We start from the raw sequence: 115,343 nt of genomic DNA, 5'->3' as shown, positions 1-115,343 counted from the left end.
GCAGCAGTGGTGGAAAGAGCATACACCGCCAATCTTCGGACTGGTGCTCACCGGAGGGCGCAGCCAGCGCATGCAGGCGGATAAAAGCCGCCTGCGCTACCACCAGGAGGAGCAGCGCGCCCACGCTGCCGCCCTGCTGACGCCCTTTTGCGCAGAAGTATTCGTTTCCTGCCGGCCAGATCAGGTAGCGGATATTCCCGCCGGCCTGCAGCCCCTGCCCGACCAGTTTCTGGATCTGGGCCCGCTGAGTGGCATCCTGTCGGCGTTCCGGCTCAACCCCAACGCGGCCTGGCTGGTAGTAGCCTGCGACCTGCCCTTTCTCTCGGAAAATACACTGCGCTACCTGGTGGAAAACCGCCAGGCGGGCCGCATGGCCACGGCCTTCCGGAGCCCGGAAAACGAGTTTCCGGAGCCGCTCATTACCATTTGGGAACCGCAGAGCTACGCGGTGCTGCTTCGGTTTCTGGCCCTGGGCTATTCCTGCCCGCGCAAAGCGCTAATCAACTCCGAGGTTGCTCTGCTGACTCCGCCTGCCGCCGGGGAGCTGCGCAACGTAAATACCCCGCAGGAGCGGGAAGAAGCGGAGCGTGAATTAGGGCAGAAATGCTAACCATTATGGGTGGGCGGCAACCCACACGGTGCCGTCTTCATACTCCTCCTTTTTCCAGATGGGCACTACCTGTTTCAGGGTATCAATGATAAACTGGCAGGCGGCAAAAGACTCGGCGCGGTGGGGGGTAGCTACGGCCACTACTACGGCTATATCGCCAATGGCGAGCGTGCCTTTACGGTGCACCACCGCTACTTTCTGCAGCATGGGCCAGCGTTCCTGGGCCTGCTCGGCTACGAGCCGCAGCTGATGCAGGGCCATGGCATCGTAGGCTTCGTAGTGCAGGCGCACCACCCGGCGGCCGGTGCTCTGGTTGCGCACCGTGCCAATAAACGTATTCACGGCGCCGGCACCATCGGCCTGCACCGCCTGGAGCACGGCGGCTACCTCAATGGGCTGATCGGTAAGTTCAATAAGCATAAGCAGAAAAAGCAGCCCGAGAGCTGGTCGGCAAGAGACGGATACTAGATAGGGCAGGCGGCAGAATCAGCCGCCGCTCACGGGTGGAATCAGGGCAATTTCGTCCCGCTCCTGCAGCAGGTCCTCGTCCTGGGCATACTCATTGTTGCGAGCCACGGCCAGACTGCTGAGCTGACTCAGGCCGGGATATTGCGCCCGCAGCTGGTTAAGCAGCTGCTGCACCGAGGTATTGGGCGGCAGCGTGAGCTGGAGCTGGGATTGGCCTACTATTTCGCGGGCAATACCAAAAAGGGCAATAGTCAGGTTCATGGCTGTAAGTACGGCGGGCCGGGTTTGCCGATCAAATAAATTAAATTGAACAGAAAAGGCGCGGGCGCGTTTTTTGTTCAGAACCTGCCGCGCTTCTTGCGGCGGGTTTCCTTCTGCTTTCCTCCCTATGTCTGCCACCGCTTCCGTTTTATATGATAACCACGGCCGCCCCCTCGAGTACGTGCGGCTGGCCGTTACGGACCGGTGCAACCTGCGCTGCTTCTACTGCATGCCGGAGCAGGGCATCGACTACGTGCCCCGGCAGGCCCTGCTGAGCTACGAGGAGCTGGAGCGTGTAGTCCGGATTCTGGCCCGCCTGGGTGTGCACAAAGTGCGCCTCACGGGCGGGGAGCCCTTCGTGCGCCGGGGCCTGCTGCCGTTCATCGGCCGGCTGCGGCAGATAGAAGGCATTACGGATATTGGGTTGACTACCAACGGGGTGCTGACGGCCCCGCACGTGCCGGAGCTGGTGCGCTTGGGCATCCGAAGCGTGAACCTCAGCCTGGATACGCTGGATCGGGCCCGCTTCCTGCGCATTACCCGCCGCGACGAGCTGCCCCAGGTGCTGGCCACGTTTGATGCCCTGGTAGCGGCTGGTATTCAGGTGAAAATTAATGCGGTGGTGATGGATGGGCAGAACACGGAGGACATTATTCCGCTGGCCGAGCTGACCCGTGACCTGCCCGTGGAAGTACGCTTTATTGAGGAAATGCCTTTCAATGGCGGCAGCCACGCGGCCATGTCCCTGCCCTGGAACCACGTGCGCATCCGGGAGCATCTGGCCGGGCATTTTCCTGATTTAACGCCGGTGCCCACAGCTCCCGGCGCCACGGCCGCCGAGTACACTATACCGGGATATGTAGGCAATGTGGGCATTATTGCGGCCTACTCCCGCACCTTTTGCGGTACCTGCAACCGCATCCGGCTCACGGCCGAAGGTGGCCTGAAAACCTGCCTCTACGACCAGGGCGTACTGGATGTGCGCGCCCTGCTACGCGGCGGCGCCACCGACGAGGAAATCAGCACGGCCCTGACCACAGCCTTCCGCTACCGCGCCGCCAACGGCTTCGAAGCTGAACAGCAGCGCCCCCTGCACCAGCTCAGCTTTGAGTCCATGTCGACAATAGGGGGATAGGCGTTTTTAGAACATGGTGTTGGTGTTGGCGGCCCTGCTTGGGACTACCTGCAACACGTCCCAGTGCTCCACAATCTTGCCGTGCTCATCAAAGCGGAAAATGTCCATGCCGGCGTAGTCATGGTCGCCGGGCCAGTGCTGCAGGCAGTGGAGCACCACGTAGCTATCCTCGGCAATGGCCCGCTTCACGTGCACGCGCTTGCCGGGGTACTCCTGTGCCATCCGCTCGAAATAGGCAATGAAGCCATCCTTGCCATCGGGCACGCCGGGGTTGTGCTGGGTGTATTCGGCTCCCACGTAGCGCGCCACGGCTTCTATGGGCTGGCACGCATTGAACATCAACTCATAAAAGGCTATGGCGTTCTGCTTGTTTTGTTCGGGAGTAGTCATGGCGTGATAGTTAGCAATGATTAGGGCCGTGAAGTAAGCTTACTTTCCCAGACCCACCCAGTTGCGGCGCATGGCGTAGTATACAGCCGTGCCCACTACCAGCCCCACCAGATAGCCATAGGGCAGGCCGCCGCAGAGTAAACCCACCAAAAGCGCCACTACCAAATCGTTGCGGGAAGAAGTAATGTCGCGGAGCAGGGCGGCCAGGGTAAGGGCTTCAAACAGGAGCAAAACGCCCAGCACCGGTAGCGGAAAAATCTGCACCACCTGCGCAAAGCCCTGGCTGAAAAACAAACCCAGAATCAGGAACAGCCCGCCATACAGCAGCACCGAGCCGCCCGTGCGGGCCCCAAAGGCATAGTGGCCAGCCAACCCGCCCGAGCCGTGGCAAACCGGAAATCCACCGAAAAACGGGTTTACCAGGTTCATCAAAGCATAGGTAAAGCTGATTTGCCGCACCGTAATAGGGCGCTCCGGGAAATGGTCGTGCAGTACCTGTTCGGTGGCCAGAATGGAGTTGCCGAGCGACAGTGGAATCTGCGGCAGTGCCAGCAGCACGGCGCCGGTGAGGATATCGGCGGTGGCGGGGATGTGCCAGGAGGGGACGTGGAAACCTGCGGCGCGCTGGGCCGTGGCCAGGTCCAGCTTGAAAACCAAAGCATACCCAATGCCCAGGGCCACCACAAAGAGCGCCGCCGGCCAGCGGCGGTTGCCCAGCAAAACCACCGTAATCAGGAAGGCAGCGGCGGCCAGCGCATAGCCACCCACGCCGTCGGCGGGTACGTACTGTTTCAGGGCCAGGGTGGCCAGCTGTAGGGCCAGCCCAAACTGAATGCCGCGCACCACGGGCTTGGGAATCAGGCGGGCCAGGGCATCAATCAGCCCGGTAAGGGACAACACCAGCATGCCGATGCCAATGGCCAGCCCGCCGCCATAAATAATGCGTCCCGGAATTTTCTGGGCAATAACCAGGGCCGCAAACGCCTTGAGCGGCTGCACCGGCATGGGCAAGCCATACCATAGCCCGGAAAACACCTGCATCAGCCCAAACATGACCAATACACTGGCGCTATCCACGCCGGAGGCGGCAATAATGCCGATAAGCAGGGGCAGGTCGGTGCCCAAATCCCCGAAAGCACCCGCCAGCTCGTTACGGTCGAAGCGAATACGGGGGCGGGAGGGGGGAGAGGCAGTGAGCGGCATCAGGAAGCAGAAATAAAAGCAGGCAGGAAGTAAAGGGTTGGGGGCGAAAAGTAGCCAGGCTTTGCTGGTATCCCGCGCCTGGTTAGTAGGTGGGCATTTGGGTATCTATTTCGGTGGCCCAGGCATGAATGCCGCCGGTGAGGTTGAGCAGATTGCTGAAGCCAAATTGGTCCTGCAGCTGGGCAATGGCCTGGGCACTGCGGGTGCCGTGGTGGCAATATACTACTACGGCATGCTGGCGGGGCAGCTGGTTAGCGCCCTGCGCTACGTGGGCCAACGGCAGTAGCATGGCCCCGCTGAGGTGGCAGATGGTGTGCTCGTCGGGTTCCCGCACATCCAGCAGAAAAGGGGGCGAATCAGACTGGAGCAGCGCCTGCAGCTCCATGGGGGAAACGCTGCGCAAATCAGGGGCGCACCAATCCTGGTAGTCGGAGAGGTTGGCGGTATCCAGGTGCAGCTGGCTGTGCTCCGGGTGGCGCTCAAAGCGTAGCAGTCGGCTCTGGAAGGTTAGGGCATCAAAAATCCAGAGGCGGCCACTTAGTACTTCGCCTAGGCCTAAAATCACCTTCAGCGTTTCGGTGGCCTGCGCAGTGCCTACCAGGCCGGGCAGTACGCCCAGTACGCCGGTAGTGTCGCAGTTGGGGGCCTCCGTGGCACTGGGCGGGGTAGGAAACAGGCACCGGTAGGTAGGCCCGCCCTGGTAGTTGAAGACGGAAACCTGACCTTCAAACTTGTAAATAGCGCCCGATATCAGCGGCTTGCCCATGCTCACACAGGCATCGTTCAGCAGGTAGCGGGTGGGGAAGTTATCGGAGCCATCTACCACTATATCGTAGTTTTCCAGTACCTCCCGCACGTTGGCGCGGTCTACCCGCAGCATGTGCTGGCGGCAGTAGACATCCGGGTTGAGGCGGTGCACCTCCCGGGCGGCCGCGGCGGCTTTTAGCTGGCCGATATCGGCCGGGCCGTAGAGCACCTGCCGCTGCAGGTTGCTGAGCTCCACCCGGTCGGAATCGGCAATGCCCAGGGTGCCTACGCCGGCCGCCGCCAGGTATTGCAGCACCGGGCAGCCCAGCCCGCCGGCGCCCACTACCAGCACCCGCGCCGCGCGCAGCCGCAGCTGGCCGGCCTCGCCAATCTCGGGTAGTTGCAGGTGGCGGCGGTATCTCTGTTTTTCGGTAGCGGTAAGCACGTATATTGAAGGAAATAGATGAACCCCAGCCGGCCGAAAAAGGTAGCCGCCGGTGTGGCTATAAAACTTACGCCGGGCTGATAAAGTTAAACAAATACCGCTGCCCCCATTAGCGCCAGCGCCCGTCCGGGCCTGGGTACTTCTACTGCTTTTACTGTCTGCCGTGTCTACTTCCGTCTTTCTGCCTCCTACCAGCTACGAGTATGTAACGGTGCACACCGTGCGCGGCACCAGCGTAACGGTGGCGCCCGATGTGCTGGCTGCCGAAGAGCCCCTGGAAATACGGATAGGCTATGGCCCCACGGCTAACCGCCAGCACCGCACCGTGGCCGTTACCATGCGCACGCCCGGCCACGATTTTGAGCTGGCCGCCGGCTTTCTACTGACGGAAGGCATTATCCGCGGCCGCGAGGAGCTGTACGGGGTAATTTACTGCCCCGATGTAGCGAAGGAAGAAGAGCGCGAGAATGTAGTGCGGGCCGAACTGGCCCCCGCCGTGGCGGTAGACCTGCCGCGCATGGAGCGACACTTCTATACCAGCAGCAGCTGCGGCGTATGCGGCAAAACCAGTATTGATGCCGTACACGCGGCCTCCTGCCCGGTGTTGCCTACGGATGGTCCCTACGTAGCCGCCGAGGTGCTGCACCAGCTGCCGGAACGCCAGCGCGCCGCCCAGGCGCTGTTTGAGCAAACCGGCGGCCTGCACGCGGCGGCCCTGTTTTCGCCGGAAGGCGAGCTGCTTTTGCTGCGGGAAGATGTGGGCCGCCACAACGCCCTGGATAAAGTAATAGGGGCGGCGCTGCTGCAGGGCTGGCTGCCCCTGCACCGGCACGTGCTGCTGGTGAGTGGGCGCGTCAGCTTTGAGCTGGTGCAGAAGGCCGCCGTGGCCGGCATTGCCGTGCTGGCCGCCGTGGGTGCCCCCAGCTCCCTGGCGGTGCAGGCGGCCCAAAACTTTGGTATGACGGTGTGCGGCTTTCTGCGGCAGGAGCGCTTCAATATTTACTGCGGCGAGTGGCGAATCAGGGTTTAAGCAAGGCCGGCGCACTGCTTTTTCAGCCATCACGCACTTAAATTTCGTTTTAGCTTACCGGGGCCTCTCCCCGCCTTTGTTATGAAGCTTCGTCTCGAAGACAACACCCTCCGCCTGCGCCTCTCCCCGGAGGAAATCAGTGATTTCAGCCGCCTGGGGCGCCTGCAAACCGTAGTGCCGCTGGGCCCCCTGGCCACTGACTGCCTGACTTACACCCTGGAGCGCGACGCGGCCACCCCGGGCAGCACGCCGGGCATCCGCTACGAAGGCGCTACAATCCGGGTATTGCTGCCCGCGGCCCTCTCCGACAGCTGGACAAGCACGGAAGCAGTAAGTCTGGAAGGCCAGGTGGAAGTGCTTGCTAACCAAGTATTACGTATTTTAGTAGAGAAAGACCTGGGCTGCAAGCATTAGCCCACCGCCTGTTGTTCGCTTTTGAAAGTCTCACCCTTAGCTCTTGTCAAGTAATGGAAAAATCACCCGCCGAAGACCCTAGCAAGGCTGGCAAGACCGAACAGCAAACGGCAGAAACCAACGTGCCCCAAAGCGGGGAGCGGCCGGACCAGGGAGCTGCCCCTACCAACGACCACTACCGCCCCGACCCACAAGGAGCCCGGGACGAGAGCAATATTCCCGCCCCCGACGTGGCCAACGCCAAATACCTCCATCCCATTCTGGCGCAGCCCCCGGAGGCCTTAACGGGCCTGAAGCTGGAAGAGCGCGCCACCGTGGCCGCCGGCGTAACGGCTGTTATCAAATCCATGCAGTTTAGTTGGACGGAAGGCGGCCTGAGCCGCGGCACCAAGGGCCTGCTGAACATGAACCAGAAAGATGGTTTCGACTGCTCTTCCTGCGCCTGGCCCGACCCCGACGACCACCGCTCCGTGGCCGAGTTCTGCGAGAACGGCGCCAAAGCCACCGCGTCCGATGCCGACGACAAAGCTGCCGGCCCCGAGTTCTTTGCCCGCCACAGCCTGGCTGAGCTTTCCCGCATGACCGACCGCGACCAGAACAACGCCGGCCGCCTCACGCACCCCATGGTGAAGCGCCCCGGCGACAACCACTACAAGCCCATTGAGTGGCCCGCCGCCTTTCAGCTCATTGCCGACCACCTGAATGCGCTGGACTCGCCCAACGAGGCCCTGTTTTACACCTCCGGTAAAGTACCCAACGAGCCGGCCTTCCTGTTCCAGCTCTTCGTCAAGCAGTTCGGCACCAATAACCTGCCCGACTGCTCCAATATGTGCCACGAGAGCAGCGGCGCGGCGCTCAGTCCCACGCTGGGTTTGGGCAAAGGCTCCGTCACGCTCAATGATATTCATGAGGCCGATGTGATTCTGATAATTGGCCAGAACCCGGGCACCAACCACCCGCGCATGCTCACGGCCCTGCAAAAGGCCAAGCGCAACGGGGCCAAAATCATCAGTGTAAACCCCCTGATTGAAGCCGGCCTCAACCACTTCAAAAACCCCCAGGACTTTATGAACCCGCTGCGCGCCCTGGGTGCGCTGATGGGCGACGGCACCCAGATTACGGACCTGTTTCTGCAGGTGCGTGTAGATGGCGACATGGCCCTGCTGCGCGGCATTATGAAGCACCTGTTTGAGGCCGAGGACCTAAACCCCGGCCAGGTGGTGGACCAAGCGTTTGTAGCCAAGTACACCACCGGGTTTGAGAGCTTTGAGCAGAACATTCGGAACACTTCCTGGGAGGATATTGAGGAGCTGAGCGGCATTTCGCGGGCGCAGCTGCTGGAGGCCGCCAACATACTGGCCACCAAGCAGAAAATTGTTACCTGCTGGGCCATGGGCGTTACGCAGCAGCGCCAGGGCGTGCAGACCATTCAGGAAATCGTGAACCTGCACCTGATGAAGGGCGCCATTGGCATTCCCGGCGCGGGCACCTGCCCGGTGCGTGGCCACTCCAACGTGCAGGGCGACCGGACCATGGGGGTCTGGGAGCAGCCAACTAAAGCGTTTCAGGATGCTCTGGGCAAGGAGTTCAACTTCACGCCGCCTTATGAGCACGGCTACGATACCGTAGAAGGCATTAAAGCCATGTATAAGGGCAAGACCAAGGTGTTCTTTAGCCTGGGCGGCAACCTGCTGGCCGCCGGGCCCGATACCGAGGTCATTGCCGAAGGCATGCGCAAGCAGAAGCTAACCGTGTTTGTGGGCACCAAGCTCAACCGCGGCCACCTGACTACCGGCGAAACCAGCCTGCTGCTGCCCTGCTTCACCCACCTGGATATCGACATGCAGAAAGCGGGGCACCAGATGACCTCCTGCGAGAATTCCATGGGCGTGGTAAGCCAGAATAAAGGTGTGCTGGTGCCGCTGGAAGGCCAGATGATGAGCGAAGTAGCCATTATCAGCGGCATGGCCATTGCCACCCTGGGCAACCGCACCAACATTGCCGACTGGGTAGCCATGACGGAGAATTACGACGTTATCCGGGACCATATTTCCCGCGTGATTCCCGGCTTCGAGAACTTCAATGAGAAGCTGCGCCGCCCCGGCGGATTCTACCTGCCCAACGGCCCCCGGGAGCGGAAGTTCACTACCAAGAACGGCATGGCCAACTTCACCACCACTGAGCTGGAAAAGCACCACCTGGAGCCCGACCAGCTGGTGCTGATGACCGTGCGCAGCCACGACCAGTTTAACACCACCATTTACGAGTACAACGACCGGTACCGGGGCATTCATGGGGAGCGGCGCGTGCTGTTCATGAACGAGCAGGATATGGCCGACCGCAGCATCAAAGCCAAAGACCTCATCGACATTACCAGCCATTTTGAGGGCGAAAAGCGCACAGTAGAGAAGTTTGTGGCCGTGCCCTATGATATTCCGAAAGGCAACGTCTCGGCGTATTTTCCCGAGGCCAACCCCTTGGTGCCCGTAGCCAGCGTGGCTAAAACCAGCAATACACCTACCTCCAAATATGTGGTGGTAACGGTGGTGCCGGCCCACAAAACTGTGGGCGCGCCAGTGGAAGTTCGGATGGCGGCTGAAGCTTCATAACGAAGAAATGATAGGGTAAACGGCGGGCTGCTTTTCGAAGCGGCCCGCCGTTTTTTTGTGGGTAGCCTGTCTGGCAGGGCGGTTCACAGACTATCACATGAAGATGTGATAAGCAAATACGAATTGTTTCGTAGGTTTGTGCCTACTGTTCTGTTCCTCTTCATTTCTACGCTCTGCTATGAAAACGCTCCTTCAAATTTTCGGTTTCCTCACGGCCCTGTTTCCGGGGCTCAACACGTATGCAGCCCCCGCCAAGCCGCGGCCCGATTCCGTAGATGTATTCATGCGCCGCACTATGGCCGCGCAGCATATTCCGGGGGCGGCGGTGGCCGTTATCAAAAATGGCAAGGTGCTCAAGCTGGGCACTTACGGTTTGGCCAGCCTTACCTGGAAACAGCCGGTTACACCCCAAACACCATTTCAAATGGCTTCGGCTACCAAACCCTTAACCGGCACGCTGCTGGCCGTGCTGGTGCAGGAGGGCAAGCTGAAACTGGATGAACGCATCGGTACGTACCTGGATTCTATTCCGGCGGCCTGGCAAAGTATTACGGTGCGGGAGCTGGCGGCCCATCAGTCGGGTATTAAGCTGGTGCCGCTGGCTACCACGCGCAACAACGGCCACGCCCTGCGCACGGCCGCCGCGCTACCCATGGCCTACGAGCCCGGCACCAAAGACTTTTACGTCAGCACCGATTACGCCGTGCTGCAGGCTATTATCAGCCGCGTAACCGGGCTTTCGTTTGAAAAAGCGCTCCGGCAGAAAGTGCTGCTGCCGCTGAAAATGCGCAACACGGCTTTCAACCACAGCCAGGACAATGATGTGATGCGCAGCGCCTCCATTCTTCCGGGCGCGGCGGAGGTCTACTCCTGGTCGAAGCCCGACCAGCGCTACCTCATCAGCGACATGCGCTTCCCGGACTGGTACTACGCCGCCGGCGGGCTTTATTCTTCCATTGAAGACCTGGCCAACTGGACCATAGCGCTCGATAAAAACACCCTGCTGAAACCCGAAAACACTTCCCTGCTCTGGACGGCCAACCGCCTGCGCAACCAAACGCCCACCCACTTCGGGCTGGGTTGGATTACAGAAGAATATCAGGGCCACCACCTGGTGGGGCACAGCGGCGGTCCGGCCCTGGCTGATGTGGTGCGCTTTATGGATAAGGATAAAGAGCCGCTTACCATTATTGTGCTGACCAATACGCGGGGCGGCTTTCCACCCTTTTTGGCCAAAGCCGTAGCCCATTACTTTGTTCCCGGCCTGCCGCAGGATCGGGCCGAGAACTATAAATAGACAAGGCTCCTCCCAGATGTAGAAAGCCCCTCCGGACCTAAGCGGCCGGAGGGGCTTTTTTATGGATACCCGAAGCAGACTACGCGGCCGGCTCCAGTGGGGCCCCCAGCATCAGCTGCCGGAGAATGGCACCGGTGTTGCCGCCGGTTACATCCCGCAGAGAGTAGCCATCCAGCACCGAGAAAAAGGCATCATAAGCCGTATCCAGGGCCGATTTCAGCTGGCAATTGCCAGCCAGCACGCAATGCGCCGCCGTCCGGCAGTTAATTACGCTGGGCGTTTGCTCCAGAAGCCGCACCAACTGCCCCACCCGAACGGTTTCGGGCGGGTGCGCCAGCCGCAGGCCGCCTTTGCGGCCCCGCTGCGCCGCAATTACACCATGCTGAGATAGGAACTGCACCACCTTCACCAAATGGCTGCGCGAAATACCGAACTGCGCCGCCAGCTCCGTAATGGTGGTGCTGGTGCCCTCCGGTTTCTGCGCCATATACATGGAAATACGCAGGCCAAAATCGGTGAACTGGTTGAGTCTCAAGGAGCAATAAAACAACGGCCGGAGCCAGGAAAACAAATCAGAAGCAAAAGGCCCATCTGCCGCCGGCCTTAGTTGAGGCTGAGCGTAGCCGGACCGAACTCCTCGTAGTGAATGGCTGAGAGGGGTACCTGGAGCGCTACCAGGTCCTGCACCTGCTTGCGGATGAACGGCGCCGGACCACAAATGTAGTAGTCGGCATCCTGAAACACGGGCGCATCCTTCAGCTTGCGCAGCTCTACTACGCCCGCATAGGCATTGCCTGTGGCCGCCGCGTCGGCTTCCAGCTGGTCGTAGAAGATGTGCTGGCGCAGGCTGTCGTTATTGGCTGCCAGCTCAGTGAGCGGCTCGCGGAAGGCGTGCACGGCCTGGTTGCGGCAGCCATGCACCCACGTAATTTCCCGGTTACTTTGCGTGGTGGTCAGGAATTCCAGCATGCTCATCAGGGGCGTCTGGCCCACGCCGCCGCTTACAAATACTACCGGCGTCTCTTTTTCCGTATCCAGGGTAAAGTCGCCGGCCGGGGCGGCCACTTCCAGCACGTCGCCTACCTGCACAAACTCGTGCAGGCGGTTGCTGATCAGGCCATCGGGGCGCAGGTCGGCGCCGGCTTCCTTCTTCACCGAAATGCGGTAATACTCCCCGTTTGGCGCACTGGAGAGACTGTACTGGCGGGGCTGAAACAGGTTCAGCTCGGGCAGGAACAGGCGCAGGCTGATGAATTGCCCGGGCAGGAAATCGGCCACGGGGCCGCCATCGGCAGGGTACAGGTAGAAGGAGGTGATTTCCGCTGATTCCTGCACTTTCTCCTTCACCAGGAAAGGGCGCCAGCCCGTCCAGCCGCCTTTCTGGTCCACGGCATCCTGATACAGCTTCTGCTCAATACCGCTCATGAGGGCGGCCAGCTCCTGGTAGGCAGTAGCCCAGGCGTCCAGCAGCTCGGGCGTAGCGGCCTCGCCCAGCACCTCACCAATGGAAGCAATCAGGTGGCGGCCCACAATGGCGTAGTGCTCCGGCCGGATATCGAGGCTCACGTGCTTGTGGCCTATTTTGGTAACGGCCGGGGCCAGCACCATAGGGTTTTCAATGTTTTCGGCGTAGGCCAGCACTGCCAGGGCCAGGGCCGTTTGCTGCTTGCCGTTTTGCTGATTCCCCATGTTGAAGATGTTCTTCAACTCGGGGTTCCGGGTAAACATGCGGTTGTAAAAATGGGTGGTCAAGGCCACACCGTGCTCTTTCAAGGTAGCTACCGTAGCGGTAACCAGTGCCTTCTGTTGGGTGTTCATAAGCGTGTTCTAAAAGTTTCATCAAAATTGAAACTTTAGATTTCCGGCCCCAAAATTTGGCAGATGACTTTTGTCAGGTAGTGCAAAAAGCAGCCCTGCGGCACAGTGTTCTTATATATAATCCGGGTTTAACCTAAAACGGATACCCGATGGCCAGATTGGGCACAAAGGCCCCACCGCCGTTGCCGCCATAGGGTACACGCAGCGGGTAGGCCACGTCCAGCCGGATAACAATAAACTGAATATCCACGCGCAGGCCGGCGCCGGCGCCCACGGCCAGCTCGTTCAGGAAAGAGCTGGGCTTAAACTGGCCACCGGGGCGGGAAGTGTCCTTATTCACCAGCCACACGTTGCCGGCATCCATAAACAGGGCACCCTTCACGTAGGGAAATAAGTCCTGCCGGTACTCCACGTTGGCTTCCAAGCGGATGTCGCCCACCTGGTCATAAAAGCGGGAGGCTACGTCGGTGTTGGTAGGGCGGTAGCTGCCGGGACCAATTTCGCGCGGGGCAAAGGCCCGCACGCTGTTGGGGCCGCCCACGCCGTACTGCTTCAGGTAGGGCATCACCTCAGAGTTGCCGTAGGGCAGGCCCAGGCCTACCAGCAGGCGGGTAGCAATCTTGTTGCCGCTGGTGGGGTTTTGGGTGATGCGGTAGTAGTTGCGAAATTCCAGATCGACCTTGGAATACTGGGAAAATTCCTGCCCCATTACCTCGTAGCGGCCCTTGGCATTGGCCGCCGACCCCGTTAGCTTGCTGACGGCACTGACCAGGTTGCCGGCCAGCTCCAGGCCCCCATTGAAATACACCTGGTTGCGGCGGCGCTCATACACCTGCGTGTTGTAGGTGTAGCGGTAGGAGGAGGCCGGAATAAACTGCTGGCGGAAGGAGTTAGCCAGGAAGGGGCGCTGGGCCAGCAGCTGGTCAAACTCATCGGTGGTTTTGGCCAGCCGGATGTACTGCAGATCCACGGGGCGCAGCTCGTGCTCATTGGTAATCTTGGTTTTCCAGCTGTAGCCGTAGTTCAGATTCATGAAATCTTCCTGGAAAAAATCCCGCCGCTCCACGTACCGGTAGCCCGCGCCAAAGGACGTGCGGGGCTGAAAGTCGGAGTTGGAAAGGCGCACATCCAGGAAAGGCAGCGGCGGCGTGATAAGGCGCGGCACCAGCAGCTGGGAGTTCACGCCCAGCTCGTAGGAAGTGAGGCCCAGCACCGGGCCGGTGGTGCCTTCCACGCCGGTGTTGCTGCGGCCCCCACCCTGGCGGGTTTCAAAAGAGCCCACCAGGTTCAGTAGGAACTGCTCGGCTCCGCGCAGGGCCGAGCGGTTGCGGTACTGGGCCGTGAAGCCCGGCCCCGTAAAGCCGTTGGTTTTGCTGACTAGCTGCACCTCGGCTCGCAACGACTTCTTTTTCAGCTGCGTCATGCGCACAGAGGCATTCAGGAAGCCATAGCCCGCCGAGTCGGGCTTCTGCCGCGCTTCCCTTACCCGAATATCCACGAACTTGAACGTGCCCAGGCTCATCAGGCGGCTCAGCGTCTGGTCCTGGCGGCGGCGGCGGTACAGGCTGTCGGGGTACATAAACACCGCGCCGGTAATAGCTTTGGCCTTAAATATCTTCTCATCGGGCACGTAGCGGTACTTTTTATAGATGATAGGCCGGATAGATTCGGTGGTGTCCGTGAGGCCGTAGCGGGTGTTCAGGGTAATGCGGTTGAACACGTAAGGCTGGGCCGCGCGGGCCGGAATACTGCCCTTCACCCGCAGGTACACGTCTACCTGGTTGTGCTGGGTGCTATCCACCTCATAGAGAATGTAGTCGGGGTTGAAGAAATAGTACCCGTTCTGCTTGAGCTGGTCATCAATGCGGGAGCGTTCCGTGATGAGCGTGTTCAGGTTGTAGGGCTCGCCTACTTTGAGCAGCGTGCGGGCCTGTGTTTTGCGAATGTCATTATCCAGCAGCGTGTCGCGGTCGGGGAAATGAATGGTCTTGATGAGGTAAGGGCGCTGCACCGTAGCGGTATAATCAATGGTGGCCGTGTTGCCCTTCACGTTGGGTTTGGTTTGCACCCGGGGGCTCTCAAAGTAGCCGTTGTTGTAGAGCCGGTTGGTCATCAGCCCCTTCACCTTCTGGGTGTCTACCTGGCTGAGCAGCACCGGAGCCTCGCCGTATTTCTCGGCCAGAAAATGCCCCAGTCCCTTGCTCTTGCCCTCCCCCATGTGCCAGAAATACAGCTTGGGCCGCATACCCAGGATAGAGGCGTTGGGCTTGGGGGTGATGACGGTTTCCAGCTCGGTTTGCAGCTGCGCTTTCTGAGGAATAGAGTAGGGGGAGGTCAGCTTAACCGCGCTGCCGGTATACAGCTTATCATTTTTGGGAATGAACTTAGTACCGCTGCACGCCGCCAGAAACAGCAGGGCCACTACCAGCAGGGCGCGGTAGGCGGTGCCCGGCCAGCGGTGGGTTATGGGGGGCGTCTGGGGCAGCGTTTCGGTCATCAGCCGCATCCCCGTCATCTTGGTTTTCATCACTGACATCGGCGGTCTTAGTTCAGGGCGTTGTTTTTGAGGGTATCCTGCGCGGCGGCTTTCTCGGCGCGGCGGGCCCGGCGGTCGGTACGCACGGCCTGCTTTACTTCCGGCGCAATCTTGGCAAACAGCTCCTGGGCGTTGTTAAAGTCGCGCTGGAAAATCAGGGCCATACCCGTGCGGATAAATTGTCCGTCAATGTCTTCGTAAGCGTTATTGCGGAAGGCACGCAGCCGCAGGCGGCCGTCGCTCAGAATGTTGTATTCAATGCTCACGTCGCCGGCAAACTGGCTGGCCGCGGAAGCCCCGCCCGCCGCCTGATTACCACCGCCGCCCAAGGGCACATCGGTGCCGAGGCGCACGCTCAGCCGGTCGTTGAACAGCTGGCGGCGCACGGCCACGTTCAGGTCCGTCTGGTTGTACTGCTGCCCCGTGCCTGATACGGCCGCGTAGGAATCAACGCCCAGCTCCAGGCCCAGGCCCGCCAGGTATTCACCGGTCAGGCTGTTAAGCTGATCCGTAAGCACCTGGCTGGCCGAGCCACGCAGCTGGTTGCCTACAAGCCCCCCCGGGGCGGCCGTGCTTTTCAGCGGGTTTTCCGGAATAAAGCGGTTGAGAGCCAGCAGGGCAAATACCTGCTTGTTCAGCTCGTTCTGCTCGCTGGGCTGGCGCAGCTGCTCCAGCTTGGCGCGCACCGGCCCCGACACCGGGCCGGTGCTGTTTTCCGGCAGCCGGATATCAAACCCAATAGTAGGCTTCAGCAGCTGGTCCGTCACTTTCAGCAGCACTTCAAAAGGCAGGCGGTTGCGCGCCAGGTTGCTGATTTCGGGCTGGTCGGTATCCAACTGGTTGGAAATAAGGTCGGCGGCCACGGCACGCACTTTGTAAATGGCCGTTACATCCACCTGGGCATTAAATGGGTCGCCGGTCCAGAGGATAAAGGAGCCGGGCGCAATATCGAATTTGCGCTCCGCCAGATCATAGAGAGAAAGCTCGTATTGTCCTTCCGTTACGCCCAGGCGGCCGGTCAGGCTTTGGGCGCCGCGCTCATCCAGCACCGCGTTCAGGGTGCCTTCGCCGCGCACGCGCAGGTTGTCGCCGGCGGCTTCATCAATCACAATGGTAAAGGGCGTGCGGTCGGTTACGGTCACGTTAGCCTGCACATCGTAGCCCGTAGCCACGGCCGCGCTATCCACCTCTACTACCGCCGTCAGGGCCGAGTCGAGCTTGGGGGCGTCTTTATCCACAAACACCACAATGCCTTCGCGCTGTACTTCCACCGGGTCATCGGTGGGTACCACTACGGTCAGGTCCGAGCCATCGGCCACGGTAGCACGGGTGCGCACGGCGGGCCGGTTCAGCACGCCCGTAATCCGTGAGTCAGAATCCACGAACAAGGTGCCGTAGTACAGCGGGTTGTCGCTGCGCTTGCTTTGCACGGCCAGGAAGTTGTTGGTCACGGCCGTCAGATCCAGGCGGTACTGCAACACCTGCGCCAGGTTGCGGGCCGGAATAATGTAGCCGTTGAAGATGGCCTTGCTGCCCAGGGAGTCCAGCACGGCGAAATCATCAAAGCGCAGGCCGCGGTCATCCAGCACCAGCTCCTGCTCCGAAATGCGGTAAGGGGCGCCCAGCTGCGAGAGAGTGAAGCCCGCATCGCGGAAGCGCACGTTGCCGCGCAGCAGCGGTGCGGCCGTAGTGCCCCGAATAGTGAACTGCCCGGTAAGCGCCCCGCTGGTTTCCCGGATCTGCCCGAGCGAGAACGGCTCCACGGTTTTCAGATTCAGCTGCGCGATGTTGGTGGTGAGGTTGATGGCCCCGCTGGTTTCGTAATAGCCCTGCAGACGCACGTCGTTGCCCTCCTGGCTGGTGAGCTGGGCGGTGAGGTCGTAGCGGTCGGCCACGTTGTTCACCGCCTGCGCGCGCACATCGCCCAGAATGTATTTGTTGTAAGCCAGCTGGGTCAGGGTGAGGTCGGCGGTGAAAGCCTGGCCGGCGCGGCCCAGGTTATAGGCCACGGCCTGCCCGTTCAGTGTGCCGCCAATCAGAGAGTCCTGCAGGCCGGCGGCGCGGCCCAGCGCATACAAATCAAAGTTGCCGATCTGCACCTGCAGCGGGTTGCGGGCCCCCGGCAGCGTTTGCAGGGCCAGGAACCGGTCGGCGGCGCCTTCATTGCGGCTCAGGCGCACGTTCTGGGCCACAATGTTGCCCGTGGAAGGGGTGTAGCGGATAAAGTTGTCCGGCCCCACCACCCATTCTTGGCGGTCTACGGAGAGCTGCGGCGCAAAGCTGAACTGGTAGGTTTTGGCCCCGTTGAGGACCTGCAGTACCCCGCCCAGGTTCAGCCGCTCGGCGGAGTCCGACTCGGCAATGCGCAGGCGGGTGCCAATCTGGTTGTTGGCAATGCTGCCCGTGAGGGAGGGGTTGGGCACCCGCAGCGTGGTATCCTGCCGAATCTGGTCGAGGGCCACGGAGTAGTCCAGCTTCTGCGCATCGGAGCCCACGCGCACTTTCAGCGAGTCGAAAGCCGTGCCCAGGTAGCGCATAAAGGCCACATCGGAGCGCACTGTGAGGTTGGCAGCACGGCTGTCATAGCTGCCGCTGGCGGTGAAGGGCGAAATGCGCGTAAGGCCCGTCACGAACTTGGGCAGCAGCCGGGCACCCGACATCGGCACCTGCACCTCAAACGTAAAGTTGCGGGCCACCGAGGAAGCGCGGTACTGCACATCGGGCAAATCAAAATACCGGTCTATGTGGCGCTGCAGCTCCGTGGCCATGTCGCCCAAACGCGTGTTGCCGCGCACCGTAGCGTTCAGAATGCTGGACACAAAATCCAGCTCGGTGCGGCCCGGCACCTGCACCACGCGCATATTCACCGAGTCCAGGGGAATGGGCTGGTTGTTGGACACTACCACAATATTGTTGCCCACGAGCGTGCCGTTCAGCGTGTTCAGATCAGACCCCGTGAGGTTGGCGTTTAAATCACCCTGCACCCGCAAATCACCGCCGGAGTAGAAGCCCAGGGCCGTGAGGTTCAGGCTTTGCAGGTTACCACTGAAGGCATACACCGGCGCATTGGGGTTGCGCAAATCAATGTTGCCCTTAATGGCGAAAGCCGCGTTGGCGTCGCCGGTGCTGCGGGCGTCAATGGCGTACTGCTGCCCCGTAATGCCCACGGTGGCGTCGATGTTGCGGTAGGTGTAGTTGCCGTAGCGGGCGCGGTCCAGCTTGGCTACCAGCTGGCCACGCATGGTAGTGGGCTCAAAGCCCGCGCCGGTATAGGTGCCCCGGCCGGTTACCGCGCCAATATCCGGCTGCTTGAGCAGGCGGCCGAGCTGGAAGTTCTGGAAGGTGAAGCGGGCATCTACCGGCTCGCGGCCGGCGGGTCCGGGGCGCAGATTGGCGGCTATGGTAGCGCCGCCGTAGGAGGTGTTGGCGCGCAGGTTCAGGGCCAGATCATTAGCAGTGGGGCGGCCGCGCACGGTGCCGCTGAGCGTGGCGCGCTCGGGCAGCTCAATCACATCCTGCGGAATCAGGCCGGCCGGCAGCAGGTCGTTGATGTCCCGTTTGGTAGTAGTCAGCTGCCGGATGTTGAGGTCGGTGTACAGACGGCCATCAGTGTTGGGCAGGCCCCGGATGCGGCCATCAACCCGCACAATGGTGTTGCGCAGCCCCACGATTTCCACGTTGTTGAGCGCGAAATTGTCCAGGCGGCCGGTAATGCGCCCGTTCAGCAGCACTGACTGGTTGGGGCCGCTGGTGAAGGGCTTTTCGGTGATGAGGTCGGGGGCCAGGTACAGGATGTCGCGGAAACCCAGGCGCGTGTCGCGCAGGTCGGCTTCCATCCGCATCTTGCCAATCAGCTTAGAATCGGCCAGCATGCCCAGGGAGTCAAACCCAATGGCCAGCGTGCGCCGGATGCGGGTGTGGGGCGTAATCAGGTCCAGGTTATCGAGGCGGATCTGCACCGAGTCGTACACCACGTCGGCGGCGGCGCGGTCCACGCGGAAGCCGCTTTGCTCGCGGCCGCGCAGCAGATCAATGCGGCCAGTGGTGCGGTTGCTGCTATACACCAGGTTGCGGGTGCGCAGGGCCAGCGAATCGAACAGCATGTGGTTGTAGTCGATGGCTGGCAGACGGGTGCGCTGGCGCTTTTCGTCCACGTTATCAAACGCAAACCGCAGCCCGCTGATATCCGATTCCTTCAAAGAAACGCGCCAGCTGGTAGGCGCGCCGGTGGTTTGCGCTACGGCTGAATCCAGCTTCTGTACCGTTTTCACGGGGTTTATCACGCGCTGCGCCACGGGCACATTCTCGTTCTGGGCGTAGGCCACCTCGGAGTTGCGCAGGGTCAGTGTATTCAATTCGAGGCGCTGGCGCAGCAGGTCAATGTTATCCGCCGTTACCTCGCCCTGTCCGATGCGCGTTTTAATGTACTGGCCCGAAGGGGTGTTGCGGTAGTTCAGGGCCACGTTTTCCAGGGTGGCTTTATCCAGCCCAAACGTGAGCGTGAGCGGCTCGGAAGGGGTATCCGGCGGTACTTTGGTTTGGGTGATGTTGAGGCTGGTGTTCTTGAGCGCCGCCGACTCTACGCGGTAAATGCTGCGGTCTACGTCCACCTCGTTCATGGCCACGGCCAGGTCGCCTACGCGGGTGCGCACGTTCAGGCCATCTACCTGGTCCTTATAAGTGAGGTAGATGTTCTGCAGGTGGGCGTCGCCGATGTCGTACTTGAAGCCGCCGGTAGAGTCGGCGGGCGTCGTAGTGGTGGTGTCGCCGGTGGCGAAGGCAGCCAGAATGTAGTCGAAGTTGTAGGTGGAATCCGGCTCGGTGCGGGCAATGTGCACGGTGCCGTCGGTCAGCTCCAAAGAGCTCAGGTTGATTTCAGATTTAGTGAGGGCCCACAAATCCAGGCCCAGGGCCAGCTTGCCTACGGCCACCAGCGTGTCGCCTTTCTGATCTTCCAGGTACACGCCCTCCAGCGCCACGCCATGCCGCCAGTCGGTGCGGAACTTGGCAATGCGTACTTCCGTGCCGATTTTATTCTGGAGGTAGCCGGCCGCTTTGCGGGCGGCATAGTCCTGCACTGAGGGAATTTGCAGGGCTACAATCAGCCCCAGGACCAGGAAAATGACCAGGGCCAGCAACCCCAGCACGACATACAAGGCGCGACGAGCGGACGTGGGTAGAGAGTTGATAGGGCAGCAGGGTTAGGAAGTTATTCATTCCCCAACGAAAAAAGCGCCCCGGAGGTTAGTTTCGGAAGATTTCTACCTGGTAATATAGCGTCAGCAGCGTATTTTTCGTAGGTGACTTCCTCTGGTTTTCACCCGATTCCCGCCCGCCGCCTCGTATCTTTCGGCCCTATTCTGTTTTCTCGTTTATGATTCTACGGTTTACTCTCCCATTCCGCACCGACTGGGGCCAGCGCTTTATGGTATGCGGCAACCTGCCCGAGCTGGGCGCCTGGCAGCCCGACCACGGGGTGGCCCTGCAATATCAGCCGGATACCGGCGTCTGGATGTGCGAGGTAACTGTGCCGGATGCGGAGCTAGCCCTGGAATACAAGTATCTGCTGATAGATGAGCGCGACGGCAGCTCGCAGTGGGAGTGGGGCCCTAACCGCCAGGAGCAGGTAGCCGCCCAACAGTTTGAGCGGGTGGTGCTGGAAGACTACTGGCGCGCCCCGGCGCAGCCGGAAAACGAGCTGTTCACGGCGGCCTTCACCCAGGCCCTCATGCGCCACCAGAGCCAGGCCGCCCCGCGCACCGGCGCCCGCATTGCCGATTCCGTGGTGCGCTTCCAGCTGCCGGCCCCGCGCGTGGATACCAACCACCTGCTTTGCGTGCTGGGCTCCGACCACGCCCTGGGTGCCTGGGACGAGCGCAAGGCCCTGGTGCTTTCCGACCGCGACTTTCCCACCTGGTGCGTGGATGTGGCTCTGCACGATGCCTCCCGTCCCGTGTACTACAAATACGGTATCTGGGACCCGGCCACCCGGAAAATAGTGCACCTGGAAAGTGGCGAAAACCGCGTGCTGCTCCCCCCGGCCGAGCGCAGCACCCTGCGCATCCGCCACGATGAGAGCTTCCGCTACCCCAACGGGCCCTGGCGCGGCGCCGGCGTGGCTCTGCCCGTGTTTGCCCTGCGCAGCCGCCACGGCCTGGGCGTAGGCGAGTTCACCGATATTCAGCTGCTGGTAGACTGGGCCAGGCAAACCGGCCTGAAGATGGTGCAGATTCTGCCCATCAACGACACCACCGCCACCCATACCTGGGTCGATTCGTACCCTTACGCGGCTATTTCGGTGTTTGCCCTGCACCCGCTCTACCTCAACCTGGATAGCATTGCACCCCTGGCCGACGCCACCCAACAGGCCGAGCTGGACAAGCTGCGCACCGAGCTTAATGCTCTGGACCACGTGGCCTACGAGCCGGTGATGAACGCCAAGTGGAAGTTCGCCCGCCTGCTGTATCAGCAGGAAAAACAGGCTTTCCTGGCCGATGCTGACTTTAAGGAGTTCCTGGAAGAGCAGAAAAGCTGGCTGGTGCCCTACGCCGCCTTCTCGGCTTGGCGCGACCGGTTCGGCACGGCTGATTTTGAGCAGTGGCCCGCGGAGTTCCGCACCCCGCCGAGCTACCATCAGATCATTGATTTCGACAGCCCGGAGTTTGATGAGTACGGCCTGCACCTGTTCACGCAGTTTCACCTGGACAAGCAGCTGCGCGCCGCGGTGGAATACGCCCGCTACCACGGCGTGGTGTTCAAAGGCGACCTGCCCATCGGCATCTATCGCCACTCCGTGGATGCCTGGACCCAGCCCGAACTGTACCACCTGGATCGGCAGGCCGGCGCCCCGCCGGACGATTTCTCGGTTACGGGCCAAAACTGGCGCTTTCCCACCTACAATTGGGAGCGAATGGCGCAGGACGGCTACGCCTGGTGGCGGCAGCGCCTCACGCACCTCTCGCGCTACTTCGATGCCCTGCGCATCGACCATATTCTGGGCTTTTTCCGCATCTGGGAAATTCAGGGCGACTCCGTGGAAGGCCTGCTGGGGCGGTTTGCGCCCGCCCTACCCCTGCACCGCGACGAAGTGCGCGACCGGCTGGGCTGGTTCGATTACCGCCGCCTCTGCGAGCCGTACATCCGCTGGCACATGCTGCGCGACATCTTCGGCAACGATGCCGAGGCCGTGCGCAGCGAGTTCCTGGAAGACTCCGGCTATGAGGCCTTCCGTTTGCGCGAGGAAGTGCGCACCCAGCGCCAGATTGAAGCCGTTTTTGAGGAGAAGCTGCGCCAGGAGCCCGGCCGCGCCGACCACCTGCGCCACCTCCGCGACGGGCTGTATAAGCTGGTGAACGAGGTGCTGTTCCTGGAAGAAGAGGGCACCTACGGCCAGTACCTGCACCCGCGCATTACGCTGCAGCACACCTATTCCTTCAAGGAGCTGGACGACGAAACCCGCCCGCGCGTGTGGGATTTGTACATTGATTTCTTCTACCGCCGCCACGAGGAGTTCTGGCGCCGCCAGGGCCTGATTAAGCTGCCCGCCGTGCGCTACGCTACCAACATGCTGATTTGCGGCGAAGACCTGGGCATGGTGCCCGAGTCGGTGCCGGGCGTGATGAAGCAGCTGGGCATTCTGGGCCTCAACATTCAGCGCATGCCCGCCGACCCCAAAACGGAGTTCGGTCACCCCGACGCGGCCCCGTACCTGTCAGTAGTCAGCCCCGGCTCCCACGACATGAGCACGGTGCGCGGCTGGTGGGAGGAGGACGCGGAGAAAACCCAGCGCTTTTTCCAGCAGATACTGGGCCACTGGGGCGAAACCGCCCCGTTCTACTGCGAGCCCTGGGTAGCCCGCGAAATTCTGGTACAGCACCTGTTCTCGCCCGCCATGTGGGCCATATTCCCCATTCAGGATTTGCTGGCCATGGATGGTAAGCTGCGGCGCCAAAACCCGCAGGACGAGCAGATTAACGTGCCGGCCAATCCGCAGCATTTCTGGAAATACCGCCTGCACCTGCCGCTGGAAGAACTGCTGGGCGCCGAGGATTTCAACCACACCCTGCACGAGCTGGTGGCGCAAAGCGGCCGGGACCGGGTATACTGATTTTCGTCGCTTAAGTAACTAATAGGCTACTGCCGCCGGCTTCCTAGTCGGCGGCAGTCCTTTTTATAACTATTTGCCTTTGCTTGGTGATGCATAGCGTTTAAACGAAGGCATTTTTATTATTTAACGAATAATAAATCTGTCATTATAATCATGTGATTTAAAGTATTTATTGGCTTAATCCTAAGAAATTGGGTTTTGACGATAGGATGATCTGCCAGATATACTAAGTTTGTAGCCGGTATTCCAGTGGGAGTATAGCCGTTCTTATTCGTTCTTGTTTTCCTTTTTGTCAGTCTCTTAGTGCGGTTTATGAAAACAACCTTACGATTTAAATCCCTTTTTCCGGTCTCTTGGTTTTCGCCTACGGCGCCGCCTTTAGCACGCCTTGGAAGAGGCTGCGCTGCCGCGCTGCAATATGTGCTGCTGTGGGGCCTGCTGCTGGGGTTGCCGCTGGCTACCCGCGCCAATGTGAGCAGTACCATCAGCGTTTCGCCCACCACAGCTAACCCCGGTGCCACAGTGGTGTACACACTGGTTATTCGGGACACTAATAACAACAACGACCCGAATGTAGGCACCACCCTCACGCTGAGCGGAGCAGCCCGTCCTACGAGCAGTGCCGCGCTCAGCAGTGCCACCGGCTTTGTCTACAACACCACATCCGGTGTGGTTACCTTCACAACCTCACAGGTAGATGTGCCCAGGAATGGGTCCAAAACGATAACCCTCAGCGTGGTATTACCCAGCCCGCTGGCCGCCGGGGCGCAGCTTTCGGCTACTGCGGCCACAACGGGTCCCGCTTCTACGGCTACTGTGCCCGCGGGCAGCACCAGTACCGTTACCACCAGCAACGTGGCACCCGTAGCGAATGCCGATAACGCTACAGCCGGCAGTGCTGTTCTGGTGCTGGATGTTCTCGGGAATGACACGGATGCGAATGGCAATGCATCCATCAATAGCGCCAGTATGGCGCTGGGCGCGGCCACTGGCACTGCATCGGGCACTTTTGCTTTGGGCACGGGTGCCAATGCCGGTAAAATTGTTTTTACACCTACCAGTACGTCCGGCACGGCTACGGTTGCCTATACGGTACGGGACAATGCCGGTGCCGTATCCAATGCCGCTACCATTACCGTTACGGTAGTGGCCGCGCCCTCCATCACTGATTTCTCGCCTAACAGCGGCGCTATAGGGGCCACGGTGATTATTCGGGGGACCAACTTTTCGGGTGCTACCGGCGTCTCGTTTAACGGAACGGCGGCTTCTTATACCGTGACTAATGCCGCGCAGATCAGGGCTATAGTTCCCACGGGTGCTAAAACAGGTTTTATCCAGGTGACTACGCCTGGCGGGACGGCTACTTCAGCGGAGCAATTCACGCTGCCGCCCGTTATCGAGAGCGTATCGCCAGCCCCCAACTCCCTGTCAGCGGCCCGTACCGCACCGGTGGTCATCACCTTTGATCAGCCTATAACAGCTGCATCGGCGGCGAAGATTCGTATTTTCAGCAGCGCCCGCGGCGGCAGAATTGCGGCCTCAGTAGAAGTGTCCGGCAATACCATAACGCTGACCCCAACGCTCTACTTCAAATCGGGCGAGGTGATTAGCGTTACTATCCCTAACAGTGTTTCCAATGGGAAAGGCCAGGGGGCTGCCGCCATGGCCTATCAGTTTACGGTAGGTACCCAGGGCGGCACGGGCGTTTTCTCCAGCATTGCAGATCAGGTTACCGGCATGAACCCCAGCAACCAAGTGCTGGCCGATGTGGACGGGGACAGCAAGCTGGATCTGGTAGTGGTAAACTATGGGAATGGTACCGGTAACTCCGTCAGTGTAAACCGCTACACCGGCGGCAGTGGCACGCCTTCACTGGCGGCCCGCCAGGACTTCACGCTGGGCAGCGGCCAGACTGGCTCGTACAACATTGCAGCGGGTGACTTTGATGGGGACGGTAAACTGGACCTGGTGACGGCAAACGAGGGCTCGGCTAATGTGAGCGTACTGCACAATACCACGACCGGCCCGGGTGCCATAACGGCCAGCAGCTTTGCCGCCAGTCAGCCTTTTGCCGTAGGCGCCAGACCAGCTGGCATTGCCGTTGGAGATATCGACGGCGACGGCCGCCTGGACATCCTTACGGCCAACATTGGCAGCAATACGGTGAGCTTTCTGCAAAACACGACGGTGGGTGCTACCATCAGCTTTGCTGCCGCCCAGAATATAACAGTAGGTACCGCACCCTATGGAGTAACCGTGGCCGATGTGAATACGGATGGGAAGCTGGATGTCATTAGTGCCAACTCCGGTAACAACACGGTATCGGTGCTGCTGAATGCTACGGCGGGCGCTGCCGTTTCCTTTACTCGCCAGAACTTCTCCGTAGGCTCTACGCCCGTAGTAGTGGTGGCCGGCGACCTGAATAACGACGGCAAAATAGACTTGGCTACCGTGAACAATGGCAGCAACAATGTCAGCGTGGTACGCAACACCACATCGGGCGCTACGCTTTCCTTCGCGGCTGCTCAGAATTTTGCGGTGGGGGGCCAGCCGGCTGGTTTGGCCATCGGAGATATTAACAGTGATGGTAAACTGGATTTGATAGCCGCTAACTATGGTAGCGGCACTACCACCGGCAACGGCACCACGCTCAGCTATATTCGCAATACGAGCACAACTTCCACCGCTATAACCATGGCGGGGCAATCTATTGTCGCAGTAGGGGCCGGCCCCAACAGCGTGGCCCTGGGCGACCTGGATGGGGACGGTGACCTGGACGTGGTAACGGCCAACCAGGGCGGTGACAACACGACGGCCAGTATCCGCATCAACGACACCAGTGCGCCACCACTGCCCCTGCCCGTAGAGCTTATCACCTTTCAGGCGCAGCTAATAGCCGGCAACAAAGTTGTTCTGGCCTGGCGCACAGCGCTGGAGAAAAACAACGACCACTTCGCAGTAGAACGTAGCTTCGATGGTCTGGCGTTTGAGGTTATGGGCCAGGTGCCGGGCCATGGTACCAGCACCATATACCACGACTATACCTTTACGGATGCCAGCGTAAGTGCTTACACTGGTACGGTGCACTACCGCCTGCGGCAGGTGGATGCCGATGGCCAGGTGCATGTTACCCCCATTCGCTCGTTACGGGTTGCGGCCATAGTGGCCGGAGGAGATTTTCACCTGTTCCCGAACCCGGCTACGGATCAGGCCCTGCTGGACCTTAACGCCCTGCCGGCAGGTACCTATCAGGTGCGGATACTGGACATGATGGGACGGGAAGTGCACCGCGCGCAGGTACAGGGCGGTGGACTTCCGGTAGTTGATCTGCGGGCCGTAAAAAGTGGCACTTACCAACTCCTGATTCAGGGCAATCAGGTGAATTTGAGTCATAAGCTGGTGAAGCAAAACTAGCTTGCCCCCTAAGTATTATGGAAAAGCCTCTCCCTGTTTGGGAGAGGCTTTTTGTTTTTTGCCGAATGCAGGAAGGCGCTGAATAAAGCAAGGAAGGGGCTAGCGGCGGGCGCGGAAAATGGGTTAGCGGGGCACAGTGGAATTCCAACGAGCGAATGGGGCAATTGGTCGAAATGTGCCGCCTAAGCTGCGGGCCCCGCAGTAGGTTTGCAGGCCCTACGCTATATCACGCGTAAGGTTGCCCTTCGTCTGACTTTTTTTCCACACCCCTGTTTTGCATGAAAGCACTCTTACCCTCCCTACTTCTACTAATGGCTTTGGTGCCCTTGGGAGTGCAGGGCCAGGCCCGGACCCGGGATTCCATAACCGATACGGAACCTACGGTTGCAACCAAATCCCTCAAGCGTAAGCAACTGCCCGTCTCTTTGGCAGTAGCGGCCGCTTGTGCCACCACCACCACGCTCAATTTCGCCACCCGCCCAACGAATGAGGATTGGAAAAACCACGCGCCCGTGAATGCGGGCGGGGGCTCTACCAACACTACCATCAGCACGGCGGGTTCCTACGTAGAGCCAGCCGGGAGTACGCAAACCAACCTGTATGTAACGCCCGTTAACGGGGTGAATGCCTTATACTGGGATGCGGATTACACCAGTACGGCAGAAGTAACCACACAAATCACCTACTCCTTCAACCGGCCGGTCAATAACCTTTCTCTCCGGATTCAGGATATTGACCTGGGGGCTCAGGCCTGGGTGGATAAAGTCACTTTCACTGCGACGCAAGCGGATGGTACGGTGCTGAACCTGTCTTCGACAGTGGATGCCACCGTAGCGCGCGATGCCGCCTACATTTCCCTGAGTGGCAACAGCCTGCAGGGGCTGCAGAACGTAGCTTCCAACTCAACGCTGGGCAATGCTACCGTTACGTTCAACAAGCCCATTGTTTCCTTCAAGATTACCTATCAGAACGTAATTACCGGAGTTGCGGATCCGCTTGGGCAGTACATTGCCATTGACTATATGACGTGGTGCACCCAGGCTAACGTGGCAACGACCTTAGCTGGGCCGAACCACGCCAAGGCAGGTTCCACCGTAACGTACACCGCCACCACTACCGCCAGCGGCGACTATGCCGCTACCGGCGTGCAGCCCAAGGTGCAGTTTACCCCGGGCACTGTGCTGGCCACTTACCCAACGGGCAGCACTTATGTGCAAGCAACGGGAGTATTAACGCTGCCCATCATTGCTAACCTGGCCATTGGGGCCAGCAGCACCTCCACCATTACCTACGTAATGCCGGCCACTACTGTGAACGGTACGGCCAGCAGCACTATCAGCACCGACGACGCCGACCCGCTGGATAACAACGGCTCTGCGGCCACGGCCAAGGTGACAACCGTGGTCAATACGCCACCCGTTCCCACAGCGCTGAGCTCTACCACGCCCCGCGCCGTGTACACGCAGCTGTCGCCCCTGGCCGCTACCGATGCCAACGGGGATGCTATCAGCACCTACACCATCACGCCGGCCAGCCTCACTTCGCTGAATACCTCCGGCAAGCTGTACGTCAAGTCGGGTTCTACTTACACAGAAGTTACCGCTGGAAACTATCCTGGTCTGGTGCTGAGCGCTGCCCAGGCGGCCTCACTGTACTTTTTGCCAAACAGCACGGCCAGTGTTGGTACCGTTAGCTTCAGCTACAACGCCACCGATTCGCAGGGAGATATCAGCACCACAACGGCGGCCTATTCGCTGGCCATCACAAACAGTGCACCCGTAGCCGCTGCCACCACCTATTCGGGGGCAGCTATTTATAGCACTGATGGGCAGAAGGCCATTACAGCGCTGCAGGCTTCGGATGCCGATGGCACCATTGCCACTTACCAGATTGCCAGCCTGCCCACGGATGGCACCCTATACTACAACACCAATGCCGATGGCACCAGCGGTACGTATGTAGCCGTTGCCAGCGCTAATCTGAATGCCCTGAACCTGAGCCCGGCGCAGGCCGCCTCGCTGCGTTTCGATCCTTCCGGTTTGGCCAGCGGCAACATCAGCTTCACGTTCACTGCCAAAGACAATAATGGCCAGGTGAGCAACACGGCTACCTATACCATTCCGGTAGCCAGCTCTATTGCCCCGGTAGCTGCCAACACCACCAACTCGGGTACTATCCTGAGCAGTGCCGGGCAAACCACTATCAACAGCCTGAAAGCCAGTGATGCGGACGGCTCAATTGCCACTTATCAGATTGGCAGTCTGCCTACGGACGGCACGCTGTTTTACAACACCAATACAGATGGTGTCAGCGGCGCTTATGTAGCCTTTACCAGCGCTAATATTGGGACGGTAACCCTGACTCCGGCACAGGCGGCTTCGTTGAAGTTCGACCCTTCGGGCGCCTTTAATGGCAACGTGACGTTTACGTTCACGGCCAAGGATAACGTGGGTAACCTCTCAAACGTGGCTACCTATACGGTGCCCGTAAGCAACGTGGCCCCGGTAGCCGCCGACGTGACGATGACGACGGCCCAGGCTATTCCTGGCGCAAATGGCCCCACGGCTATTCCGGCCCTGACGGCTACGGATCCGGACGGCACTGTTGCTTCGTACCAGATTTCGGCGCTGCCCGGCAGCGGCACGCTCTACTACAACACGGCCGCCGATGGTACCTCCGGCACCTATGTGGCCATGACTAGCACCATGGTAAATGGCGGGGCGTCCCAGTTGAACCTGACCGCCCAACAGGCCGCTTCGCTGAAATACGACCCCTCGGGCACCACGAATAGCAACGTCACCTTCACTTACACAGCCACTGACAACAATGGCACCGTGGATGCTACGCCCGCTACTTACACTATTACACTTGGCAACCAGGCCCCGCGCGCCATTTCCGCTACAAACAGCACGCTTATCACTAGCACGAAAAACGATGCATACCGGTTGAACTGGACTGCACCGAATGGTACGCTGTCCGGCTCGGATGCGGACGGTACCATTGCTTCCTTCACGATTACCGGCGGCCTGCCAAACGCCACAACGCAGGGGGTACTAACCTACTCCACCAATAACCTGGGAGCCAATGTGGGTCGCAACAACAACGGTTTGGTAACTATTACCGCGGGTACTGTTATTCCAGCGGGTGCCTATCTGTACTTCAACCCGGTTGACAACACCACTACTACTACCCTCACCCTGCAGTTTAAAGCTACCGACAACAGCGGCTTGGCTAGTGCTAATACGGCTACCTACACCGTACCGGTAAACCAGACTATTGCCGAGCCGGTTGCCAACAATGTGACCAACTCGCCGGCTATTGTCAGCAGTGCCAATGCCACGGCCATTACGGCCTTCTCGGGCTCGTTGAATGGGAATGTGTCGCTCTACAGCTACATTATCCGCACTATTCCGGATGCCGATACCCAGGGTACGCTGTACGTGAATGGAGTGGCCGTAACCGCTCCCGAGTTTGAGCTGCCGGCAGCCGATGCCAGCAAGCTAACCTTCGACCCCATTGGCACCAGCAATGCCACGGTAACCTTTACCTATACCGTGCGCGCTAACAGCGCCACCGGCCCCATCGACACCACGCCGGCTACTTATACCATCACGCTGGGCAACGCGGCCCCGGTGGCAGCAACCGTGAGTAACTCACTGAGCAGCCCTATTGCCAGCTCGGCCGGTCAAACGGCTATCAGCTCACTGATTGCAACGGATGCGGACGGCTCAATTTCCACCTACCAGATCAAGAGCCTGCCCGCGGACGGCACGCTGTTTTACAACACCAATACTGATGGTGTCAGCGGCGCTTATGTAGCCCTGACCAGCGCTAATATCGGGACGGTAACCCTGACTCCGGCGCAGGCAGCCAAACTGAAGTATGACCCCTCGGGTGCTTTTGGTGGCACCGTAACGTTCACTTACGCAGCTACTGATAACCAAAGTGCCGTATCGAACACTGCTACCTATTCTATTCTGGTATCAGATGTAGACAAAGAAGCCGTGTACACGGTAGCAACTGCTAAAAACGTCGACAGCTATACTACCGGTGCTTCTTTGGCCACGGTAACGGATGCCGATGGTGCTTTGACGTCAGCTGTATTGGCCAATGGCAGCACCCTGCCCGCCGGCGTAGCCCTCAATGCTACCACGGGTCAGTTCACCGTATCTAACGCGGGTAGCTTGGTTGCGGGCTCGTACCCACTGACGATTAACACGGTAGATGCCACTGGCGGGAAATCGTCCAGTACCATCACGCTGACTTTCACGGCTGATAAGGAAGCCGTGTATTCGGCCCCGAACAACTACAACCAGGATGCACTGAGCAACGGCTTCTCCCTGGCCACGGTAACGGATGCCGATGGGACACTCACTGCGGCGGCTATTGCCACGGGCACGCTACCCGCCGGCATGAGCTTCAATAGCACCACAGGTCAGTTTGCCGTCAGCAACACGACCCAATTAGTCGCCAACGCTTACACCTTCACGGTGAATACGACGGACGCTACAGGTGGAAAATCCACGGTTCCGGTAACCATTACCATCAATGCGGACCGCGAAGCAGTCTACACGGTAGTGGGAGCGAAGAATGTGGATAGCTACACGACTGGTGCTTCTTTGGCCACGGTAAACGATGCAGATGGCACGCTAACCTCAGCGGTGCTGGCCAATGGTAGCACCCTGCCCGCCGGCGTCGCCTTCAGCTCGACCACGGGTCAGTTTACGGTGGCGAATGCGGCGCTTTTGGTGGCCGGTTCCTACCCGCTGACGTTGACAACCACGGATGTGGTGGGCGGCACAACCACGCAGACCATCACGCTGACTTTCACGGCTGATAAAGAAGCCGTGTATTCATCATCCAACACCTACAACCAGGATGCACTGAGCAACGGCTTCTCCCTGGCCACGGTAACGGATGCGGACGGTGCACTTGCCTCGGCAGCTATTGCCAGTGGTACGTTGCCTTCGGGCATGGCCTTCAATACCACGACGGGACAGTTTACCGTGAGCGGCAACACCGCGCCGGCCGCTGGCACCTACAACTTCACCGTGAATACGGTGGATGCTGCGGGTGGTAAGTCGACGGTGCCCGTGAGCATCATTATCTCCACTGACCGCGAGGCAGTATATACGGTAGCTCCCGCGAAAAACGTGAAAAGCTACTCGACCAACCAGAGTCTGGCTACAGTGACGGATGCCGACGGAGCCATTGTTGCGGCGGTGCCCGTGGGTGCCTTGCCGGCTGGTGTGGCTCTGGATGCCGCTACCGGTCAGCTGACGGTAGCAGATGCTGCCCTGCTGGTGGCCGGCACCTACACCTTCCAGGTAAGCACAACCGATGCCTTGGGTGGGGTAACTTCCCATACAGTAACGCTGGTCTTCAACGGGGATGCTGATGCGGTGTACACGACAACCAATACCTATAACCGGGATGCGCTCAGCGACGGGTATTCCCTGGCCTCGGTAACGGATACCAATGGCGGGGTAGCCAGTGCCAGCATTACTACGGGCACGCTGCCCGCCGGCATGGCTTTCAACTCCACCACGGGCCAGTTCACGGTAACTGGTTCTACCGCACCAGTTGCTGGCACCTACACCTTCCGGGTGAATACGGTAGATGCGCAGGGTGGCAAAACGACCAATACGGTGACTATCATCATCAACGAGGATACAGAAGCAGCTTACTCAGTAGGCAACTCCTACAATAAAAGCTCGCTGAAGGATAATCAGGAGCTGGCTACTGTAACGGATCAGGATGCTGCTCTTGCCTCAGTTGCTCTGGCAGCTGGCAGCACACTGCCCACCTGGCTGCGGTTGAATACCGCCACCGGCACCATTACCATTCCGGTAGCAGCCAATGCAGCGGCGGGGGTATACAACGCTACTATGAATACGGTAGACGCACAGGGCGGGAAATCGGTAACGACGGTGAGCATTACCGTTACCATTCCCCCACTGCCCGTAGAGCTGACCACGTTTGACGTGAAAGCCGTACGCACCAATGCCCAGCTGACTTGGCATACGGCTATTGAGAAAAACAACGACCACTATGAAGTAGAACGTAGCTTCGATGGCCTCACCTTCCTGCAGATTGGGCAGGTACGCGGCAACGGTAGCAGCTCCACTGGTCATGACTATGCCTTCACGGATGTAAACGTAGGCCAGCGGACCGGCACGGTGTACTACCGCCTGCGGCAGGTAGATACCGATGGCAAGCTGCACGTAACGCCCGTGCGCACGGTAACCTTCGCCGCCAGCGCTATCAGCATCAGTGTGTATCCGAACCCGGCGGTAACCCAGGCTACTGTGGACCTGGGTACACTACCGGGCGGCACTTACCAGGTGCAGGTGCTGGACATGACGGGCCGCGTGGTTCGCCAGCTCACCCTGCAGGGCGGCATGGCCCAGCCCCTGGATATCCGCAGCCTGGCGGAGGGTACCTACCAAGTATTGATTCGCAACAATGAAGTGAATCTGACTCAAAAGCTGGTGAAGAGAAACTAGTCTTTCGCCCATGGCGCCCTAAAAAGCCCCCTCCAGCTTGGAGGGGGCTTTTTTCTTTTAGTCCCGACTAACTTGGCCAATGTACGTAGCATAGAAGCTGCTCATCTGTTTGCCTTGCTTTTCTATGAAACCTACTGCCTCTGATAAGTCCCCGACTACCGGGTCCGGCCGTTTTTCCTTTCCTACTGTTTCTGAGTACGATGTCGTTATTGTGGGCGGGGGCAGCGCCGGGCTGAGTGCCGCCCTGGTGCTGGGGCGCAGCTGCCGCCAGGTGCTGGTGTGCAGCAGCGGGCCGCCCCGCAACAGCACCTCGCCGGGCGTGCACAGCTTTTTCACCCGCGACGGCATTAAGCCCGCCGACTTGCTGCGCCTGGGCCATGAGCAGCTGGCGGCCTACCCCACCGTCACCACCCGGGAAGCCTGTGTTACCCGCATCGAAGTGAAAGAAGTAGGCTTCTGCATCACCATGCAACCCGACAGGGGCGGCCCTCCGGTGACGGTTTCGGCCCGCCGGGTACTGCTGGCCACCGGCGTCACCGACGACCTGCCGCCCATTGAAGGCATGCGCGAACTGTGGGGCATGGGCGTGCTGCACTGCCCGTACTGCCACGGCTGGGAAGTGCGCGACAAGCCCCTGGCCGTATATGCGCAGGGGAAAACAGCCTTGGGACTGGGCCTGCTCATCAGCCGCTGGAGCAAGGATGTGGTGGTGTGCACTAATGGGCCCAGCGGTATCAAGGAGAAAGGCCTGCAGCGCCTGGCCCGGCACGGTGTGGTAGTGCGCGAAGACAAGATTGCCCACCTGGAAGGCCGCTCCACCGGCGAACTGCGCCACATTGTGTTTGAAAACGGCGAAAAACTGGCCCGCCATGCCTTGTTCCTGCACACCCAGCAGCGCCAGCGCAGCAACCTGGCCGAGGAAACCGGCTGCCGCCTGCTTACCAACGGCGCGGTATGGACCAACAGCAAGGCCCAGACCAGCATCAAAGGCATTTACGCCGCCGGCGACACCACCCCCGCACCTCAGCAAGCCATCATTGCCGCCGCCGAAGGCTCCCTGGCCGCCATTGCCATCAACGAAAGCCTGACCCGGGAGGAATGCCGTTAGGAGGTGAAATAGTGAGATGGTGAAATGGTGGGTTTGACGTTTCGTTGGCGCGGTTCTGCGCAAGTGGCGCCGCCAGAACATCAAACTCACCATCTCACCAACTCACTATTTCACCATCCCACCACTCAAAAGAGGGCGCTGGCAACTTGCCGGATGCTGTCGGACTTGCCCATGCTGTAGTAGTGCAGCACCGGCACGCCGTGCGCCATCAACTCTTTGCTTTGGTTGATGCACCACTCAATGCCAATCTGCCGGGCCGCCTCGTTGCCGGGCGCCTGGTGTACGGCATCGGCCAACGCTTCCGGAATGTTGAGGTAGAAGGAGCGGGGCAGCATGGTGAGCTGCCCTTTGGCCGTGAGGGGTTTCAGGCCGGGAATGATGGGCACGTTGATGCCCGCTTCCCGGCAGCGCTTCTCAAAGCTGAAAAACTGCTCGTTATCGAAAAACATTTGGGTCACGATGTAGTCGGCGCCGCGGTCTACCTTGTGTTTGAGGTAGCGCAGGTCGGCCGCGTAGTTCGGCGACTCAAAGTGCTTTTCGGGGTAGCCGGCCGCGCCAATGCAGAAGTTGGTGGCCCAGGTGTCGTCCTGCTCCTCGTCCAGGTAAGAACCTTTGTTCAGGTCGGCCACCTGGCCAATCAGGTCACAGGCGTAGCTGTGGCCGTCGGGGTCCGGCAGGAACCGGCCTTCGCTTTTGATCGGGTCGCCGCGCAGGGCCAGCACGTTATCAATGCCCAGGAAGTGCAGGTCGATGAGGGCATTTTCGGTTTCCTCCTTGGAGAAGCCACCGCAGATCAGGTGGGGCACTGTATCTACATCGAAGCGGTTTTTGATGGCCGCGCAGATGCCCACGGTGCCGGGCCGGCGGCGCACGGTTTTCTTTTCCAGCAGGCCGTTGGGGTGCTGCCGGTACACGTACTCCTCGCGGTGGTAAGTAACGTCAATAAATGGGGGCTTAAACTCCAGCAGCGGCTCAATATTGGTGAACAGGCTCTGGATATTCTCTCCCTTTTTCGGCGGCAGCACCTCAAAGGAAAACAGCGTTTTGCCCTTGGCCTGCAGCAGGTGGTCGGTAACTTTCATATAAAAGCCCTAAGCTTGGCTTAGCGGGTAGTTTCGGTAGTGTGCAAAGCTCCCCTCCTCAGCTGAGGAGGGGTTGGGGGTGGTTGACAACTCGTTGAACGACCAACTAGCTTTAGTTACCTAACTCTAGTGTTTCAACCACCCCTAGCCCCTCCTCAGCTGAGGAGGGGAACTAGTTTTACTTGTCCTTACAGCGCCGTTACAGGCACGGAAACCGGGTCATAATTCAGGTTGGGCGCCAGCCAGCGCTCCAGCTCCGGCAGCGGCATGTTCTTGCGCCGGGCAATATCTTCCACTTGGTCTTGGCCAATGCGGCCCAGGCCAAAGTAGCGGGAGTTGGGGTGCGCGTAGTAGAAACCACTGACGGAGGAAGCCGGGTACATGGCCAGGTTTTCGGTGAGGCGGATGCCCGTTTTGTTTTCCGCGTCGAGTAGCTCAAACAGGGTAATTTTCTCGGTGTGGTCGGGGCAGCCGGGGTAGCCGGGCGCGGGCCGCACGCCCTGGTATTTCTCCTGAATGAGGTCTTCATTGGAGAGATGCTCGGCGGGCGCATAGCCCCAGAACTCCTCCCGCACGCGCTGGTGCAGGCGCTCGGCAAACGCCTCGGCGAGGCGGTCGGCAAGGGCTTTCACCATAATGCTGGAGTAGTCGTCGTGGTCCTTTTCGAATTGGTCCAGCAGCTTCTCAATGCCCAGGCCCGCCGTAACCGCAAACCCACCAATATAGTCCTCACGGCCGGTTTCCCGGGGCGCCACGAAATCGGAGAAAGCCAGGGAAGGAATGCCGGGGGCTTTTTCGCTCTGCTGGCGCAGGGTAAAGAACTCCGTCTGCACCTGCTCCCGGGTTTCATCGGTGAACACCTGAATGGTGTCGTGGCCTTGGGTATTAGCGGGCCAGAAGCCCAGCACGGCGCGGGCCGTGAGCAGCTTTTCGTCGATGATTTTTTGGAGTAAGGCCTGCGCATCCTCAAACAGCCTAGTGGCCGCTTCGCCCAGGTTTTCGTCTTCCAGAATGCGCGGGTAGCGGCCTTTCAGCTCCCAGGTGTGGAAGAAGGGCGTCCAGTCGATGTAGGTGGCCAGCTCGGCCAGCGGGTAATCTTCCAGCACTTTGGTGCCGAGGAAAGAAGGCTTCGTAATGGGTGTGGTTTCCCAATCAGCCTTAAAGCCGTTTTCCCGGGCCGCTTCAATAGGTAGGTAGTTTTTCTCGCGCTGGCGGCCAGCGTAATCCTCGCGCAACTGACGGTAGTCCTCGCGCACGGTGCGGGCGTATTCCACATCAGCCGAGCCCAACAGCGCGGCGGCTACGCCCACGCTGCGGGAGGCATCGTTTACGTGCACCACCGGGCCGGAGTAGTTAGGCGCAATTTTCACGGCTACGTGCAGGCGGGAGGTGGTGGCTCCGCCAATGAGCAGCGGGGTTTTCAGGCCGCGCTTTTCCATTTCCTGGGCCACGTACACCATTTCATCCAGGCTGGGGGTGATGAGGCCGCTCAGGCCAATAACATCGACCTGCTGCTTCACGGCTTCGTCCAGAATCTTTTCCAGCGGCACCATCACGCCCAGGTCCACGATATCAAAGTTGTTGCAGGCCAGCACCACGCCCACAATGTTTTTGCCGATGTCGTGCACGTCGCCCTTCACGGTGGCCAGCAGGATTTTGCCGGCGGTTTGCCGGTCGCCGCTTTGTTTGTCGGCCAGCAGGTAGGGTTCTAGGTAGGCCACGGCCTTCTTCATCACCCGGGCCGATTTCACCACCTGCGGCAGGAACATTTTGCCGGCCCCGAACATGTCGCCCACCACATTCATACCGGCCATCAGCGGGCCTTCAATTACTTCCAACGGGCGGGTTACCTGCTGGCGCACTTCCTCGGTGTCCTGGTCAATAAACTCTGTAATACCTTTTATCAGCGCGTGCTGCAGGCGCTCGGCCACGGGCAGGCTGCGCCATTCCTGGCTGTTGGCTGATGGCTGTTGGCTGTTGGTTGATTTATCCTTGATGTTGTCGGCGAAGTCCACGAGGCGCTCGGTGGCATCGGGGCGGCGGTTGAGCAGCACGTCTTCCACCAGCTCCAGCAAATCCTGGGGCACTTCATCATACACGGCCAACTGGCTGGGGTTTACAATGCCCATGTCCAGCCCGGCCTGAATGGCGTGGTAGAGGAAGGAGGAGTGCATGGCCTCGCGCACCACGTCGTTGCCGCGGAACGAGAAGCTGATGTTGCTCACGCCGCCGCTGGTGAGCACACCGGGCAGGTTGGCTTTAATCCAGCGCACGGCCTCAATGAAATCCAGGGCGTAGTTGCGGTGCTCTTCCATGCCGGTGCCCACCGTCAGGATGTTGGGGTCGAAGATGATGTCCTCGGCCGGGAAACCCACTTCGTTTACCAGAATATCGTAGCAGCGCTTACAGATTTCGATGCGCTTTTCCAGGGTATCGGCCTGGCCGTTTTCATCAAAAGCCATAACCACCACGGCAGCGCCGTACTGGCGCACGGTGCGGGCATGGGCTTTGAATACTTCCTCGCCCTCTTTCAGGGAAATGGAGTTGACGATGCTCTTGCCCTGCACGCACTTGAGGCCGGCTTCCAGCACGCTCCATTTGGAGGAGTCAATCATGATGGGCACGCGGGCAATGTCGGGCTCGGAGGCAATCAGGTGCAGGAAGGTGGTCATGGCCTGCTCCGAGTCCAGCATGCCTTCGTCCATGTTCACGTCCAAGACCTGCGCGCCGCCTTCCACCTGGTCGCGGGCTACCTGCAGGGCCGCCTCGTAATTGCCGGTGCGGATAAGGCGGGCAAAAGCACGGCTACCCGTCACGTTGCACCGCTCGCCTACGTTCACAAACAGGCTGTTTTCGTTGATGCCGAAGGGCTCCAAACCGCTCAGGCGGGTTAGGGCCGGCACGGCGGGCAGGGGGCGGGGCTGGTATTTCTCGGCCAGCTTGCTGAGCTCGGCAATGTGCTGGGGTGTGGTGCCGCAGCAGCCGCCCACCACCGTCAGCAGGTTGTCCTGGAGGTAGTCTTCCACCACGGCCGCAAACTCCTGCGCCGACTCATCATAGCCGCCAAAGGCATTGGGCAAACCGGCGTTGGGGTAGGCCGAAATGTGCACATCAGCAATGCGGCTGAGCTCCTGCACGTATTGCTTGAGCTGATGCGCGCCCAGGGCGCAGTTCAAACCCACGCTCAGCAGCGGCAAGTGGCGAATAGAGTTCCAGAAAGCCTCTACCGTCTGCCCCGAGAGCGTGCGGCCGGAAGCATCGGTAATGGTGCCGGAAATCATGACGGGCACCACTTTCCCGCCTTCATCAAAGAACTTCTGCACGGCGTACAGGGCTGCTTTGGCGTTCAGGGTATCGAAGATGGTTTCAATGAGCAGGGCATCGGAGCCGCCTTCTACCAGCCCGCGCACCTGCTCCAGGTAGGCGGTGGCCAGCTCGTCAAACGTCACGGCCCGGAAGCCCGGGCGGTTGACGTCGGGGGAGAGGGAGGCGGTGCGATTGGTGGGGCCCACGGCGCCGGCTACAAAGCGGGGCTTGGCGGGGTTTTGCGCCGTAAACTCATCGGCCACTTCCCGAGCAATGCGCGCCGACTCGTAGTTCAGCTCATACACAATGTGCTCCAGCCCATAATCGGCCTGGGCAATGGTGGTACCGCTGAAGGTGTTGGTTTCCACCATGTCGGCCCCGGCCGCGAAGTAGTCGGCGTGAATGCCCCGGATGATGTCGGGGCGGGTGAGGCTGAGCAGGTCGTTGTTACCGCGCAGGGGCTTGGGATGGTCGGCGAAGCGGGTGCCCCGGAAATCAGCTTCTTCCAGCTTATGGCGCTGAATCATGGTGCCCATGGCCCCATCCAGAATCAGGAGGCGCTGGCGCAGAATATCGTGCAGGGGCGAGGTGGTCGTCGGCATATCGGCTTTTCGGAAAAACGGCAATCAATAGCCTATCCAGAAAGAGCCGGGCGCAGAGGCCGGTTCCGCACTTATCTTCTTCTGCCAGAGAGGCAGAAAGGGAGTTAGCACCTTGTTTTGATTCAGGTTGCTAAGACGTCATAGGGCCCATTCCCTCGGTCTTTCTGGATAAGTAGCAAGACGAAGATACAATAGGAAAGTCCGGATTCCAATTTTCCGGATCTTGCCAGCGTTACTCCTCTGATTTACACTCCTCCGGCTATTAGATATCTTCGGCTATGCTGTTCCAGCGAAGTATTCGGGCTTTTATGATGGTGTGTCTGTTGTTGTTATCTGCATTCCTGCAGGCGCAGACCATGCCCAAAACCCCGGGTACCGGCCTGCGGGGCAGTATTATAATGGCCGCAGCTTCGAGGAACTGGCGTACACGCGTACGGACCCCACCATCGACTTTGATTGGACCTACAGCTCGCCTGGTCCGGGTCAGCCTCCTCAGCGGTTCCGCTCGCCGGCACCGGGCGTATCGGGAGACGATTTTTCCATCCGCTGGACGGGGCACCTCTACGTTCCGGTTACGGGGCTCTACACCTTCCGTATTCTTTCCGATGACGGTATGCGGGTTTGGATAGGCGGCAAGCGCGTGCTGAGCTCCTGGCGTGACCAGCGCGTTACGGCCGTAACCACCCAGGTACAGCTCACGGGCGGGCGCTACTACCCAATAAGGGTAGAATACTACCAGGTACAATGGGATACCCGCGCGCTATTGACGTGGCAGCTACCGGCCTCATCGGAACCGGCCCAGCCTATTTCCCCCGAAAACCTGTATGCTGCGCTGCCATCTTCTGCTAAACCTATTCCGCGCGAAGCGGAGCGGCCCCGGCCAAAAACGCCACCGGTAGAATCGGTCAGCAGTGCCCCGTTGGCCCCAGCCAAAACCACGCCGGCGGTTGTGCGGGCCGTCCGGCCCCCGGTACGGCGCTCTGCCGTAGTGCGGCCCGCTCGTCGGGCACCGGTAGCTACCTTGCCGGAACCACCAGTGCCGGTAGCGGCGCCCGCCGACACACCTGCCGCCAGTGCCCTGCCCGATTTAAGCACCCTGACCAAAGGCACGGCCGTTACGCTGCCTAACCTGTATTTCACCCAGGGCAAAGCCACGCTCCTGCCCACTTCCCGGCCCATACTCAACCAGCTGGTGCGCACGTTGCGGGCGCAGCCGGCGCTGCGCCTGGAAATTGCGGGCCACACCGATAATGTGGGCAATGCGGAGCTGAACCGGCAGCTCTCGGAGCAGCGGGCGCGCAACGTGCGCCAATATCTGATGCAGCACGGTATAGATTCCGTGCGCCTCACGCCCCGGGGGTACGGCGGCACCCGCCCCGTGGCCGATAACCGGGACCCCAAACAGCGCCCCCGCAACCGCCGGGTAGAAGTAGTGGTGGAGTAAAAGCTGCGCGGGTTACCAGCCAACCGCGGGCTGGTTGTGCCGTAGGTTTTCTCGTAGAGAGAAAACAACCAACTATTCCCAGCGCTATGGCTACCAAGAAAACCACTGCATCCGTCAAGAAAGAAACTGCTCCCAAGCCCGTGGACCGCCCCACGGCCAAGGACATGAAAAAATCTGCCCAAAAGCTGCCATATCCGGCTAAGCAGGCCGATATGAAGCTGCAGCCCGGCATGAGTTTCAGCACCTACCGCGCCGCTGGCAAGCTGCGGGATAAGGTGGCCCTGGTAACCGGCGCCGACAGTGGCATTGGGCGGGCGGTGGCCGTGGCCTTTGCCATGGAAGGGGCCCATGTGGCAGTGCTCTACAACGAAAACATCCAGGACGCCGAGGAAACCAAGCGCCTGATAGAAGCCCAGGACCGCCAGTGCCTGCTGCTGCAGCTGGATGTGCGCGACCCGGAGCAGTGCCGGCAGGCCGTGCGCCGCACGCGCAAGGAGCTGGGCGGGCTGAATATTCTGGTGAATAACGCGGCTTTCCAGATGGCGCAGGAAAAATTCGAGGACATTCCCGAAGAGCAGATCCGCCGCACCTTCGATACCAACATTCTGGGGTATATCTGGATGGCGCAGGCCGCCGTGCCCCACCTGAAAGCCCCGGACTGCATCATCAATACCGGCAGCATAGTGGGCCTCACCGGCAACCCGCTGCTCATCGACTACACCGCCAGCAAATCGGCCATTCATGCCTTCACCAAGAGCCTGGCCACGCACCTGGGCGAGCGGGGTATTCGGGTGAACTGCGTGGTGCCCGGCCCGGTCTGGACGCCCAACATTCCCGCTACCATGCCCCTGGAGGAAGTAGAGAAATTTGGGTATGAAGTAGCCCTGAAGCGCCCCGGCCAGCCCGAGGAACTGGCGCCGGCCTACGTGCTGCTGGCTTCCGAAGATGGCTCTTTCATGACGGGCAGCCTGGTGCACGTAACCGGCGGTAAGCTCAGCAGTGACCAATAGCGCGTTTCGCAGTTATACTTTCCGGGCATTCTGCTGATTGTCCTAACCTCCGCCCAGGGTTGGTGTTTCTCTTATTGATTACGCTCCCGCAAACCCACCACTATGCTCTATCCCGAAGGCACCGTTCGCGCTCTGCTGCAAACCGACCTGGTAACGGAGGCCACCCGCACGGCGCTGCAGGCCCGGCTGGAAGCTACTGTCCACTATCAGCCGCAGTTTTTGGATACCGATGCGTACCGGCTGCTGCGCACAGTGGCGGCCCGGCTCCTGCCGCAGCCGGAGCGCCCCGCGCCCCTGGAGCTGGCCCCGGCCATTGATGCCCGCCTGGCCGAAGGCCGGTCTGATGGCTGGCGCTACGATGTGCTGCCGCCCGACCGGGAAGCCTATCGCATGGGCCTAGGGGGTATCAATCAAGCGGCGCAGGCGCAGTTTCAGCAGGATTTTTTAGCGTTGGATGCCGCGCATCAGGATGCGGTGCTGGAGCAGCTGGCGGCTGGCAAGGCGGCGGGCGAAAACTGGGAGCAGGTAAACCAGGGGCGGTTTTTTGAGGAGCTGCTGGCCGAGCTGACGGAAAACTACTACGCCCACCCGCTGGCCCAGGAGGAAATAGGTTACGTGGGCATGGCCGACGTACCCGGCTGGACGCGCATTGGCCTGAATGAGCTGGAACCCCGGGAGCCGGAGCAGCAGCCCTGACCCCGGACGCCGCTTACCACAACATCATTCAAATCAGACTAATCCGCAGTGCTATGCCCGATGAAGAAGTACTGGAAGAAGGGGTACTAAACCCGGTAAAGCCCGAAGTGCAGGACCCGTTGCTGAAAAGTATACTGGAGGAAGCGGCGGCCCCCACTGAACAGGAGCAGCCCCAGCCCCTGCCCGACCCGGCCGAGGAGGTGGATTGCGTGGTGATTGGGACCGGGGCGGGCGGCGCGCCCCTGCTGGCCCGCCTGGCCATGGCCGGGCTGAAAGTAGTGGCCCTGGAGGCCGGCCCCTGGCACAACCCGCAACGGGACTTTGCCACCGATGAAAAAGCCCAGGAGTTTCTGTTCTGGAACGATGAGCGCCTCTCCGCCGGTCAGGACCCGGTGGCCTTCGGCAAAAACAACTCCGGCACTGGCGTGGGCGGCTCCACCCTGCATTACACGGCCTACACCCCCCGCGCCCAGGACGACGACTTCCGCCTGCGCCGCGACTTTGGCGTGGGCGTAGACTGGCCCTTGGGCTACGAGGAGCTGGAGCCTTATTACGACGAGTTGGAGCAGTTTCTGGGCATATCCGGCCCAGAACATTACCCCTGGGGCAAGCCCCGGCGCCGGCCCTATCCGCTGGCGCCGCTGCCGCTGAACGGGGCCGCCCAGCTGATGGCAAGGGCCTGCGCGCAGCTGGGAATCCTGACCTCGCCGGCGGCCAATGCGGCGCTGTCGGGGCGCTACTACCAGGAAGGCGTGGGCTGGCGCGAGGCGTGTACCAACCGGGGTTTCTGCCAGGCTGGCTGCAGCACCGGCGCCAAAGCCAGCATGGACGTAACCTTTCTGCCCTTGGCGGCCGCGCACGGCGCCGATATTCGGCCCAATAGCTTTGTGACGGAGGTGGAACGGGACGATACGGGGCGCATCACGGGCGTAGTGTATCAGCAAAACGGCGTAACGCAACGGCAGAAATGTCGCCACCTGTTTCTGTGCGCGGGGGCCGTTGAAACCCCGCGCCTGCTGCTGCTGAATGAGCTGGCCCTGAGCAGCGGCCACGTGGGCCAGAACTTTATGGCCCATACCGGCCTGCAGGTGTGGGGCACCTTTGAGGAAGATATCCGGCCCTACAAAGGCATTCCCGGGGCTCTTATTTCCGAAGACACTCACCGGCCGGCCGGTGCCGATTTTGCGGGCGGCTACCTGCTGCAGAGCATTGGCGTGATGCCCGTGACCTTTGCCGGGCAGGTAGCGCGGCAGCGGAAGCTCTGGGGCGAGCCCCTGCGGCATTACCTGCGCCAGTACAACCACATTGCCGGCATTAACATGTTGGGCGACTGTTTGCCGCACCCCGCCAATTTTCTGGAGCTGGCCGAGGAGAAAGATGCCCGGGGCCTGCCCAAGCCGCGCATTCAATTTACCAACCAGGAAAACGAGATACGCATGACGCGCCACGCCGAAACCCTGATGCAGCAGATCTGGGCCGCGGCCGGCGCCCAGGACATCTGGTCGTTTCCGCGCAATGCCCACATCATTGGCACGGCCCGCATGGGCCTGAGCGGCGACGACGCGGTGGTGAACTCCGAGGGGCGGGCGTTTGATGTGCCTAACCTGTACATCTGCGACAACTCCGTGTTTCCCAGTGCCCTAAGCGTAAACCCGGCGCTTACCATTATGGCCCTCAGCCTGCGTACGGCCGATAAATTTTTGGAATCATTGAAATAACACCCGCAGGGGAAGGGTGATGCCCGCACCGGCATCGGATTCCTGCAGTTAACTTCCCCTTCTCACCATTCCTCTCATGGCTAAAACCTTCCTCACGCTTATCAAAGAAAAGTTTGGCAGCGGCAACTACGAAGGCGACCAGTACGGCGGCGCCGGCGGCAGCGACGGCAGCGGCCTGCCCACCGGCCTGGCCGGCAACTTCATGTTTGCCACCGGCATTGAGTGCAGCTACCCCACCATTGATAACGGCAAAACCCGCCGTGACCTGCTGGCCGAATGCTACCACTACGAACGGTACAAAGAAGACCTGGGGCTGGTGAAGGAAATGGGCCTGAAGGTGCTGCGCTACGGCCTGCCCTACTACAACATTCACAAAGGCCCGGGAAAGTACGACTGGACGTTTGCCGACCTGGCCATGGCCGAAATTCAGCGCCTGGGTATTACCCCCATTCTGGATCTGATGCACTTTGGCGTGCCCGACTGGCTGGGCAACTACCAGAACCCCGAGCTGCCGGTATACTTTGCCGAGTACTGTGGCGCCGTGGCCAAGCGCTACCCGTGGGTGCGCTACTACACGCCCATCAACGAAATTTATGTAACGGCCCGCATGAGCGCGCTGGACGGAGCCTGGAACGAGCAGCTGAAATCAGATAAAGCCTTTGTTACGGCCCTCAAGCACTTGGTGGCCGCCAGCATTATGGGCAACCAGCAGATTGCCATTCACCGCCCCGACTGCGTGATTGTGCAGAGCGAATCGGCGGAGTTTACGCACGAGCTGCGCGCTACCCGCACGCCCTCCATTCAGCTCAGCAACCGGCTCCGGTTTCTGGCGCTTGATCTGCTGTATGCCTTCCACCCCGATGCCGAGGTGATGAACTACCTCTACGACAACGGCATGACCCGCACCGAATACGACTGGTTTATGGCCGGCGAGCCACCCGGTTACCAGGTGATGGGTAACGACTACTACGGCCGCAATGAGCGGATTATTCTCCCCGATGGCACCCTGTGTACCAGCATGGATGTGCTGGGCTGGTACAACATCACCTACGAGTACTACCAGCGCTACCACAAACCCGTGATGCACACGGAAACCAATGTTTTTGATGCCAACGAAGCCCCGACCTGGCTCTGGAAGCAGTGGGTGAACATCCTGCAGATGCGCAAAGAAGGCGTGCCGGTGCTGGGCTTCACCTGGTATTCCCTCATCGACCAGGTGGACTGGGACAGCGGCCTGACCCGTAAAGCCGGCAGCCTGAATGCCTGCGGCCTTTTTGATCTGGACCGTAAGCCCCGGCCGGTAGCCGAGTCTTATAAAATGCTGCTGAAGGAGTATGGACAGATTACCATTGTGCCCCACGGCGAGATGTTTGAAGTAACCACCCAACCGGCCACCCTGAAAGTGGAGATATAGGATGAATAAGATGTAAGTAATTTTCAGTAACATGGTGGTAAAATCATATCTAACCACCTTGTTAGCTGTTATGACCCCTCTAACCCGAGCAAGAGTTACGCAGTACGCCTTTGGGCTGGCGCTGCTGGCCGGACTAGGCTCCTGCAGTCAGAAAACCATTTCAGGCACGGCCGTTACGACGGTTCCGGCCGCGCCTGCCGCTGTGGCCCAGCCGGCCGTAGCCTCCTTCCAGATTCCGGTGGAGTATTACACTCTGCCCAACGGCCTGAAGGTGGTGCTCTCCCCGGACCATACCGCGCCCACGGCCACCGTGGCGGCTTACTACAACGTGGGCTTCCGCAACGAGCCGCGCAACCGCACCGGCTACGCCCACCTGTTTGAGCACCTCATGTTTCAGGGCTCCCAGAACCTGGGCAAGATGGAGTTCATCAACCTGATCCAGAAAAACGGCGGTCTGCTCAACGGCTCTACCCGCTTCGATTTCACCAACTACTTTGAGGTAGTGCCCTCCCACAAGCTGGAAACCATTCTGTGGGCCGAAGCCGACCGGATGCGGGGCCTCGCCATTACGCAGGCCAGCCTGGCCAACCAGCAGGGCGTGGTGAAAAACGAGGTGCGCGTGAACGTACTCAACCAACCCTACGGCGGTTTTCCCTGGCTGGATATGCCCCAGAAAGCCAACCAGAACTGGAACAATGCCCACAACTTCTACGGCGACCTGAAGGACCTGGACGCGGCCACCCTGCCCGATGCCCAAGCATTCTTTAAAACCTACTATGCCCCCAACAACGCCGCCCTGGCCGTGGTAGGCGACTTTGAGCCCGCCGAAGCTAAGAAGTGGGTGGAGCAGTACTTCGCCAACATTCCCAGCGCCCCGCAGCCCCCCAAGCCCGACATTACCGAGCCCCGCCAGGAAAAGGAGCAGCGCTTTACCAAGGATGACAAGCTGGCCACCAAGCCCGCCCTGGCCTTTGCCTACCACATGCCCGACCGGAACACGCCGGAGTACTACGCCCTTATTCTGCTGGACCAGATTCTGCTGCAGGGCAAAGACAGCCGCCTCTACCAGGCCCTGGTGCAGAAGCGCGGCTATACCGATAACGTGAATGGCGGCATCAATTACCTCGGCAACGCCTTCAACTACTCTGGCCCTATGCTCTGGATGGGCGATTTAATCTATGATCAGTCGGTGAAGTCGGACTCCGTGGTGAGCGTGCTGGACCAGGAAATAAACCGCCTGGCCAAAGGCGGGATAGATCAGGCCACCCTGGACCTGGCCGTGGTAAAGCTGCGCTCCAACCTCTACGACCAGCTTTCCGGCTCCGATAACTTCGGTCGGGCCGATATGCTGGCCTCCTTTGCCCTCTTCGATAACAACCCTGCCCGCATTAACACGCTGGAGGCCGAGTTCCGGAAAGTGACGCCCGAAATCATGCAGCGCACCATTCAGGAATACCTGCGGCCCACCAATCGCACCTTGCTTATTGTGAATCCGTTAGCCAAAAGCTAGGGAGTCTGTAGCGCGAAGCTCCAGCTTCGCGCATCGTTGAACGAGTACCAGAAGCCTCGTTCATTCCCCACAACGATTCGCGAAGCTGGAGCTTCGTGCTACATCTCAAGTCCACTATTCAGATGAAAACCTTCTATTTCGGGCTACTCTGCGTGGCCCTGGTTACGGCGAGTACGCCGGCCGCACTGGCCCAGGCCAAACCCAAGGTAAAACCTGTTTTAATCGATAAAACGTCGGCCCAAACGACCCCCAGGGAAACCCCGCCGCCCGGCGGCACGCCCCGCGACTTTAAGCTGCCGGAAAAGGAAGAATTCACGCTTTCCAATGGGTTGAAAGCTACGCTGGTGCCCTACGGTGAAGTGCCCAAAGTAACCATGCTGGTTTCCATTCAGGCCGGCAACGTGCACGAGGAGGCTAACCAGGTAGGCGTGGCTGATTTGCTGGGCAAGCTGCTCAGCGAAGGCACTACCACACTTTCGGCCACGCAGCTGGCCGATAAAATTGCCCGCATGGGCGGCTCGCTGAATGTTTCGGTGGGCGGTGACCAAACCCAGCTGTGGGCCTCCTGCCTGAGCGAGTATGCCCCGGAGCTGGCCGCCGTGCTGGCCGATGTGGTGCAGCACCCGGCCCTGCCGGAAAGCGAGCTGCCCCGCATCAAGGCCGACTTTAAGCGCCAGATGAACCTGGCCCGGGCCCAGCCCGGCACCCAGGCCCGCCAGAAATTCTCCGCGGCCCTCTACGGCAAGCACCCCTACGGACGCCCCTTGCCCACCGATGCCGAGATTGACGCCCTCACCTTGGAGCAGGTGAAGGCCTTTTACCAAAGCCAGTATGGCGCGCAACGCACCTCCGTGTTTGTGGCAGGTAAGTTTGATAAAGCCGCCCTGCGCGATGCTATAACCAAGGCCTGGGTGAGCATGCCCCAGGGCCCGGCCCCGCATATTGAGGTAGCCAAAGCCCAGACCCGCCCCGATATCATGACCTTGGACCGTCCCGGCGCTCCGCAGTCCACCATCGTCATCGGCCTGCCTGTGGTGGACCCCTCGCACCCTGACTATACGAAGATGCGGGTGATGAACTCCCTGCTGGGCGGCTCCTTCGGCTCGCGCATCACACGCAACATCCGCGAGGACAAAGGCTACACCTACTCCCCCTATAGCTACCTGGAAACGCACTACCGTGCCGGCAACTGGAGCCAGAACGCCGATGTAACCACCCAGGAAACCGGCAACTCGCTCAAGGAAATCATGTATGAGATAGAGCGCCTGCAGAAAACCCCGCCTTCGGCCGAGGAGTTGAAAGGCATCCAGAACTATGAGTCGGGCTTGTTTGTGCTGCGCAACTCCACCCCGGCCGGCATCATCAGCCAGCTTAATACCCTGGAGCTGCACGGCCTGCCCGATTCTTACCTCACCGAGCAGGTAAAGAACATCAATGCTGTAACGCCCCAGCAGGTAAGCGAAACCGCCCGCAAATACGTGCGCCCCGAAGCCATGACGATTGTCGTGGTCGGCGACAAGAAAATCATCGACCCTCAGATTAAGAAGTTTCAGGCCTCCCGCAAGAAGGCGCTGTAACTAAAGCCAGAAGTCTAAAAAGCTAGAAAAGCTAGTTTCCCCCCTCAGCTGAGGAGGGGAACTAGCCTTCTAACTCTACCCTAAAAAGGTTACTCCGGGTATCTAGAGTAACCTTTTTTTTGCAACAGAAGCGTGTGCTCTGATTTCAAACCTGGCATCCATAAGTTGAAAATCATCTTCATAAAAGCTTGCAACGCTTCCGCGGCCGGGTGGCTCTTATGGTATAGAAACTAGTTGATGTTTTTAACGCTGTATAACGATGCGCACCTTTCTACCCAACCTCTGGCTAGCCGGATTTTTACTGCTGGTATCAGGCTGCCAGGGGCCTGAAGTATCTCCCGAAGTCATTTCCACGGACGCTCACGCGCTGGAACAGCAGTGGGTGTGGGATTCCTACCAGGGCGGTTTCGCGGGCCTGCCAGCTACCCCGGTATCCGGCCCCGCCATTGTGCAGGAGTTTGCGGCCGATGGCACGTTAACTCGCTACGAGGATGGCCGGGCAGTAGCGCGCACGCCGTATACCCGCACCCGGGAAACTTCCCAAATCTACCACGACCAGCGCGACATCATCCGGAACATGGATGGCATACCGGTCATTATTCTCAAGCTAACTGCTGATGAGCTGGTGGTGCAGGATGATGTGTGGGATGGTTTTACCAAGACCTACCACCGGAAGCAGCGCAGCAATAATCCATAAGCGCCGGGCTTTGGTATTCCATAACAAAACAGCCGACTTCCTCACGGAAGACCGGCTGTTTGCGTGCAGATAGGCGCGTGGTAAAATTATACAGTAACTGCCGCCGGCTGCCGATGCTCAGTGGGAAGCTCCAGACCTTGGGCAATAGCCATGCCCAAACGAATAGCGGCGCGGAACCAGATAATCCGGTGGCGGTAGCGGCTGCCGGGCAGAAAGCCGGCCCCGGTCTGGCGGAATAGCAGCCGGAAACTCCGAACTTAACCGCAAATATCCGCCTATGAAATCCTGGCTTCTCGTGACGCTGTTCGCTTCGCTCACCACGCTCACCACCTGCCGCACCGCGCTGCCCACCGATACCTACGAAGCCTACCCCACCTACTCCGGGCCCGACCTGGGCCTGACCTTTGTGCAGGGCCACGCCCGGCTGCGGGTGTGGGCGCCAACGGCCGAGAAGCTGCAGCTGAAACTCTATGCCGAGGGCACCGGTGGCACCCCGGTAGCCGAGTACGCCATGCAGAAGTCCATGGGTGGTACTTGGGTGTATGCCCTGCCGGCGCAGCCCGCCGGCCGTTTCTACGTGGTGCAGGCCACCATTAAAGGCCGGCAGATGGCCGAAACGCCCGACCCCTACGTGCACGCCGTGGGCCTGAACGGGCAGCGCGGCGCCCTGCTGGACCCCGCCACCGTGCGCCCCCTGGAGTGGGAAGATGATGTGCGCCCCAAGCTTCGGCAGGCCACCGATATTATTATTGGCGAGCTGCACGTGCGCGACCTGTCCATGCAGCCCCAGTCGGGCATTCAGCACAAGGGCAAGTTTCTGGGGGTAGCTGAAATTGGCACCCGGGGCCCCGAGGGCGTGAAAACCGGCCTCGACCACCTCTCCGAGCTGGGCATTACCCACGTGCACCTGCTGCCCACCAACGACTATGCCTCCATTGATGAAAGCCAGCTGCAGGAAAACCGCTACAACTGGGGCTATGATCCGCTGAATTACTCCGTGCCCGAGGGCTCCTATGCCACCGACCCCGCCGACCCGGCCGTGCGCATCCTGGAAATGAAACAGATGGTGCAGCGCTTGCACCGCCGCGGCCTGCGCCTGGTGCTGGATGTGGTATATAACCACACCGCCAATGCCGCCCGCAGCTCCTTTGAGCAGCTGGTGCCCGGCTATTACTACCGCCATAACGCCGATGGCTCTCTATCTGACGCCGCGGCCTGCGGCAATGAAGTGGCCTCCGAGCGGCCCATGGTGCGCAAGCTAATTGTAGAGTCCGTTGCGTATTGGGCGCGGGAATATCACGTAGATGGCTTCCGGTTTGATCTGATGGGTATTCTCGATATCCGGACCATGCGGGCCGTGCGCACGGCTTTGGACGAAACCGACCACTCCATCTTTGTGTATGGCGAAGGCTGGACGGCCGGCGCCAGCCCGCTGCCGGAAGCTCAGCGGGCCGTGAAAGCCAACGTGCTAAAAATGGACCGCATAGCTGCCTTCGGCGACGAGCTGCGCGACGGGGTGAAGGGCCATTATGCCCGCCAGACCGAGCCCGGCTTTGCCAGCGGCCAGCCCGGCCTGGAAGAAAGCGTGAAGTTTGGCATTGTGGCCGCTACCCAGCACCCACAGCTCGACTATAGTAAGGTAAACTACTCTAAAACCCCCTGGGCCACCACGCCCGCGCAGGCCATCAACTACGTAGCCTGCCACGACGACCGGGTGCTCTGGGATAAGCTCACGGTAGCCAACCCCGGCGCCTCCGAAGCCGAGCTGATTCGCATGGACCTGCTCAGTAACACCATTGTATTTACCTCACAAGGCGTACCGTTTCTGCCCGTGGGGGATGAGTTTCTGCGCACCAAAGGCGGCTCGCACAACTCCTATAACCTGCCCGATAACGTGAACCAGCTGGACTGGGCCCGCAAGGCAAAATACCAGGAAGTTTTCCGGTTTTATCAGCAGCTGATTGCCCTGCGCAAAGCACACCCCGCCTTCCGCCTGCCTACTCAGGAGCTCATTCAGCAGCATCTGGAATTCCTGCCCGGCCTGCCCGCCACCACCATCGGCTACCGCCTGCTGCACCACGCCGGCGGCGACGAGTGGAATACCATTGTGGTGCTGTTTAACGGCAGCCGCCAACCGGCCAACCTGCCGTTGCCCGGCGGCCGCTACTCCGTAGTGCTGGCCGGTGACCAGATCAATCCACAGGGAATCAGCAAGCTGGAATCAACCGCCGCCGAAATGAAGGTGGAAGTGCCGGCTTCCTCGGCTATGATTTTGGTACAGCCCTAGCCGAAAGTGCCGGCTTTATTTCCACTCTGCTAATCCAGGGCCCGGTCCCGGAACAGCACGTAGCCGATGTGGGCAAATACCCCAAAGCGGTGGTTCTTTTCATCGTAAGTGATGAATTGCAGCGAGGCCGGACCGACGGGCGTTTGGTAGGTAAAGCCCGTCATGGCCGTGAAATAGGGGCGGGAAATGGTGTTCTGGCGTTTAGCCAGCAGGGAGTTTTCCGGGTCGCGGCCCCAGGGGCGTACCAGCACGTGGGCATACACGGAGGTGCGCCACTCCAGCGGCCCGGCCACGCCCTGCACAAAGTGCAGGCCCCCGGCGGCGTAGGCCGTACCCCGGTAGCGGTCCAGGAACAGCGTGCGGGAGTCGGGGAGGGGCAGGAAGGCGGGAGAGGCCGTAAGTGAGGAGCGGTAAGTGGCAAAGCGGCCCTGGGTACTGGCTACCAGGTCGGTAGTGAAGCCCCAGGCGCTGGTGCGCACCCCCACGGTATCGGCCTTGTTCAGGGTGAAAAACTGCTCAATGAAGGCGTTGGCCCGCAGCCACTGGTGGTTTTTGTCCCGGCCTTCCATATCGGGGGCGGCGGTACTGCCCGGAATATAGGTTTCAATGGCTTTCACGGCCCGGAAGCCAAACTCTACCCGGCGGCCCAGGGTAGCATACTGGCGGCGGTTCTGGGAGTTGCGCTCAAACTTTACGGCGGCCGTCACCCCACTGATGCGGCTGACATCCAGCGTGGCATTGGAGCTCAGCTCATCGGTATTGGCAAACCGGTCGCGGGTGGTGAAGGCGCCGCCCGTAATAATGTAGCGGCTGCGGTAGTTGGGGCTGAGGCCAATCTGCACGGTGGTGGCCAGGTCCCGCTGCTGAATCTGGGTGGTTTCGGTGTTAGTGCCCAGCAGGCCGCCGGTATCCTGGTAGTTGAAGTTATTGAAGGTAACTTGTGGCTGCACATACACCGGAAACCGGCCCGGCAGACTCACCCGGAAAGCGCCGTGCGCGCCGTTGTAAAACCGCCCCACGGTAGCGTTGACCGATGCCGTGTAGAGGAAGCGGTTGAGGTAGCGGAAAGAGCCGCCCAGGTAAAAGTTGCTCATGGAGCGGGTGGAAAGCAGCACGCCCAGGTCGGCGGTGAGGTTGTTGTTCTGCCGCGCATCCACCGTCAGCACGTAGCCTTTCTTCTCCTTATCGTACATCACCCGCGGGTACACATTGGAAAAGAAGTCGTTATCCACCAGCGTGAAGTAGCCTTCTTCTATATCCGAGGGGGTGTAGTTGGTGCCAGTGCGCCGGAAGAACCGCCGTACAAAGGCCTGCTGCTCCTTGGGCAGGCCCTGCACATTCACCTGCTTAAAATCGGGGGGGGGGCGCGGTCCTGGAAGGCACGGCGGCGCTGCTGCAAAGCCAGCGTATCCTCGCGGCGCGGAATGCGGCGCAGCATCAGGGCCAGCTTGGCCTGGGCGGCCGTTTCGCCCAGGTTCACCAGCTTCTTGGCCCGGTTGAAGTCGCCGGCGCCGTAGCCTTCCAGATCAGGCTGAATGAAAATGCCATTTTTCCCCACGGATAGCGTGTCGGCCACATTCGAGCCCAGGAACAGGAGGGTGCTAGTGAGCAGTTGGTCGTCCTTTCCCTTGGGGTACTTGCTAAACGCCACGTCGCCCACGTTCACCCCAATCATGATATCGGGCTTGAACTCGTCCGTCATGACGCTGGTGGGGAAGTTATCCACCACGGCCCCATCAAACAGGTAGCGGCCATCGGGCTGGCGAATGGGCCGGAAGGCCAGCGGAAAGGCCATGGAATTGCGCACGGCATCGGCCAGGGAGCCGCTGCGCTGCACCACGCGCTGCCGCGTAAATACCTCGGAGGCCACGGCCCGGTAAGGCACCAGCAGCTTGTTGAAGTCGTAGTCGGAAATGGCGCCGGCCGGGGCCAGCATGGTGGCCAGCTGGTAGTTCAGCGTGGCATCATTAATGAGGCGGGGCGTAACGCGGGTTTTAAACTTCCGGTCGATGGACAGGCCTAGGTGCAGCGCTGCCGGGTCAGAATCGGTTTCAAAATAGTTATACACCTTACCTGTGAGCGGCCGGCCCGCTACCCAGTCCTGAAATTCCTGGCTGAGCACAATCTTCTCAATTTCCGCCGGCGAGTAGCCAGCCGAATATAGCGCGCCTACAATGGCGCCCATGCTGGTGCCTACAATGTAATCGATGGGAATGCGGTTTTTCTCCAGCACTTTCAGTACGCCTACATGGGCCAGCCCCTTGGCGCCGCCGCCACTCAAAACCAGGCCTACCTTTTGGGCATCTACGGGCAGTGTGCTGAGCAACCACAGGAGCAGCCCCAGCCAGAAGTAATTTTTTCGCATAGTTGAACGGTGTACCGAGTGCCCCGGCAAGGGGCGCGTTTCCTACGCAGGTGGGAGTGGGGAGTTGTGGAAATATAGCTTTACGCTGATTTTAAGGCGAGGCCTCTGCCTGCTACCACTTCCGGAATATGACATACACGGCCGCAATCAGCAACAGAAAGCCCACTACGTGGTTCCAGCCCAGCTTATCAGTCCGAAAAACATACACAGCGCACAGCGTAAACACCGTGAGGGAAATCACCTCCTGAATCACTTTCAGCTGAAACAGATTGAAGGGCCCGCCATTCTCTTCAAAGCCGATGCGGTTGGCCGGCACCTGAAACATATACTCAAAGAAAGCCAGCCCCCAGCTCACCAGTATCACGCCCAGTAACCCCAGTTTGCTGAACCACGGCAGCTTTTTAAACTGCAGGTGTCCGTACCAGGCAAAGGTCATGAACAGGTTGGAAACGGAGAGCAGCAGCAGCGTAAAAAGGGCTTTCATGGAAACGAGTTATAAAATATCAGGCAAAGCTGGGTTTGTGGTCAGAAACAAGCTTGGCTGGGAGTAAGTAACTTGCTCAAGACATGGCATTTTCATCCCACTCTTCTGCTTCCCGGCCGGCCGCCTCGCCGCCCAGCCCACTTGATCCGGGCATTGGCGTCAATTTTGGCCGGCCCACCCGGCGGGCCATCAACCACGATGGGAGCTTCAACGTGCGCCGCCGCAGCAGCAGCAGCCACGTGCACGATCTGTATCAGGAGTTGATTACCATGGCCTGGGGGCCGTTTCTACTCCTGTTGCTGAGCACCCTTACGCTGGTAAACGTGCTGTTTGCGGGTGGCTACCTGTGGTTGGGCCTCCAACACCTGAACGGCACGTCCGAGTTGTTGCATATTCCGCCGTTCCTGCAAGCCTTCTTTTTCAGCATACAAACCTTCACTACGGTTGGTTATGGGAATGTTTCCCCCAACAGCATCGGTACGGGCTTGCTGGCCAGCGCCGAGGCCATGACTGGCCTGCTAATGGCGGCCCTGGCTACTGGTCTGCTCTATGGACGGTTCTCACGGCCCCGGGCAGGTATTTTATTTAGCCGTACGGCCCTTATTTCGCGCCGGGCCAATGGCACACCCAACCTGCAGTTTCGGGTGGCCAACCGCCACCGCAGCACCCTGGTTGATCTGCGGGCGCAGGTCCTGCTGCAGTTTACCGATGCCGCTGGCAACCGCACCTATCAAAACTTGACGCTGGAGCGGGACTCCGTCTATTTCTTTCCGCTGAACTGGACCGTAGTCCACGACATTACGCCTGAAAGCCCTCTGCATAACCTCGCGGCCGCCGATTTAGCCAGCCGAAACGCCGAAATCCTTATTCTGCTCAGAGGCTATGATGACACCTTTGCGCAGGATGTGCACGCGCGCAATTCCTACCGCTTTGATGAGCTGGAGTGGAACCGCCGCTATGTGCGGGCTTATGACATTGAAGAAGATGGGATGGTAGTGCTGGACCTGGACCGCCTCCACGAAACGGAAGCCATCAGCCAGGAGTAATAACCGCTGTAGCAATACCGCTATAGGTTATTACTCCTGATTGAAGATCAATCCGTGTGGCCCGGGGCGTTGGCTTGGGGTGCTACCTGCAACTCCTCGCTTTCCCGGGCCAGGCGCTTCTTCTCCGTTTCCGAAGCCACGGTAAGCTTGCTCAGGTCGGGCTGGCCGGCATCTACCCAGCAGGTGTACCAGAAGGCGCCCACCATGCGCACGGCCAGGCGCATTTGCCGTTCCACCTGCCCGTTCAGGCGCTGGTGGTATTCGCGGCTGAACTCGCGGGAGTAAGCGCGCACGGTCTGGTTGCCGCGCTGCTCAAAGGTGTACTTCTTGTCCTCCGGGAATTTGGTGGTTACTTCCCGCTCAAACCGCAGCACAGAGTCTACGGCCGCGTTGGAGCGGGTAACAATACCCCAGATAGTGGGCACCGGCCGCTCGATATAGGGCGCCGGACCGGTGAAAAAATCGTAGCCGCTGGCCAGCAGCTCCGGCAGGCGACTTTCCCACAAGCCATGAATGCCGCGCTGGCCCGTGAGCTGGCCGTTGTAGTTGTGGGTGGTATGCAGGGGCACGCAGGCATCGGCCACGTAATGACCCATATCGGCCGAAACGGCCAGAATCCGGTCGGCGTCGCGCTGGCGGAAGGCTTCCGTGAGGCGGTTTTTCATCACGATGACGTGCCAGGGCACAATGCCGTGCCGTTGCAGGGTGTCCTCACCGTAGCGGGCCACAGCATCGGTGTAGTTGCGCGGCATTTTGTAGGCGGCGCTGTCGCCGTACACATCCAGGTCAATAAAGTGGCGCGGGGCCTCGCCGGCCACTACGGTGCGGCGGGAGTCGGGGCGGGTGGCGTTTTCCGTCAGGTAGTCGATGTTGGCTTTGTAAAAGCCAATCATGCCGGGCGGCAGCGTGTAAACCGCCAGGCGGTTGATGGTGCGGTGCCCAAAAAAGCCCCAGGCCCGGGGGTGGTGGGGCAGCAGCACCAACACGATGCCGACAAGGGCAACAAATACACGCTTCATACAAGAAAGACAGGCAAAAGGACAAGAAAGGTACTCCGCCTTTTTGGCTTGGACAAACGCCAACCGGCGGGTAGCTTATTTATGTGCCCTTTTATCATTAAAGCCCCGGCCGCTCATAGAATAGTTCTATTAAGCAACCGGGACTCTGGCGGTATTGTTGCGGCCTAGCGCCGGCCCTGGCCCGCGAATTTCATGCGGTAGTCGGCATTCACGTCGCCCTTGCTGATACGGGCCAGCTTGCCACGCAACAGCTGCTTTTTCAGGCCGGTTACGTAGTCTGTGAACAGCACGCCTTCCAGATGGTCGTACTCGTGCTGAATCACGCGGGCCGTCATGCCGGAGAAGGTTTCCTCGTGCAGCTGGCGGTTTTCGTCCTCGTAGCGCAGCACAATGGTTTCGTGGCGATACACCATTTCGCGTACGCCGGGAATGCTCAGGCAGCCTTCCTCAAAGCCCCACTCCTCGCCGGTTTCGCTTACCATCACGGGATTGATGAAAGCCCGCTTAATGCCCTGCTCGGCGTTGGGCGCTGGCTCGCCGGTTTCCTCGTCCTCATCATCTACCATGGGGGCAGAATCGATGACGAACAGGCGGATGCTTTTGCCAATTTGCGGGGCGGCCAGGCCTACGCCGTGCGCGTAGTACATGGTGTCGTACATATCACCAATGAGCTTTTTAAGCTCTTCAGCGGAGAAATCAGCGGGTATGTCTTTGGCGCGGGCTTTTAAAACCGGGTCGCCGAAAGCAACGATGGGATAAATCATCGGGATTCAAGAAAGGATTGCAGAATAATGGTGGCGCTGACGCGGTCCACGGTGGCTTTGTCGCGCCGGTCTTTTTTGGAGAGGCCGCCCGCCAGCATAGCCGCGTGGGCCATGCGGGAGGTAAACCGCTCGTCTATCTCATGTACCGGCACCTGCGGAAATTCCCGGCGCAGGCTGCGCACCATGCCTACTACGGCGCTGGTGGCATCGGTGGCTTCGTTGAGCAGCGTGCGGGGCATGCCAATCACCAGGGCCGAGAGCGGCTCCCGCTGATGGTAGGCTTTGAGGTAAGTCAGCAAATCCTTGCTGTGCACCGTCTCCAGCGGGGTAGCAATCATTTGCAGCGGGTCCGTAACGGCCAGCCCCACGCGCTTGTTGCCGTAGTCAATAGCAAGAATGCGGCCCATGGACGGTGAAATTAGCTGGCAACACAAGGGCTTCAAACCGAAGCCAACGCACAAAGATACGACGCCGGCCGCAACCCGTTCCACCTAATTGCCAGACCCGTTGCGGTGCTTCGTAAAGATATAGGCCTACTGGATTTCTTTCCATAATTATACCCCGCCCGCTCATTAGGTAACGAGCTGAGGCCCGGTAACCGGTTGAATAGCTGGGAATATCAGGTAAAAAGGCTGGATTATTTAAGTTAATTAAATAATTACTTGGATCATGGGGGTAAAATAATTCAATAGTCTTCCGCAGATACAATTTCGCGGAAATGTTTTACTAGATTTGGTAAATACCGCTTTTGAGTTCTCTGGTACCGCATGGCTAAAACCTCTACTCCTGACTATGTACGCGCCGCAGCGCCGGTATCTGCGGGACGTTCGGGCTGGCAGCGGTGGCGGCAGCCAGCGCTGCTGAGCCTGGCGTTGGGCTGCGGTATTCTGCTGGGCGCCAATCGGTTTCAGCCCTCGCAGCAAAACCCCGAAGGAACGGTACGCGGCTACCTCAAGTTCAAGGAAATCCTGAGCTATGTAGACCGTGACTATGTAGACTCCGTGGATGTGGAGGCGCTGTCTGACTACGCCATTGCCCGCATGCTGGAGCGCCTGGATCCACACACTACCTTTATTCCGGCCCGGGACCAGGCCAAAACCGCCGCCTTTCTGCAGAGCGACTACGACGGTATTGGCGTAGAATTTAACGTGTTTCGGGACACCGTTACGGTGGTAGCACCGCTCAGCGGCGGCCCCGCCGAGCAGGCTGGCCTCCAGCCCGGCGACCGGATCCTGGCGGTGAACAACCAGCCCGTTGCCGGCCGCCACATTACCATGGAGCAGATGTTTGAACGCCTGCGCGGGCCGCGCGGCAGTGCCGTGCAGCTGCAGGTGCAGCGCCGCGCCCAGGTGCGGCCGTTGTCGTTCAGCATTGTGCGCAACCGTATTCCGAATACTTCCGTGGATGTGGCGTATCTGGTAGATAACCAAACCGGTTACATTAAGGTAAGCCGCTTTGCCAGCGGTACTTACGATGAGTTTAAGCAGGCCCTCGACGACCTGCGCCGCCAGGGCATGGAGCGCCTGGTGCTGGATTTGCGCGGCAACCCCGGCGGCTACCTGGACCGCGCCACTAAGCTGGCCGATGAGTTTATTGCCGGCACCCGCAAAATTGTGTACACCGATGGCAAAGGCGACCAGTACGACACCCAAACGTATTCCCGCATTGCCGGCGAGTTTGAGCAGGGCCCGCTGGTAGTGCTCATTGATGAAGGCAGCGCCTCGGCCGCTGAAGTGGTAGCCGGTGCCCTGCAGGACCACGACCGCGCCCTGTTGGTAGGCCGCCGCACTTTTGGCAAAGGCCTGGTGCAGCAACCCATTGCCCTGAACGATGGCTCCGAGTTGCGTCTCACCATTGCCCGCTACTACACACCCTCGGGCCGCTGCATTCAAAAATCCTACGCCCACGGCACGGCCGCCTATGCCCAGGACCTGCGCGAGCGGCAGCGGCGGGGCGAGTTCCTGCACGCCGACAGCATTCATTTCTCCGACTCCCTGCGCTACCGCACTGGTCGGGGGCGGCGGGTGTACGGGGGCGGGGGCATCATGCCCGATGTTTTTGTACCCCGCGACACTACTGTTTTCTCCGGCTATTACAGCCGGCTGCAGGGGCTGAATCTGATTCGCGAATACGCCCTCAACTTCTACCAGGGGCACAAAGCTGAGCTGGACGACCTGCGCTTCGAGCAATTTAATGCCACCTTCCGCGTTAGTGATATTCAGCTGCGCGCCCTGGCCGAACGGGCCCGGAAGGAAGGCGTAGCCGTGGATGAAGATGCCCTGCGGAACTCCTCTGCCCTGCTGCGTTGCCAGATTAAGGCGCACATAGCCCGGAGCGCCTACGGTAAAACGGCCTTCTACACGGTGCTGAATGAGCAGGATGCGGAGTTTCAGCAGGCCCTGCACGCCGTGGAAGACGGCCGCGCTCTGCTGGCGCAGGGAATATCAATGGAATAACGGCCGGCTCTGCTGGCGTTTCTGACGGACTCGTCGGGCATCGGCCCGGCGGGTCCGTATTCTTTTTAGCAGAGTTGGGCCGGGCGCGGCCCGAGGCATTTTTTGTACCTTACCGCTCCGGTTTCCACCCTTACCCACCCATCTCCCCATGGCTTATTATCACCGTCTTGGTCAGATTCCGCATAAGCGCCACACGCAGTTCCGCCAGCCCGACGGCACGCTCTACCACGAGCAGCTGGTAGGAACCCTGGGCTTCAGCGGCGTGTCCTCGCTGCTGTACCACATCCACCCGCCCACCCAGATTAAGGCCGTGGGCGAGCCGGTGCCGTACTCACCCCAACTGCTGAAAGACCGCGCCCTGCAGCCCAGTCACCTGCGCACGCTCAGCCAGACCACCACCGGCGGCGACTACCTGCAGGCCCGCCAAATGCTGATTGGCAACGCCGATGTGATGATGAGCATCTGCAACCCCACGGAGCGGCGCATGCAGTATTATTACAAAAATGCCCTGGCTGATGAAGTGGTTTTTGTGCACGAAGGCAGCGGGGAACTGTGGAGCCAGCTGGGCAAAGTCTCCTTCAGCCCCGGCGACTACGTGGTAATTCCGCGCACTATTATCCATCAGTTTCATTTTGACGAAGGCCCGGTGCGGCTGCTTATTATTGAGTCGTTCAGCCCCGTGGAAACCTGCCGCCGCTACCGCAACCACTTTGGGCAGCTACTGGAGCACTCACCGTACTGCGAGCGGGATATGCGCCCGCCCACGGAGCTGGTGCTGGAAAAAGAGCCCGGCAACTACCTGGTGCAGGTGAAGAAAGAAGGTTTCCTGCATCAGCTGACGTATGCGCACTCCCCGTTTGATGTGGTGGGCTGGGACGGATTTTTCTTCCCCTACGCTTTCAGTATTCATGATTTTGAGCCGATAACCGGCCGCATTCACCAGCCGCCACCCGTGCACCAGACGTTTGAGGCGCACAATTTTGTCATCTGCTCGTTTGTGCCGCGCTTGTTCGACTACCATCCCCTGAGCATTCCCGCGCCCTACAACCACTCCAACGTGGACTCCGATGAGGTGCTGTACTACGTGGCCGGCAACTTCATGTCGCGCAAGGGGGTAGATCTGGCCTCGTTTACGGTGCACCCCAGCGGCCTGCCGCATGGCCCGCACCCGGGCACCGTGGAGGCCAGCCTCGGCAAGAAAGAAACCCATGAGCTGGCCGTAATGGTGGACACGTTCCGCCCGCTGTACCTCACGGAAACCGCTCTGCAGTACCTGGACGAGAAATACCCCATGAGCTGGAATCCCGATTTTGTGCACGAAGCGCCCCGCGCCGCCGATATGATGGACTAAGCCAAGGTTGGTCTGATTTCTGCTAAGAAAATGCCCGGAACCGGCCCTTTTGGCCAACCACCGCCCATATGGTTTCCGTATGGGCGGTTGTCTTTTACTTATGCTTCATGAAAAAAATCCTGCTTTTCGCCCCCCTCGTTCTGCTCTTGGCCACCGTAGCTTGTAAGAAAGTAGACCAGCTGCTGACCTTCTATATTGAAGACTCGCAGAATATTCAGATTTCCAGCGCCTTTCCGCTGGGCCAGTTTGTGCCGCTCTCGCCCGTTTCGGTCACTACCAAATCGGAAGAAACCTTCAAAAACAACAAAACCCAGGCTGATCTGGTGAAGAACGTGAGTCTGGATAAGCTCACCCTCACCATCACCGACCCCAACTCCCAGAACTTCGACTTCCTGAAGCGCATCGAAATTTCCATCAGCGCCAAGGACCTGCCCGAAATCAAGCTGGCTTCCCTGGACCAGGTGCCTACCGGCGTAAAGTCCATTCAGCTAGTTTCCTCCGGTGCCAAGCTGGATAACTATATCAAAGCCGAAAGCTATACCCTGACCACCAAAGCCGAGATTCAGAAGCCCATTTCCCAGGATATTACGGTGCGCTCTGACTCCCGCTTTAAAGTAACGGCCGACCCGCTGTAAGAAAGGTTGAGTGTTGACTGGGGCGTGTCATTGCGAGCCAAGCGAAGCAATCCGCCCTTTTAAATGTGCTAATCCCAAATAAAACAGAAAGCCCTTGACGTGTGGTACGTCAAGGGCTTTCTGGTAAAAGGAAGTGTCTGGCTTGTAGAGGACGGATTGCTTCGCTTGGCTCGCAATGACACGCCCCAGTCAACACTCAGCTCTTCTCTCTACCTATTCCGGCCGTATTGCTCGTGGCTGCTTACCCAATCAGAAGATGATATGGCGGCACCCAGGCTTAGCTCGCCGGCCAGCACTACGCCGGCTACTATTTCGGCAAACTTGTTCACGGTGCCGCGCCCCACGCAGCCCAGCATGCGCAGGCACTCGTTCTGGGTGGCCAGCCCCGTGCCGCCGCCGTGGGTAGCCACAATCAGGGAAGGAATGGTGATGCTGATATATAAATCTCCCTCGGGCGTTACCTCCGAATACAGAATGCCCGCCGAGGATTCTGACACGTTGGCCACGTCCTGCCCGGTGGCAATAAACATGGCCGTAATGCCATTGGCAGAGTGCGCGCCGTTATTGTTGGCACCAGAGAGAAAGGCGCCCACGTTGCTTACCTGGCCGTGGTAGGCCAGCTGCTCGGGGGTTACGCGCATGCGCTGCTGCAGAATGTCGCGCTTAATCACGCACTCAGCCACTACGCGCTTGCCGCGGGTGCGCATCACGTTAATCTGGGACGCTTTTTTGTCGGTGGCGAAGTTCGATTCCAGGTAGAAGTGCCGGATGGGGGCGCCTTTGTAGTGGTCCAGAATCCAGGAGCAGGCGGCAAAGGTGGCCCGGCCCACCATGTTCTGGCCCGCCGCGTCGCCGGTGCTGAAGTTGAAGCGCAGGAAGGCAAACTTGTTGGAGAGGTACGTATCAATGTACTGCAGCTTGGCCACGCGGGAGGTGCTTTCGGCTTCGGGCCGAATCTGGTCGATGTTTTCCTCTACCCAGCGGCCAAAGTCCCGGGCGCCGCGGGCATCATCAAACACAAACACCGGCGCCCGCTGCATAGCGTCGCCGATGACGGTACATTTGGCGCCGCCGCACAGATTCAGGAGTTGAATGCCGCGGTTATAGCTGGCTACCAGGGTGCCCTCGGTGGTGGCCAGGGGAATCAGGAAGTCGCCCTGGGCATGCTCGCCGTTCACGCGCAGGGGCCCGGCCAGGCCCACTGGAATCTGGGCCACGCCCGTGAAATGCTCGCAGTTGCCCTGCAGGTCATGGGCATCAAAGGAGTAGTGCTTCAGGTGCTTAAACTCTTCCCCGGTGAATTCCTCGGCAAAGCGCTGCCGGGCCTGAATGGCGGCGTCGGAATAGTCATCGTCGCTCTGGCGCGGAATGCGGGTACGGTTATCGGGCTGGTTGATGATGGCGTCTTCCACTTCCACTTGCAGCGGTCCAAAAGGGTCGGCGGAAAACTGCACCTGCACGGCGTGCATTCCCTCGGGCAGGGGGGCAGTTTCCAGCAGAAATTCCATAGAATGCCCCACTGGAAACTCAATGCTCAGACCATCAGGGCCTAAACCCTTGGCGGGGCAAAGATTGCCATTGCCCAGATCCAGCGTAATCTGCTCCGGCAGCACTTTTGTGTCGCCAATCTGCACGTGGTCGATGCCGGTGAGATGCACCGTGTCAAGCCGGTTTTTGATGCTGAAAGCCACGCCGGTAGGTGTGTTATGCAGGCTGCCGCGGGTGTACAGCAGCTTCAGCAGCATGGGACTGGGAGTAAAGAGCATAGCCGAAAAATGAGCCTGAGTAGGAAGATTCGGCGTTTAAAGTGCGAATTTTTTGGGAGAAAGGGCCGGCATTTTCTAAGTAAGTAGGAAGCCGCTGACTGGGTAATCAGTTATGCTTACGCTTTGTCTTAGGAGTGGCCACAGTCTCCTGACTGAAGTTGATGGGAAGCGTGAAATTTACGGGTACCGGCTGGCCCGCCTGCCGCCCCGGCACGAACTGCCCCTCCAGTAAGCCAACCAGGCGCAATGCTTCCCTATCCAGTGCCGGATGTAAGCTCTTAGCTATTCGGGGGTTGATGATTTTGCCCTGGGCATCAATGGTGAATAGCACGAACACGCGGCCTTCTATATTCCCAGCCTCGACAGGCCAGCGCCGGTTTTCCTGGATAAATTTTTGCAGCTGCGCGGTGCCGCCGATAAACGAGGGCATCTGCTCAACATAAATTCCTAATACCATTGGAGGATGCGTGGCGTCCGGCTGCTGTGAATCAGCAAACGGAGCTGAAAGGGGATTGGTAGCAGCCTTGTTGTTTGGCGGAGCATATTTTACCTGCGCTATAGCTTCCCCAGCTGACAAGCCCATGGCATATATCAGCACCAAGGCCACCAGAAATTGCCTGAGCTTGGGCCGCAGGCGTGGCAGAGGTGCCAGTTGAGAGGCGTCGAATCGCCCACATACTCTACTATTGGTTGCCATCCGCAAGGCCGTTTCCAACTCGGCCTGCCGGGCCTGGGTAAAGTCCAGCACTACCCGGTTGCACTTGCGGCAATGATGCCCCTTTTCCGTTGAAGTCATCTGCTGCCAGTTTTCGTGGCAGGTTTTAAGGCGCACATTCAGAATAGGTAAGTCCAGCATACATAGCAGAATAATAAATATAGCAGCAGAATGCCCTGCCCCTGGAATATATTGGTTTCCAAGGACAGGGCACGTAACAAGCGGCCAAAACAAGCCGGCTATTCGAAATACTCCTTACCGTTGGTGTCAATATAGCCTACGCGGCCATCCGGAGTTTCTACCCGGGCCACGCCGCCCACAAATGGCTCGGCGGCGCTGTATTTGGGCTTTACCAGCAGGTGCCCATCCGCGTCCAGATAGCCTAATAAGCCCGCCTGCTGCACAATGGGAAAGATATAGTCGTTGGCAGCAGTGGCTTTAATCGACTCGTAGCTAACCGGCAGTACTACCTTGCCTTTGCGGTTGATAGCGCCCCACTGCTGGCCCTGCCGCACAAATAACAGGCCCCGGTAATCTTCCAGTATCTCGTCGTAGATGGTGGGGACCGTAGCGCTGCCCACCGTAAAGCGGAAGCCCAACTTACCGGCTTTCCGCACAATATCGCCCAGCGAAAGGTATTCTACCTCCGGGGCAGGCGTTTCGGAAGCGGGCAGGCGTTTGCCGGCCACATCAATCTCAAAGGTTTCGCCGTGCAGCTCTACGGTAGCGCGGCCCCGCGTGAAATTGGACGCTTTGGTGAAGTGCGTGGGCGTAACGGCATAGCCGCTACCATCAATATAGCCATAAAGACCCGCTACGCGCACCCAGGCCAGCTCATCTACAAACGGGCCGGCCTCATCGTAGCGCAAAGGTAGTACCAAACGCCGGTTCCGGTCGGCGTAGCCCCATTTTTCGCCCTGGCGGTAGGGTATCAGCTCTCCGCCCACCCATTCTCCGGCAGGAGTAAAGGCCATGGTTACAATACCCAGGAAGAAGCAGAGGACCCAATTCTTCATACCACGCAGAAACCGGAAGTTGATCAGAATCACAAAGATAGTATGTGCAGCCAAACCACCAGCAGAAAGCCGGGGTTCCTTTTAGCACTATTTTACTACGTGTCTCTTCATAAAGCAGCCCGGTGGATTGTACTGGAGCCGGATAGCTTGGTGCAAAAGGCGACTGCACGTGCCGCTACAGCTCCTGAAACGGGCGTGGTTTACCTCAGCCGGTAGCTGCCGGCGGCGTCGATGAGGACGGGGGGCAACTGGTGATGCTGCTCGAAATAAGTATAGAAAGGGGCCAGGGTTTTCCAGAACGCATAATGTGGGCTGGCCCAGCGGGCATCCAGGTCGGTGGTGTTAAGGGCAAAGGGGAAGATGTGCACCGGAATATCCTGCTGGCCGGCCGCGCGCGCCTCTACCGCCCGCACGTAAAGCTCTTCTACGCAGGCATTCGTAATGGGCAGGCAGCCCACCGTCACATTGGAGCCATGGATGAAAATGTCGCCGCCGGGTGTTGGCTCATGGAGGGCCAGGTCGGCGGCGTTTGGGTAATCCAGCCCCAGGGAAAGGTGGTAAAGGCTGTTGGGATTGAAGCGGTTGATACGGTAGCAGCCTTCGGGCACCTGGCCGTCGCCGGCACGGCGCTTAGGGCCCAGTGTGCCGGAAGTGCCCGCCAGCGCGTATTGGCGGAAAAGCTGGAACGGCTCCGGACCCTGGTTGCGGGCCCATACCTCTACCCGTTTGCCTATTTTAAACACGCGCACATACACTTCCAGCTCAGTAGGATTCAGGCGCCGGCGGCGCAGCTCTGCCTGCAAGCCGGGCCACCGGTTGGCGTAGGCGGCCCGCACCCGGGGAAAGGTCTGCTGCTCGGTTCGAAAGAAAGAATTGCCGAGGAACAGGCCAGACAGCGCAAGCAGCACCAGCAGGAGCAGGGCGGGCATACAGAACCAGGAAAAAGTGAGGATGATGCGCTAACGCCCCGGGCTTTGCGCCAAGTATAGGCCGGGGCAAATATAACGGTGCCGCTAGGCAGAACAACCCCGGCGCTTTATCTTCAACCCCGCTTATCTACTTGCTCTATGAAGTCACTTCGTTTTCCACTGGTTGCCTCGTTCGTACTGGGCATTGCTCCGTTGGCGCCCACTCTGGCGCAGAATGCCAGCCTACACCCCCGCATCAGCAAGCTGGCCGAGAATACCGAGCAGGAGGTTATTGGCTGGCGCCGCGACCTGCACGAACACCCCGAGCTGGGCAATCAGGAAAACCGTACCGCGGCCCTAGTAGCCGAGCAGCTTAAAAAACTGGGTATTGAAGTGCAAACCGGCGTGGCGCGCACCGGCGTGGTAGGCATCCTGCGCGGCGGCAAGCCCGGCCGGGTGGTGGCCCTGCGGGCCGATATGGATGCCCTGCCCGTAACGGAAGCCACCAATCTGCCTTTCGCCTCCAAAGCCACTGCCACCTACAACGGCCAGCAGGTAGGCGTAATGCACGCCTGCGGGCACGATACCCACGTAGCCATGCTGCTTGGCGCCGCCGAGGTGCTCAGCAAAATGCGGAAAGACCTACCGGGTACCGTCAAATTTATCTTCCAGCCGGCCGAGGAAGGCTCCCTGCCCGGCGAGGAAGGAGGCGCCCGCCTGATGGTGAAGGAAGGGGTGCTGACCAACCCCACCGTAGATGCCATTTTCGGGGTGCACATCAATGCCCAAACCGAAGTGGGTACCCTGAAATACCGCCCCGAGGGCACCATGGCCAGCTCCGATGTCTTCAAGATTACGGTGAAAGGCAAATCGGCGCACGGGGCGTATCCCTGGCTGAGCGTAGACCCGGTGGTTACCGCCGCCCAGATTATCACCGGCCTGCAAACCATCATCAGCCGGCAAACGGAGCTGACGGAAGATGCCGCTGTACTCACGGTGGGTATGGTGCACGGTGGCGTGCGCAACAACATTATTCCCGAACAGGTAGAGCTTACCGGCACCATCCGTACCCTGAACAAGGATATGCAGCAGAAAATATGGGCGGCGGTGCGGCGCACGGCTACCAACATTGCGGAAAGCGCCGGGGCCACGGCCGAGGTAGAAATTGAAAACTACGCGCCCGTTACGTTCAACAACCCGCGCCTGATGGAGCAAATGCTGCCTTCCCTGCGGCAGGTAGCCGGCCCCGAGCACGTAGTGCTGCAAAAGGCCGTAACCGGGGCCGAGGACTTTGCCTTCTATCAGGAGAAAGTGCCCGGCCTGTTTGTGTTTGTGGGCGGCATGCCCAAAGGAAAAAAGCCCTCAGAAACCGCGCCGCACCATACGTCCGGCTTCTTTATTGATGAAAGCGGCCTCACGCTGGGCGTAAAAGCCCTAGCTACCCTGGCCTCTGATTACCTCACCTCCAAGAAATAGGCGGCCCGCGCGGTGTCGCACCGTTTTATATATAATCGCTCATGCACCTTGCCCTAGTAACCTGCGCCAGCAAAGCGCATTACGCCGCCGATACAGTTGAAGACGAAGACCTGCTGCTGGAGCGCGACCTGCGCGCCCGGGGCCACCAGGTAAGCGTGGTGGTCTGGTCGGATGAAACCGTAGCCTGGGGCCAGTATGAGGCCGTGGTGCTAAAGTCGCCGTGGGACTATTTTGACCGGGTGGCGGAGTTTTATCAGTGGCTGAACCGCCTGGAGGCCGAAGGAATTCCGCTGCTGAACCCCGTGGCTACCGTGCGCTGGAACGCCGATAAGCGGTACTTGCTGGAAATGCAGGAAGCCGGCGTGCCCATTGTGCCCACCCGCTGGCTGGCCCGCGGCACCCAGTTTCAACCGGGCACCCTGTTTGCCGGGCTACAAACCGAACAGCTCATTGTAAAGCCGGCCGTGAGCGGTGGCGCTAAAAACACCTTCTCGCTGACCCCGGTGCAGGCTATGGAGCAGGCCGCGCACCTTACGGCGCTGCTGGCCGAAGAAGATTTTCTGGCCCAACCCTTCCTGCCCGAGATTCAAACCGGCGGCGAATGGTCGCTGATTTACCTGGGCGGCCGCTACAGCCATTGCGTACTGAAGCTGCCTAAGTCCGGTGACTTCCGCGTGCAGCACTACCTGGGCGGCAGCATTGCCCCAACCACGCCGCCCGCCGCCGTGCAGCAGGCCGCTGATGCCATTATGCAACGCTTTGGTGCCGGCTGCCTGTACGCCCGCGTAGATGGTGTGGTGGTGAATGGCGAATTCCTGCTGATGGAGCTGGAGCTGATTGAGCCTTTCCTGTACCTGGACTCCGCCTCCGGCTCCTGGACGCGCTACGAGCAGGCGCTGGTGGCGCTGGCGGCTAAAAGCCATTCACCACAAAGCCCCCATCCACACTCAGGCACTGCCCGGTAATGTAGCTGGCGGCCGGCAGGCAGAGGAATGCCACGGCCGCCGCTACTTCGGCGGGTTCGCCAATGCGCTTCATGGGCGTGCGGTCCAGTACCTGCTGCAAATACTCCGGGTTGCCGAGCACACCGGCCGCCAGCGGCGTATGTATGTACCAGGGCGCCACCGCATTTACCCGGATACCATCCGGAGCCCACTCCACCGCCAGGTTGCGGGTAAGCTGCAGCATGGCGGCTTTCGTCATGCCGTAGATGGAGCCGGTGCGCACATGCGTGAGCCCGGCCACCGAGGATACGTTGACAATGCTGGCCCCCGCCGTTTCCCGTAGCAAAGGGTACAGCTCCTGGCACATCCCAAATACTGATTCCAGGTTAGTAGCCATCAGGTACTGATATTCCTCGGGGCTGTAAGCCGCGGTGGGTTTCCGGATGTTGGTGCCCACATTATTCACCAGAATACCGCAGGGTAGTTGAAGGTCGGCCAGAGCCTGCCGCACCTGTGTGCGGCCAGCGGCCGTGCTTACATCGGCGGCTATGCCGTGCGCGGGTAGGCCCTGCGCCTGCCAGGCCTGCACCTGCTGCTGCAGAACGTCCGACTGGCGGGCTACCGCTAACACGGTAGCGCCCAGCTGCATCAACTCTTCCGCAATGGCGGCGCCAATGCCTTTGGAAGCGCCCGTAACTACGGCAACGGTTTTATCTAATTTCCAGCGGTTCAGCATCAGGAGAAAAATAAAGAGAATCGGGAAGTAAACGGTAAAATGACTCTAATAGAATACTTCTTAAAAGGTTACAATTTTATTAAAATAATTAAAAAAATACAAAAATAGCATTATTAGAATTGATGGATAAAAAATAAAATTTTGTCAAAAAAATAGGCTTGATATACAAGATATTGCAAAAAATATCTAGTTTGGCCACCCAATCCGCAAAAGCCTACCTCTCTCGCTGCACGGATTGACTTCTCTATTTTTTCACCACCCCAACCAAACCATTATGCAAAAGAAATACCCAGCAGTAGCACTGCTGGTGCTTGGCAGCGCTATGTTTGCCCAAGCCCAAAATGGTGTTCGTGTTAAGCAGCGCATTGCCTCCGAAGACGGGCAGCCCGAGCTGATCAGCTTTAACGCTGGTCGCGGGTACAAGCTGGCAGAAGCCCAGCAGATGTTCCGGGAGCAGCTGGGCCTGCAGAAGGACGAGGTGCTGGTGCGCAGCCAGGCCGACAAAGACGAGCTTGGTCTCCTCAACGAGCGTTACCAGCAGTACTACAAAGGCATTAAAGTAGAGAATGGTGTTTATCTGCTGCACGCCCGTCAGGGCGAGGTAGAAGCCATCAACGGCAAGCTGGAGCGCATTGGTAAAATCAGCACCACGCCTTCCCTGAGCGAAGCGCAGGCCCTGAGCCGCGCCCTCTCGTTTGTAAGCGCCAAGAAGTACATGTGGCAGGACGATGCCAGCTACCAGCCGAAAGGCGAGCTGGTGATTGTGCGCAGCACCTTGGGTAAAGGCACTACCGGCAAAGCTACCCTGGCTTACAAGTTTGATGTGTACGCCCAGCAGCCCGTGAGCCGCGCTTACATTTATGTAGATGCCCAGTCGGGCGAGGTGATTTCTAAAAACGACATCATCAAGCACACGGCTGCCACGGCTTCCTTCGCTACGGCCTACAGCGGCACCCGCTCCCTGGCCGATGACTATTATAACGGCTCCTACCGTCTGCGCGAAGTAACCCGCGGCCTCGGTATTGAAACCTACAACTGCAAAAAAGGCAGCAGCTACACCGCTGCCGTTGACTTCACCGATGCTGACAACAGCTGGTCGGAGTACAACAACGCCAACTTCGACAACGTAGCCGGCGACGCGCATTTGGGCGCGCAGGCTACCTACGACTACTGGAAGAACGTGCACGGCCGCAACTCTTACGACAACGCCGGCGCCAAAATCAAGAGCTACGTGCACTTCGATGACACCCCCGGCGACGGTGTGGGCTACGAAAATGCGTATTGGAACGGCTCGGTCATGACCTACGGCGACGGCGCCTCGCGCTTCCGCCCCCTGACGGCCATGGACGTGTGCGGCCACGAAATCGGCCACGCCGTGTGCGAAAAAACCGCTAACCTGACGTACTCTAACGAGTCAGGTGCCATGAATGAAGGCTTCTCTGATATCTGGGGCGCTTCCGTAGAAAACTACGCCGTAACTACTTTGGGTGTAGGCTCTTCGGGTGCTCGTGCCAAAAATACCTGGCTCATTGGCGAGGAAATCGACAAGCAGCAGGCGGCTTTGCGCTCCATGAGCGACCCCAACTCGCAAGGCCAACCCGCTTACTATAAAGGCCTGAAGTGGTACACCGGTACTGCCGACAACGGCGGTGTGCATACTAACTCGGGCGTGCTCAACTACTGGTTCTACCTGGTTTCGGTGGGCAAAACCGGCACCAACGAAAAAGGTTTGTCCTTCTCGGTATCGGGTCTGGGCATCACTACGGCCGCTAAAATTGCCTACCGTGCCGAAAGCGTGTACCTGACGGCTTCGTCTAACTACGCTTCCGCTCGTACTTACACCATCAAAGCCGCGCAGGATCTGTACGGTGTAGGTTCTACCCAGGAGCAGTCGGTGACCAATGCCTGGTATGCCGTAGGGGTTGGCGCCGCTTACTCCGGCGGTGGCACTACTCCTCCCCCAACCACGGTTACGTATTGCACTTCCAAGGGCAGCAGCGTGGCTTACGAGTGGATTGACTATGTACAGCTGGGCTCTATCACCCGCTCTTCGTCTAAGGATGCCGGCTACTACAATGGCACGGCCCTGAGCACTACGGTTGCGGCCGGCTCTTCGCAAACCCTGACCATCAGCGGTGGCTTCGCTTCTACGGTGTACACCGAGTACTGGGGTATTTATGTTGACTGGAACCAGGATGGCGACTTCATCGATGCCGGTGAAAAAGTGGATGGCGGCTCGGCTGCTACCAGCGGCAACCTGACCAGCACCTTCACGGTGCCCACCACCGCCAAATCGGGCACAACCCGCATGCGCATTGTCATGAGCGACAACTCGGCTACTACCAGCTGCGGCTCTTACAGCTACGGCGAAACCGAGGACTACTCCCTGAACATCACCGGCGGCACGTTGGCAGCTACGCCAGTAGCCGGCCTGACGACCCTCACCGGCGACAAGCTGAGCAAATCAGGTGCCCGTGGTCTGGAAGTATTCCCGAACCCGGCTTCCGAGTCGCTGCGCCTGGCTCTGCCCGGTGGTGCTAAAGCTACTAACGTGAAAGTAGTAGACCTGCGCGGCGCGGCCGTAGCCGGTGTCCGCTACGATGGCAACGGTGAGCTGAACATCAGCAACCTGGCTAAAGGCATGTATGTAGTAACGGTGAGCGACGGTCAGAAGACCTTCCACCAGCGTTTTGTGAAGCAATAGTCTCCCTCGGGAGAGTAATGCCAACTAAGTAGAAAGGCCCGGCGCATGCGCCGGGCCTTTTTTATTTCACACGCTCTTCCGGTATGCTTGCCATTTTGGGCAGCAAACAGGCAGTTGTTTGTTGAATTTGAAATAAAAGGAAGGCTTCTATAAAAATTTCGATGGATTTTAATCGAATTTTAATGAACCTATTAAAACAATTTCTAAATTGATGGTGCCAAGTAGCAGTATCCCTTTCTTTAGCATGCTGCACTTCGCTCAGACTCTTTTTTTCATCACCCCAACCCCATTTGTATGCAAAAAAAGTACTCGGTAGCTACCCTGCTCATGCTGGGTGGCCTGCTTTCGTTTTCGGCTCAGGCGCAGGATTATTCGCGCGTAAAGCAGCGTATTACTTCGGAAGATGGTCAGCCCGAGCTGATCAGTTTCCGGGCCGGTCGGTCTTATAAAATGAGTGATGCCCAGCAGATGTTCCGCGAGCAGCTGGCTCTCTCCAAAGAAGAATCATTGGTGCGTACCCAGTCTGGCCAGGATGACCTAGGCATGGTGAACGAGCGCTACCAGCAGTATTACAAGGGCATTAAGGTTGAAAATGGCGCTTACCTGCTGCACGCCCGTCAGGGCGATGTGCAGCTGATTAACGGCCGCCTGGTGCGGGGCATGGAGAAAGTGAAGACCACTCCTTCCCTGAGCGAAGAGCAGGCCCTGAACCGGGCCATGGCTTTTGTAGGCGCCAGCAAGTTTATGTGGCAGGATGCCGAGGAAGAAGCCTTCCTCAAAAAGTCCAGCAATGATGCCACCGCCAGCTACAAGCCTAAGGGCGAGCTGGTGATTGTGCGCAACACCCTGGGCAAAGGAGCCGCTGGCAAAGCTACCCTGGCCTACAAGTTTGATGTATACGCCCAGGCCCCCGTAAGCCGCGCATTCCTGTATGTGGATGCCCAATCGGGTGAGGTGATTTCCAAGAACGACATCATCAAGCACGCCGGCGCTACGGCTACTTTTGCTACGGCTTACAGCGGCACCCGCTCGTTTGCCGATGAGCAGGTTTCGGCTACTTCCTACCGGTTGCGCGAGCTGACCCGCGGCCTCGGCATTGAAACCTACAACATGAAGAAGGGCACGCAATATGCGCGCGCCGTCGACTTCATTGATGCCGACAACAACTGGACGGCTGCTGAATACAATAACTCCACGTTCGATAACGTAGCCGGCGACGCGCACTTTGGTGCCCAGGCTACCTACGACTACTGGAAGAACGTGCACGGCCGCAACTCCTACGACAACAAAGGCGCCAAAATCAAGAGCTACGTGCACTATAGCCGCAGCTACGAAAACGCGTACTGGAACGGCTCGGTCATGACCTACGGCGACGGCGCCTCGCGCTTCCGCCCCCTGACGGCCATGGACGTGTGCGGCCACGAGATTGGCCACGCCGTGTGCGAGAATACGGCTAACCTGACGTACTCCTATGAGTCGGGCGCCATGAATGAAGGTTTCTCCGATATCTGGGGTGCCTGCGTAGAGGCTTATGCCGTTTCCAATCTGGGCGCTACGTCCGGTGGCGTAAAAGCGAAGTCCACCTGGCTCATTGGCGAGGAAATCGACAAGCAGCAGGCGGCTTTGCGCTCCATGAGCGACCCCAACTCGCTGGGTCAGCCCGCTTATTACAAGGGTTTGAAATGGTATACCGGCACTTCTGATAACGGTGGTGTACACACCAACTCCGGCGTGCTGAACTACTGGTTCTATCTGATTGCCGATGGCAAAACCGGCACCAACGAAAAGGGCCAGTCCTTCTCCGTAACCGGTCTGGGGATGGATGCGGCGGCCAAAATTGCCTTCCGTGCTGAAAGCGTGTACCTCACGGCTTCCGCTACCTACGCTTCTGCCCGCACCGCCACTATTCAGGCCGCGCAGGATTTGTATGGTGCCGGTTCCGTGCAGGAGCAGTCGGTGACCAATGCCTGGTATGCCGTAGGAGTTGGCTCGGCCGCAGTAGCCAACGTGGCTGCTCCTTCGGGCACTACTGCTATCAACACCGGCTTCACGGTAAACAAAGCGAATGGTGTTGATGTGTTCCCGGTTCCGGCTACCAACGAGCTGACGGTGTCGCTGCGCGGCGCTGGCACCCTGAGCAACGTGCGCGTAATTGATATGCGCGGTGCTACCGTAACCTCGGCCCGCTACAAGGGAGATGGTGTTCTGGACATCAGCACCCTGGCCAAAGGCCTGTACATGGTATCGGCCAGCAACGGGGAGCAAACGTTCCACCAGCGCTTCGTGAAAGAATAGTTTCGGCTGTTACTTCTAAGTAAAAAAGGCCCGTTGCTACTGCAACGGGCCTTTTTTTATATTTCTCCAGCTGAATAATCTATAGCCTAAGGGCGTAGCGCATACTCCAGCTTTAGCTCCAACAGGCCGTAGCCATCATTGTGCTGGGCATTGCCGCTATGGATGGTGCTCACATCATCCAGCTGATCCGTAGAGGTAAAAAAGTATGTAGCTTCCGTAGTAACGTTCACGCGGCGGGATGCCCGCACGGTAAGGCCCAGCCCCACCGGTGCTACAAAAGCCACCGCCGGGTAGTCGTTGCGCTCGGGGCTGAGGAAGGTCGTGCCATTATCCGGGCGGGTGGTGCCTTCGTAGGATTCGGGACTGTAAAGCAGGCCACCCACCCCCAGCCGCAGATACGGTTTCAGCACGGCCGGGCTGCCATGGGAATCGGCAAACTCGCCGTTGTCGCGCAGCAGGCCCAGCCGCACCTGGGCAATAAGCGAAGCATTGCGCCCCCGGAAGGCCAGGTTATTGAACTCGTTGCGGGAAGCCAACCGGTCTTTCGCCCCAATCTGGAAAGCAGAGAATTCGGCCCCCACCTGCAGGCCCGGGTGCCACATGTACAGCACGCCGATGCTGCCGGCGGGCCCGATAAAATTCTGGGACAGGCCGCCCAGATCACCATTGTAAAAAGCCGCGCCACCGCCGGCCGTAAACCGCACCGGGCCCCGGTAGTAGGGGCGGGCCTGAGCATTATAATGACGCTTACTATGCCCCGGGCTTTGGGCATACGCAGTAGAAAGAGGCAATAGAGCGCAGAAAGTGCTGAGTAGCAACAGGGAAATTCTCACAGGCAAAAGGCATGATACTGGCCCGGCATACGCTAGCCGGGCACTGGTCGTTGCCCAACGTTGACCGCCGTGGCTTTATTGGCGGCGGCAACTCCCTGGCGCCGGCTTTCGCCCGTCCGGCTCCTGAAATAGCTACCGGCCTATTTGCCCCGCCTAACCAACAGCATCAGCAAACCGGAGGGTGCAAGCCCTACGTAAAGGCTTATCACCCGTACCATTGCCACGCCTCCACCGGGCTTTTCTCGCTTCTATGTTTGTTTCTTATTCTCGCCTGCGGGCGCTTCGTACCGTTCTGGTTTTACTGCTGACGGGCCTTTTGGCCAATTCCTGCACCAGCTTCCGCACCCGGGATATTCCCTACGTAGCGTCCTCGGCCGCTGACTCTGATGCTGCCCATCAGCAGCTGGATGTGTATGCGCCCCGCAAACAAGGCCCGGCCAAACGCCCCGTGGTGGTCTTTATTCATGGAGGCAACTGGAACAGCGGGAGCAAAAGCCAGTACGGCTTTATTGGCCGCGAGCTGGCCCGGCAGGGCATGGTAGCTGTTATTGTTGATTACCGCCTCTCGCCGGCGGTGCAGGTGCCCGCCATGGCCGCCGACTGCGCCCGGGCCGTGCAATGGACGGTAGCGCACATTGCTGAATACAACGGTGACCCCAACCGCATTTTCCTGATGGGGCACTCCGCGGGCGGCGGACTGGCCGCTTTGCTGGCTACGGATAATACACTGTTTACGCAGCTGGGCTTCCCCACAAACCCGGTGCGCGGCGCCGTGCTGAACGACCCCGCCGGGCTGGATATGTATGACTACCTGAAAAAGATGCAGTACCCCGGCGACCGGCAGTACCTGAAGTCTTTCGGAAATGACCCCGCCGGGTGGCGGCAGGTATCCGCTATGCACCACGTAACGGCTGCCAGCCCGCCTTTTCTGCTGTTTGTGGGCGGCCATACGTATCCTTCTATCCTGCACAGCAGTGAGGCTTTCCGGCAGCGGCTGCAAGAGCTGGGGAAAGCGCCCGGCTATACCCTGCAGCCGGGCAAAAACCATATTCCCATGGTGCTGCAGCTGTTCTGGCACCACAATATTATTTACCGGCAGCTGCGGCCTTTCGTGGGCTTATAGGCCGAGCCGGTAGCCCTACTGGCCCTGAAAGGCACCCAGGGAAGACCATAGTCGTTCAAACTCCGCCTGATAGCGCCGCACAATGTTGCTATCCTCCGTAATCAGCAGGTTTTCATGGTTGTAAAGCGAGGCTGAGCGCGTCCAGTTATAGCTGCCGGTCAGCACGGCGCGGCCATCGGCTACGGCAAACTTGTGGTGCATGTGGTCGGTGGTATTGTCCACGTGAATGGCCACGCCGGCCGCGTGCAGCTGGCGCACATCGGAGCCCCGGTCGAAAAGCTTGTCGTTGTCGGTGAGTAGGCGCAGCTGCACGCCGCGCTGGTGGGCCGCCAGCAGCTCATCGGTTATCCGGTCATCGGAAACGGTAAACACGCACACATCCAGGCGCTGCTCGGCTTCCTTGATAAAGCGCTGAATAGCGCCCACGCAATCATCATCAGGGCTAAAGTATACTTCTGACTGTGGGCTGACATCCTCCGCCGGGGGCAGCAGTAAGGCATTGGCTGCTTCCAACCACTCAATAGCTGCTTTATCGGGCAACGTGTTAAACCGCTCCCGCACTACCGCAAATAGCTGGTGCCGGAACTCCTCCAGGGCCTGACCGTGCGGGCCGTGGGCCGCCAGCTGGGCCCGCAGGTGCCGGGCTTCTTCTGCTGAGAGAGTGTTGTCGGCAAAGGAACGGTGAAACAGCGTGAGCAGATCAGCGGGTGAAGACGGGAGCACGGACATAAGAAATGGAAACGAGGGGCCAAGGCCTAGGCCATAGTTAACTCAGAAAGTGATATTTCAGCCAGTTGAAGTTCCGGTGCCAGAATTTGCTGCGACTCCAGCAGGGCGGCGGCGTACGGCTCGTGCAGAATGCGGCGGGGCGGACCATCGGGGCACAGCTCGGCGTCCCAGAGACCAGACCGGTGCCATTCCCGCTCGGGAAAGTCCCAGTCGGGCCGGTCCAGAATGGGGTAGATGCACACGCCCCACAACGGTATGCTCTGCCGGAGGGCTTCGGCGCATTCTTCGGCTACCATCCGGATCCAGTGGGGGCGGTCAAGGCCGGGATGGCTGGTTTCGGAGAGCACCAGGGGCCGGCCGTAGCGGGCGTGGGCCTGCCCCAGCAGGTAATGAAGGGGGCGCCAGCGCGCATCGTAGGGCTCATTTACCCAGCCCAGCCGGTGGTTGGTATGCGAGTCCCACTGGTTATCGTAGTAGAAGTTCAGACCCAGGATGTCCAGATATTCCGGCCGGCCGCCCAGCTCGGGGCACATGCGGCCGGTGAGCATATCCATGGCCTGGTACTGCGACTCGTGTATTTCCCGGGCCCGGCGCAGGTCCTGGCGGGTGGCATTCAGGGGCGGCACCACGTTTACCAGCGGCTCGGTGGTCAGAATCCGGATGGAAGGGTCGGCTTCCCGCAGGGCCGCCACGCCTTCAATGTAGGCGCGCATCAGCCCGTATTTCACTTCCCAACCCTGGCCCACGCAATACGGGGAAGTGCCGCGCGCATCGCCGCCCAGCCAGGACATAAAGCTCACTTCGTTAATAGGCGTTACAATCAACTCGCCCTCGGGCCGCTGGCTGCGGTAGAAGGCCACAAAAGCCCGGCACAGGTGGGCAAAGCGCCGCGCAAACAAGGGGTGCAGGGGCGTCAGGTCGTCGGGGTAACCAAAGTGGCACAAGTCCCAGATCTGCTGAATATGCTGGTGGCGGCCGGCTTCCAGCAGGTGCTGCACCGTGCTCCAGTCGTAGGTATACGGGGTTTTTTCTACCTGGCTCCAGCGGATGCCTTCCCGCACCGTGCGAATACCGAAGGGGGCCAGCTGCTGGTAATCCTCATTAATCAGCTGCAGGTGCCCGGTGGTAGTCAGGAAGTCGACGCGGTGACCGAAGGCGTTGAGTTGATCGGTGCATTCGTAGCCGCCCATCCAGAAGGATTGAAACGGGCTTCCAGCAAACGTAGATGCAGTCATAGCTTTACTCTAGGTGAACAGAAATGCTGCGCCGGTCAGGCGCGGGCATTAGAGACTATGTACCGGGAAAGAAGCCGGAAGGTTAAACCCGTTCCTATTTCAGAATGCGCCGCCCCCGGGCCGATACAGCTTTGGCCTCCACAAAAATGCGCTTCACAAACGGGTACTGGCCCTTAATGGCATCCTGTAGCTGGTCAATGGCTTCTTCTACTTCCTCGGCGGTCAGGTCGTTCCGGAACTCCACATCCAAGGCCATCATGACATCCTGCGGGCCCAGGTACATGGTGAGGGGAGGCGCAATGTGCTCTACATCGGGCTGGCTGCGGGCAATAACCTGCATGCCCCGCAGGGTTTCCGCATCCACGCCCTCGCCCACCAGCAGGCCTTTGGTGCGGCTTACCAGGAATACGGCCACCAGCATCAGCAGCAAGCCAATGGCAATGGAGGCGGCCCCGTCCAGATAGGGGTTGTTGAGTTGATGCCCCAAAAACACGCCGGCCAGCGCAAACACCAGGCCCAGCAGGGCGGCCAGGTTTTCCATTACAGAGGCAAACACTGCCGGGTCTTTGCTTTGGCGCAGCATTGTCCAGAGCCCGTCGGTGCTGCCGTTGGCAGCCTCTTTCAAGGCACGCACTGCCAGCCAGTAGGCCCAGCCCTCAAAGCCAATAGCCACGCCCAGCACAATGTAGTTCCAGAGCGGGTCGGTGAGGGGCTCGGGGTGCTCAATGTGCTTGATGCCTTCGTAGAAAGACATGCCGCCGCCAATGGCGAAAATCAGTACGGCCACAATCAGGCCCCAGAAATACAGCTCTTTGGAGCGCCCGAAAGGGTGGCGGGCATCGGCCGGTTTCTGACTCTGGTTTACCCCATGGAGCAGCAGCACGGCGTTGCCGCTGTCTACCAGGGAGTGAATACCTTCCGAGAGCATAGCCGAGCTGCGGGTGAAGTAGGCGGCCACAAATTTGCTGAGCGCAATGCCAATGTTAGCAATTAAGCCACCGTAGAGGGCGGTTTTTGAGGAACTGGGGTTGGCCATGGAAGCGGAAAAGTAATGACGCCTGGCTGCGCGCCGCTCCAAAACAAGAGGAGGGAAGGGCAGCCAGCGGGCAGAAAATTACAGGATGAAACAAAAAATAATAGACCAGCAGACGGCAGCCTCCTATTGCAATCAACGGCTCCTTAGCGGGCAATATAGGGTTCAGACCCTAATGTTTTAGCCTCAATAAAGATGCGTTGAAACTCGGGGTGTTGGTCCCGGATGGCGTCCTGCAGGCGCTGCACGCTCTGCTCTACCTCTGCCACTGTCATATCCTGCCGGAACTGAACATCCAGAGCCAGCATGGCATCCTGCGGGCCCAGGTACATAGACAGCGGATTGCGCAGCAGGGTTACATCCGGGTCGGCGGCGGTAAGGTCCCGCAGGCTGGCCAGGGTGGGGGCATCTACTCCTTCACCCACCAGTAGCCCTTTGGTTTCGCGCAGCATAAAAATGGCCATGAAGATGAGCAGCACCCCAATGGCCATAGAGGCCGCACCATCCAGATACACGTTGTTCAGCAGGTGCCCGAAAAAGATACCGGCCAGGGCGATAACCAAACCCAGCAGGGCAGCCAGGTCTTCCAGCAGAATGGCAAAAACGGCGGGGTCGCGGCTGGCCCGCAGGGCTTTCCAGAATCCCTGACTGCCGCGGGTTTTCTGGAATTCGCGGAACGCCATAAAGCAGGCTATTCCCTCAAAAAGCATAGCCAGGCCCAGTACCCAATAGTTCCAGGTAGGGTCGGAGAGGGGAGCAGGCTGTTTGATGTGCTCCCAGCCTTTGTACAGGGATAAGCCGCCACCCACCGAAAACACCAGCACGGCCACAATCACCGTCCAGAAGTACAGCTCCTTGCTATGCCCAAAGGGGTGCCGGGCATCGGGTGGGGCCTCGCTGCGCTTCAGTCCCCACAGAATCAGCAGGCCATTGCCGCTGTCTACCAGGGAGTGAATACCCTCCGAGAGCATGGCCGAGGAGCCGGTGAAAAAGGCCGCTATAAATTTGGAAAGCGCAATGGCCATATTGGCCCCAATGGCCCCATACACGACAAGTCTGGAAGAAGAATTTCCGGCCATTTCACCAAGGTTTGTGTTCACTGGTACGCACCGGCCGGGCCGGAGTTAGAAGATGCCGCGGAATAATGCACCTTTAGCCCACTTTTGCTTTTCTATGTCAGCACCGTTACCCCCCGTTCCTACCTTAAGCCGCCGCCTGGGCCTGGTGCAAGCCACTGCCCTCAACATGATTGACATGGTGGGCATTGGCCCTTTTGTTACGCTGCCGCTGGTGATGGGCCTGATGGGGCCCTACTTTTTGCTGGCCTGGCTGGTAGGGGCCGGGCTGGCCGTGGTAGATGGCCTGATCTGGAGTGAGCTGGGCGCTGCCTACCCGGAAGCCGGCGGCTCCTACCGGTTTCTGAAGCTAGCTTATGGCGAGCATAAATGGGGTCGGCTCATGTCGTTCCTATATGTGTGGCAAACCCTGGTGCAGGCCCCGCTGGTGCTGGCCTCCGGTGCCATTGGCTTTGCGCAGTATTTCGGCTATTTGGTGCCGCTCACGGCCTGGTGGCAGCCCAAGCTGGTGAGCGGCACGGTGGTACTGCTGCTGGTGCTGCTGCTCTACCGCCGCATTGAGGATATTGGCCGCCTGGGCGTGCTGTTGTGGGTGGGCGTGCTGGGCCTGATGGCCTGGCTGATTTTTGGCGGCCTCACGCACGCCACGCATCCGGTGGCCTGGCTGCCGGCCGGAGGGTGGTCGGCGGTGCCGGGTTTGCTGCTCTCGGCGGCTATGGGGCAGGCGGCCGTGAAAACCATTTACAGCTACCTGGGCTACTACAACGTGTGCCACCTGGGCGGCGAGGTGCGCGAGCCGCACAAGCTGATACCGCGCAGCATCTTCCTCAGCATTCTGGGCATTACGGCGCTGTATCTGCTGCTGAACTGGAGCGTGGGCACCGTTATTCCCTGGCAGGAGGCGCAGCATTCGGAGTTTATCGTCAGCACGTTTGTGGAGCGGCTGTACGGGGCCATGGCGGCCAAAGCGGCCACGGCTTTGGTGCTGTGGGTAGCGTTTGCTTCCCTGTTTGCCGTACTGCTGGGGTACTCGCGCATTCCGTACGCCGCCGCTGCCGATGGCGAGTTTCTACCCATCTTCGGGCGCCTGCATCCCACCAAGCAGTTTCCCTACGTTTCGCTGCTGATTCTGGGCGGGTTGGGGTTTGTATTCAGCCTGCTGTTCCGGCTGGCCGAGGTTATCAGCGCCATTCTGGCCATGCGCATTCTGATACAGTTTGTGGGGCAGGCTATTGGCCTGGTGCTGCTGCGCCGCCGACGCGGCACTACGGGGCTGCCCTTCCGCATGCCCTTATACCCTTTGCCCGTGGTACTGGCCATAGTGGTGTGGCTGCTGATTTTCTGGAGCACCGGCCTGCAGCTTATAGCCTCGGCGCTGGCAGTTATAGCCGCGGGCTGCGTGGCTTTTCTGCTGTGGAGCCGCAAGCTGCAGCGCTGGCCCTTCGCGCCGGCTGTAACAAGCGAAAAGGAGAGCTAGAAAAGAATTTATTGTATTTTATTTGTAAAAATTATTACTATCATTATTTTAGTGCTAAGAGTTACTGGAGCTCCTTAGCCTAAAAGCCATGAATGCATTCGATTATCACATTATCACCTTTGTAAACCAGTTTGCCCGCCAATCCGATTTCTTCGACTCGCTGGTGAACCTGTTTGTGTTCAATAACCTGCTGAAGGGGGCATTGTGGCCATGACGTTCTGGTTTCTCTGGTTTTATCAGCACACGCCCAACCGGATATATGTGCGGCAAATGCTGCTGGCCACGCTGGTGGGCGGTTTGCTGGCCATGTTTGTGGCGCGGGTGCTGGTGCACGTGCTGCCCTTCCGGGTGCGGCCCTTGTATAACAAGGAGCTGAAATTTGTAAACCCCATTGCCGACTGGCGCAGCAAAACCTCCTCCTCCTTCAACGATGTAAACTCCATGCCCAGCGACACGGCCACGCTGGTACTGGCCCTTTCCACCGGCATTCTGCTGATTAATCGGCGCATTGGCTTGCTGGTACTGGGCTACGTGGTGCTGTTCGTGTGCCTGCCCCGCATCTATATTGGCGTGCACAACCCCACCGATATCCTGGCGGGTGGTCTTATCGGGGCATCGTGTGTCTGGCTCACTACGCGCCCTTATGTGCTCAATAGGCTATTTGCGCCCATTCTCACCCTGGGCAAGCAGTATCCCAGTATATTCTACGTCGGTTTGTTCGTCATCACCTACCAGGTAGGCGCCATGTTTGAAGAGGTCCGGCAGATTGCCGTTTTCCTCTTTGGCACCCATTAACCCTCCGTTTTTAACCTACAAAAAAGCCCCCGTTTTCACGGAGGCTTTTTTGTGAAGTAACGTGGCTGTAAGAATAATTAGCCCCGGCGCAGTACCTGGGCGGCTTCTTTGGCGAAGTAGGTGAGGATGGCGTCGGCGCCAGCGCGCTTAATGCTCAGCAGCACCTCCATCATGGTTCGCTCACCATCCAGCCAGCCCTGCTGGGCGGCGGCTTTAATCATGGCGTACTCGCCCGATACGTTGTAGGCCGTAACCGGCAGCTGCGTATGGTCGCGCACTTCCCGAATCACGTCCAGGTAGCTCAAGGCGGGCTTAATCATCACCATATCGACGCCTTCCTGCTCGTCCAGGGCCAGCTCGCGCAGGGCCTCGCGGCGGTTGGCGGGGTTCATCTGGTAGGTTTTTTTGTCGCCTTTTTTCGGGGCTGAGTCCAGCGCGTCGCGGAAGGGGCCGTAGAAAGCGGAAGCGTACTTGGCCGTGTAGCTCATGATGCTCACGTTGGTGAAGGCATTGCTGTCGAGCACCTCCCGAATCCAGGCCACGCGGCCATCCATCATATCCGAGGGGCCGATGATATCAGCGCCGGCGCGGGCCTGCGCCAGGGCCATCTGGCCCAGCACTTCCAGAGAAGCATCGTTCAAAATCTCCCCCGACTCGGGGTCTACCACGCCGTCGTGGCCATCGGAAGAGTAGGGGTCCATGGCCACGTCGGTCATCAGCACCACATCCGGGAACTGGCGCTTAATGTCAGCTATGGTTTTCAGGTAGAGGCCTTCGGGGTTAGCTGATTCACGGGCCAGCCGGTCTTTCAGCGCATCGTTGATACCGGGGAATGGGGCGAAGGACTTGATGCCCAGCTCTACGCACTTCCCAATTTCGTCGATAAGCCGGTCGGCGGAGTGCCGGTAGATACCCGGCATGGAATGAATTTCAATCTGCTGATTCTGGCCTTCAATCAGAAAGACCGGGTAAATGAAATCCTGCACCGCCAGGTTGGTCTCCTGGACCATATTGCGGATAACTTCGGACTTACGGTTGCGCCGCGGACGGTGCGAGGGAAGAATAGGCATAGCTACAATCAGAATTGACAACAGAGCAGAACAACGCCGGCAAAGATAAGGTTGCAGCCGCGGGCCTCAGGGTAAGTTGCCATCAATGATAAAACCACCCCAGAAAGCAAGTACCAAAGCCGCCAGACTACAAAGGACGAAAAGCCCGAATCCGGCCCACCCGCCCATAATTATCCCCAGCACAATGCCTCCGATGAATAGCAGCGTTGCGAGAACCTGTAATAAATCACCTTTGGGGGATGTAGTGTGGGCAGGACCTTTTAGAGAGGGGCTGACGGTGGAGTGAAGCCTTTGGGGATTATTAACCGGCAGCAGATGGCGAGGAGAAGCAGCCTGTAAAATTTGCCTGGATGGTGTGGCAATTCTACCCGCAGCGGCAGAAGCCTTGTGCCTACCCGCTAGCCGGAACGCCGGCTGAAAGCGCGCTGAGAAAGGCAGGTGCCCTTGCACCGGACTTGCCGCAGGTAATGCCTGGGCGGGGTAGAGAGCAGCTGACAATTGCGTTTGGGCGCGGAAGGAAAAAGCCGCTTGCTGACTGCGGCAACCTACTCCTACGCCAGCCATCAGGCCAATAACTATCCAGGAATACAGCTTGTCGCTCATCGCCTGAATATAGGCCTACATATTAAAGCATTCCTGAAAAACGCCCAGCCAGGCGTGCGGGCCGCCAATACCCAACACCACAAAATAGTAGCCCAGCAGCACCCCGACCGCGCCCACCCCCAGCCCCAGCCAGCCGCCCAGCAGGAGCCCGGCTACTACGCCGCCTACCACCAGCGCCCCGCCCAGCACCAGGTGCCACACCTTGTTTTCCGGCTCTCCCTTTTCCAGCGGGCGGGCAGCGCGACGCGGCGAAGCCTGCGTTTTCTGCTGTAGCAGCGGGCGGGCATGGCGCACGCGGCGGCTGGCGGCCTGAGAAGTTGGTGCAGCAACCGGAGCGCTTTGAGGTACTAATGAAGTTCTGGCCGGGGTGGCAGGCAGCATTGGCGTGGCCAGGCCGCTGTCGGCGGTAGCGGTGGCCTCCTCCGGCGCGGCAACGGCCACGATAGTGGCGGGCGTAAACTGAAAGGCGGCTTTTTCGCTGCGGCAGCTCAGGAGCAGCGCCAGCGGCAGCAACAGGCAATACTTGGTAGCGGTTGAGTTCATCGGCAAAAAAGAAGCGGCCCGCCCGGAGAAGGACGGCCCGCTTCTTACGTGAAAACCAAGAAAAGTTCTCAGGTTAAAACTCCAGAATAGTCTGCTCAATGATGTCGCAGGCTTCGTGCAGCTGCTCTTCGTTGATAACCAGCGGCGGCGCGAAGCGGATGATGTCGCCGTGGGTGGGCTTGGCCAGCACGCCGCGCTCCATCAGGGTCACGCACACGTCCCAGGCGGTGCGGCCGTCGGCGTGGGGCTTGATGACTACGGCATTCAGCAGGCCTTTGCCGCGCACCAGCTCCACTACCTCGGGGCGCTTAGCCTGCACGCGGCGCATCCGCTCCCGGAATACCTCGCCCATGGCGCGGGCGTTTTCGGTCAGTTTTTCATCCAGCAGCACATCCAGGGCGGCGCGCATTACGGCGCAGGCCAGCGGGTTGCCGCCAAACGTGGAGCCGTGCTGCCCGGGCTGAATGGTGAGCATAATCTCATTGCGCGCCAGCACCGCCGACACGGGCATGGCCCCGCCGCTCAGGGCTTTGCCCAGCACCAGAATATCGGCGTGCACGCCTTCGTAGCAGGTGGCCAGCAGCTCGCCGGTGCGGCCCAGGCCGGTCTGAATCTCATCGGCAATAAATAGCACGTTGTGGGCTTTGCAGATTTCGTGCGCCTTGGCCAGGTAACCATCGGATGGTACCATCACGCCGGCTTCGCCCTGAATGGGCTCTACCAGGAAAGCGCACACGTGCGGGTCCCGCACGGCTTCCTCCAGCGCTTCCAGATCATCATAGGGCACTACCTGGTAGCCGGGCGTGTAGGGGCCGAAGCCGCCGGTGCTGTCGGGGTCGGTGCTGAAGGAGATGATGCCGGTGGTGCGGCCGTGGAAGTTATGCTCGGCCACAATGATGCGGGCCATGTTGGGCGCAATGCCTTTTTCCTGGTAGCCCCACTTGCGGGCCAGCTTCAGGGCGGTTTCCACGGCCTCGGCGCCGGAGTTCATTAGCAGCGCCTTATCGTAGTTGAATAGCTCGCAAAGCTGCTTTTCGGCGGCGCCCAACTGGTCGTTGAAGAAGGCGCGGGAGGTGAGCGTGAGCTTCTGGGCCTGCTCCGTCATGGCCCCGATGATGCGCGGGTGGCAATGGCCCTGGTTTACAGCGGAATAAGCGGATAGGAAATCGTAATAGTGCTTGCCTTCCACATCCCACAGGTGCACGCCCTCGCCCCGGTTGAGCACCACGGGCAGCGGGTGGTAGTTATGGGCGCCATACTGGTCTTCGAGGGCCATCAGCTGCTGGCTGCGGGTCTGGGTGGCGGTAGGGGAGGTGGTTTCCATATGCTTGAGTTTTGGAAAATAGCAGGAATCAGTTGCCCGAAATTACGGAAAAGGGCGGAGAGCACCGGTACTTATTCCTTGCCTTTGCTTTGCAGGCGGTCAATGAACTTGCCCACGTAGTTGCCTTCTTCCTGTCCATCAGCGGCGGTAATGGTCCAGTCGAGCACGGCTTGCTCGGGGAAGGTAATAGACTGGTTAGGCTGATACTCGTGCACGGCTTCCAGCTTGTTGGCCAGCGTGCCGGTTACTATTTTGTCCTGCCAGCTGCTGACGCGCACGAAAACCTGCTCAAACTGCCCGTCGGAGTCGAAAATGCGCGTGGTGAGGTAGAGCGTCTGGCCTGCGGGCAGCCCGGCAGCATACCGCTTTTTCACGGAGGACAGCTTTTGCCGCGCCTGGCGGATGGGCTGGGCCAGGGTAGCATCCACATCATGCACAATGGCGGCCAGCTCTGTGCCCACCAGTCGGGCGGGCATATCGGTAGGTGACTTCGTCGGTGCTTTTTGGGCCTGGGCCGGCGCCGCGAAAACCAGCAGGGCTGCGGCCAGCGCCCCGAGTACTAGAGAAGAAGGAGAACATACGCGCATACAAAACGGAGCAATAGGTTAGAGGACAGGAGTTCGGCTCCCTAAACTACAAAAAAGCCGCCCGCTGTAACCTGGCTCCACCGCCGGGAGCTAGTATCTTTACCGGCAATGGAAACCCTGCATCACCCCGACGCGCCCCAGGCCATTGGTCCCTATGCGCAAGCCATCGTCAGCAATGGCCTGGTATTCTGCTCCGGCCAAACGCCGGTGGTACCCGCCACCATGCGCATTGAGGCTACTACTATTGAGGAGCAGACCCGCCAGGCCCTGCACAACCTCGCCACGGTACTCGCCAGCAAAGGCCTCAGTCTGCAGAACGTGGTAAAAACCACCGTCTTTCTGAAAAACTTCGCCGACTTTCCCCGCATGAATGCCACCTACGCGGAGGTATTTGGCGAGCACCGCCCGGCCCGCAGTACCGTGGAAGTATCCCGACTGCCCCTGGATGCGCTGGTGGAAATTGAGTGCATTGCCGAGCTGGCTGCCAACTCCTAAATGGCCGCGCCAACCGCCCCACAGCCCCTGCAGCCCGGCGACTATTACTTCACGCCCCAGGGCTACCTGGTCTTCACGGAGCAGTATCACTTGCGGCGCGGCACCTGCTGCGGCAGCGGCTGCCGGCACTGCCCCTGGAAGGCGGGCGGCAGCGCCAAGAAGCCCTCCAGCGGCCCAAAACAGAGCTAACCCGCTATTTTTCAGCCTTTGGGTTTGTTACTATCGAAGTTATACCGATATTTGCGTCCCTTTTTCAAGCACTGAAACCTTCAAGTCCCTCTATATCATGGCCCGAGTTTGTGATCTGACCGGCAAGCGTACCCGCGTAGGCAACAACGTTTCGCACGCCAACAACAAGACCAAGCGCAAGTTCTATCCGAACCTGCAGAAGAAGCGCTTCTACATCCCCGAAGAGGATGCTTGGGTTACTTTGAAAGTAGCAACCAGCACTATCCGCACTATCAACAAGAACGGCATTATGTCGGTCCTGAAGAAGGCGAAAGAGCAGGGCTTCATCGTTTACTAGTTTTTTTGGAAGTTTAGGAGCTTCTTAGGTGAAGCCTGCAATAAGCGGAACGCAACGTTTCCGTGTCATGTGGGTCTCTTCGCCGACTAAACCTCCTTTCTGTGCTTCCAGCCAAACTTCTTCGCCTGGGACAGCTCGCGCTGCTCTCGGGTTTGTTGGCCGCCCCTGTGGCTGCCACCTTTGCCCAGCGCGCCGCCGGTCTTGACCGGCCGGCCGATTTTCTGGACCCCGCATTTCACCGGCAACGGAGAGAGCTACTGCGTCAACAGATGCCGGCTCGCTCCGTTGCCGTTTTGTTTGCGGCCCCTGTGCGCAACCGCGCCAACGACGTTAACTTCCTCTATCATCAGGACCCGGATTTCTTTTACCTGACCGGCTACGATGAGCCCGATGCCGTGCTGGTACTCTTCAAGGAGCCGCAAACCATCAATGGGCAGGCCGGCGTTACGGAGGCGCTGTTTGTGCAGCCCCGCGACCCGCAGGCCGAGCAATGGACGGGCCGCCGCCTGGGCAGCGCCGGCGCCAAAGACCAGCTGAAGCTCCAGTATACCGCCGAGAACAAGGCCTTTGCCGGGGCCGGTATCCGCTGGGCCGATTTTGGGCAGGTGCTTTTCACCAATCTGCCTGCCGATGTGCGGGATGACCGCCGCGACCCCGCCGACCTCTACAACCTGGTAGCCGACTTCCGGCAGCAGGCCGCCGTGCCCGCCGACTACAGTCCGGCCCGCGCCGAGCTTTACAACCGGCTGCAGCGCTCCGGGGTAAGCAACGCCCCGCAGATCAAAGGCTACTTGGAGCGGCTGATGAAAGAGCAGCCTGCCCTGGCTACCGACGCCTACGTGCAGGGGTATTTGAAAGCCACTACCGATGCTGAGCGTCAGAAAGCGTTGGAAGCCCGGCCCGTGAGCCGGCACGACGCTAACCTGCTCAACAATGCCCTGGACCAGCTGCGCGAAATCAAGACCCCGGAGGAACTGGCCCACCTGCGCCGGGCCATCCGCATCAGCGCCGTAGGCCAGCAGGAAGTGATGAAAGCCTTGAAGCCGGAAATGGGCGAAATGGAAGTGCAAGGCCTGCACGAATACGTCTACAAGCGGTACGGCGCCGAGTTTGAAGGCTACCCCAGCATTGTGGGGGCCGGCGCCAATGGCTGCATTCTGCACTACGAAACCAACGACAAGCAGCAGGTGAAAAACGACCTGCTGCTGATGGACTGCGGCGCCGAATACCACGGCTATACCGCCGATGTAACACGCACTATTCCGCCCAGCGGCAAGTTCAGCCCCGAGCAAAAGCAAATTTATGAGCTGGTGCTGGCCGCCCAGGAAGCCGGTTTTGCGGAGTGTAAGCCCGGCAATGCCTTCGGTGCCCCGGGCAAGGCCGCGCAGGAGGTTATTACGGCTGGTTTGCTGAAGCTGGGCATTATCACCAAGCCCGAAGACGTGCGCCGATATTTCCCCCACGGCACCTCCCACTACCTGGGTCTGGACGTGCACGACCGGGGCTCCTACGGCCCCCTGCGCGCCGGCAATGTTATTACGGTGGAGCCCGGTATCTATATCCCGGAAGGCAGCCCCTGCGACAAAAAGTGGTGGAACATTGGCGTTCGTATTGAGGATGATGTGCTCCTGACCAGTAGCGGCTATGAAAATCTGTCGAAAGAAGCCCCGCGCACCGTGGCGGAAATTGAGAAGATGATGGCCAAGTCCAGTGTGCTGGAGGATTTTAAGCTGCCCGTGCTGAAATAGAAGGACTGCCTAATGCTGCAACATAAACCTGCACGCTCTATTATCCCTGGTTTTATATATATTGTATTTTATTAACTAATAATTGTGCTTTAAGTGCCGCTGCCGCACTCAGTACGGGTAGTTGGCACAGACGCCGGGCTCCTGGCATGCGTAAATCCATGCCAGGAGATGCCCTGACTGACCAGCTGGAGCAAAGCCGGTCAGGAGTCTGACTGCTCTGCCGGAAACGTGCTGCTATTATTTAATCCTTTCAGTTATGCTTGATTCTCTTCTTTTTGGGATGCGCCGCGGCGTGCGTCTCTGGCTGACTATTTTCATGGTAGGAAGCCTGGCATTTACTACCGCCTGCAACGATGACGATGATGACAATAACACGCCTCCCACGCCGGTAACCACTTATGGTGATGCCGTAACGGTGGGCAACGGCACCGCGCGCAGCTTTATAACAGTAGATGCCAGCGGCAACCCCACCGAAATAGGCATGCGCCTGACCGAGGCCGCCCTCACCGGCCTGCCCGCCACCGATACCAACCCCCCAGCCTGGTATATGCTCAGCCTGCCGGCTAATTCCACTGCCAAGCTGCCCTTCAATCATCTTTCCCTGGACTGGAACCCGAATGGGCATGAACCAGCCGCAGTGTATGGCAAGCCGCATTTTGATGCCCACTTCTACATGATTACCATGGCCGAGCGGGCTCAGATTGGTCTGGATGATGCCAATGGTGATGTGCTACCCGCCGCCAACCTGCTGCCCGCCGGTTACCAGACGGCGCCCAACGTAGCACCCGGCCGCACCGTGCCTATGATGGGGCGCCACTGGATAGACCCCAACAGCCACGAATACCACGGCGAGGACTTCACCCAAACCTTTATCTATGGTTCCTACAACGGAAAAGTTATTTTCCTGGAGCCCATGATTACAAAGGCTTACCTCGAAGAAAAGAAAACCGAAACCTTCACCTTGCCCCGCCCGGAAATGGTAGAGAGAACCGGCCTGTATTACCCCACCAAGTACACCATCGGTTACGACGCGGCGACGAAGGAATATGTGATAAAACTGCACGACATGGAGCTGCGCTAAGCTTCGTGGTGGCACTGCGTAGAGGCGGCAGATGGCATCCGTTGGATGCCGTTTTCCGCCTGTGCCTGGTATAAAGTGGCGGCCGGCCGGCCCATCTGGGGCGTAGCAGCATGAAAGTCAAAAAGATATTCCTGGGTTTATTGTTCGCTTGGGTGTTTGAGAATTCCAAAAAGCCGTGTACCTTTGCAGTCCTTAATCCAAAAACTAAGTCGAGATGGCTAAAAAAGGAAACCGGGTGCAGGTAATCCTCGAGTGCACCGAGCACAAGAACTCGGGTCAGCCGGGCACCTCGCGCTACATTACCACCAAGAACCGCAAAAACACTCCTGAGCGCATCGAGCTGAAGAAGTTCAACTCTGTGCTCAAGAAGATGACCGTTCACAAGGAAATCAAGTAATTGAGTCATGGCTAAGAAAGTAGTAGCAACCCTGAAAACCCCAGGCGGTAAGGATTGGGCTAAAGTGATTCGTGCCGTTAAATCGGAGAAAACTGGTGCCTATACGTTCCGTGAGGAAATGGTGCCCGTAGATAAAGTGCAGGACTACCTCGCTACCGGCGTTAAGTAATCCGGCGCCCCTGTGGCATCCTAACCGAAGTGAAGAAGTCCCGCCAGCGTGGGACTTTTTTGCGTTGTAGTAGCGCGAAGCTCCAGCTTCGTGCGTCGTTGAACGGCCCGTCCGGCGGGCGGTGCCAACATCATCGTCCATCGTCAGCAACGATGCGCGAAGCTGGAGCTTCGCGCTACTCTCCGTATGGGACTCTTCGATTTTTTCAAGAAGGACAAGGAAAGCAAGGAGCAGCAGCAGGCCCTCGATGAAGGCCTGCAGAAGACTAAAACCAACTTCTTTGATCAGCTGAGCAAAGCCGTGGTGGGCAAAGCCACCGTGGACGAAGCCGTGCTGGATGACCTGGAAACCATGCTGGTGCATGCCGATGTGGGCATTGACACCACCGTGAAGGTGATTGACCGGATTGAGAAGCGCGTGGCCCGCGACAAGTACGTGAGCACCTCCGAGCTGGACCGCATCCTGCGCGAGGAAATTGTGGAGCTGCTGGACGCCAACAGCGGCGCCACCGGCTCCCGCGCCATCCTGGACCGCGCCGATAGCCCCGGCCAGCCCTTCGTGATTATGGTGGTGGGCGTGAATGGAGTAGGCAAAACCACTACCATCGGCAAGCTGGCGCACCGTTTCCACTCGGCCGGCAAGAAAGTGGTGCTGGGTGCTGCGGATACCTTCCGCGCCGCCGCCGTCGACCAGCTCATCATCTGGGGCCAGCGGGTGGGCGTGCCCGTTATTTCCCACGGCATGAACACCGACCCGGCCTCCGTGGCCTACGACGCGGTGCAGAAAGGCGTGGAAATGGGGGCTGATGTAGTCATTATTGATACCGCCGGCCGCCTGCACAACAAGGTGAACCTGATGAACGAGCTGAGCAAAATCAAGCGCGTGATGCAGAAGGTGATTCCCGATGCGCCCCACGAGGTGCTGCTGGTGCTGGATGGCAGCACCGGCCAGAATGCCTTCCTGCAGGCCAAGGAATTTACCAAAGCCACCGAGGTAACGGCCCTGGCCATCACCAAGCTCGACGGCACCGCCAAAGGCGGCGTGGTCATTGGCATTTCCGATCAGCTAAACGTGCCCGTGCGCTACATTGGTGTAGGCGAGAAGATGACGGATCTGCAGCTGTTTGACCGGCACACGTTCGTCAACTCGCTGTTTAAGAAGTAGAAATAAACAGCCATCAAACTGTCATTCCGAGCAGCGCGAGGAATCTGGAGTTACCGCAAGTTAGGTGTCCAGATTCCTCGCGCTGCTCGGAATGACAGTTTTACATTGGTCCATACGCTACAAAGAAACCTTTCGGGTAGGAAAAGGCGTTGCCTCATTCGTACCTTTGCGGTCCGAAATTCGCCGCGGGCCGTAGCGGGCAAGTTTCTCACTCATAAGAAATTGCCCGGCCGCCCGCCAATCAATCCAGCATGAAAGTCAGAAGCCAGCAGGCCAATAAAGTAAACGTCATTACCCTCGGCTGCTCCAAAAACGTCGTGGACTCGGAAGTGCTGATGGGCCAATTGCGCGCCAACCAGTTTGAGGTGACGCACGAAGCCGAAAAGAGCGACGCCAACATCGTCATCATCAATACTTGCGGCTTCATTGATAATGCCAAGCAGGAAAGTATTGACACCATCCTGCGCTACGCCGACGAAAAAGAGGCCGGGAAGCTTGAGAAGCTCTACGTAACGGGCTGCCTTTCCCAGCGCTACAAGGACGATCTGGAGGTGGAAATTCCGCAGGTAGATGCCTTTTTTGGTACCCTGGAATTGCCCCAACTGCTGAAAACCCTGGAAGCCGACTACATGCACGAGCTGGTAGGGGAGCGGCTGCTGACCACGCCCAAGCACTACGCCTACTTCAAGATTGCCGAAGGCTGCAACCGGCCCTGCTCGTTCTGCGCCATCCCGCTGATGCGCGGCAAGCACATGGACCGCCCCATTGAGGACTTGGTGAAGGAAGCTAAGCGCCTGGCCAGCATGGGCACCAAGGAGCTGATTCTCATTGCCCAGGACCTGACTTACTATGGCCTGCAGCACTACGGCGAGCGGAAGCTGGCCGACCTGCTCCGCAACCTCTCCGACGTGAACGGCATCGACTGGATCCGGATGCAGTACGCCTACCCTTCGCAGTTCCCGCTGGATGCGCTGGACGTGATGAACGAGCGCAGCAACATCTGCAAATACCTGGATATGCCCCTGCAGCATATTTCCGATAACATGCTGAAAACCATGCGCCGCGGCATCAGCAAGCGCCGCACCGTGGAGCTGGTGGACACCATTCGGCAGCGTGTGCCGGGCATTGCGCTGCGCACCACGCTCATCTCCGGCCACCCCGGCGAGACGCAGCAGGACTTCGAAGACCTCTACAACTTTGTGGAGGAAACCCGCTTCGACCGGCTGGGCATCTTCACCTACTCGCACGAGGATAACACGCACTCCTACACCCTGGAAGACAACGTGCCCGCCGACGTAAAGCAGGACCGCGCCGACCAGATCATGGAGCTGCAGCAGGGCATTTCCATGGAGCTGAACGAGCAGAAGGTCGGCCAGACCTACAAAGTGCTCTTCGACCGCAAAGAAAGCGGCTACTTTGTGGGTCGCACCGAGTTTGACTCGCCGGAAGTGGACAACGAAGTGCTGGTGCCCGCCGACAAAGACACCCACGTGCGCCTCGGCGACTTCGCCACCGTGAAAATCAACGAAGCCTCCGACTTCGACCTTTACGGCGAGCTGGTGCGCTAAGCGCTAAGCGTATAAAAGAACGAATAGAAAAGAACGTCATGTCGAGCGGAGTCGAGACATCTCGCTAGTGTGGTGAATAGTACTACATAGCACGCGAGATGTCTCGACTCCGCTCGACATGACGTTTTTCATTTTCGACCAGTGGATTACTGTTTAGCTTGCGGCCATGAAAGCGCAGATCAACCAGCGGGAGGTAGAATATCGGATTGAAGGCGAAACCGGCCCCCAGCAGGCGCAGGTGCTGCTGGCCGATGCCGTTGACCTAACCGCCGGCACTGCCTGGGCCGCGCAGGGCTACACCGTGGCTCCGTTTCTTTCTGCTGATGAGCAACGCCAATTGCAGCAAGGGCTGGAAGCCTTGGTGCGTGAGGCGCTGGCTAACGCCGGCCGGCCGGTAGCACCGGATTTTCCGGTCAATCAGTATCATCAGATTGTCGGGGATGACCGGGACCTGCACCTGGCCGTCATCAACCAAACCAAAGAATACCGGCAGGAGCACCTGCCCGTGCTGGCTGCTTTGCTGGAAGCGCGCGTCTCGGAGCTGTGCGGCCGACCGGTGCGGGCGCTGAACCCCTGGGACGGGGAGCGGTTTTTTCACCTGCGCATTGTGCGCCCCAACCGCGCCGACAACAACCCCCTGCACCGCGACGTGTGGCTCCCGGATTACCGGGACTGCCTCAATATTTACGTGCCCGTAACGGGCAGCACCCCGGATTCCTCCCTGACGCTGGTGCCGGGCAGCCACTGGTGGCCGGAGAACCGCACGGAGCGTACCCGCGGCGGGGCCGTGTACAACGGCGTGTCCTTCACCGTGCCCGCCGTAACCGGCGCGGCCGAGCCGCTGGAAATCATTCGGCCTAACCCCGGCCCGGAGGAAGTGCTGCTGTTTTCGCCGTATCTGCTGCACGGCGGGGCCGTGAACCTGAACCCGGACGAGACGCGTATTTCCCTGGAAATGCGTTTTTGGGCGGTATAGCGCAAAGTCTCATTCCAGGAATAAGCCATTAGCCAACAGCCATCGGCCAAAAGCTAAAAATAGGCCGCCAAAAAAATACCCAGTTACTTTATGGCGGCTGAGTGGTTATAGCCGAATATTTTCCCCGCGTATGTCTGTTACGACCCTTAGTTACGCCGCTACTGGCGCGTTTTCCTCCCTGCTGACTGATTACCTGGCTCGCCACGAAGCGCTGGAGCCCTTCTATCACCGCTTTCCGCAGCTGGACGAATTTGCCGCTCAGATAGAAGAGAAGCGCGCTTCCTACTCGCCCGAAGCCCGGCAACGGCTGGTAGCGGCCCTGCGCGAGCAGTATGCCACGCTGCCCACCGTGCACCCGGCCGTGCAGGCCAATCTGGAGCTGCTGGCCCGGGAAACCACCTTCACCATCACTACCGGCCACCAGCTTAACCTGCTTACCGGGCCGCTATACTTCATTTACAAGATTGTATCGGCGGTGAAGCTGGCGCGCCAGCTGAAGGAAAAGTACCCGCAGTACGATTTTGTGCCGGTGTACTGGATGGCCACCGAAGACCACGATTTCGCCGAAATCAACCATATTAATCTGTTTGGCAAGAAATACCAGTGGAACGCCGCCGAAACCGGCGGGCCGGTAGGTCGTCTGCCGTTGGCGGGCCTCAAAGAGGAACTGCTGGACCAGCTGCCGGCTGATGTGCCGGCGGTGTTCCGCGAGGCATATGAGCAATCAGCCACTCTGACGGAAGCCACGCGCAAGCTCACGCATGATTTGTTTGGCGAGCTGGGTTTGGTAAGCGTTGATGGAGATATGCCTGCCTTAAAGCAGGCGCTGGTGCCGGTGCTGGAAAAGGAAATCCGGGAGCAGGCCTCTAACCGCGCCGTGCAGGCCGCCAATGCGCAGCTGGAAGCCGCCGGCTACAAACCCCAGATCTACTCGCGCCCGCTAAACCTGTTCTTCCTGACCGATACCGGCAAGCGCGAGCGGCTGGAGTACGATGCCGCTCAGGACTGCGCCCAGATGATGGTGCGCAACACCGGCCGCTGCCATACCCAGGAAGAGCTGTTGGCGCTGGTGCGGGAACACCCCGAGCAGTTCAGCCCCAACGTGGTGCTGCGGCCCCTGTACCAGGAAATTCTGCTGCCCAACCTCTGCTACATTGGCGGCGGCGCCGAGGTAGCTTATTGGTTTCAGCTGAAAGGCATATTTGCTGATAATGGTGTGCCCTTTCCCATCCTGTTGCTCCGTAATTCGGCCCAGTACATCGGCAAAGCCAACGCCGGCAAGCTGCGCAAGCTGGGCCTCACCGCTACCGATATTTTCCGGCCCCTGCCTGAGTTGAAAAAACAAGTGGGCGCCACCCTGGGGCAGGAAGAAATCAGCCTGAAAGATCAGCAGGAACAATTAGCCGCCGCCTTCCAGAGCATTGCCGACCTGGCCCAGCGCCTGGACCCCACGCTGGTGCGCACCGTGGCGGCCGAGCAGCAGAAGGTATCGGGTATTGTAACCGGGCTGGAAAAGCGCCTGAGCAAAGCCTCCGAGGCCAAGCACGAAACGGCCTATAGCCAGCTGGCCGCGCTAAAGGAAAAGCTGATGCCCAACGGGCACCTGCAGGAGCGGGAGGATAACGTGCTGAGCATCCTCATCAACAACCCCGGCTTTATTCAGCAGCTGCTGGAGGCATTTGATCCGCTGGCGCTGGAGTTCACGGTGATTGAGGAAGAGTAAAAGCTCATGCTGAAAGCTGACCTGCGCCGCCTGATGCTGGAACGCCGCCGTGCCCTGCCCGAGGCAGAGGTGCAGCGGCGCAGCCTGGCCCTGCGCGAGCAGTTGGTGCAGCATTTTCCGGTAGCGGAGTGGCGCTGGCTGCATCTGTTTCTGCCCATTCCGCACCACCAGGAACCCGATACCTGGGCAATTGTCAACTGGATTTGGGAGCACCAGCTACCCGTGCGCCTGGCCGTGGGCGTAGTGCAGCCCGATGGCGAGAGCCTGCGCCACTACGAACTGTTGCCCGGTAGGCCCCTGCAAACCAACCGCTGGGGAATTCCTGAACCGGTAGCTGCCCCGGAAGTGCAGCCCTCACAGCTGGACGCCGTGCTGGTGCCGTTACTGGCTTTTGATGAGCAAGGCCACCGCGTAGGCTACGGCAAAGGCTTCTATGACCGGTTTCTGCAGCAGTGCCGCCCCAATGCCCTGCGCATCGGGGTGAGCATGGAGCCTCCCATTGCCCGCATTACGGACAGCTGGGCGGGCGATATTCCGCTGCACGCCTGTCTCACGCCGGAGCAGGTGTGGCGTTTTGATGCCTGGGCCGAACAAGCTCAAAAATAAAAGCGCAAACCAGCTGGCTGCCTGAACAATAACCAGGAAAAGCGGGGCGTTGGCCGGAGACAACTTCTAACCAATCCACCATCATGGCCGAAATTCAAGCTGCTCCCGCTGCCCGTAGTGGCAAACCCCGCGTGAAGAAGAATGCCTTCCGTCTCGATATGACCCCGATGGTGGATCTGGCCTTTCTGCTGCTCACGTTCTTCATGCTCACCACCACCTTCAATAAGCCCACGGTGATGCAGCTCCACATGCCGATAAAGGGCAAGGAAACGCCCCTGCAGCAAAGCCGGGTAATGACGCTGATTCTGGATAAGCGCAGCCAGGTGCACTATTTTTTCGGCCTGAATTCTGAGGCTGATCAAAGCGTGGCGAAAACCGAGCTGCACACCACCGACTTCGGGGCTAACGGGCTGCGGCAGGCGCTGCTCCAGCGGCAGCAGCAAGACCCCGCTACGGTGGTCCTGATTAAGACCACCCCGGACGCCAAATACCGGGATATGGTCGATGCCCTCGATGAGATGAACATCACTAATCAGCAGAAATATGCCCTGGTGGATTTAAGCCCCGCCGACCGCGCCCTGCTTCAGAAGCACGGCTTCTAGTTGCTAAAGCGGGTGGTGGTGTCTTCCGCTACCTTCGTAATGCGCGCCTGCCCCCAGGGCGCAATACTCACGTGCACCAGCAGAGGGTGCCGGGCGCCCAGCCGTTCCAGCGTGCGGCCGGTGCCCTCGGGTACGTAGTATTTCTCCAGGTTGTAGCGCACATTCAGCGTGCGCCGCCCGTTATTGCGCACCCAACCGCGCAGGATAACGGTGCCGCCGGGGGCGGTGGGTTTTGCAGTGTAAACGCCCACGGCCTCATACGCCGGGCCGGCTGGGCGGAGCAGTACATACACGGGCTTGCCCCGGCGCGGTACCGGGCCGGCTTCGCGCCACAGCTGCATGGGTAAGCGGCTGATGGTATAGCGCAGCCGCACGTAGTCGCCGTACAGGAAGTCGCGCGGGTCCAGGGGCGTGGTGCGCAGCACAATGGTTTGGCCGTAGGCATGGGTGGCGTAGCCGGCCCCGGCTACGGCCAGCAGAAACAGCGCCTGGGCAGCTACCAGCAGGAGGAGCCAGTGGCGGGCGCCCGTAAACGCCGCTCTTTTCCTAAACAGCCACTTTCTCATGGGTGCGGGGTATCAGAGTGGAGCGTGTGCTTGTTGCGGCGGCGCAGGTACCAGCTCAGGCCCAGCAGCAGCAACCCGCCAATCAGGAAGAACAACGACTTATCCATGAACTCCCAGGTGAGCTTGAAGTAGGCTACCATGGTAGTCAGGATAAACAGCATGGTGCCCAGGCTGATGCGGTCGGGGTTTTGCTCCTGGTGGGCGCGCACCAGCAGGCTGCCGGAGTAGGCGTACAGTACTACCAGCGCCGCCACGGCCAGCGGCAGGCCGCCGGGAAAGTAGAAGCCCGGCAGGAGCAGGAGCCAGTCGGTAGCGCTGGCCATTCGGCCACGTGCGCGCTTGCCGGCCAAAGAAATCAGCAGTACAACGCCCATAACGCTGAGGTACGCCCACAGCGGCGGGCGCAGCAGCTCGGTGTAGCTGCCGGCCTCGCCATACAGGGCCAGCCCCAGCATAAACAGAAACGCAGCTACCAGGGGAGGCCCCTGCAGGGCCCGGCCAGCGGGGCGGTCGGGTTGCCAGTCGCCGGCGGCGTAGAGCAGCATGGCGGGCACGAAGAACCAGGTGATTTTGACGTGCAGCAGGCCAATGAGCAGCCCGGCCTGCCACAGCACGCCGGTAGCCAGCACGCCGGCCAGCAGCGCATCGGGGTGGCGCCACCAGTAGTAGCCCAGCCCACCCGCCGTGAGTACGGCTGCGGCCACGCTGAAGGCGCCCAGCTCGCCGGTGTTGTAGCCCTGCACAATGCCCCCAATAACCACCGTGAGAATGAACAGGAAGCGGCTACGATACAGAAACGTGAGGGCCACGCCCGCCACGGCCCAGGCCAGCAGCCCCGTCACATCGTAGCCAATGAGCTGGTACATCTGGCTGACCAGCACAATGCCCGCCCCGAAGAGAATCAGTCCCAGTCCCGTCAGCCCGATGCCCACGGCTCCATTGCCGCGGCGCAGGAAATAGTCGCCGGTGGCGTAGGCGCCAATCATGGAAAGCAGCAGCAGCCCCAGGCGCACAAACTCCGGCAGGCCCTGCCAGTTGGCGGCTACCAGGCTCAGCGCGCTCAAGCCCACCAGTAGGCTGCCGAGCAGCGGCAGCAGGCCAATGGCTTGTTTATCTTCGGGGTAGAGGGCCAGGAGTTGCTGATGCTGCTCCGGAGTAATAATACCTTTCTGTACCCACGCTGGGCCCTCTGTTTCCAGCAGCTTTCGACTCATAGTAGGCTGAAATTACGCAGAACGGATAGGAGTTATCCAGATTGGTTTTATAAACTGCTCTGGATCTTCTGTTGTAAATAGCTATGCACGTCCATTAACTAAGAATCCAATAAATTTTTGATCATCTACGTCATATTGGATTTGCCAATAATTGCTGCATCCGTCAAAAACTAGAACGAAGTTAGTCTTCCAGTTTTTTATATTGCTCTTGTGCCAAAAGCAATTGATGTAAATCATTTTATGCCCTTTGGGTGAGATGTATCCGGCGTACTGTCTTATGTAATTTTTTAAATTTTTATAAATAATTGGACATCCATTTCCTTGGTTTGATAAGTTAAAGTGGCCTTGTGTTATCATGAATAGAGTTAAATCTTCTTCTGCTATTTCAATCTCACGTTTTGAGGGTGTCCACCGCTCAGTCTTACTTAATTCACTGATCTTAAATCCAGCGGGAAATATTACGCCGCTAAATTTTTTTTCTTCAATAATTTCTCCATTTGTTTGAATAGATGTATTAATTATTGAGATTAATAATATTAGGAAAGTGAGCAGGCAGTTCATATACTAAATCACGGTTAATTATTGTGCTTTTGAATATACAGGACTTTGTATGTTAATTCCCTGTTCTTTGCGTTTTACCCCCGCTTCCACGCCCGCGTCATCTCCCTTTTACCGGGCGGTCCAGGAATCTTCTCCACCTGCCAGCCCGCGGCCAGCAAACTGCGCTTGAAGGAGCCTTTGGCGCAGTAGCTCACCAGGCAGCCGTCCGGCGCGGTAGCGGCGTAGAGCTGGGCAAAAACCTCCTCCGTCCACATATCCGGCTGTTTTTCCGGCGCAAAGGCATCGAAGTAGATGACGTGGTAGTGGTTGGGTGCCAGCTCGGTTTCCTGTAGTGCGCCGGCTATTTTCCGCAGCAGGAGCTGCGGAGCCACGCGCACTGGCATATTCCAGGCGGCGGCGTGCAGCTGCTCGTGGTATTGCTGCAGCTCCGGGTTGAGAATATAGCGCTCCACGCCCAGCTGGCTGATTACCTCGGGCGGCAGCGGGTATTTTTCAATGGTATCGTACTCAATAAGCACCGGGGCAGTGAGGCTGCGCTGGAGCGTGAGCAGGGCGTTCAGGCCGGTGCCGAAGCCAATTTCCAGCACCCGCACCGGAGCCGCGGCCGCGGCCAGCGCGGGTTCCAGGCCCGCGCCCAGGTACACGTGCATGGCTTCCTGCACTGCCCCGTGGGTGCTGTGGTAATGCTCGTTCAGGGCGGGCACGTATAAGGTGCTGGAGCCGTCGCCGGTGGTCCTAACTTCTACATTCATATCAGTTGCCAGTTGTCAGTGAAGGGTTGTCAATTGGCAATTCGTCGTAATAGCAGCAATTTCGGGGAAGTTTAGTTCCTGACAACTGGCAACTCGCAACTAACAACTCCCTTATGCCCCGTGTAAAAGTAGCTCTCCCCGCCGCATTCCTCCTCACGGTGCAGGTGCCCGTGCGCATTACCGACCTGAACTACGGCGCCCACCTTGGCAACGATGCCCTGCTGAGCATTCTGCACGAAGCCCGCGTGCAATTCCTGCAGCACCTGGGCCACCCTGAATTCGACCCCGCCACCAAAACCGGCCACATCATGGCCGATGTCGCCATCGAATACAAAGGCGAAGGCTTCTACGGCGACACGCTGCACATCCAAATGGCCGCCGACGACCTCAGCAAGTACGGCTTCGACCTGGTATACTGGGTGCGCAACCAGGACGGCAAAGAAGTAGCCCGCGCCAAAACCGGCATGCTCTGCTTTGATTACAACACCCGTAAGTTGCTGCCGCTCACGGAAGAGTACGCCCGGAAGCTGCGGGGCGAGTAAGCTGTCATTCCGAGCAACGCGAGGAATCTGGGCAGCTGGTCGTCCAGATTCCTCACTGCATTCGGAATGACAGAAGGGTGGAACTCAAGCGCCTTCCGTGTTGTATCTTTGCGGCTATGATGATTGACCTGCCAGTAGTTTCCAAGCGCGACATTCGCAAACTCACCCCCGACGAGCTTAAAGCCTTTATGGTGGAGCACGGCGAGAAGCCTTTCCGCGCCAAGCAGGTGAGCGAGTGGCTGTGGAAGAACACGGCAGGCTCGTTTGAGGAGATGAACAACATCTCGCTGGCCACGCGTGAGCTACTGGCCAAACACTTCGTTATCAATGGCGTGCAGGTGCAGAATCAGCAGCTCAGCAACGACGGCACCATAAAGTCGGCGTTCCGGCTGTATGATGGCAACATTGTGGAAGGCGTGCTCATTCCGCACGACACGCGCATGACGGCCTGCATCTCCTCGCAGGTGGGCTGCTCGCTCACATGCAAGTTCTGCGCTACCGGCTACATGGACCGCAAGCGCAACCTGGAAGCCGCTGAAATCTATGACCAGGTAGTGCGCATTAAGGAGCAGTGCGAATCCCAGTACGGCACGCCGCTCACCAACATTGTGTACATGGGCATGGGCGAGCCGCTGCTGAACTACGCCAACGTGGTGAAAAGCATTGAGCGCATCACCGCCCCCGACGGCCTGAACATGGCGCCCCGCCGCATCACGGTCAGCACTGCCGGCATTGCCAAAATGATTAAAAAGCTGGCTGATGACGGCGTGAAGGCCAACCTGGCCCTCTCGCTGCACGCGCCCAACGATACCAAGCGCAACGAAATTATGCCCATCAACGAAGCCAATTCCCTGGCCTCTTTGAAGGATGCGCTCAAGCACTACCACCAGGTAACCGGCCGCAAAGTCACCTACGAGTACATCGTATTCGAGAGCTTTAACGATACGCTGGAAGATGCCGAGGAACTGTTCCAGATTTCGAAATGGATTCCCTGCAAGGTGAACCTCATCGAGTACAACCCCATTGAAAACGCCGACTACAAAAATACCGGCGAGGCCAAGCTGATGGCCTTCCTGAAGTACCTGGCCGACCGCGGCGTGCAAACCAACCTGCGCCGCTCGCGCGGTAAGGACATTGACGCCGCCTGCGGGCAGCTGGCCGTAAAGGAAAAGCCCGTAGAAGTATAAAACTGTCATTCCGAGCAACGCGAGGAATCTGAATCTCGGATTATCCGGATTCCTCGCGTTGCTCGGAATGACAAAAGCCCCGGCTACGAGGAGTAGCCGGGGCTTTTGTTTGTCTGGTTGCTACGCCCGAAAACGGCCCACGGCCCGGGGACGGCCGGAAGAAATTTCCTCTTTGGTTTCGCCTTCCGGTACTTCGCGCACTTCTATGCGCACGGCGTTAGCCTTGGGCTGCACGCACTGGCCGTATTTATCGGCGAACTGCTGGGTGAACTCGGCCCCGAAGAAGATGATGAGGGCCGAGTAGTTTACCCATACCAGCAGAATAATGGCCGAGCCGGCCGCGCCATAGGTGGAGCCAGGGTCGGCCTGCGCAATGTAGAGGGCAATGAGGTACTTGCCAATCACGAAGAGCAAGGCCGTAATAACTGCCCCAATCCAGACGTCGCGCCACCGGATGATGGCATCGGGCAGGAAGCGGTAGATGAGGGCAAACAGGGTGGTAGTGACGGAGAGGGAAAGCAGCACATCAATGAGGTGAATGAATAGCACGGCTACATTGGGCAAGAGCTGTTTAAGGTAATCGGTGAAGGAGGTGAGCACGGCGCTTATCACAAAGGAAATCAGCAGCAGCAGGCCCACGCTCAGAATCAGGCCAAACGACAGAAACCGGTCTTTCAGAAACTGCCAGATGTTGCTGCGGGCTTCACTTTCAGGTCCCAGATATCGTTAATGCTCTGCTGCAGCGTAACAAAGAAGGTAGTAGCGGCAAAAATCAGTACACCCACACCAATAGCGGCGGCTATCCCCGACTTTTCCTGCTGATTGAACTCGTTGATAGAATTCTGGATAAACCTGGCTGAATCGGCCCCTACCAGGTTACTCAGCTGGTGAAACAGCTGGCCGGTAATGGCGGCCGAGCCCAGCAGCGTGCTGGCCGTGGTAATAACGATGATGAGCAGCGGCGGCAGCGAAAAAATGGTGTAGTAGGAAAGCGCCGCCGCGTGCCGAAACGAGTTGTTCTCCATAAAAGCCGCGCTGGTAGACTTTAGCAGAGAGAAAATATTGGAGAATGAGAAGGATGTGGGCATAGAGAAGCATGTAGCGTGTGGGTATCTCATACGGGCAGTTTCCACTTGCCGTTTGGCTGGACTAGCGCGCCAGCTCCCAGCGGAGCGTTTCTACCGGGGCTTCCCGCAGCGCCGCGGCCAGCTCCTGGTCGTCGGCGAACTGGAGCTGCCGGAGCTGGCTGGCTTCTACACTCACAGTAAGCTGCTTTTCCCGAAACGGCCAGGGCGTTACCGTTACCGGGCCATCGGCCGCGGGGCGGCATACATTATAGCGTTGCCCATCGGGCCCCTCGTAAATCTCCAGTTCCCGGCCCATTTCCGGGAGTTCCTGCCGACAGAGAATCAGGCTGAGCCGGTCGCACCAATGCATAAGGTCGTAGGCTTGCCGGGCTTCTTTTTGGGTGATTTTCAGCTCCCGGCGCCATCGTTTTTGCTGCGCTTCCTGCTCGGTCAAAAATGCGTCAATCACTTTCTGCTGACTGCGCAGCCCATGATACAGCGTTTGCAGGTGCATGCTGGTAAGCAGGCTACGCCAGCGGCCCTGAAAGCGGGCGGCCTTCATCACGCCCTGGGCCTGCTCCAGGGAAAAATCCTTCATGGTGAAGTTGGCCGGCGCCCCGGCGGGCGTCAGGCCATAATGCCCATCCCAGTGCCGCTGCTCATCATCGTGCTGGGCAATAGCGGCCAGCAGGCCCACCCACCGGTCGGCGGGGCCAAACGGCTGCCAGTGCCAGGCCAGCTGGGCCGCTAATAGTGCATGGGCCTGCTGGTAGATAATCTGCCAGCCATCGGGCGTATGGTTTACAATCATAGCAAGTAGACAACGGAAAAAGCCCCGCCGCCTGCCTATACGGCCAGACGACGGGGCTTGTCGAACTTCGTGGTTTTCCGGGCGCCGCTTACCGGGCTACGGCAGCCGTTTCGGCTACCTGCTGCTTGAGGTGCAGCAGCATATCGTCGGTCATTTTATCCAGGTCGAAATCCGGCTGCCAGCCCCAGTCCTGGCGGGCGCGCGTGTCGTCGATGCTGGCGGGCCAGGAGTCGGCAATCTGCTGGCGGGAATCGGGCTTATATGTCACCTCAAACTCCGGCAGGTGGCGCTGAATGCTGGCCGTAATTTCCTTGGGCGAGAAGCTCATGGCCCCCAGGTTGTAGCTGCTGCGGATTTTGATGCTGTCGGCGGGGGCGTGCATGAGGTCCAGGGTAGCCTTCAGAGCATCGGGCATGTACATCATGGGCAGGTAGGTGTCTTCCTTCAGGAAGCACTCATAGGGCTGGCCAGCCACGGCTTTGTGGTAGATGTCCACAGCATAGTCTGTCGTGCCGCCGCCGGGCAAGGATTTGTAGCCGATGAGGCCGGGGTAGCGCAGGCTGCGCACATCCAGGCCATGCTTGCGGAAATACCACTCACACCACTGCTCGCCGGCCAGCTTGCTGATGCCGTAGATGGTGTTGGGGTTCATGATGGTGAGCTGGGGCGTGTTCTCGCGCGGGGTATCGGGCCCGAACACGGCAATGCTGCTGGGCCAGTACACCTGCTGCACGCCTAGGTCTACGGCGGCATCCAGCACGTTAAAAAGGCCATCCATGTTCAGCTGCCAGCCAAACTTGGGGTTTTTCTCGGCCGTGGCCGAGAGCAGGGCCGCCAAGTGGTACACCTGCTTGGGCTTGTATTGCTGCACTACTTCCGTCAGGCGGTTTTTGTCCAGCACATCCAGCAGCTCAAAGGGGCCCGCTTCGTGCGTTTCCGCATCCTTGGGGGCGCGCACATCGGCGGCTACCACGTTAGAGGCGCCGTAGCGCTGGCGCAGCTCGTGGGTAAGCTCCAGACCCAGCTGCCCGCCGGCTCCGATGATAAGAACTGTGTCGCCGGAGGTACCGGGTGTGGAAGTAGCCATGCGCAGGGAAATGGGTGGGTGGGGGTAGAAAAGGCTACAAATATAACCGTTCAGCGGTGACGGGGCATGAGAGTCAGCAACAAGAATCAGGCAATGGCCGATCAGCATAATTCAGCATAATAGAGCCGCGCCGGTCAGACCCCTTTGAAAGGGGGCAGTCCAAAGTCGAAGGTGCACTGCAGCCGGCCCCGCCAGTAGGCACGGGGGCCTTCCGGAAGAAACCAGGCTACTTCTCCCGCCTGTGGTACCCGCATACCGGCTGCCTGGATATAGGTATGGTACGTGCCGCCCCACGGGGTAGGCACGCCCGCACCATTCACATCCCGGAAGCGGGCCGGTGTATAGCACCGTACAATTTCACCCTGCTCCCCAAAATAAAACTGCAGCGAGACGGTAGTGTGCCCATCCGTGAGGGTGGCTAGCGCAGAAGCGTTATCCAGGGCGCTCCAGGTTACTCCCTGACTGGGCAGCAGCGCGGTAGGGTACCATACCGCCTCCGCCAGGTAGCGGAGCAGGGCACCCGCGTCCAGATCAGGGCGGTTACTTTCTTTTACCACGGGTAGCAAACCGGCCAGCCGGCCCTGCATGGCACCGCTGCCGGCCACGTAGCTGTCCCGGATCTGCACCGGCAGCAGGGGCAGCATATAAATACGGGCATCCCACACAAAGCCAGGAGGCAGCGTGTGCACGTGGTGCACCGCCGTAAACGAGCTCCAGGAAGTGCCGGCCCGGAACCCGCCGGTTTCCCGGAGGCGGGCTCTGCGGATGAGCGCCTGCCCCGGCTGCAGGGCAAACCGGAAGTAGTTGGCCACCGGCACCGGCAGCCCCGTTAGCTCCTCCATTGTAAATACCTGATGCCCCGCGCCCGGCAGTGGCCCGGCCAGCTGGGCTACCAGTTGCTCAGTGCGGCGGTTCCAAAGGCGCGTGCCGAGGACGCCGGCGCCTGTCAGGCCTGCCAGCCCCGCAGCAGCCAGGCCGGTTATTCTGGTCCAGTATTTCATTGGTATAAGCAGTTACAGGAATGTATATCGCACCGTCCTGCCTGAAGTTCGGGCAGTAAACAGGAGAAGATACGCCCGCGCCACGCTCAGAAAAATGACTTTTGCTTTCCGCCCACCAACCAGGTCCGCTTTTCCGTTGTAACTTTTGCTGGTATTCCGGAGGCTGTGCCCGCTGCCCGGGCTACTTGAATGCCGTGCGCTACGGTATCATGTTATCTTTGTCTGCCTGTTTTGCTGGCTTCTTACTCCTTCACTTCATTCCCCACCCCTATGTATACCACCCTCCAGCCCGACCTGCAGCAGCAGCTACAGGAAATAAAAGATGCCGGCCTCTACAAAAAGGAGCGCATCATTACCTCGCCCCAGGGCGCCGAAATTGAGACGGAAGAGGCGGGGGAAGTGCTGAATTTCTGCGCCAATAACTACCTGGGCCTGTCCTCGCACCCGGAGGTAATTAAGGCGGCCAAGGAAGCCATTGATACCCACGGCTACGGTATGTCGTCGGTGCGCTTTATCTGCGGCACTCAGGATATTCACAAAGAGCTGGAAGCCAAGCTGGCCGAGTTTCTGGGTACCGAAGACACCATTCTGTACGCAGCAGCTTTTGATGCCAACGGCGGCGTGTTCGAGCCCCTGTTCAACGAGCAGGACGCTATTATTTCCGATGCTCTGAACCACGCCAGCATTATTGATGGCGTGCGCCTGTGTAAAGCCCAGCGCTACCGCTACACCCACAACGACATGGCCGACCTGGAAGCCCAGCTGCAGGACGCCGTGGCCAAAGGCACCCGCCACCGCATCATCGTTACGGACGGCTCCTTCTCCATGGACGGCACCATTGCCCAGCTGGACAAAATCTGCGACCTGGCCGATAAGTATGAGGCCCTGGTGATGATTGACGAGTGCCACAGCATGGGCTTCCTGGGCAAAACCGGCCGCGGCACCCACGAGTACCGCAACGTGATGGGCCGCGTGGATATCATTACCGGCACGCTGGGCAAAGCCCTGGGCGGCGCCATGGGCGGCTTCACCTCCGGCCGTAAGGAAATCATTGACATGCTGCGCCAGCGCAGCCGCCCTTACCTGTTCTCCAATACCCTGGCCCCGGCCATTGTGGGTGCCAGCATCCGGGTGCTGGACCTGCTCACGGAAAGCACCGAGCTGCGCGACCGGCTGGAGGAAAACACCAAGTATTTCCGCGAGGAAATGACCAAAGCCGGCTTCGACATTAAGCCCGGTGAGCACCCCATTGTGCCCGTGATGCTGTATGATGCCAAGCTGAGCCAGGAGTTTGCGGCCCGCATGCTGGAGCACGGCATTTACGTGGTGGGTTTCTACTTCCCCGTGGTAGCCAAAGGCCAGGCCCGCATTCGGGTGCAGATGAGCGCCGCTCATACCCGCGCGCATCTGGACAAGGCCATTGCGGCCTTTATAGCCGTAGGCAAAGAGCTGGGTACCCTCAAGGACCGCTCGGCCGCCCAGCCGGAAGCCGGCCAGGTGGTTATCAACACGCCATGATGTCCATAGACTATGCACGAAAAAGGCCCGCCAGATGGCGGGCCTTTTTTATGAACTCTACCTGAGCCGACAGCCATCCGCTAACAGCCAATGGCCAGATTAAGCGGCTACTTCTTCGGTGGAGAGCTTCTTGGGAGAGGAAGCTTTAGGCTCGGCGTCAAACAGCATTTCGTTCAGGCGGGCCCGCAGGTCGGAGGTAGACAGGTTGCGGTACACCTCGCCGGCGCGCACCAGGGAAATCTGCCCGGTTTCCTCGCTTACTACCAGCACCACGCTGTCCGTCACTTCGGAAAGGCCAATGGCGGCGCGGTGGCGCAACCCCAGGGAAGCCGGCACGTCGGGGTTTTCGCTTACCGGCAGAATGCAGCGGGCCGCTTGTATGCGGTTGTTGGCGATGATAACGGCCCCATCGTGCAGGGGGCTGGTTTTGTTGAAGATGCTCATCAGCAGGCGCTTGCTTACGGCAGCATCAATCAGGTCACCGGAGTCGGCGTAAAACTTCAGATCAGAGCCCATGCTGAACACAATGAGCGCGCCGGTATTCTTGCCGGCCAGGCTCTTAGCGGCTTCTATGAAGGGCATGATGTTCATTTTCTCGGCGGCAGAATCGCGGCGCCAGGAGAACACGCGCATGCGCTCCAGCGTGGTGGCCTTGCCAATGGTGAGCAGAAACCGCCGGATTTCCTGCTGAAACAGGATAATGCTGGCCAGCACGCCCACGCTCATAAACTGCCCCAGAATGGTGGTCAACAGCTCCATGCCCGCGGCCCGCACCACCAGGTACAGCAGGTAAATCGACATCAGCCCCAGAAAAATCTTCAGCGCTACGCTGCCGGTCAGCAGCTTGTAGAGCTGATAAAATAGGGCCGTAACCAGCAGCACGTCCACTACGTCCAGCCAGCCAATACGCAGGAAGCCGATGGTGAAGGAGCCAATCACGGGGAGGAAGGAGTTGAGTATGTGTTGAATACGAGCTGAATGGTTTGCATGGCTTCGGCCACGTCATGTACGCGCAGGAGGCGGGCGCCGTTGAGCAGCGCTATGGTATTGACGGCCACAGTACCCGTAAGGGCTGCATCCGGGGTGAGTCCCAGCGGCTTAAAAACCATGGATTTGCGCGAGAGCCCGGCCAGAATAGGCAGGCCCAGCACGCGCAGCTCATCCAGGCGGCGCAGCAGCTCGTGGTTTTGGGCGGCATTTTTGGCAAACCCGAAACCCGGATCCAGCACCACGTCTACCACGCCGGCGGCGCGCAGGGCAGCCAGCTTATCCCGGAAAAACCGAACCAACTCCGTTACCAGGTCCTCGGCGTACTCGGTGTGCTGGGCCATGTCCTGCGGGGTGCCGCGCATGTGCATCAGCACGTAGGGCACGTTCAGGCGGCCGGCCGTGGCTATCATATCGGCATCCAGGGTGCCGGCGCTGATGTCGTTCAAAATATCGGCCCCGGCGGCTACGGCTTCGGCGGCTACGCTGGCCCGGAAAGTATCAATGGACAGAAAGGCCTCCGGAAAGCGCTGCCGCAGGGCCTGCAGGGCGGGCAGAACGCGGCGCTTTTCCTCCTCCTCGCTTACCTCCGCGGCGCCGGGGCGGGTGGAGTAGCCGCCTAGGTCCAGCACGGCGGCGCCGGCCGTAAGCATGGCCTCGGCGCGGCGCAGCAGCTCATCGGCGGCACCAATGCGGCTGCCGGCAAAGAACGAATCGGGCGTGAGGTTGAGGATGCCCATTACCTGTGGGCGGTGCAAATCCAGCACGCGGCCACGCGGGCAACTCAGCGTTTGCCTCACCGAAAAACACGTATCTTTCGCGGCCTGGGGTAGCATAGTTATGGAAGCGCTCAGGAACTCAAAAACCAGGTTTTGGGGTAAAGAAACCGGGTTTCTTCCATACGGTTGCGTTCAGGCAGCACAAGGCCGCGGGCGCAATCGGGTTTCCAGGGCCCCAAATACCCAAGATTCCAACAAATTAGGCTGAAAATCTTGCAGAACCAAACCCAGCACGAGTACGACGCGGTTATCGGGCACTGCCGGAAGCTGTTTCTGGCTAAGTCCCACGACTATGGCACGGCCTGGCGCATTATGCGCCTGCCCTCCATCACCGATCAGATCTACATCAAAGCGCAGCGCATCCGCTCCATTCAGGAGAAAGGCACCCAGCGCGTGGCCGAAGGAATTGATGAGGAGTTTGTAGCCATCATCAACTACTGTCTCATTGCCCTCATGCAGCTACACCTGCCGCTGGAGGCCCCGCTGGAGCTGCCTCTGGAGGAAGTTACCGCCGCCTACGACCGGGAAGTGAACACCACCCGGGAACTGCTCTTCGCCAAAAACCACGACTACGGCGAGGCCTGGCGCCACATGCGCGTGGAAAGCATCACCGATATCATTCTGATGAAGCTGCACCGCACTAAGCAGATTGAAGATCTGGCGGGGCAAACCAAGGTGTCGGAAGGGGTGGAGGCCAACTACCGGGACATGCTGAACTACGCCGTTTTTGCGCTGATTAAGCGCGGGCTGGCGGCGGCTCCCCAACCAGAATCGGCTCACACAGTTTAAGGCTACGAACGTACACGTATTTTCTTATGAGGTTAGTTACCCGCATTTGCTGGTTGTTGCTGGGAGTGGTGTTTATTTTCTCCGGCCTGGTGAAGCTGAATGACCCGGTGGGCACGGCGCTGAAGCTGGAGGAATACTTTGAGGTGTTTTCGCAGGATTTCGGGCAGTTTTTCATGTGGTTCTACCCGCATGCCCGCACCATTTCGCTTATTCTTAGCACGCTGGAAGTAGTGCTGGGCGTGGCCCTGTTGCTGCGCTGGCATCTGCGCAAAACCCTGTGGGTGCTGCTGGGCCTGCTGGTCTTCTTTGGCTTCCTCACCTTCTACTCGGCAGCTTTCAATAAGGTAACCGACTGCGGCTGCTTCGGCGACTTTATTAAGCTCACGCCCTGGGCTTCCTTCACCAAGGATATGATTCTGCTGGCCCTGTGGCTGGTGGTGTTTTTTGGGCAGCGCTACCTGCGGCTGGTGTTTGCCAAAGGCACGCTGGGCGTGATGTACATCACCATTGCCGCCGCGGTAGCCGCCGGTATTGGTGTGTATGCCCTGGGCCACCTGCCTTACTTCGATTTCCTGCCTTACAAAGAGGGCAACAACATTGGCCAGCTGATGAAGCCCGCAGCCCCCCTGCGCTACAAATACATTATGGCGCGCAACGGCCAGGAGCAGGAGTTTACCGAGTACCCCACCGATACCACCTGGAAGTTTAAGCAGATGGTAGCCCTGAACCCGGAAGACGCACCCAAAATCACGGACTTTCGGGTGTGGAATGATGAAGGTGATTACACGCAGGAGATTCTGAAAGGCAACAAGCTGCTGCTCATTATCCAGAATGTGAACAGCGCCGACCGGGACCGGTTCGACAAGATGAACACCATGATTCTGTCGGCTGATTCTTCCAAGCGGGATATCAAAACCGTGGTGCTCACCAGCAGCAACCCCGCCGACTACGATGCCTTCCGCCATGAGGTAAACCTGCCCGTGCCCTTCTACTACGCCGATGCCACGGTGCTGAAATCCATGGTGCGCTCCAACCCCGGCATTATTCTGCTGGAAAATGGCGTGGTGAAAGGCAAGTTCCATTATCACGACATCCCGACTCGCGAAAAGCTGGAAGAGCTGCTATAATTCAGTTGCCGGTTACGAGTTGTTAGTTGCCAGGTCGCTCAACGAGTGTCTGACAACCGGCAACCGGCAACCGGCAACTGGCAACTGAATAAGATGATTTGGTTTATCCTTCGCCGCCTAGTGCAGGGGCTCCTGGTACTGGCCGGCGTAGCCCTTACGGTATTCTTTCTGTTTAACGTGCTGCCCGGCGACCCGGTAGCTCTGCTGGCCGGCCAACGCTCAGACGAAGCCACACGCGCGGCCATTGCCGCCGACCTGGGCCTGGACAAGCCCCTGCCCGCTCAGCTGCTGGGCTACCTCAATGATGTGTCGCCGGTGGGCGTGCACCCCCGGGACTCCGCAGGCGTGGCCAAGTACGGCGGCGTTACGCTGGTGCCGCTTGGCGAGCAGGCCGTGGTGCTGAAAAAGCCCTACCTGCGCCGCTCCTTTCAAAGCAACAAAGAAGTGCTGCTGATTTTGCTGGACCACTTTACCGGCACTATGTGGCTGGCCCTGGCGGCCATGCTGCTGGCGGCGGTACTTGGTATTCTGTTCGGTGTGCTGGCCGCGCTGCGCCCCCATTCCTGGATTGACCGCACTTTGATTACCACCTCGGTACTGGGTATCTCGGTACCATCGTTTGTGGCCGCTATCCTCATTGCCATGACCTTTGGCTTTTACTGGAGCCGCTGGACGGGCCTGAACCTAACCGGACAGCTCTTTGAAACGGACCCCTTCACCGGCCGCCATCTGGTGCTGCGCAACCTCATTTTGCCGGCCTTCGCGCTGGGCATCCGGCCGCTGGCGGTCATCACCCAGCTCACGCGCAGCTCTATGCTGGATGTGCTCAGCCAGGACTACATCCGCACGGCCCGGGCCAAGGGGCTTTCCAGCTACCGCACCGTCATGGGCCACGCCCTGAAAAACGCGCTGAACCCGGTGGTAACGGCGGTGTCCGGCTGGCTGGCCTCGCTCATGGCCGGGGCGTTTTTCATTGAATACATCTTCAACTGGAAAGGCCTGGGCACCGTTACGCTCCGCGCCGTAGAAAACCTGGATTTCCCCGTGGTAATGGGCTCCACCATCTTTATTGCCGCCCTGTTTGTGGTGGTGAATATTGCGGTAGATGTCTTGTATGCCGTCCTCGACCCGCGGGTAAAACTGGGGTAGTTATTGGGTTGAATGAAGCGGGGCAGTCGGTTTGGCTTATGCTATTCTGCTTCCTGGCTCTGCTGACTGTACCCCGAAAAAAATGTTGCCTATGCGTCTGTTTCTGATTGGGATGCCGGGAGCCGGGAAAACCACGCTGGGCCGCGCGCTGGCCACCCTGTATGCGTTGCCTTTTCTGGATCTGGACGAGGAAATTGTACGGCAGGAGCAGCGCAGCATCCCGGAGATATTTGAGGCCGAAGGGGAGGATTATTTCCGCCAGCGGGAAGCGGCGATGTTGCGGGAGGTAGTGCAGCAGCAGCCCCGACTGGTGCTGGCCACGGGCGGGGGCACGCCCTGCTTTCATAACAACCTGGCGGTATTGCTGCAGGAAGGACTCACGATCTACCTGCACGTGCCGGTAGAGAAGCTGGCGCGGCGCCTGCGTTCCGAAATGGCGGCCCGACCTTTGCTCTCTCATTTGCCGGATGCAGCTGCCCTGCAGCAGCAACTTCTCGAAACACTGAGCCGCCGGGAGCAGTTTTACGAGCGCGCCCCGCTGCGCTGCACGGGTTCCGGCTGCTCGCCGGAGGCTGTCAGCCACTTAATTTCCCGGTTTCTGACTACCGGGTAAGGGTTATGGCCAAGATAAGTGCCGTTTTGCGGGTTGATGCGTACTTTTGCCTGTTGAATCTGAGCTAACCACTGATATGAATACATCCTCTTCTGCTGCCGAAGCCCAACCAACGCCGGTGAAAACGCCCGATGCCATCAAGCCCAAGCACAAAGGATCGGCCCGTTTATTCGAAAACCCCACGCTGGAGCGCCTCACGCACACGCACATTGCGGCGCCGCTCAGCATTTTCTTCGCCGTGGCGGCCGTCAGCCTCTACTATGGCTTGAGCGAGGGGCTGCTGACGGGCCTGAGCGCCATGGGTCTGTTTCTGGCGGGCTGGTTCCTGTTCACGTTAGTGGAGTATCTGATGCACCGCTTCGTATACCACATCAACACCAACACGCCTGCCAAGGCCAAGTTTCAATACACCATGCACGGCGTACACCACGAGTACCCGAAAGATAAAACCCGCCTGGCCATGCCGCCCATCCTGACGGTGTTCGTGGCCTCGCTGCTGTTTTTCATCTTCCGGTTTGTATTTGGCAACGCTGGTTTCGGGCTGCTGGCGGGTTTTGTGTTCGGCTACGCGCTATACCTGTTTGTGCACTACGCTCTCCACGTGTACGCGCCACCAAAGAACTTCCTGAAGTTCTGGTGGCACCACCACGCTCAACACCACTACAAGCAGGATGAAATTGCTTTTGGCGTGAGCACCACGCTCTGGGACCACATCATTGGCACCATGCCTAAGCAGCGGAAAGTTAAGTAAGCCTGCCTACCGTGCAATACAGCATAAAAAAGGGAGCCTAAAGGCTCCCTTTTTCTATGTTAACTAGCTTATAAAGACTAGCGGCGCACGCGGCCGATAATCCACCAGATTAGCAATACTACCAGTACTACGCCGATAATGCCCGTCCAGGCGCCGGCTTTAAAGATGTCGCCAACTACTTCACAGCTGCTCAGCGAAAAGGTGAGCAGCACCAGGCACATGGCCAGAAAAGGACGATAGAGTTTCATAGGAGTTGCGGGAGAGAGTGAGAGAGCAGCGGCCCATTTGGCCGCCCTATACTGCCTGATACTCTCTTATTCCCGAAAAAGTTGACCTAGCCTAGGGGTATAAACGCGCAAAACCCCTCGTCGCGGGGGCGAACGAGGGGTTTTGTAGTGGCGCTCCCTCCTGGGCTCGAACCAGGGACCCTCTGATTAACAGTCAGATGCTCTAACCGGCTGAGCTAAGGAAGCGGTTATGGCGACATTTATCTGTCGTTGCGGGTGCAATATTAGGTCAGAAAGCAGGTTTCTGCAAGCATTTGCCTGAAAAATATTTTCAAAAATCGCCTAATTCGTGATTGTCAGCAGATTGCCGGACAGGGCCGTGTTGTATTGCCGCAGGGGGCGGGCACCCGGTCCGGCCTGCAGCTGCCCATCCAGCCCAAACTGGGAGCCGCAGCACTTATCTACCAGAAACAGGCGGGAAGAGTCTATTTCTACTCGGGCGCAGGAGTCAAAAGGGCGGTAGGGGCAGTTGCGCTCAAATGCTAGGTAGGTACTGGCATTCTGCCGAACGATAATCAATCCCCGCACGCCACCATCGTGCTCTACGGCCCCGCGGTCGAAGCGTAGCTGCTGGTACTCCTGGTTGGTCAGGTTGATGACCTCATTGACTACGGCCAGGGGAATCTGGGGCTCGGCCTCAGAGCCATTAGAGCCGCAGGCGGCCAGTAGCAATGCCCCACTCAGCAGGCAGGCAAAACGCTTGAAAAGGCGGAAATCAGGAGTAGTCATAAAATCCTCGGCCGGTTTTGCGGCCGTGCTGGCCGGCATCTACTTTCTGCTGCTGAATACGGCTGGGGCGGAATTTAGGGTCGAAGTGGAAGGCCTCAAACATGGCGGAGGTAACGGAGAAGTTGGTGTCTACACCAATCAGGTCCATCAGGCGGAAGGGCCCCATGCGGAAACCGGTGGCTTCCATGAGCTCATCCACCACCTGAAAAGACGCTACCTGCT

Annotated in this window: 98 protein-coding genes, 1 tRNA gene and 1 riboswitch (2 of these 100 only partly in view); of the genes, 52 read left to right on the top strand and 47 right to left on the bottom strand. The window is 59.2% G+C overall.

Annotated features, from left to right (window positions below; translation table 11 throughout):
- A protein-coding gene (locus tag PK28_RS20045) for an NTP transferase domain-containing protein (protein WP_231576193.1) crosses the window boundary here: on the top strand, positions 1–610 show its 3' portion. It extends 551 nt beyond the left edge of the window; the window shows 610 of its 1,161 coding nt (coding positions 552–1,161); its start codon lies off the left edge, out of view; it ends in the stop codon at positions 608–610.
- A gap of 3 nt (positions 611–613) precedes the next feature.
- Here PK28_RS20045 and PK28_RS00970 read toward each other — a convergent pair whose 3' ends face one another.
- Both PK28_RS00970 and moaD read right to left on the bottom strand, forming a co-directional pair.
- Positions 614–1,030 carry a molybdenum cofactor biosynthesis protein MoaE gene (locus tag PK28_RS00970; protein WP_044510500.1) on the bottom strand — a complete coding sequence of 139 codons (417 nt, stop codon included), beginning with the start codon at positions 1,028–1,030 and terminating at the stop codon, positions 614–616.
- Positions 1,031–1,096: 66 nt separating this feature from the next.
- Complete coding sequence (gene moaD / locus PK28_RS00965; RefSeq protein ID WP_044510498.1) at positions 1,097–1,339, bottom strand: molybdopterin converting factor subunit 1; 243 nt, start codon at positions 1,337–1,339, stop codon at positions 1,097–1,099.
- Positions 1,340–1,466: 127 nt separating this feature from the next.
- Between moaD and moaA the strand changes: the two genes are divergently transcribed.
- Entirely contained in the window at positions 1,467–2,474 is a 1,008-nt protein-coding gene (gene moaA, locus PK28_RS00960; RefSeq protein WP_044510497.1) for a GTP 3',8-cyclase MoaA, read from the top strand.
- A 6-nt stretch (positions 2,475–2,480) separates the two neighbouring features.
- On the opposite strand, the gene PK28_RS00955 is transcribed toward moaA, so the two are convergent.
- The 3 genes from PK28_RS00955 to moeB form a co-directional block, all read right to left on the bottom strand.
- Complete coding sequence (locus PK28_RS00955) at positions 2,481–2,864, bottom strand: nuclear transport factor 2 family protein (protein WP_044510495.1); 384 nt, start codon at positions 2,862–2,864, stop codon at positions 2,481–2,483.
- 39 nt (positions 2,865–2,903) lie between these two features.
- On the bottom strand, positions 2,904–4,067 hold the full coding sequence (locus PK28_RS00950; protein WP_044510493.1) for a putative sulfate/molybdate transporter: 1,164 nt from the start codon (positions 4,065–4,067) through the stop codon (positions 2,904–2,906).
- A gap of 82 nt (positions 4,068–4,149) precedes the next feature.
- Complete coding sequence (gene moeB / locus PK28_RS00945; protein WP_044510491.1) at positions 4,150–5,259, bottom strand: molybdopterin-synthase adenylyltransferase MoeB; 1,110 nt, start codon at positions 5,257–5,259, stop codon at positions 4,150–4,152.
- Positions 5,260–5,422: 163 nt separating this feature from the next.
- On the opposite strand from moeB, the gene fdhD reads away from it, so the two are divergent.
- From fdhD to PK28_RS00925, 4 genes are all read left to right on the top strand, one after another.
- Positions 5,423–6,289: a formate dehydrogenase accessory sulfurtransferase FdhD gene (gene fdhD, locus PK28_RS00940; RefSeq protein ID WP_231576192.1), complete on the top strand. Its 867-nt coding sequence runs from the start codon at positions 5,423–5,425 to the stop codon at positions 6,287–6,289.
- Between the two features lie 81 nt (positions 6,290–6,370).
- Positions 6,371–6,703: a DUF7009 family protein gene (locus PK28_RS00935; RefSeq protein ID WP_044510489.1), complete on the top strand. Its 333-nt coding sequence runs from the start codon at positions 6,371–6,373 to the stop codon at positions 6,701–6,703.
- 53 nt (positions 6,704–6,756) lie between these two features.
- Entirely contained in the window at positions 6,757–9,312 is a 2,556-nt protein-coding gene (locus PK28_RS00930; RefSeq protein WP_052430503.1) for an FdhF/YdeP family oxidoreductase, read from the top strand.
- Positions 9,313–9,490: 178 nt separating this feature from the next.
- A complete protein-coding gene (locus PK28_RS00925) occupies positions 9,491–10,609 on the top strand; it encodes a serine hydrolase domain-containing protein (protein WP_044510487.1) in 1,119 nt (372 codons plus the stop codon).
- Positions 10,610–10,688: 79 nt separating this feature from the next.
- On the opposite strand, the gene PK28_RS00920 is transcribed toward PK28_RS00925, so the two are convergent.
- The 4 genes from PK28_RS00920 to PK28_RS00905 form a co-directional block, all read right to left on the bottom strand.
- Positions 10,689–11,144: an Rrf2 family transcriptional regulator gene (locus tag PK28_RS00920; protein WP_044510486.1), complete on the bottom strand. Its 456-nt coding sequence runs from the start codon at positions 11,142–11,144 to the stop codon at positions 10,689–10,691.
- Positions 11,145–11,212: 68 nt separating this feature from the next.
- A complete protein-coding gene (gene hmpA, locus PK28_RS00915) occupies positions 11,213–12,427 on the bottom strand; it encodes an NO-inducible flavohemoprotein (protein WP_044510485.1) in 1,215 nt (404 codons plus the stop codon).
- Positions 12,428–12,560: 133 nt separating this feature from the next.
- Entirely contained in the window at positions 12,561–14,963 is a 2,403-nt protein-coding gene (gene tamL, locus PK28_RS00910) for a translocation and assembly module lipoprotein TamL (RefSeq protein WP_082016894.1), read from the bottom strand.
- Positions 14,964–14,971: 8 nt separating this feature from the next.
- Complete coding sequence (locus tag PK28_RS00905; RefSeq protein ID WP_156126182.1) at positions 14,972–20,119, bottom strand: translocation/assembly module TamB domain-containing protein; 5,148 nt, start codon at positions 20,117–20,119, stop codon at positions 14,972–14,974.
- A gap of 218 nt (positions 20,120–20,337) precedes the next feature.
- On the opposite strand from PK28_RS00905, the gene PK28_RS00900 reads away from it, so the two are divergent.
- From PK28_RS00900 to PK28_RS00885, 4 genes are all read left to right on the top strand, one after another.
- Positions 20,338–23,070, top strand: a complete 2,733-nt coding sequence (locus PK28_RS00900) for a 4-alpha-glucanotransferase (RefSeq protein ID WP_044510481.1) — start codon at positions 20,338–20,340, stop codon at positions 23,068–23,070.
- 420 nt (positions 23,071–23,490) lie between these two features.
- Entirely contained in the window at positions 23,491–26,484 is a 2,994-nt protein-coding gene (locus PK28_RS18740; protein ID WP_048825392.1) for an FG-GAP-like repeat-containing protein, read from the top strand.
- A 278-nt stretch (positions 26,485–26,762) separates the two neighbouring features.
- Positions 26,763–32,990 carry a T9SS type A sorting domain-containing protein gene (locus PK28_RS00890; protein WP_082016892.1) on the top strand — a complete coding sequence of 2,076 codons (6,228 nt, stop codon included), beginning with the start codon at positions 26,763–26,765 and terminating at the stop codon, positions 32,988–32,990.
- Between the two features lie 124 nt (positions 32,991–33,114).
- The gene (locus PK28_RS00885; RefSeq protein WP_082016891.1) at positions 33,115–34,098 is read left to right on the top strand and encodes an NAD(P)/FAD-dependent oxidoreductase; all 984 of its coding nucleotides are present in this window, start codon (positions 33,115–33,117) and stop codon (positions 34,096–34,098) included.
- A 125-nt stretch (positions 34,099–34,223) separates the two neighbouring features.
- Here PK28_RS00885 and metF read toward each other — a convergent pair whose 3' ends face one another.
- Together metF and metH are read right to left on the bottom strand one after the other, a co-directional pair.
- The gene (metF, locus tag PK28_RS00880) at positions 34,224–35,180 is read right to left on the bottom strand and encodes a methylenetetrahydrofolate reductase [NAD(P)H] (RefSeq protein ID WP_044510477.1); all 957 of its coding nucleotides are present in this window, start codon (positions 35,178–35,180) and stop codon (positions 34,224–34,226) included.
- Between the two features lie 188 nt (positions 35,181–35,368).
- A complete protein-coding gene (gene metH, locus PK28_RS00875) occupies positions 35,369–39,088 on the bottom strand; it encodes a methionine synthase (protein ID WP_044510475.1) in 3,720 nt (1,239 codons plus the stop codon).
- A gap of 68 nt (positions 39,089–39,156) precedes the next feature.
- A riboswitch (SAM riboswitch) is annotated at positions 39,157–39,263 on the bottom strand.
- A 141-nt stretch (positions 39,264–39,404) separates the two neighbouring features.
- Here metH and PK28_RS18735 point away from each other — a divergent pair.
- The 9 genes from PK28_RS18735 (at position 39,405) to pulA (ending at position 51,441) form a co-directional block, all read left to right on the top strand.
- Entirely contained in the window at positions 39,405–40,532 is a 1,128-nt protein-coding gene (locus tag PK28_RS18735; RefSeq protein ID WP_048825386.1) for a PA14 domain-containing protein, read from the top strand.
- Between the two features lie 164 nt (positions 40,533–40,696).
- Positions 40,697–41,542 (top strand): SDR family oxidoreductase, encoded by an 846-nt coding sequence (locus PK28_RS00865; RefSeq protein ID WP_410471235.1) that lies wholly within the window; start codon positions 40,697–40,699, stop codon positions 41,540–41,542.
- Between the two features lie 102 nt (positions 41,543–41,644).
- Positions 41,645–42,238, top strand: coding sequence for a gluconate 2-dehydrogenase subunit 3 family protein (locus PK28_RS00860; RefSeq protein WP_044510471.1), 594 nt, complete (start codon positions 41,645–41,647; stop codon positions 42,236–42,238).
- 53 nt (positions 42,239–42,291) lie between these two features.
- Positions 42,292–43,956, top strand: coding sequence for a GMC family oxidoreductase (locus PK28_RS00855; protein WP_082016890.1), 1,665 nt, complete (start codon positions 42,292–42,294; stop codon positions 43,954–43,956).
- A 76-nt stretch (positions 43,957–44,032) separates the two neighbouring features.
- Positions 44,033–45,370, top strand: a complete 1,338-nt coding sequence (locus tag PK28_RS00850) for a family 1 glycosylhydrolase (protein ID WP_044510469.1) — start codon at positions 44,033–44,035, stop codon at positions 45,368–45,370.
- A 70-nt stretch (positions 45,371–45,440) separates the two neighbouring features.
- Complete coding sequence (locus tag PK28_RS00845; RefSeq protein WP_082016889.1) at positions 45,441–46,880, top strand: M16 family metallopeptidase; 1,440 nt, start codon at positions 45,441–45,443, stop codon at positions 46,878–46,880.
- A 122-nt stretch (positions 46,881–47,002) separates the two neighbouring features.
- Positions 47,003–48,457: a M16 family metallopeptidase gene (locus PK28_RS00840; protein ID WP_052430502.1), complete on the top strand. Its 1,455-nt coding sequence runs from the start codon at positions 47,003–47,005 to the stop codon at positions 48,455–48,457.
- A 259-nt stretch (positions 48,458–48,716) separates the two neighbouring features.
- A complete protein-coding gene (locus PK28_RS00835; RefSeq protein WP_044510467.1) occupies positions 48,717–49,154 on the top strand; it encodes a hypothetical protein in 438 nt (145 codons plus the stop codon).
- A 277-nt stretch (positions 49,155–49,431) separates the two neighbouring features.
- A complete protein-coding gene (pulA, locus tag PK28_RS00830; RefSeq protein ID WP_044510465.1) occupies positions 49,432–51,441 on the top strand; it encodes a type I pullulanase in 2,010 nt (669 codons plus the stop codon).
- Between the two features lie 29 nt (positions 51,442–51,470).
- Here the strand turns inward: pulA and PK28_RS00825 are convergent, their stop codons facing one another.
- The 3 genes from PK28_RS00825 to PK28_RS00815 form a co-directional block, all read right to left on the bottom strand.
- Positions 51,471–52,784, bottom strand: a complete 1,314-nt coding sequence (locus PK28_RS00825) for a BamA/TamA family outer membrane protein (protein WP_197070445.1) — start codon at positions 52,782–52,784, stop codon at positions 51,471–51,473.
- Positions 52,781–53,806, bottom strand: a complete 1,026-nt coding sequence (locus PK28_RS00820) for a patatin-like phospholipase family protein (protein WP_044510460.1) — start codon at positions 53,804–53,806, stop codon at positions 52,781–52,783. Before PK28_RS00820 ends, PK28_RS00825 begins: the two co-directional genes overlap by 4 nt.
- Positions 53,807–53,918: 112 nt before the next feature.
- Entirely contained in the window at positions 53,919–54,290 is a 372-nt protein-coding gene (locus tag PK28_RS00815; protein ID WP_044510458.1) for a DMT family protein, read from the bottom strand.
- An 83-nt stretch (positions 54,291–54,373) separates the two neighbouring features.
- Between PK28_RS00815 and PK28_RS00810 the strand changes: the two genes are divergently transcribed.
- On the top strand, positions 54,374–55,336 hold the full coding sequence (locus PK28_RS00810; protein ID WP_048825384.1) for an ion channel: 963 nt from the start codon (positions 54,374–54,376) through the stop codon (positions 55,334–55,336).
- Between the two features lie 47 nt (positions 55,337–55,383).
- On the opposite strand, the gene PK28_RS00805 is transcribed toward PK28_RS00810, so the two are convergent.
- The 3 genes from PK28_RS00805 to ruvX all read right to left on the bottom strand — a co-directional run bounded on the left by PK28_RS00805 (position 55,384) and on the right by ruvX (position 57,526).
- Positions 55,384–56,355, bottom strand: coding sequence for a zinc dependent phospholipase C family protein (locus PK28_RS00805; protein ID WP_044510456.1), 972 nt, complete (start codon positions 56,353–56,355; stop codon positions 55,384–55,386).
- 164 nt (positions 56,356–56,519) lie between these two features.
- Entirely contained in the window at positions 56,520–57,119 is a 600-nt protein-coding gene (gene def, locus PK28_RS00800) for a peptide deformylase (protein ID WP_044510454.1), read from the bottom strand.
- Positions 57,116–57,526 carry a Holliday junction resolvase RuvX gene (gene ruvX, locus PK28_RS00795; protein ID WP_044510452.1) on the bottom strand — a complete coding sequence of 137 codons (411 nt, stop codon included), beginning with the start codon at positions 57,524–57,526 and terminating at the stop codon, positions 57,116–57,118. Before ruvX ends, def begins: the two co-directional genes overlap by 4 nt.
- A gap of 360 nt (positions 57,527–57,886) precedes the next feature.
- Here ruvX and PK28_RS00790 point away from each other — a divergent pair, with 360 nt between their 5' ends.
- From PK28_RS00790 to PK28_RS00780, 3 genes are all read left to right on the top strand, one after another.
- Entirely contained in the window at positions 57,887–59,575 is a 1,689-nt protein-coding gene (locus tag PK28_RS00790) for a S41 family peptidase (RefSeq protein WP_044510448.1), read from the top strand.
- Positions 59,576–59,723: 148 nt separating this feature from the next.
- Entirely contained in the window at positions 59,724–60,926 is a 1,203-nt protein-coding gene (locus PK28_RS00785; protein WP_044510445.1) for a homogentisate 1,2-dioxygenase, read from the top strand.
- A gap of 107 nt (positions 60,927–61,033) precedes the next feature.
- Complete coding sequence (locus PK28_RS00780; protein WP_044510443.1) at positions 61,034–61,561, top strand: hypothetical protein; 528 nt, start codon at positions 61,034–61,036, stop codon at positions 61,559–61,561.
- Between the two features lie 209 nt (positions 61,562–61,770).
- Here PK28_RS00780 and PK28_RS00775 read toward each other — a convergent pair whose 3' ends face one another.
- The 4 genes from PK28_RS00775 to PK28_RS00760 all read right to left on the bottom strand — a co-directional run bounded on the left by PK28_RS00775 (position 61,771) and on the right by PK28_RS00760 (position 65,987).
- A complete protein-coding gene (locus PK28_RS00775; protein ID WP_044510441.1) occupies positions 61,771–63,327 on the bottom strand; it encodes a hydroxymethylglutaryl-CoA reductase in 1,557 nt (518 codons plus the stop codon).
- A gap of 106 nt (positions 63,328–63,433) precedes the next feature.
- Positions 63,434–64,159 (bottom strand): TonB family protein, encoded by a 726-nt coding sequence (locus PK28_RS18730; protein ID WP_197070444.1) that lies wholly within the window; start codon positions 64,157–64,159, stop codon positions 63,434–63,436.
- Positions 64,160–64,281: 122 nt separating this feature from the next.
- Positions 64,282–65,112 (bottom strand): WG repeat-containing protein, encoded by an 831-nt coding sequence (locus PK28_RS00765; RefSeq protein ID WP_044510439.1) that lies wholly within the window; start codon positions 65,110–65,112, stop codon positions 64,282–64,284.
- Between the two features lie 146 nt (positions 65,113–65,258).
- Positions 65,259–65,987: a L,D-transpeptidase family protein gene (locus PK28_RS00760; RefSeq protein ID WP_044510437.1), complete on the bottom strand. Its 729-nt coding sequence runs from the start codon at positions 65,985–65,987 to the stop codon at positions 65,259–65,261.
- A 138-nt stretch (positions 65,988–66,125) separates the two neighbouring features.
- Between PK28_RS00760 and PK28_RS00755 the strand changes: the two genes are divergently transcribed.
- Positions 66,126–67,442: an amidohydrolase gene (locus tag PK28_RS00755; protein ID WP_044510434.1), complete on the top strand. Its 1,317-nt coding sequence runs from the start codon at positions 66,126–66,128 to the stop codon at positions 67,440–67,442.
- A gap of 41 nt (positions 67,443–67,483) precedes the next feature.
- A complete protein-coding gene (locus tag PK28_RS00750; protein ID WP_044510432.1) occupies positions 67,484–68,407 on the top strand; it encodes an ATP-grasp domain-containing protein in 924 nt (307 codons plus the stop codon).
- On the opposite strand, the gene PK28_RS00745 is transcribed toward PK28_RS00750, so the two are convergent.
- On the bottom strand, positions 68,355–69,122 hold the full coding sequence (locus tag PK28_RS00745) for an SDR family oxidoreductase (RefSeq protein WP_044510429.1): 768 nt from the start codon (positions 69,120–69,122) through the stop codon (positions 68,355–68,357). The genes PK28_RS00750 and PK28_RS00745 overlap by 53 nt on opposite strands.
- Before the next feature lie 274 nt (positions 69,123–69,396).
- Between PK28_RS00745 and PK28_RS00740 the strand changes: the two genes are divergently transcribed.
- A complete protein-coding gene (locus PK28_RS00740; protein ID WP_044515924.1) occupies positions 69,397–71,826 on the top strand; it encodes a M4 family metallopeptidase in 2,430 nt (809 codons plus the stop codon).
- A 294-nt stretch (positions 71,827–72,120) separates the two neighbouring features.
- Positions 72,121–74,121: a M4 family metallopeptidase gene (locus tag PK28_RS00735; protein ID WP_052430501.1), complete on the top strand. Its 2,001-nt coding sequence runs from the start codon at positions 72,121–72,123 to the stop codon at positions 74,119–74,121.
- A gap of 86 nt (positions 74,122–74,207) precedes the next feature.
- Here PK28_RS00735 and PK28_RS00730 read toward each other — a convergent pair whose 3' ends face one another.
- A complete protein-coding gene (locus PK28_RS00730; protein ID WP_156126180.1) occupies positions 74,208–74,912 on the bottom strand; it encodes a DUF6089 family protein in 705 nt (234 codons plus the stop codon).
- A 292-nt stretch (positions 74,913–75,204) separates the two neighbouring features.
- Between PK28_RS00730 and PK28_RS00725 the strand changes: the two genes are divergently transcribed.
- The gene (locus PK28_RS00725) at positions 75,205–76,077 is read left to right on the top strand and encodes an alpha/beta hydrolase (protein ID WP_044510426.1); all 873 of its coding nucleotides are present in this window, start codon (positions 75,205–75,207) and stop codon (positions 76,075–76,077) included.
- Positions 76,078–76,092: 15 nt separating this feature from the next.
- Here PK28_RS00725 and PK28_RS00720 read toward each other — a convergent pair whose 3' ends face one another.
- The 4 genes from PK28_RS00720 to PK28_RS00705 all read right to left on the bottom strand — a co-directional run bounded on the left by PK28_RS00720 (position 76,093) and on the right by PK28_RS00705 (position 80,153).
- Entirely contained in the window at positions 76,093–76,806 is a 714-nt protein-coding gene (locus PK28_RS00720; protein ID WP_044510420.1) for a phospholipase D-like domain-containing protein, read from the bottom strand.
- 26 nt (positions 76,807–76,832) lie between these two features.
- Complete coding sequence (locus PK28_RS00715) at positions 76,833–78,041, bottom strand: hypothetical protein (protein ID WP_044510418.1); 1,209 nt, start codon at positions 78,039–78,041, stop codon at positions 76,833–76,835.
- Between the two features lie 94 nt (positions 78,042–78,135).
- A complete protein-coding gene (locus tag PK28_RS00710) occupies positions 78,136–79,077 on the bottom strand; it encodes a cation diffusion facilitator family transporter (protein WP_044510416.1) in 942 nt (313 codons plus the stop codon).
- A 143-nt stretch (positions 79,078–79,220) separates the two neighbouring features.
- Complete coding sequence (locus tag PK28_RS00705; RefSeq protein WP_044510413.1) at positions 79,221–80,153, bottom strand: cation diffusion facilitator family transporter; 933 nt, start codon at positions 80,151–80,153, stop codon at positions 79,221–79,223.
- 94 nt (positions 80,154–80,247) lie between these two features.
- Between PK28_RS00705 and PK28_RS00700 the strand changes: the two genes are divergently transcribed.
- The 3 genes from PK28_RS00700 to PK28_RS00695 all read left to right on the top strand — a co-directional run bounded on the left by PK28_RS00700 (position 80,248) and on the right by PK28_RS00695 (position 82,422).
- Positions 80,248–81,627, top strand: coding sequence for an APC family permease (locus tag PK28_RS00700; RefSeq protein WP_044510411.1), 1,380 nt, complete (start codon positions 80,248–80,250; stop codon positions 81,625–81,627).
- Between the two features lie 88 nt (positions 81,628–81,715).
- A complete protein-coding gene (locus PK28_RS21105; protein ID WP_262489742.1) occupies positions 81,716–81,841 on the top strand; it encodes a hypothetical protein in 126 nt (41 codons plus the stop codon).
- On the top strand, positions 81,838–82,422 hold the full coding sequence (locus tag PK28_RS00695; RefSeq protein WP_048825376.1) for a phosphatase PAP2 family protein: 585 nt from the start codon (positions 81,838–81,840) through the stop codon (positions 82,420–82,422). The genes PK28_RS21105 and PK28_RS00695 overlap by 4 nt, the downstream gene beginning before the upstream one ends.
- A gap of 77 nt (positions 82,423–82,499) precedes the next feature.
- Here the strand turns inward: PK28_RS00695 and hemB are convergent, their stop codons facing one another.
- The 5 genes from hemB to PK28_RS00670 all read right to left on the bottom strand — a co-directional run bounded on the left by hemB (position 82,500) and on the right by PK28_RS00670 (position 86,549).
- Complete coding sequence (gene hemB, locus PK28_RS00690; protein WP_044515916.1) at positions 82,500–83,492, bottom strand: porphobilinogen synthase; 993 nt, start codon at positions 83,490–83,492, stop codon at positions 82,500–82,502.
- A gap of 66 nt (positions 83,493–83,558) precedes the next feature.
- Positions 83,559–84,095: a hypothetical protein gene (locus tag PK28_RS00685; RefSeq protein WP_044510403.1), complete on the bottom strand. Its 537-nt coding sequence runs from the start codon at positions 84,093–84,095 to the stop codon at positions 83,559–83,561.
- Positions 84,096–84,110: 15 nt separating this feature from the next.
- Positions 84,111–84,638, bottom strand: coding sequence for a hypothetical protein (locus tag PK28_RS00680; protein ID WP_044510401.1), 528 nt, complete (start codon positions 84,636–84,638; stop codon positions 84,111–84,113).
- A 73-nt stretch (positions 84,639–84,711) separates the two neighbouring features.
- Positions 84,712–85,962 carry an ornithine--oxo-acid transaminase gene (rocD, locus tag PK28_RS00675; RefSeq protein ID WP_082016888.1) on the bottom strand — a complete coding sequence of 417 codons (1,251 nt, stop codon included), beginning with the start codon at positions 85,960–85,962 and terminating at the stop codon, positions 84,712–84,714.
- 71 nt (positions 85,963–86,033) lie between these two features.
- Entirely contained in the window at positions 86,034–86,549 is a 516-nt protein-coding gene (locus PK28_RS00670) for a DUF2314 domain-containing protein (protein ID WP_082016887.1), read from the bottom strand.
- A gap of 108 nt (positions 86,550–86,657) precedes the next feature.
- Here PK28_RS00670 and PK28_RS00665 point away from each other — a divergent pair, with 108 nt between their 5' ends.
- The 13 genes from PK28_RS00665 to PK28_RS00610 all read left to right on the top strand — a co-directional run bounded on the left by PK28_RS00665 (position 86,658) and on the right by PK28_RS00610 (position 97,604).
- A complete protein-coding gene (locus PK28_RS00665) occupies positions 86,658–87,044 on the top strand; it encodes a RidA family protein (RefSeq protein ID WP_044510396.1) in 387 nt (128 codons plus the stop codon).
- Complete coding sequence (locus PK28_RS00660) at positions 87,045–87,233, top strand: C1orf53 family protein (RefSeq protein WP_044510393.1); 189 nt, start codon at positions 87,045–87,047, stop codon at positions 87,231–87,233.
- A 97-nt stretch (positions 87,234–87,330) separates the two neighbouring features.
- Entirely contained in the window at positions 87,331–87,570 is a 240-nt protein-coding gene (gene rpmB, locus PK28_RS00655; RefSeq protein ID WP_044015540.1) for a 50S ribosomal protein L28, read from the top strand.
- A gap of 101 nt (positions 87,571–87,671) precedes the next feature.
- Positions 87,672–89,318, top strand: coding sequence for an aminopeptidase P family protein (locus PK28_RS00650; RefSeq protein ID WP_231576191.1), 1,647 nt, complete (start codon positions 87,672–87,674; stop codon positions 89,316–89,318).
- A 256-nt stretch (positions 89,319–89,574) separates the two neighbouring features.
- Positions 89,575–90,399 carry a DUF5602 domain-containing protein gene (locus PK28_RS00645; RefSeq protein ID WP_156126179.1) on the top strand — a complete coding sequence of 275 codons (825 nt, stop codon included), beginning with the start codon at positions 89,575–89,577 and terminating at the stop codon, positions 90,397–90,399.
- Positions 90,400–90,613: 214 nt separating this feature from the next.
- Positions 90,614–90,796, top strand: a complete 183-nt coding sequence (gene rpmG / locus PK28_RS00640; RefSeq protein WP_044510387.1) for a 50S ribosomal protein L33 — start codon at positions 90,614–90,616, stop codon at positions 90,794–90,796.
- A gap of 7 nt (positions 90,797–90,803) precedes the next feature.
- Positions 90,804–90,965 (top strand): DUF4295 domain-containing protein, encoded by a 162-nt coding sequence (locus PK28_RS19790; protein WP_071843814.1) that lies wholly within the window; start codon positions 90,804–90,806, stop codon positions 90,963–90,965.
- A 186-nt stretch (positions 90,966–91,151) separates the two neighbouring features.
- A complete protein-coding gene (gene ftsY, locus PK28_RS00635; RefSeq protein WP_044510384.1) occupies positions 91,152–92,129 on the top strand; it encodes a signal recognition particle-docking protein FtsY in 978 nt (325 codons plus the stop codon).
- Between the two features lie 251 nt (positions 92,130–92,380).
- Positions 92,381–93,697 carry a 30S ribosomal protein S12 methylthiotransferase RimO gene (gene rimO / locus PK28_RS00630; protein ID WP_044510381.1) on the top strand — a complete coding sequence of 439 codons (1,317 nt, stop codon included), beginning with the start codon at positions 92,381–92,383 and terminating at the stop codon, positions 93,695–93,697.
- A 166-nt stretch (positions 93,698–93,863) separates the two neighbouring features.
- Entirely contained in the window at positions 93,864–94,673 is an 810-nt protein-coding gene (locus PK28_RS00625) for a phytanoyl-CoA dioxygenase family protein (protein ID WP_044510378.1), read from the top strand.
- 130 nt (positions 94,674–94,803) lie between these two features.
- Positions 94,804–96,396: a bacillithiol biosynthesis cysteine-adding enzyme BshC gene (bshC, locus tag PK28_RS00620; RefSeq protein ID WP_044510376.1), complete on the top strand. Its 1,593-nt coding sequence runs from the start codon at positions 94,804–94,806 to the stop codon at positions 96,394–96,396.
- Between the two features lie 6 nt (positions 96,397–96,402).
- Positions 96,403–97,002 carry a 5-formyltetrahydrofolate cyclo-ligase gene (locus tag PK28_RS00615; RefSeq protein ID WP_044510374.1) on the top strand — a complete coding sequence of 200 codons (600 nt, stop codon included), beginning with the start codon at positions 96,403–96,405 and terminating at the stop codon, positions 97,000–97,002.
- An 83-nt stretch (positions 97,003–97,085) separates the two neighbouring features.
- On the top strand, positions 97,086–97,604 hold the full coding sequence (locus tag PK28_RS00610) for an ExbD/TolR family protein (RefSeq protein WP_044510370.1): 519 nt from the start codon (positions 97,086–97,088) through the stop codon (positions 97,602–97,604).
- Here PK28_RS00610 and PK28_RS00605 read toward each other — a convergent pair.
- The 4 genes from PK28_RS00605 to mnmC2 form a co-directional block, all read right to left on the bottom strand.
- On the bottom strand, positions 97,601–98,170 hold the full coding sequence (locus PK28_RS00605; RefSeq protein WP_044510367.1) for a GDYXXLXY domain-containing protein: 570 nt from the start codon (positions 98,168–98,170) through the stop codon (positions 97,601–97,603). The two genes, PK28_RS00610 and PK28_RS00605, sit on opposite strands and share 4 nt — an antisense overlap.
- Positions 98,167–99,384 carry a DUF2157 domain-containing protein gene (locus PK28_RS00600; protein WP_044510365.1) on the bottom strand — a complete coding sequence of 406 codons (1,218 nt, stop codon included), beginning with the start codon at positions 99,382–99,384 and terminating at the stop codon, positions 98,167–98,169. The genes PK28_RS00605 and PK28_RS00600 overlap by 4 nt, the downstream gene beginning before the upstream one ends.
- 81 nt (positions 99,385–99,465) lie before the next feature.
- Positions 99,466–99,945 (bottom strand): hypothetical protein, encoded by a 480-nt coding sequence (locus tag PK28_RS20240; RefSeq protein ID WP_156126178.1) that lies wholly within the window; start codon positions 99,943–99,945, stop codon positions 99,466–99,468.
- A 74-nt stretch (positions 99,946–100,019) separates the two neighbouring features.
- Positions 100,020–100,697 carry a tRNA (5-methylaminomethyl-2-thiouridine)(34)-methyltransferase MnmC2 gene (gene mnmC2, locus PK28_RS00595; RefSeq protein WP_044510363.1) on the bottom strand — a complete coding sequence of 226 codons (678 nt, stop codon included), beginning with the start codon at positions 100,695–100,697 and terminating at the stop codon, positions 100,020–100,022.
- Between the two features lie 113 nt (positions 100,698–100,810).
- Between mnmC2 and PK28_RS00590 the strand changes: the two genes are divergently transcribed.
- The gene (locus tag PK28_RS00590; protein ID WP_044510361.1) at positions 100,811–101,239 is read left to right on the top strand and encodes a thioesterase family protein; all 429 of its coding nucleotides are present in this window, start codon (positions 100,811–100,813) and stop codon (positions 101,237–101,239) included.
- A gap of 119 nt (positions 101,240–101,358) precedes the next feature.
- Positions 101,359–102,426, top strand: a complete 1,068-nt coding sequence (gene rlmN, locus PK28_RS00585; RefSeq protein ID WP_044515909.1) for a dual-specificity RNA methyltransferase RlmN — start codon at positions 101,359–101,361, stop codon at positions 102,424–102,426.
- A gap of 120 nt (positions 102,427–102,546) precedes the next feature.
- Here the strand turns inward: rlmN and PK28_RS21100 are convergent, their stop codons facing one another.
- The 5 genes from PK28_RS21100 to PK28_RS00565 form a co-directional block, all read right to left on the bottom strand.
- A complete protein-coding gene (locus tag PK28_RS21100; protein ID WP_048825372.1) occupies positions 102,547–103,065 on the bottom strand; it encodes a YihY/virulence factor BrkB family protein in 519 nt (172 codons plus the stop codon).
- Between the two features lie 35 nt (positions 103,066–103,100).
- Positions 103,101–103,514 (bottom strand): YihY/virulence factor BrkB family protein, encoded by a 414-nt coding sequence (locus tag PK28_RS21095; protein WP_048825370.1) that lies wholly within the window; start codon positions 103,512–103,514, stop codon positions 103,101–103,103.
- Positions 103,515–103,575: 61 nt separating this feature from the next.
- The gene (locus PK28_RS00575; RefSeq protein ID WP_044510358.1) at positions 103,576–104,304 is read right to left on the bottom strand and encodes a DUF3891 family protein; all 729 of its coding nucleotides are present in this window, start codon (positions 104,302–104,304) and stop codon (positions 103,576–103,578) included.
- A gap of 88 nt (positions 104,305–104,392) precedes the next feature.
- Entirely contained in the window at positions 104,393–105,391 is a 999-nt protein-coding gene (locus tag PK28_RS00570) for an NAD-dependent epimerase/dehydratase family protein (protein ID WP_044510356.1), read from the bottom strand.
- Positions 105,392–105,525: 134 nt separating this feature from the next.
- Complete coding sequence (locus PK28_RS00565; RefSeq protein WP_044510354.1) at positions 105,526–106,392, bottom strand: DUF6920 family protein; 867 nt, start codon at positions 106,390–106,392, stop codon at positions 105,526–105,528.
- A 270-nt stretch (positions 106,393–106,662) separates the two neighbouring features.
- Here PK28_RS00565 and kbl point away from each other — a divergent pair, with 270 nt between their 5' ends.
- The gene (gene kbl, locus PK28_RS00560; RefSeq protein WP_044515906.1) at positions 106,663–107,910 is read left to right on the top strand and encodes a glycine C-acetyltransferase; all 1,248 of its coding nucleotides are present in this window, start codon (positions 106,663–106,665) and stop codon (positions 107,908–107,910) included.
- Positions 107,911–108,009: 99 nt separating this feature from the next.
- On the opposite strand, the gene cdaA is transcribed toward kbl, so the two are convergent.
- Together cdaA and folP are read right to left on the bottom strand one after the other, a co-directional pair.
- Complete coding sequence (cdaA, locus tag PK28_RS00555; RefSeq protein WP_044510352.1) at positions 108,010–108,849, bottom strand: diadenylate cyclase CdaA; 840 nt, start codon at positions 108,847–108,849, stop codon at positions 108,010–108,012.
- Positions 108,846–109,664 (bottom strand): dihydropteroate synthase, encoded by an 819-nt coding sequence (gene folP, locus PK28_RS00550; RefSeq protein WP_316931952.1) that lies wholly within the window; start codon positions 109,662–109,664, stop codon positions 108,846–108,848. Before folP ends, cdaA begins: the two co-directional genes overlap by 4 nt.
- 225 nt (positions 109,665–109,889) lie before the next feature.
- Between folP and PK28_RS00545 the strand changes: the two genes are divergently transcribed.
- The 5 genes from PK28_RS00545 to PK28_RS00525 all read left to right on the top strand — a co-directional run bounded on the left by PK28_RS00545 (position 109,890) and on the right by PK28_RS00525 (position 114,105).
- Positions 109,890–110,465 carry a DUF1599 domain-containing protein gene (locus PK28_RS00545; protein ID WP_044510347.1) on the top strand — a complete coding sequence of 192 codons (576 nt, stop codon included), beginning with the start codon at positions 109,890–109,892 and terminating at the stop codon, positions 110,463–110,465.
- Positions 110,466–110,491: 26 nt separating this feature from the next.
- On the top strand, positions 110,492–111,592 hold the full coding sequence (locus tag PK28_RS00540) for a BT_3928 family protein (RefSeq protein ID WP_044510343.1): 1,101 nt from the start codon (positions 110,492–110,494) through the stop codon (positions 111,590–111,592).
- Positions 111,593–111,685: 93 nt separating this feature from the next.
- Complete coding sequence (locus PK28_RS00535) at positions 111,686–112,741, top strand: ABC transporter permease (RefSeq protein WP_044510341.1); 1,056 nt, start codon at positions 111,686–111,688, stop codon at positions 112,739–112,741.
- Between the two features lie 91 nt (positions 112,742–112,832).
- The gene (locus tag PK28_RS00530; RefSeq protein WP_044515903.1) at positions 112,833–113,354 is read left to right on the top strand and encodes a shikimate kinase; all 522 of its coding nucleotides are present in this window, start codon (positions 112,833–112,835) and stop codon (positions 113,352–113,354) included.
- Positions 113,355–113,430: 76 nt separating this feature from the next.
- Positions 113,431–114,105 (top strand): sterol desaturase family protein, encoded by a 675-nt coding sequence (locus PK28_RS00525; protein ID WP_044510339.1) that lies wholly within the window; start codon positions 113,431–113,433, stop codon positions 114,103–114,105.
- 77 nt (positions 114,106–114,182) lie between these two features.
- Here PK28_RS00525 and PK28_RS20660 read toward each other — a convergent pair whose 3' ends face one another.
- The 4 genes from PK28_RS20660 to PK28_RS00510 form a co-directional block, all read right to left on the bottom strand.
- Complete coding sequence (locus tag PK28_RS20660; RefSeq protein ID WP_183073145.1) at positions 114,183–114,353, bottom strand: hypothetical protein; 171 nt, start codon at positions 114,351–114,353, stop codon at positions 114,183–114,185.
- Between the two features lie 148 nt (positions 114,354–114,501).
- Positions 114,502–114,578 (bottom strand) — tRNA-Asn (locus PK28_RS00520).
- A gap of 96 nt (positions 114,579–114,674) precedes the next feature.
- Complete coding sequence (locus PK28_RS00515) at positions 114,675–115,121, bottom strand: Rieske (2Fe-2S) protein (RefSeq protein ID WP_044515901.1); 447 nt, start codon at positions 115,119–115,121, stop codon at positions 114,675–114,677.
- On the bottom strand, positions 115,108–115,343 hold the 3' portion of the coding sequence (locus tag PK28_RS00510; RefSeq protein ID WP_044510337.1) for a 3-hydroxyacyl-CoA dehydrogenase NAD-binding domain-containing protein. The gene runs 658 nt beyond the window's last position; only the last 236 of its 894 coding nucleotides appear in the window; its start codon lies beyond the right edge, outside the window — the gene reads right to left on this strand; the stop codon is at positions 115,108–115,110. Before PK28_RS00510 ends, PK28_RS00515 begins: the two co-directional genes overlap by 14 nt.

Origin of the sequence: Hymenobacter sp. DG25B (assembly GCF_000801315.1) — a bacterium.
Classification (GTDB): Bacteria; Bacteroidota; Bacteroidia; order Cytophagales; family Hymenobacteraceae; genus Hymenobacter.
The sequence above is the reverse complement of the archived record's forward strand: the minus strand, read 5'-3'. Positions and strand labels throughout refer to the sequence as shown.

What these genes read in the sequence shown, in the direction of transcription:
- PK28_RS00790 (WP_044510448.1), top strand. Translation starts at nt 57,887, where the DNA reads ATGGCTAAAACCTCTACTCCTGACTATGTACGCGCCGCAGCGCCGGTA.
- PK28_RS00955 (WP_044510495.1), bottom strand. Translation starts at nt 2,864, where the DNA reads ATGACTACTCCCGAACAAAACAAGCAGAACGCCATAGCCTTTTATGAG.
- PK28_RS00535 (WP_044510341.1), top strand. Translation starts at nt 111,686, where the DNA reads ATGATTTGGTTTATCCTTCGCCGCCTAGTGCAGGGGCTCCTGGTACTG.
- PK28_RS00890 (WP_082016892.1), top strand. Translation starts at nt 26,763, where the DNA reads ATGAAAGCACTCTTACCCTCCCTACTTCTACTAATGGCTTTGGTGCCC.
- ruvX (WP_044510452.1), bottom strand. Translation starts at nt 57,526, where the DNA reads ATGGGCCGCATTCTTGCTATTGACTACGGCAACAAGCGCGTGGGGCTG.
- tamL (WP_082016894.1), bottom strand. Translation starts at nt 14,963, where the DNA reads ATGTCAGTGATGAAAACCAAGATGACGGGGATGCGGCTGATGACCGAA.
- PK28_RS00615 (WP_044510374.1), top strand. Translation starts at nt 96,403, where the DNA reads ATGCTGAAAGCTGACCTGCGCCGCCTGATGCTGGAACGCCGCCGTGCC.
- moaD (WP_044510498.1), bottom strand. Translation starts at nt 1,339, where the DNA reads ATGAACCTGACTATTGCCCTTTTTGGTATTGCCCGCGAAATAGTAGGC.
- rimO (WP_044510381.1), top strand. Translation starts at nt 92,381, where the DNA reads ATGAAAGTCAGAAGCCAGCAGGCCAATAAAGTAAACGTCATTACCCTC.
- PK28_RS00775 (WP_044510441.1), bottom strand. Translation starts at nt 63,327, where the DNA reads ATGCTCTTTACTCCCAGTCCCATGCTGCTGAAGCTGCTGTACACCCGC.
- PK28_RS00760 (WP_044510437.1), bottom strand. Translation starts at nt 65,987, where the DNA reads ATGCCCGCCCTGCTCCTGCTGGTGCTGCTTGCGCTGTCTGGCCTGTTC.
- moaA (WP_044510497.1), top strand. Translation starts at nt 1,467, where the DNA reads ATGTCTGCCACCGCTTCCGTTTTATATGATAACCACGGCCGCCCCCTC.
- PK28_RS00750 (WP_044510432.1), top strand. Translation starts at nt 67,484, where the DNA reads ATGCACCTTGCCCTAGTAACCTGCGCCAGCAAAGCGCATTACGCCGCC.
- PK28_RS00855 (WP_082016890.1), top strand. Translation starts at nt 42,292, where the DNA reads ATGCCCGATGAAGAAGTACTGGAAGAAGGGGTACTAAACCCGGTAAAG.
- hmpA (WP_044510485.1), bottom strand. Translation starts at nt 12,427, where the DNA reads ATGAACACCCAACAGAAGGCACTGGTTACCGCTACGGTAGCTACCTTG.
- PK28_RS00700 (WP_044510411.1), top strand. Translation starts at nt 80,248, where the DNA reads ATGTCAGCACCGTTACCCCCCGTTCCTACCTTAAGCCGCCGCCTGGGC.
- PK28_RS00610 (WP_044510370.1), top strand. Translation starts at nt 97,086, where the DNA reads ATGGCCGAAATTCAAGCTGCTCCCGCTGCCCGTAGTGGCAAACCCCGC.
- PK28_RS00885 (WP_082016891.1), top strand. Translation starts at nt 33,115, where the DNA reads ATGAAACCTACTGCCTCTGATAAGTCCCCGACTACCGGGTCCGGCCGT.
- PK28_RS00600 (WP_044510365.1), bottom strand. Translation starts at nt 99,384, where the DNA reads ATGAGTCGAAAGCTGCTGGAAACAGAGGGCCCAGCGTGGGTACAGAAA.
- PK28_RS00850 (WP_044510469.1), top strand. Translation starts at nt 44,033, where the DNA reads ATGGCTAAAACCTTCCTCACGCTTATCAAAGAAAAGTTTGGCAGCGGC.
- metF (WP_044510477.1), bottom strand. Translation starts at nt 35,180, where the DNA reads ATGAAAGTTACCGACCACCTGCTGCAGGCCAAGGGCAAAACGCTGTTT.
- PK28_RS20240 (WP_156126178.1), bottom strand. Translation starts at nt 99,945, where the DNA reads ATGAACTGCCTGCTCACTTTCCTAATATTATTAATCTCAATAATTAAT.
- PK28_RS00740 (WP_044515924.1), top strand. Translation starts at nt 69,397, where the DNA reads ATGCAAAAGAAATACCCAGCAGTAGCACTGCTGGTGCTTGGCAGCGCT.
- PK28_RS00710 (WP_044510416.1), bottom strand. Translation starts at nt 79,077, where the DNA reads ATGGCCAACCCCAGTTCCTCAAAAACCGCCCTCTACGGTGGCTTAATT.
- PK28_RS00540 (WP_044510343.1), top strand. Translation starts at nt 110,492, where the DNA reads ATGAGGTTAGTTACCCGCATTTGCTGGTTGTTGCTGGGAGTGGTGTTT.
- PK28_RS00575 (WP_044510358.1), bottom strand. Translation starts at nt 104,304, where the DNA reads ATGATTGTAAACCATACGCCCGATGGCTGGCAGATTATCTACCAGCAG.
- mnmC2 (WP_044510363.1), bottom strand. Translation starts at nt 100,697, where the DNA reads ATGAATGTAGAAGTTAGGACCACCGGCGACGGCTCCAGCACCTTATAC.
- kbl (WP_044515906.1), top strand. Translation starts at nt 106,663, where the DNA reads ATGTATACCACCCTCCAGCCCGACCTGCAGCAGCAGCTACAGGAAATA.
- PK28_RS00935 (WP_044510489.1), top strand. Translation starts at nt 6,371, where the DNA reads ATGAAGCTTCGTCTCGAAGACAACACCCTCCGCCTGCGCCTCTCCCCG.
- PK28_RS00605 (WP_044510367.1), bottom strand. Translation starts at nt 98,170, where the DNA reads ATGAGAAAGTGGCTGTTTAGGAAAAGAGCGGCGTTTACGGGCGCCCGC.
- PK28_RS21105 (WP_262489742.1), top strand. Translation starts at nt 81,716, where the DNA reads ATGAATGCATTCGATTATCACATTATCACCTTTGTAAACCAGTTTGCC.
- PK28_RS00735 (WP_052430501.1), top strand. Translation starts at nt 72,121, where the DNA reads ATGCAAAAAAAGTACTCGGTAGCTACCCTGCTCATGCTGGGTGGCCTG.
- rpmB (WP_044015540.1), top strand. Translation starts at nt 87,331, where the DNA reads ATGGCCCGAGTTTGTGATCTGACCGGCAAGCGTACCCGCGTAGGCAAC.
- PK28_RS00840 (WP_052430502.1), top strand. Translation starts at nt 47,003, where the DNA reads ATGAAAACCTTCTATTTCGGGCTACTCTGCGTGGCCCTGGTTACGGCG.
- rlmN (WP_044515909.1), top strand. Translation starts at nt 101,359, where the DNA reads ATGATTGACCTGCCAGTAGTTTCCAAGCGCGACATTCGCAAACTCACC.
- PK28_RS00695 (WP_048825376.1), top strand. Translation starts at nt 81,838, where the DNA reads ATGACGTTCTGGTTTCTCTGGTTTTATCAGCACACGCCCAACCGGATA.
- PK28_RS00525 (WP_044510339.1), top strand. Translation starts at nt 113,431, where the DNA reads ATGAATACATCCTCTTCTGCTGCCGAAGCCCAACCAACGCCGGTGAAA.
- PK28_RS00950 (WP_044510493.1), bottom strand. Translation starts at nt 4,067, where the DNA reads ATGCCGCTCACTGCCTCTCCCCCCTCCCGCCCCCGTATTCGCTTCGAC.
- PK28_RS00685 (WP_044510403.1), bottom strand. Translation starts at nt 84,095, where the DNA reads ATGAGCGACAAGCTGTATTCCTGGATAGTTATTGGCCTGATGGCTGGC.
- PK28_RS00670 (WP_082016887.1), bottom strand. Translation starts at nt 86,549, where the DNA reads ATGCGCGTATGTTCTCCTTCTTCTCTAGTACTCGGGGCGCTGGCCGCA.
- PK28_RS00515 (WP_044515901.1), bottom strand. Translation starts at nt 115,121, where the DNA reads ATGACTACTCCTGATTTCCGCCTTTTCAAGCGTTTTGCCTGCCTGCTG.
- PK28_RS00625 (WP_044510378.1), top strand. Translation starts at nt 93,864, where the DNA reads ATGAAAGCGCAGATCAACCAGCGGGAGGTAGAATATCGGATTGAAGGC.
- PK28_RS00900 (WP_044510481.1), top strand. Translation starts at nt 20,338, where the DNA reads ATGATTCTACGGTTTACTCTCCCATTCCGCACCGACTGGGGCCAGCGC.
- metH (WP_044510475.1), bottom strand. Translation starts at nt 39,088, where the DNA reads ATGCCGACGACCACCTCGCCCCTGCACGATATTCTGCGCCAGCGCCTC.
- PK28_RS00860 (WP_044510471.1), top strand. Translation starts at nt 41,645, where the DNA reads ATGCTCTATCCCGAAGGCACCGTTCGCGCTCTGCTGCAAACCGACCTG.
- PK28_RS00785 (WP_044510445.1), top strand. Translation starts at nt 59,724, where the DNA reads ATGGCTTATTATCACCGTCTTGGTCAGATTCCGCATAAGCGCCACACG.
- rocD (WP_082016888.1), bottom strand. Translation starts at nt 85,962, where the DNA reads ATGGAAACCACCTCCCCTACCGCCACCCAGACCCGCAGCCAGCAGCTG.
- PK28_RS00810 (WP_048825384.1), top strand. Translation starts at nt 54,374, where the DNA reads ATGGCATTTTCATCCCACTCTTCTGCTTCCCGGCCGGCCGCCTCGCCG.
- PK28_RS00835 (WP_044510467.1), top strand. Translation starts at nt 48,717, where the DNA reads ATGCGCACCTTTCTACCCAACCTCTGGCTAGCCGGATTTTTACTGCTG.
- pulA (WP_044510465.1), top strand. Translation starts at nt 49,432, where the DNA reads ATGAAATCCTGGCTTCTCGTGACGCTGTTCGCTTCGCTCACCACGCTC.
- PK28_RS00925 (WP_044510487.1), top strand. Translation starts at nt 9,491, where the DNA reads ATGAAAACGCTCCTTCAAATTTTCGGTTTCCTCACGGCCCTGTTTCCG.
- PK28_RS00565 (WP_044510354.1), bottom strand. Translation starts at nt 106,392, where the DNA reads ATGAAATACTGGACCAGAATAACCGGCCTGGCTGCTGCGGGGCTGGCA.
- PK28_RS21095 (WP_048825370.1), bottom strand. Translation starts at nt 103,514, where the DNA reads ATGCCCACATCCTTCTCATTCTCCAATATTTTCTCTCTGCTAAAGTCT.
- rpmG (WP_044510387.1), top strand. Translation starts at nt 90,614, where the DNA reads ATGGCTAAAAAAGGAAACCGGGTGCAGGTAATCCTCGAGTGCACCGAG.
- PK28_RS00660 (WP_044510393.1), top strand. Translation starts at nt 87,045, where the DNA reads ATGGCCGCGCCAACCGCCCCACAGCCCCTGCAGCCCGGCGACTATTAC.
- PK28_RS00715 (WP_044510418.1), bottom strand. Translation starts at nt 78,041, where the DNA reads ATGACTGCATCTACGTTTGCTGGAAGCCCGTTTCAATCCTTCTGGATG.
- PK28_RS19790 (WP_071843814.1), top strand. Translation starts at nt 90,804, where the DNA reads ATGGCTAAGAAAGTAGTAGCAACCCTGAAAACCCCAGGCGGTAAGGAT.
- PK28_RS00845 (WP_082016889.1), top strand. Translation starts at nt 45,441, where the DNA reads ATGACCCCTCTAACCCGAGCAAGAGTTACGCAGTACGCCTTTGGGCTG.
- PK28_RS00820 (WP_044510460.1), bottom strand. Translation starts at nt 53,806, where the DNA reads ATGCGAAAAAATTACTTCTGGCTGGGGCTGCTCCTGTGGTTGCTCAGC.
- PK28_RS00865 (WP_410471235.1), top strand. Translation starts at nt 40,697, where the DNA reads ATGAAAAAATCTGCCCAAAAGCTGCCATATCCGGCTAAGCAGGCCGAT.
- PK28_RS20660 (WP_183073145.1), bottom strand. Translation starts at nt 114,353, where the DNA reads ATGAAACTCTATCGTCCTTTTCTGGCCATGTGCCTGGTGCTGCTCACC.
- PK28_RS00745 (WP_044510429.1), bottom strand. Translation starts at nt 69,122, where the DNA reads ATGCTGAACCGCTGGAAATTAGATAAAACCGTTGCCGTAGTTACGGGC.
- PK28_RS00590 (WP_044510361.1), top strand. Translation starts at nt 100,811, where the DNA reads ATGCCCCGTGTAAAAGTAGCTCTCCCCGCCGCATTCCTCCTCACGGTG.
- PK28_RS00680 (WP_044510401.1), bottom strand. Translation starts at nt 84,638, where the DNA reads ATGAACTCAACCGCTACCAAGTATTGCCTGTTGCTGCCGCTGGCGCTG.
- PK28_RS00805 (WP_044510456.1), bottom strand. Translation starts at nt 56,355, where the DNA reads ATGAAGCGTGTATTTGTTGCCCTTGTCGGCATCGTGTTGGTGCTGCTG.
- PK28_RS00970 (WP_044510500.1), bottom strand. Translation starts at nt 1,030, where the DNA reads ATGCTTATTGAACTTACCGATCAGCCCATTGAGGTAGCCGCCGTGCTC.
- PK28_RS00815 (WP_044510458.1), bottom strand. Translation starts at nt 54,290, where the DNA reads ATGAAAGCCCTTTTTACGCTGCTGCTGCTCTCCGTTTCCAACCTGTTC.
- PK28_RS00570 (WP_044510356.1), bottom strand. Translation starts at nt 105,391, where the DNA reads ATGGCTACTTCCACACCCGGTACCTCCGGCGACACAGTTCTTATCATC.
- bshC (WP_044510376.1), top strand. Translation starts at nt 94,804, where the DNA reads ATGTCTGTTACGACCCTTAGTTACGCCGCTACTGGCGCGTTTTCCTCC.
- PK28_RS00720 (WP_044510420.1), bottom strand. Translation starts at nt 76,806, where the DNA reads ATGTCCGTGCTCCCGTCTTCACCCGCTGATCTGCTCACGCTGTTTCAC.
- PK28_RS00725 (WP_044510426.1), top strand. Translation starts at nt 75,205, where the DNA reads ATGTTTGTTTCTTATTCTCGCCTGCGGGCGCTTCGTACCGTTCTGGTT.
- PK28_RS00665 (WP_044510396.1), top strand. Translation starts at nt 86,658, where the DNA reads ATGGAAACCCTGCATCACCCCGACGCGCCCCAGGCCATTGGTCCCTAT.
- hemB (WP_044515916.1), bottom strand. Translation starts at nt 83,492, where the DNA reads ATGCCTATTCTTCCCTCGCACCGTCCGCGGCGCAACCGTAAGTCCGAA.
- PK28_RS00705 (WP_044510413.1), bottom strand. Translation starts at nt 80,153, where the DNA reads ATGGCCGGAAATTCTTCTTCCAGACTTGTCGTGTATGGGGCCATTGGG.
- PK28_RS00755 (WP_044510434.1), top strand. Translation starts at nt 66,126, where the DNA reads ATGAAGTCACTTCGTTTTCCACTGGTTGCCTCGTTCGTACTGGGCATT.
- def (WP_044510454.1), bottom strand. Translation starts at nt 57,119, where the DNA reads ATGATTTATCCCATCGTTGCTTTCGGCGACCCGGTTTTAAAAGCCCGC.
- PK28_RS00930 (WP_052430503.1), top strand. Translation starts at nt 6,757, where the DNA reads ATGGAAAAATCACCCGCCGAAGACCCTAGCAAGGCTGGCAAGACCGAA.
- PK28_RS00780 (WP_044510443.1), top strand. Translation starts at nt 61,034, where the DNA reads ATGAAAAAAATCCTGCTTTTCGCCCCCCTCGTTCTGCTCTTGGCCACC.
- PK28_RS00645 (WP_156126179.1), top strand. Translation starts at nt 89,575, where the DNA reads ATGCTTGATTCTCTTCTTTTTGGGATGCGCCGCGGCGTGCGTCTCTGG.
- PK28_RS00530 (WP_044515903.1), top strand. Translation starts at nt 112,833, where the DNA reads ATGCGTCTGTTTCTGATTGGGATGCCGGGAGCCGGGAAAACCACGCTG.
- ftsY (WP_044510384.1), top strand. Translation starts at nt 91,152, where the DNA reads ATGGGACTCTTCGATTTTTTCAAGAAGGACAAGGAAAGCAAGGAGCAG.